This is a genomic window from Nonomuraea sp. NPDC050790 (assembly GCF_044456745.1).
GTDB lineage: Bacteria > Actinomycetota > Actinomycetes > Streptosporangiales > Streptosporangiaceae > Nonomuraea.
Window position 1 is genome coordinate 541,812 of sequence record NZ_JBITGF010000001.1, and the last position, 112,643, is coordinate 654,454.

At 71.4% G+C, this 112,643-nt stretch carries 99 protein-coding genes and 3 pseudogenes (2 of these 102 cut by a window edge); 53 read left to right on the forward strand and 49 right to left on the reverse strand.

The window, feature by feature from the left end:
* Positions 1-981 carry the 3' portion of a glycerol kinase GlpK gene (gene glpK, locus ACIBEJ_RS02605; RefSeq protein ID WP_397180812.1) on the forward strand. Its footprint begins 474 nt before the window's first position, so 981 of the gene's 1,455 nt are visible here — the last part of the coding sequence; its start codon lies beyond the left edge, outside the window; it ends in the stop codon at positions 979-981.
* On the forward strand, positions 978-2,504 hold the full coding sequence (locus tag ACIBEJ_RS02610; RefSeq protein ID WP_397180813.1) for an FAD-dependent oxidoreductase: 1,527 nt from the start codon (positions 978-980) through the stop codon (positions 2,502-2,504). The genes glpK and ACIBEJ_RS02610 overlap by 4 nt, the downstream gene beginning before the upstream one ends.
* Here the strand turns inward: ACIBEJ_RS02610 and ACIBEJ_RS02615 are convergent.
* Together ACIBEJ_RS02615 and ACIBEJ_RS02620 are read right to left on the reverse strand one after the other, a co-directional pair.
* Positions 2,484-4,610 carry a carbon starvation CstA family protein gene (locus tag ACIBEJ_RS02615; protein WP_397180814.1) on the reverse strand — a complete coding sequence of 709 codons (2,127 nt, stop codon included), beginning with the start codon at positions 4,608-4,610 and terminating at the stop codon, positions 2,484-2,486. The two genes, ACIBEJ_RS02610 and ACIBEJ_RS02615, sit on opposite strands and share 21 nt — an antisense overlap.
* Positions 4,607-4,906 (reverse strand): hypothetical protein, encoded by a 300-nt coding sequence (locus tag ACIBEJ_RS02620; RefSeq protein ID WP_397180815.1) that lies wholly within the window; start codon positions 4,904-4,906, stop codon positions 4,607-4,609. The genes ACIBEJ_RS02615 and ACIBEJ_RS02620 overlap by 4 nt, the downstream gene beginning before the upstream one ends.
* A 296-nt stretch (positions 4,907-5,202) precedes the next feature.
* Here ACIBEJ_RS02620 and ACIBEJ_RS02625 point away from each other — a divergent pair, with 296 nt between their 5' ends.
* Complete coding sequence (locus tag ACIBEJ_RS02625) at positions 5,203-5,862, forward strand: phosphotransferase (RefSeq protein WP_397180816.1); 660 nt, start codon at positions 5,203-5,205, stop codon at positions 5,860-5,862.
* Here the strand turns inward: ACIBEJ_RS02625 and ACIBEJ_RS02630 are convergent.
* Both ACIBEJ_RS02630 and ACIBEJ_RS02635 read right to left on the reverse strand, forming a co-directional pair.
* Positions 5,834-6,133, reverse strand: coding sequence for a hypothetical protein (locus ACIBEJ_RS02630; protein ID WP_397180817.1), 300 nt, complete (start codon positions 6,131-6,133; stop codon positions 5,834-5,836). The two genes, ACIBEJ_RS02625 and ACIBEJ_RS02630, sit on opposite strands and share 29 nt — an antisense overlap.
* 351 nt (positions 6,134-6,484) lie before the next feature.
* Positions 6,485-7,441 (reverse strand): LuxR C-terminal-related transcriptional regulator, encoded by a 957-nt coding sequence (locus ACIBEJ_RS02635; RefSeq protein WP_397180818.1) that lies wholly within the window; start codon positions 7,439-7,441, stop codon positions 6,485-6,487.
* A 635-nt stretch (positions 7,442-8,076) separates the two neighbouring features.
* Here ACIBEJ_RS02635 and ACIBEJ_RS02640 point away from each other — a divergent pair.
* From ACIBEJ_RS02640 to ACIBEJ_RS02650, 3 genes are all read left to right on the forward strand, one after another.
* Entirely contained in the window at positions 8,077-9,456 is a 1,380-nt protein-coding gene (locus tag ACIBEJ_RS02640) for a MarR family transcriptional regulator (protein ID WP_397180819.1), read from the forward strand.
* A 263-nt stretch (positions 9,457-9,719) separates the two neighbouring features.
* Positions 9,720-9,869 (forward strand): hypothetical protein, encoded by a 150-nt coding sequence (locus ACIBEJ_RS02645; protein WP_397180820.1) that lies wholly within the window; start codon positions 9,720-9,722, stop codon positions 9,867-9,869.
* A gap of 341 nt (positions 9,870-10,210) precedes the next feature.
* Positions 10,211-10,351 (forward strand): hypothetical protein, encoded by a 141-nt coding sequence (locus ACIBEJ_RS02650; RefSeq protein WP_397180821.1) that lies wholly within the window; start codon positions 10,211-10,213, stop codon positions 10,349-10,351.
* A 542-nt stretch (positions 10,352-10,893) separates the two neighbouring features.
* On the opposite strand, the gene ACIBEJ_RS02655 is transcribed toward ACIBEJ_RS02650, so the two are convergent.
* Positions 10,894-13,950, reverse strand: coding sequence for a type I polyketide synthase (locus ACIBEJ_RS02655; protein WP_397180822.1), 3,057 nt, complete (start codon positions 13,948-13,950; stop codon positions 10,894-10,896).
* 179 nt (positions 13,951-14,129) lie between these two features.
* Between ACIBEJ_RS02655 and ACIBEJ_RS02660 the strand changes: the two genes are divergently transcribed.
* Both ACIBEJ_RS02660 and ACIBEJ_RS02665 read left to right on the forward strand, forming a co-directional pair.
* The gene (locus ACIBEJ_RS02660; RefSeq protein ID WP_397180823.1) at positions 14,130-17,117 is read left to right on the forward strand and encodes an amino acid adenylation domain-containing protein; all 2,988 of its coding nucleotides are present in this window, start codon (positions 14,130-14,132) and stop codon (positions 17,115-17,117) included.
* Entirely contained in the window at positions 17,114-17,368 is a 255-nt protein-coding gene (locus ACIBEJ_RS02665) for a hypothetical protein (RefSeq protein WP_397180824.1), read from the forward strand. Before ACIBEJ_RS02660 ends, ACIBEJ_RS02665 begins: the two co-directional genes overlap by 4 nt.
* Here ACIBEJ_RS02665 and ACIBEJ_RS02670 read toward each other — a convergent pair.
* Entirely contained in the window at positions 17,353-18,564 is a 1,212-nt protein-coding gene (locus tag ACIBEJ_RS02670) for a helix-turn-helix domain-containing protein (protein ID WP_397180825.1), read from the reverse strand. The two genes, ACIBEJ_RS02665 and ACIBEJ_RS02670, sit on opposite strands and share 16 nt — an antisense overlap.
* Positions 18,565-18,749: 185 nt before the next feature.
* Here ACIBEJ_RS02670 and ACIBEJ_RS02675 point away from each other — a divergent pair, with 185 nt between their 5' ends.
* From ACIBEJ_RS02675 to ACIBEJ_RS02725, 11 genes are all read left to right on the forward strand, one after another.
* The gene (locus ACIBEJ_RS02675) at positions 18,750-19,028 is read left to right on the forward strand and encodes a hypothetical protein (RefSeq protein ID WP_397180826.1); all 279 of its coding nucleotides are present in this window, start codon (positions 18,750-18,752) and stop codon (positions 19,026-19,028) included.
* Complete coding sequence (locus ACIBEJ_RS02680) at positions 19,022-19,324, forward strand: HAD family hydrolase (RefSeq protein WP_397180828.1); 303 nt, start codon at positions 19,022-19,024, stop codon at positions 19,322-19,324. The genes ACIBEJ_RS02675 and ACIBEJ_RS02680 overlap by 7 nt, the downstream gene beginning before the upstream one ends.
* On the forward strand, positions 19,317-20,447 hold the full coding sequence (locus tag ACIBEJ_RS02685; RefSeq protein ID WP_397180829.1) for a hypothetical protein: 1,131 nt from the start codon (positions 19,317-19,319) through the stop codon (positions 20,445-20,447). The genes ACIBEJ_RS02680 and ACIBEJ_RS02685 overlap by 8 nt, the downstream gene beginning before the upstream one ends.
* Before the next feature lie 22 nt (positions 20,448-20,469).
* Positions 20,470-21,159 (forward strand): hypothetical protein, encoded by a 690-nt coding sequence (locus ACIBEJ_RS02690; RefSeq protein ID WP_397180830.1) that lies wholly within the window; start codon positions 20,470-20,472, stop codon positions 21,157-21,159.
* Between the two features lie 115 nt (positions 21,160-21,274).
* Positions 21,275-22,006 carry a thioesterase II family protein gene (locus ACIBEJ_RS02695; RefSeq protein ID WP_397180831.1) on the forward strand — a complete coding sequence of 244 codons (732 nt, stop codon included), beginning with the start codon at positions 21,275-21,277 and terminating at the stop codon, positions 22,004-22,006.
* Between the two features lie 11 nt (positions 22,007-22,017).
* A complete protein-coding gene (locus ACIBEJ_RS02700) occupies positions 22,018-22,992 on the forward strand; it encodes a methyltransferase (RefSeq protein WP_397180832.1) in 975 nt (324 codons plus the stop codon).
* Positions 22,993-23,038: 46 nt separating this feature from the next.
* A complete protein-coding gene (locus ACIBEJ_RS02705) occupies positions 23,039-24,283 on the forward strand; it encodes an MFS transporter (protein ID WP_397180833.1) in 1,245 nt (414 codons plus the stop codon).
* An 86-nt stretch (positions 24,284-24,369) separates the two neighbouring features.
* Positions 24,370-25,734 (forward strand): TrkH family potassium uptake protein, encoded by a 1,365-nt coding sequence (locus ACIBEJ_RS02710; protein WP_397180834.1) that lies wholly within the window; start codon positions 24,370-24,372, stop codon positions 25,732-25,734.
* Complete coding sequence (locus ACIBEJ_RS02715) at positions 25,727-26,389, forward strand: potassium channel family protein (protein ID WP_397180835.1); 663 nt, start codon at positions 25,727-25,729, stop codon at positions 26,387-26,389. The genes ACIBEJ_RS02710 and ACIBEJ_RS02715 overlap by 8 nt, the downstream gene beginning before the upstream one ends.
* 76 nt (positions 26,390-26,465) lie before the next feature.
* The gene (locus tag ACIBEJ_RS02720) at positions 26,466-38,936 is read left to right on the forward strand and encodes a hemopexin repeat-containing protein (RefSeq protein ID WP_397180836.1); all 12,471 of its coding nucleotides are present in this window, start codon (positions 26,466-26,468) and stop codon (positions 38,934-38,936) included.
* A gap of 10 nt (positions 38,937-38,946) precedes the next feature.
* Positions 38,947-39,954 (forward strand): T3SS effector HopA1 family protein, encoded by a 1,008-nt coding sequence (locus ACIBEJ_RS02725; protein WP_397180837.1) that lies wholly within the window; start codon positions 38,947-38,949, stop codon positions 39,952-39,954.
* Here the strand turns inward: ACIBEJ_RS02725 and ACIBEJ_RS02730 are convergent.
* From ACIBEJ_RS02730 to ACIBEJ_RS02745, 4 genes are read right to left on the reverse strand one after another with little or no spacing between them, the layout of a single operon-like run.
* On the reverse strand, positions 39,951-40,376 hold the full coding sequence (locus ACIBEJ_RS02730; RefSeq protein ID WP_397180838.1) for a hypothetical protein: 426 nt from the start codon (positions 40,374-40,376) through the stop codon (positions 39,951-39,953). The two genes, ACIBEJ_RS02725 and ACIBEJ_RS02730, sit on opposite strands and share 4 nt — an antisense overlap.
* Before the next feature lie 5 nt (positions 40,377-40,381).
* Entirely contained in the window at positions 40,382-40,879 is a 498-nt protein-coding gene (locus ACIBEJ_RS02735) for a DUF6807 family protein (protein WP_397180839.1), read from the reverse strand.
* A gap of 29 nt (positions 40,880-40,908) precedes the next feature.
* Entirely contained in the window at positions 40,909-41,019 is a 111-nt protein-coding gene (locus tag ACIBEJ_RS02740) for a DUF6807 family protein (protein WP_397180840.1), read from the reverse strand.
* 24 nt (positions 41,020-41,043) lie between these two features.
* Complete coding sequence (locus ACIBEJ_RS02745; protein ID WP_397180841.1) at positions 41,044-42,441, reverse strand: dihydrolipoyl dehydrogenase family protein; 1,398 nt, start codon at positions 42,439-42,441, stop codon at positions 41,044-41,046.
* Positions 42,442-42,486: 45 nt separating this feature from the next.
* On the opposite strand from ACIBEJ_RS02745, the gene ACIBEJ_RS02750 reads away from it, so the two are divergent.
* Positions 42,487-43,650 (forward strand): methyltransferase, encoded by a 1,164-nt coding sequence (locus ACIBEJ_RS02750; RefSeq protein WP_397180842.1) that lies wholly within the window; start codon positions 42,487-42,489, stop codon positions 43,648-43,650.
* Here ACIBEJ_RS02750 and ACIBEJ_RS02755 read toward each other — a convergent pair.
* The 5 genes from ACIBEJ_RS02755 to ACIBEJ_RS02775 all read right to left on the reverse strand — a co-directional run bounded on the left by ACIBEJ_RS02755 (position 43,605) and on the right by ACIBEJ_RS02775 (position 50,377).
* A complete protein-coding gene (locus ACIBEJ_RS02755) occupies positions 43,605-43,943 on the reverse strand; it encodes a YciI family protein (RefSeq protein ID WP_397180843.1) in 339 nt (112 codons plus the stop codon). The genes ACIBEJ_RS02750 and ACIBEJ_RS02755 overlap by 46 nt on opposite strands.
* Complete coding sequence (locus ACIBEJ_RS02760) at positions 43,940-45,661, reverse strand: cation acetate symporter (RefSeq protein WP_397181988.1); 1,722 nt, start codon at positions 45,659-45,661, stop codon at positions 43,940-43,942. Before ACIBEJ_RS02760 ends, ACIBEJ_RS02755 begins: the two co-directional genes overlap by 4 nt.
* Positions 45,661-46,113, reverse strand: a complete 453-nt coding sequence (locus tag ACIBEJ_RS02765; protein WP_397180844.1) for a DUF485 domain-containing protein — start codon at positions 46,111-46,113, stop codon at positions 45,661-45,663. Before ACIBEJ_RS02765 ends, ACIBEJ_RS02760 begins: the two co-directional genes overlap by 1 nt.
* A gap of 604 nt (positions 46,114-46,717) precedes the next feature.
* A complete protein-coding gene (locus ACIBEJ_RS02770) occupies positions 46,718-48,985 on the reverse strand; it encodes a tetratricopeptide repeat protein (RefSeq protein ID WP_397180845.1) in 2,268 nt (755 codons plus the stop codon).
* A 264-nt stretch (positions 48,986-49,249) separates the two neighbouring features.
* The gene (locus ACIBEJ_RS02775) at positions 49,250-50,377 is read right to left on the reverse strand and encodes a lipase family protein (protein WP_397180846.1); all 1,128 of its coding nucleotides are present in this window, start codon (positions 50,375-50,377) and stop codon (positions 49,250-49,252) included.
* Positions 50,378-51,551: 1,174 nt separating this feature from the next.
* Here ACIBEJ_RS02775 and ACIBEJ_RS02780 point away from each other — a divergent pair.
* From ACIBEJ_RS02780 to ACIBEJ_RS02790, 3 genes are all read left to right on the forward strand, one after another.
* Complete coding sequence (locus ACIBEJ_RS02780; RefSeq protein WP_397180847.1) at positions 51,552-52,361, forward strand: hypothetical protein; 810 nt, start codon at positions 51,552-51,554, stop codon at positions 52,359-52,361.
* Between the two features lie 42 nt (positions 52,362-52,403).
* Positions 52,404-52,892, forward strand: a complete 489-nt coding sequence (locus ACIBEJ_RS02785; RefSeq protein WP_397180848.1) for a Tn3 family transposase — start codon at positions 52,404-52,406, stop codon at positions 52,890-52,892.
* An 80-nt stretch (positions 52,893-52,972) separates the two neighbouring features.
* Entirely contained in the window at positions 52,973-54,103 is a 1,131-nt protein-coding gene (locus tag ACIBEJ_RS02790; protein ID WP_397180849.1) for a serine hydrolase domain-containing protein, read from the forward strand.
* Between the two features lie 768 nt (positions 54,104-54,871).
* On the opposite strand, the gene ACIBEJ_RS02795 is transcribed toward ACIBEJ_RS02790, so the two are convergent.
* Positions 54,872-55,492: a TetR/AcrR family transcriptional regulator gene (locus tag ACIBEJ_RS02795; protein ID WP_397180850.1), complete on the reverse strand. Its 621-nt coding sequence runs from the start codon at positions 55,490-55,492 to the stop codon at positions 54,872-54,874.
* A gap of 102 nt (positions 55,493-55,594) precedes the next feature.
* On the opposite strand from ACIBEJ_RS02795, the gene ACIBEJ_RS02800 reads away from it, so the two are divergent.
* A complete protein-coding gene (locus ACIBEJ_RS02800) occupies positions 55,595-56,188 on the forward strand; it encodes an SDR family NAD(P)-dependent oxidoreductase (protein ID WP_397180851.1) in 594 nt (197 codons plus the stop codon).
* 97 nt (positions 56,189-56,285) lie between these two features.
* The gene (locus ACIBEJ_RS02805) at positions 56,286-57,179 is read left to right on the forward strand and encodes an SDR family NAD(P)-dependent oxidoreductase (RefSeq protein ID WP_397180852.1); all 894 of its coding nucleotides are present in this window, start codon (positions 56,286-56,288) and stop codon (positions 57,177-57,179) included.
* Positions 57,180-57,541: 362 nt separating this feature from the next.
* On the opposite strand, the gene ACIBEJ_RS02810 is transcribed toward ACIBEJ_RS02805, so the two are convergent.
* Positions 57,542-57,919 carry an STAS domain-containing protein gene (locus ACIBEJ_RS02810; protein ID WP_397180853.1) on the reverse strand — a complete coding sequence of 126 codons (378 nt, stop codon included), beginning with the start codon at positions 57,917-57,919 and terminating at the stop codon, positions 57,542-57,544.
* 230 nt (positions 57,920-58,149) lie between these two features.
* Here ACIBEJ_RS02810 and ACIBEJ_RS02815 point away from each other — a divergent pair, with 230 nt between their 5' ends.
* A complete protein-coding gene (locus tag ACIBEJ_RS02815; protein ID WP_397180854.1) occupies positions 58,150-58,473 on the forward strand; it encodes a helix-turn-helix transcriptional regulator in 324 nt (107 codons plus the stop codon).
* A 206-nt stretch (positions 58,474-58,679) separates the two neighbouring features.
* A pseudogene (locus ACIBEJ_RS02820) lies at positions 58,680-58,850 on the forward strand (DUF4158 domain-containing protein); the annotation flags it as partial.
* A gap of 59 nt (positions 58,851-58,909) precedes the next feature.
* Here ACIBEJ_RS02820 and ACIBEJ_RS02825 read toward each other — a convergent pair.
* Complete coding sequence (locus ACIBEJ_RS02825) at positions 58,910-59,581, reverse strand: helix-turn-helix transcriptional regulator (RefSeq protein ID WP_397180855.1); 672 nt, start codon at positions 59,579-59,581, stop codon at positions 58,910-58,912.
* Positions 59,582-59,601: 20 nt separating this feature from the next.
* Positions 59,602-59,868 (reverse strand): helix-turn-helix transcriptional regulator, encoded by a 267-nt coding sequence (locus ACIBEJ_RS02830; protein WP_397180856.1) that lies wholly within the window; start codon positions 59,866-59,868, stop codon positions 59,602-59,604.
* 101 nt (positions 59,869-59,969) lie between these two features.
* Here ACIBEJ_RS02830 and ACIBEJ_RS02835 point away from each other — a divergent pair, with 101 nt between their 5' ends.
* The 3 genes from ACIBEJ_RS02835 to ACIBEJ_RS02845 all read left to right on the forward strand — a co-directional run bounded on the left by ACIBEJ_RS02835 (position 59,970) and on the right by ACIBEJ_RS02845 (position 62,087).
* A complete protein-coding gene (locus ACIBEJ_RS02835; protein ID WP_397180857.1) occupies positions 59,970-61,088 on the forward strand; it encodes an FAD-binding oxidoreductase in 1,119 nt (372 codons plus the stop codon).
* Positions 61,064-61,321 (forward strand): BBE domain-containing protein, encoded by a 258-nt coding sequence (locus ACIBEJ_RS02840; protein ID WP_397180858.1) that lies wholly within the window; start codon positions 61,064-61,066, stop codon positions 61,319-61,321. The genes ACIBEJ_RS02835 and ACIBEJ_RS02840 overlap by 25 nt, the downstream gene beginning before the upstream one ends.
* A 106-nt stretch (positions 61,322-61,427) precedes the next feature.
* The gene (locus ACIBEJ_RS02845) at positions 61,428-62,087 is read left to right on the forward strand and encodes an NAD(P)-dependent oxidoreductase (protein WP_397180859.1); all 660 of its coding nucleotides are present in this window, start codon (positions 61,428-61,430) and stop codon (positions 62,085-62,087) included.
* Between the two features lie 294 nt (positions 62,088-62,381).
* Here ACIBEJ_RS02845 and ACIBEJ_RS02850 read toward each other — a convergent pair whose 3' ends face one another.
* Positions 62,382-62,660, reverse strand: a complete 279-nt coding sequence (locus ACIBEJ_RS02850; protein WP_397180860.1) for a hypothetical protein — start codon at positions 62,658-62,660, stop codon at positions 62,382-62,384.
* 348 nt (positions 62,661-63,008) lie between these two features.
* Positions 63,009-63,575, reverse strand: a complete 567-nt coding sequence (locus ACIBEJ_RS02855; protein ID WP_397182006.1) for a hypothetical protein — start codon at positions 63,573-63,575, stop codon at positions 63,009-63,011.
* Between ACIBEJ_RS02855 and ACIBEJ_RS02860 the strand changes: the two genes are divergently transcribed.
* The 3 genes and pseudogenes from ACIBEJ_RS02860 to ACIBEJ_RS02870 form a co-directional block, all read left to right on the forward strand.
* Positions 63,532-63,960, forward strand: a complete 429-nt coding sequence (locus ACIBEJ_RS02860) for an FAD-dependent monooxygenase (RefSeq protein WP_397180861.1) — start codon at positions 63,532-63,534, stop codon at positions 63,958-63,960. The two genes, ACIBEJ_RS02855 and ACIBEJ_RS02860, sit on opposite strands and share 44 nt — an antisense overlap.
* A 61-nt stretch (positions 63,961-64,021) precedes the next feature.
* Positions 64,022-64,207, forward strand: coding sequence for a hypothetical protein (locus tag ACIBEJ_RS02865; RefSeq protein ID WP_397180862.1), 186 nt, complete (start codon positions 64,022-64,024; stop codon positions 64,205-64,207).
* A gap of 17 nt (positions 64,208-64,224) precedes the next feature.
* A pseudogene (locus tag ACIBEJ_RS02870) lies at positions 64,225-64,383 on the forward strand (FAD-dependent monooxygenase); the annotation flags it as partial.
* A gap of 277 nt (positions 64,384-64,660) precedes the next feature.
* On the opposite strand, the gene ACIBEJ_RS02875 reads toward ACIBEJ_RS02870, so the two are convergent.
* The 3 genes from ACIBEJ_RS02875 to ACIBEJ_RS02885 all read right to left on the reverse strand — a co-directional run bounded on the left by ACIBEJ_RS02875 (position 64,661) and on the right by ACIBEJ_RS02885 (position 66,785).
* Positions 64,661-64,804 carry a hypothetical protein gene (locus ACIBEJ_RS02875; protein WP_397182007.1) on the reverse strand — a complete coding sequence of 48 codons (144 nt, stop codon included), beginning with the start codon at positions 64,802-64,804 and terminating at the stop codon, positions 64,661-64,663.
* A gap of 13 nt (positions 64,805-64,817) precedes the next feature.
* Complete coding sequence (locus tag ACIBEJ_RS02880; RefSeq protein WP_397180863.1) at positions 64,818-65,720, reverse strand: SMP-30/gluconolactonase/LRE family protein; 903 nt, start codon at positions 65,718-65,720, stop codon at positions 64,818-64,820.
* Positions 65,721-65,813: 93 nt separating this feature from the next.
* Positions 65,814-66,785, reverse strand: a complete 972-nt coding sequence (locus tag ACIBEJ_RS02885) for an SDR family NAD(P)-dependent oxidoreductase (protein WP_397180864.1) — start codon at positions 66,783-66,785, stop codon at positions 65,814-65,816.
* A 55-nt stretch (positions 66,786-66,840) separates the two neighbouring features.
* Here ACIBEJ_RS02885 and ACIBEJ_RS02890 point away from each other — a divergent pair, with 55 nt between their 5' ends.
* The 7 genes from ACIBEJ_RS02890 to ACIBEJ_RS02920 all read left to right on the forward strand — a co-directional run bounded on the left by ACIBEJ_RS02890 (position 66,841) and on the right by ACIBEJ_RS02920 (position 72,869).
* A complete protein-coding gene (locus ACIBEJ_RS02890) occupies positions 66,841-67,263 on the forward strand; it encodes a MerR family transcriptional regulator (protein WP_397180865.1) in 423 nt (140 codons plus the stop codon).
* A gap of 53 nt (positions 67,264-67,316) precedes the next feature.
* A complete protein-coding gene (locus ACIBEJ_RS02895; protein WP_397180866.1) occupies positions 67,317-67,484 on the forward strand; it encodes a hypothetical protein in 168 nt (55 codons plus the stop codon).
* Between the two features lie 272 nt (positions 67,485-67,756).
* Complete coding sequence (locus ACIBEJ_RS02900) at positions 67,757-68,731, forward strand: helix-turn-helix domain-containing protein (protein ID WP_397180867.1); 975 nt, start codon at positions 67,757-67,759, stop codon at positions 68,729-68,731.
* 423 nt (positions 68,732-69,154) lie between these two features.
* A complete protein-coding gene (locus tag ACIBEJ_RS02905) occupies positions 69,155-69,490 on the forward strand; it encodes a hypothetical protein (protein ID WP_397180868.1) in 336 nt (111 codons plus the stop codon).
* 672 nt (positions 69,491-70,162) lie between these two features.
* The gene (locus tag ACIBEJ_RS02910) at positions 70,163-71,101 is read left to right on the forward strand and encodes a TIGR03885 family FMN-dependent LLM class oxidoreductase (RefSeq protein ID WP_397180869.1); all 939 of its coding nucleotides are present in this window, start codon (positions 70,163-70,165) and stop codon (positions 71,099-71,101) included.
* Between the two features lie 195 nt (positions 71,102-71,296).
* Positions 71,297-71,425 (forward strand): hypothetical protein, encoded by a 129-nt coding sequence (locus ACIBEJ_RS02915; protein ID WP_397180870.1) that lies wholly within the window; start codon positions 71,297-71,299, stop codon positions 71,423-71,425.
* A gap of 583 nt (positions 71,426-72,008) precedes the next feature.
* On the forward strand, positions 72,009-72,869 hold the full coding sequence (locus tag ACIBEJ_RS02920) for an alpha/beta fold hydrolase (RefSeq protein ID WP_397180871.1): 861 nt from the start codon (positions 72,009-72,011) through the stop codon (positions 72,867-72,869).
* A 732-nt stretch (positions 72,870-73,601) separates the two neighbouring features.
* Here ACIBEJ_RS02920 and ACIBEJ_RS02925 read toward each other — a convergent pair.
* Complete coding sequence (locus ACIBEJ_RS02925; protein WP_397180872.1) at positions 73,602-74,207, reverse strand: dihydrofolate reductase family protein; 606 nt, start codon at positions 74,205-74,207, stop codon at positions 73,602-73,604.
* A 195-nt stretch (positions 74,208-74,402) separates the two neighbouring features.
* Here ACIBEJ_RS02925 and ACIBEJ_RS02930 point away from each other — a divergent pair, with 195 nt between their 5' ends.
* Positions 74,403-74,771, forward strand: a complete 369-nt coding sequence (locus ACIBEJ_RS02930) for a hypothetical protein (protein WP_397180873.1) — start codon at positions 74,403-74,405, stop codon at positions 74,769-74,771.
* A gap of 5 nt (positions 74,772-74,776) precedes the next feature.
* On the opposite strand, the pseudogene ACIBEJ_RS02935 reads toward ACIBEJ_RS02930, so the two are convergent.
* From ACIBEJ_RS02935 to ACIBEJ_RS02950, 4 genes and pseudogenes are all read right to left on the reverse strand, one after another.
* Positions 74,777-75,214 (reverse strand): annotated as a pseudogene (locus ACIBEJ_RS02935) (transposase); the annotation flags it as partial.
* A gap of 44 nt (positions 75,215-75,258) precedes the next feature.
* Positions 75,259-77,049, reverse strand: coding sequence for an ABC transporter permease (locus tag ACIBEJ_RS02940; protein ID WP_397180874.1), 1,791 nt, complete (start codon positions 77,047-77,049; stop codon positions 75,259-75,261).
* A 5-nt stretch (positions 77,050-77,054) separates the two neighbouring features.
* On the reverse strand, positions 77,055-77,795 hold the full coding sequence (locus ACIBEJ_RS02945) for an ABC transporter ATP-binding protein (RefSeq protein WP_397180875.1): 741 nt from the start codon (positions 77,793-77,795) through the stop codon (positions 77,055-77,057).
* Positions 77,792-78,331, reverse strand: coding sequence for a PadR family transcriptional regulator (locus ACIBEJ_RS02950; protein WP_397180876.1), 540 nt, complete (start codon positions 78,329-78,331; stop codon positions 77,792-77,794). The genes ACIBEJ_RS02945 and ACIBEJ_RS02950 overlap by 4 nt, the downstream gene beginning before the upstream one ends.
* Before the next feature lie 241 nt (positions 78,332-78,572).
* On the opposite strand from ACIBEJ_RS02950, the gene ACIBEJ_RS02955 reads away from it, so the two are divergent.
* Positions 78,573-79,034, forward strand: coding sequence for a GbsR/MarR family transcriptional regulator (locus ACIBEJ_RS02955; protein WP_397180877.1), 462 nt, complete (start codon positions 78,573-78,575; stop codon positions 79,032-79,034).
* 12 nt (positions 79,035-79,046) lie between these two features.
* Here the strand turns inward: ACIBEJ_RS02955 and ACIBEJ_RS02960 are convergent, their stop codons facing one another.
* Positions 79,047-79,913: an SAM-dependent methyltransferase gene (locus ACIBEJ_RS02960; RefSeq protein WP_397180878.1), complete on the reverse strand. Its 867-nt coding sequence runs from the start codon at positions 79,911-79,913 to the stop codon at positions 79,047-79,049.
* Positions 79,914-80,040: 127 nt separating this feature from the next.
* Positions 80,041-81,180 (reverse strand): FAD-dependent monooxygenase, encoded by a 1,140-nt coding sequence (locus tag ACIBEJ_RS02965; RefSeq protein WP_397180879.1) that lies wholly within the window; start codon positions 81,178-81,180, stop codon positions 80,041-80,043.
* 170 nt (positions 81,181-81,350) lie between these two features.
* Between ACIBEJ_RS02965 and ACIBEJ_RS02970 the strand changes: the two genes are divergently transcribed.
* Positions 81,351-81,809: a GbsR/MarR family transcriptional regulator gene (locus tag ACIBEJ_RS02970; RefSeq protein WP_397180880.1), complete on the forward strand. Its 459-nt coding sequence runs from the start codon at positions 81,351-81,353 to the stop codon at positions 81,807-81,809.
* A 75-nt stretch (positions 81,810-81,884) separates the two neighbouring features.
* Here the strand turns inward: ACIBEJ_RS02970 and ACIBEJ_RS02975 are convergent, their stop codons facing one another.
* From ACIBEJ_RS02975 to ACIBEJ_RS02990, 4 genes are all read right to left on the reverse strand, one after another.
* Positions 81,885-83,585 carry a ferritin-like domain-containing protein gene (locus ACIBEJ_RS02975; RefSeq protein WP_397180881.1) on the reverse strand — a complete coding sequence of 567 codons (1,701 nt, stop codon included), beginning with the start codon at positions 83,583-83,585 and terminating at the stop codon, positions 81,885-81,887.
* Positions 83,578-83,799, reverse strand: coding sequence for a hypothetical protein (locus tag ACIBEJ_RS02980; RefSeq protein ID WP_397180882.1), 222 nt, complete (start codon positions 83,797-83,799; stop codon positions 83,578-83,580). The genes ACIBEJ_RS02975 and ACIBEJ_RS02980 overlap by 8 nt, the downstream gene beginning before the upstream one ends.
* Entirely contained in the window at positions 83,796-84,554 is a 759-nt protein-coding gene (locus ACIBEJ_RS02985) for an SDR family oxidoreductase (protein WP_397180883.1), read from the reverse strand. Before ACIBEJ_RS02985 ends, ACIBEJ_RS02980 begins: the two co-directional genes overlap by 4 nt.
* Positions 84,555-84,652: 98 nt before the next feature.
* The gene (locus ACIBEJ_RS02990) at positions 84,653-86,383 is read right to left on the reverse strand and encodes an L-aspartate oxidase (RefSeq protein ID WP_397180884.1); all 1,731 of its coding nucleotides are present in this window, start codon (positions 86,381-86,383) and stop codon (positions 84,653-84,655) included.
* A gap of 131 nt (positions 86,384-86,514) precedes the next feature.
* On the opposite strand from ACIBEJ_RS02990, the gene ACIBEJ_RS02995 reads away from it, so the two are divergent.
* Positions 86,515-87,468 carry an RNA polymerase sigma-70 factor gene (locus ACIBEJ_RS02995; protein ID WP_397180885.1) on the forward strand — a complete coding sequence of 318 codons (954 nt, stop codon included), beginning with the start codon at positions 86,515-86,517 and terminating at the stop codon, positions 87,466-87,468.
* Here ACIBEJ_RS02995 and ACIBEJ_RS03000 read toward each other — a convergent pair.
* The gene (locus ACIBEJ_RS03000; protein WP_397180886.1) at positions 87,465-88,364 is read right to left on the reverse strand and encodes a LysR family transcriptional regulator; all 900 of its coding nucleotides are present in this window, start codon (positions 88,362-88,364) and stop codon (positions 87,465-87,467) included. The two genes, ACIBEJ_RS02995 and ACIBEJ_RS03000, sit on opposite strands and share 4 nt — an antisense overlap.
* 156 nt (positions 88,365-88,520) lie before the next feature.
* On the opposite strand from ACIBEJ_RS03000, the gene ACIBEJ_RS03005 reads away from it, so the two are divergent.
* Positions 88,521-89,177 carry a permease-like cell division protein FtsX gene (locus tag ACIBEJ_RS03005; RefSeq protein WP_397180887.1) on the forward strand — a complete coding sequence of 219 codons (657 nt, stop codon included), beginning with the start codon at positions 88,521-88,523 and terminating at the stop codon, positions 89,175-89,177.
* A gap of 33 nt (positions 89,178-89,210) precedes the next feature.
* Positions 89,211-90,020, forward strand: a complete 810-nt coding sequence (locus ACIBEJ_RS03010; RefSeq protein WP_397180888.1) for a sugar nucleotide-binding protein — start codon at positions 89,211-89,213, stop codon at positions 90,018-90,020.
* Positions 90,021-90,091: 71 nt separating this feature from the next.
* Here ACIBEJ_RS03010 and ACIBEJ_RS03015 read toward each other — a convergent pair whose 3' ends face one another.
* The 4 genes from ACIBEJ_RS03015 to ACIBEJ_RS03030 form a co-directional block, all read right to left on the reverse strand.
* Positions 90,092-90,634 (reverse strand): RNA 2'-phosphotransferase, encoded by a 543-nt coding sequence (locus ACIBEJ_RS03015; RefSeq protein WP_397180889.1) that lies wholly within the window; start codon positions 90,632-90,634, stop codon positions 90,092-90,094.
* A complete protein-coding gene (locus ACIBEJ_RS03020) occupies positions 90,634-91,449 on the reverse strand; it encodes a PIG-L family deacetylase (RefSeq protein WP_397180890.1) in 816 nt (271 codons plus the stop codon). Before ACIBEJ_RS03020 ends, ACIBEJ_RS03015 begins: the two co-directional genes overlap by 1 nt.
* 11 nt (positions 91,450-91,460) lie before the next feature.
* Complete coding sequence (locus tag ACIBEJ_RS03025) at positions 91,461-95,093, reverse strand: hypothetical protein (RefSeq protein WP_397181989.1); 3,633 nt, start codon at positions 95,091-95,093, stop codon at positions 91,461-91,463.
* Between the two features lie 489 nt (positions 95,094-95,582).
* Positions 95,583-96,698: an ROK family protein gene (locus tag ACIBEJ_RS03030; protein ID WP_397180891.1), complete on the reverse strand. Its 1,116-nt coding sequence runs from the start codon at positions 96,696-96,698 to the stop codon at positions 95,583-95,585.
* Positions 96,699-96,787: 89 nt separating this feature from the next.
* Between ACIBEJ_RS03030 and ACIBEJ_RS03035 the strand changes: the two genes are divergently transcribed.
* Genes ACIBEJ_RS03035 through ACIBEJ_RS03050 form a run of 4 tightly spaced genes read left to right on the forward strand, consistent with a single transcriptional unit; the run spans position 96,788 to position 101,055 of the window.
* Positions 96,788-98,044: an ABC transporter substrate-binding protein gene (locus ACIBEJ_RS03035; protein ID WP_397180892.1), complete on the forward strand. Its 1,257-nt coding sequence runs from the start codon at positions 96,788-96,790 to the stop codon at positions 98,042-98,044.
* Positions 98,041-98,877, forward strand: coding sequence for a carbohydrate ABC transporter permease (locus tag ACIBEJ_RS03040; RefSeq protein ID WP_397180893.1), 837 nt, complete (start codon positions 98,041-98,043; stop codon positions 98,875-98,877). Before ACIBEJ_RS03035 ends, ACIBEJ_RS03040 begins: the two co-directional genes overlap by 4 nt.
* On the forward strand, positions 98,867-99,700 hold the full coding sequence (locus ACIBEJ_RS03045; RefSeq protein WP_397180894.1) for a carbohydrate ABC transporter permease: 834 nt from the start codon (positions 98,867-98,869) through the stop codon (positions 99,698-99,700). Before ACIBEJ_RS03040 ends, ACIBEJ_RS03045 begins: the two co-directional genes overlap by 11 nt.
* An 11-nt stretch (positions 99,701-99,711) precedes the next feature.
* A complete protein-coding gene (locus ACIBEJ_RS03050) occupies positions 99,712-101,055 on the forward strand; it encodes an alpha-L-fucosidase (protein WP_397180895.1) in 1,344 nt (447 codons plus the stop codon).
* A 2-nt stretch (positions 101,056-101,057) separates the two neighbouring features.
* Here the strand turns inward: ACIBEJ_RS03050 and ACIBEJ_RS03055 are convergent, their stop codons facing one another.
* From ACIBEJ_RS03055 to ACIBEJ_RS03075, 5 genes are all read right to left on the reverse strand, one after another.
* Positions 101,058-102,446, reverse strand: coding sequence for a tetratricopeptide repeat protein (locus ACIBEJ_RS03055; RefSeq protein ID WP_397180896.1), 1,389 nt, complete (start codon positions 102,444-102,446; stop codon positions 101,058-101,060).
* 9 nt (positions 102,447-102,455) lie between these two features.
* Positions 102,456-103,637 (reverse strand): S8 family peptidase, encoded by a 1,182-nt coding sequence (locus ACIBEJ_RS03060; RefSeq protein WP_397180897.1) that lies wholly within the window; start codon positions 103,635-103,637, stop codon positions 102,456-102,458.
* 78 nt (positions 103,638-103,715) lie between these two features.
* Positions 103,716-104,783 carry a glycosyltransferase family A protein gene (locus ACIBEJ_RS03065; protein ID WP_397180898.1) on the reverse strand — a complete coding sequence of 356 codons (1,068 nt, stop codon included), beginning with the start codon at positions 104,781-104,783 and terminating at the stop codon, positions 103,716-103,718.
* A 27-nt stretch (positions 104,784-104,810) separates the two neighbouring features.
* Positions 104,811-106,499, reverse strand: coding sequence for a GNAT family N-acetyltransferase (locus ACIBEJ_RS03070; protein WP_397180899.1), 1,689 nt, complete (start codon positions 106,497-106,499; stop codon positions 104,811-104,813).
* Positions 106,496-107,569, reverse strand: a complete 1,074-nt coding sequence (locus ACIBEJ_RS03075; RefSeq protein ID WP_397180900.1) for a hypothetical protein — start codon at positions 107,567-107,569, stop codon at positions 106,496-106,498. Before ACIBEJ_RS03075 ends, ACIBEJ_RS03070 begins: the two co-directional genes overlap by 4 nt.
* Positions 107,570-107,915: 346 nt before the next feature.
* Here ACIBEJ_RS03075 and ACIBEJ_RS03080 point away from each other — a divergent pair, with 346 nt between their 5' ends.
* On the forward strand, positions 107,916-108,149 hold the full coding sequence (locus ACIBEJ_RS03080; protein WP_397180901.1) for a hypothetical protein: 234 nt from the start codon (positions 107,916-107,918) through the stop codon (positions 108,147-108,149).
* A gap of 45 nt (positions 108,150-108,194) precedes the next feature.
* On the opposite strand, the gene ACIBEJ_RS03085 is transcribed toward ACIBEJ_RS03080, so the two are convergent.
* The 3 genes from ACIBEJ_RS03085 to ACIBEJ_RS03095 are packed head-to-tail and all read right to left on the reverse strand — an operon-like array spanning position 108,195 to position 110,678.
* Positions 108,195-109,163 carry an LLM class flavin-dependent oxidoreductase gene (locus tag ACIBEJ_RS03085; RefSeq protein ID WP_397180902.1) on the reverse strand — a complete coding sequence of 323 codons (969 nt, stop codon included), beginning with the start codon at positions 109,161-109,163 and terminating at the stop codon, positions 108,195-108,197.
* A 37-nt stretch (positions 109,164-109,200) separates the two neighbouring features.
* The gene (locus ACIBEJ_RS03090; protein ID WP_397180903.1) at positions 109,201-110,193 is read right to left on the reverse strand and encodes a hypothetical protein; all 993 of its coding nucleotides are present in this window, start codon (positions 110,191-110,193) and stop codon (positions 109,201-109,203) included.
* Positions 110,190-110,678: a SigE family RNA polymerase sigma factor gene (locus ACIBEJ_RS03095; protein WP_397180904.1), complete on the reverse strand. Its 489-nt coding sequence runs from the start codon at positions 110,676-110,678 to the stop codon at positions 110,190-110,192. Before ACIBEJ_RS03095 ends, ACIBEJ_RS03090 begins: the two co-directional genes overlap by 4 nt.
* Before the next feature lie 84 nt (positions 110,679-110,762).
* Between ACIBEJ_RS03095 and ACIBEJ_RS03100 the strand changes: the two genes are divergently transcribed.
* Positions 110,763-111,260, forward strand: a complete 498-nt coding sequence (locus tag ACIBEJ_RS03100; protein WP_397180905.1) for an SAM-dependent methyltransferase — start codon at positions 110,763-110,765, stop codon at positions 111,258-111,260.
* Between the two features lie 71 nt (positions 111,261-111,331).
* On the opposite strand, the gene ACIBEJ_RS03105 is transcribed toward ACIBEJ_RS03100, so the two are convergent.
* Positions 111,332-112,285: an adenylate/guanylate cyclase domain-containing protein gene (locus ACIBEJ_RS03105; protein ID WP_397180906.1), complete on the reverse strand. Its 954-nt coding sequence runs from the start codon at positions 112,283-112,285 to the stop codon at positions 111,332-111,334.
* Between the two features lie 80 nt (positions 112,286-112,365).
* Here ACIBEJ_RS03105 and ACIBEJ_RS03110 point away from each other — a divergent pair, with 80 nt between their 5' ends.
* Positions 112,366-112,643, forward strand: the 5' portion of a protein-coding gene (locus ACIBEJ_RS03110; RefSeq protein WP_397180907.1) for an epoxide hydrolase family protein. 868 nt of this gene lie beyond the right edge of the window; 278 of the gene's 1,146 nt are visible here — the first part of the coding sequence; the start codon lies at positions 112,366-112,368; the stop codon falls past the right edge of the window.

Genomic DNA, 112,643 nt, shown 5'->3' on the forward strand with positions numbered 1-112,643 from the left:
AGCTGGCTCATCTGGAAGCTCACCGGCCGCCACGTCACCGACGTGACCAACGCCAGCCGTACGCTGATGATGAACATCCACACGCTGGCCTGGGACGACGAACTGCTCGCCGCGCTCGGCGTGCCGCGCGCGATCCTGCCCGAGATCCGCCCGTCCTCCGAGGTGTACGGGCACTTCCGCGGCATCCCGGTGGCCGCCGCGCTCGGCGACCAGCAGGCGGCCCTGTTCGGGCAGACCTGCTTCGAGCCCGGCGAGACCAAGTCCACCTACGGCTCAGGCAGCTTCCTGCTGATGAACACCGGCGACAAGCCCGTCGTCTCCCGGCACGGCCTGCTCACCACCGTCGGCTACCAACTCGGCGACGGCCCCGCCACCTACGCGCTCGAAGGCGCCATCGCCGTCACCGGCTCCCTCGTGCAGTGGCTGCGCGACAACCTCGGCCTGATCTCCAGCGCCGCCGAGATCGAGACCCTCGCCAAGACGGTCGACGACAACGGCGGCTGCTACTTCGTGCCCGCCTTCTCCGGCCTGTTCGCGCCCCACTGGCGCGGCGACGCCCGCGGGGTCATCGCCGGGCTGACGGCGTTCGTCAACAAGGGGCACCTGGCGCGGGCCGTACTGGAGGCCACGGCCTTCCAGACCCGCGAGGTCGTCGAGGCGATGAACGCCGACGCCGGGCTCGCGCTGGCGAGCCTGCGCGTGGACGGCGGCATGACCGCCGACAACCTGCTCATGCAGACGCTCGCCGACGTGCTGGACGTGCCGGTCATCAGGCCCGTGGTCGCCGAGACCACCGCGCTGGGCGCCGCGTACGCCGCGGGCCTGGCCACCGGGTACTGGGACGGCCTCGCCGGCCTGCGCGCCAACTGGCACAAGGCGGCCGAGTGGCGGCCGGCCATCGACCCCGGCAGGCGCGAGCGCGAGTACCGCGACTGGAACAAGGCCGTCGCCCGCACGCTCGACTGGGTGGAGAAGTCATGATGATCGTCACAGGAGCCGACCGCGGGCAGACGCGCGAGGAGCTGTCGAGGGCCGTGTTCGACCTGCTCGTCATCGGCGGCGGCATCCTCGGCACCTCGGTCGCCTGGATGGCCGCCCAGGCGGGGCTGCGCGTGGCCATGGTGGACGCGGGCGACTTCGCCGGCGCCACCTCCAGCGCCTCCTCCAAGCTGGTCCACGGCGGTCTGCGCTACCTGCAGACCGGCAACCTCAAGCTCGTCGCCGAGAACCACCGCGAGCGCCGTGCGCTGGCCGCCGACATCGCCCCGCACCTGGTCAAGCCGCTCGACTTCGTCGTACCCGTGTACAAGGGCGGGCCGCACGGAGCGGCCAAGCTGGGCGCGGGCGTGTTCCTGTACTCGGCGCTGTCGGCCTCGCTCGGCAGGATCGTCGGGCCGCGCCACGCCCAGGAGCTGGTGCCCGAGCTGCGCATGGACGGCCTGCGCGCGGCGGCCGTCTACGGCGACCACCAGATGAACGACAGCCGGGTCGCCGTCATGACCGTGCGCGCGGCGGTGGAGGCGGGCGCCGTGGTGCTCAACCACGCCGAGGTGGCCGGGCTGCGCTTCAGCCGCGGCAGCGTGTGCGGGGCCGACCTGCGCGACCGGCTGGACGGCACGGAGTTCGGCGTCCAGGCCCACCTGGTGCTCAACGCCACCGGCCCCTGGGTGGACGAACTGCGCCGCATGGAGGACGCCGCCGCCGAGCCGAGCATCCGGCTGTCGAAGGGCGCCCACGTGGTCATGCGCAGGCGCGAGCCGTGGAAGGCGGCGCTGACCACCCCGATCGACAAGTACCGCGTCTCCTTCGCCATCCCGTGGGAGGACCACCTGCTGCTCGGCACCACCGACGAGGAGTACACCGGCGACCCCGGCCAGGTACGCGCCACCGACGCCGACGTCGACCAGATCCTCGACGAGGCCGGCCACGCCGTCACCGGGCTGTCCAGGCAGGACATCACCTACACCTTCGCGGGCCTGCGCGTGCTGCCCGGCGGCCCCGGGCGGGTCACGGCGGCCAAGCGGGAGACCGTCCTGACCTACGGCAGGGGCGGCATGCTGTCGGTGGCGGGCGGCAAGTGGACGACCTACCGGCACATCGGCAGGCACGTGTTCGAGACCCTGTCCAAGGTGCTGGGCGGCGACCACGCCCAGGTGCTGCCGGCCGTACCGCTGCCGGGGATGGCGAGCCCGGACGCGGTCGCGATGCGGCTGTTCACCGACCGCGAGCCGGGCGCGCGGATGGACCCGCTGATCGCCCGCCACCTGGCCACCCACTACGGCTCGCTCGCCTTCGACCTGGCCAGGCTGATCCAGCGTGACCCGGGCCTCGGCGAGCGCATCCATCCGGACGGGCCCGACATCTGGGCGCAGGCGCTCTACGCCCGCGACCGGGAGTGGGCGGCGACCGTCGACGACGTCGTACGGCGCCGCACCACCCTGACGATCCGCGGCCTGGACACCCCCGAGGTCCGCGAGCGGGTCTCAGCCCTTCTCCGAAGCTGAGGCGGCCATCAGCTCCTTCTCCTCGCGGGTGGCGATCAGCCCGGCCGGTTCGACGAGCTTGGACTCCACGAACGGCTCCTCGGTGCTCGGCAGCGGCTCCGTCGCGCGGACGGCGCGCACCCAGACCCGGATCGCGTCCAGCAGCACGATGATGATGAGCACCGCGAACAGCGCCGCCAGGATGCCGTCGACGGTCGAGTTGACGACGATCTGCCGCATGGCCTCGGGCGTCTTGGCCGGCGCCAGGATCTGCCCCTGGTCGATGGCCGCCTGGAAGCGGTTGCGCTGGGCGAAGAAGCCGAGCCCCGGGTCGGCGGAGAACACCTTCTGGTAGCTGGCCGTCAGCGTCACCGCCACGTCCCAGGCCAGCGGCACACCGGTCACCCACGCCCATTTCAGCCGCCCGCTCTTGATGAGCAGCGTGGTGGCCACGGTCAGTGCCACCGCCGCGAGCAACTGGTTGGCGATGCCGAACAGCGGGAAGAGCTGGTTGATGCCGCCGAGCGGGTCGTTGACGCCCTGGTAGAGGAAGTAGCCCCACGCCGCCACGACCACCGCGCTGGTGCCGACGAGGCCGGGCCACCAGCTCACGCGGCCGATCGGCTTCCACACGTTGCCGAGCGTGTCCTGGAGCATGAAGCGCCCGACGCGGGTGCCGGCGTCGACGGTGGTGAGGATGAACAGCGCCTCGAACATGATCGCGAAGTGATACCAGAACGCCTGCAGCCCCGGCCCGCCGATGAAGTCGGAGAAGATCTGCGACAACCCGACCGCCAGCGTCGGCGCCCCGCCCGTGCGGGCGATAAGCGTCTCCTCCTGTACGGCCTGCGCCGCCGCCTGGAGCTGTTCCGGGGTGATGACGAAGCCCATGTTGGACACCGCCTCGGCGGCCGTCTGGACCGTGGCGCCGACCACCCCGGCGGGGGAGTTCATGGCGAAGTACAGCCCCGGGCTCAGGATGCAGGCGGCGGTGATGGCCATCACGGCGACGAACGACTCCATCAGCATGGAGCCGTAGCCGATCATCCGGACCTGGGTCTCCTTCTGGATCATCTTGGGCGTGGTGCCCGAGGAGATCAGGGAGTGGAAGCCGGACAGCGCCCCGCAGGCGATGATGATGAACACGAACGGGAACAGCGACCCGGCGAAGACCGGGCCCTTGCCGTTGAAGGCGAAGTCGGTGAACGCGGTCGTCTTCATCACCGGCATGGTGATCGCGACGCCGATCGCCAGCAGCACGATCGTGCCGATCTTCATGAACGTCGACAGGTAGTCGCGGGGCGCCAGCAGCATCCAGACGGGCAGCACGGCCGCGACGAAGCCGTAGGCGATCAGCCACAGCGACAGCGCCGACGGGCTGAGCGTGAACGTCGCCGCCCAGCTCGACTCCTGCACCCAGCCGCCGGCGACGATCGCCAGCACCAGCAGGCCGACGCCGATGACCGTTGTCTCGACGACCCGGCCCGGCCGCAGCTTGCGCAGGTAGAAGCCCATGAAGAAGGCGATCGGGATGGTCATCGCGATCGAGAACGTGCCCCACGGCGAGCGGGCCAGCGCGCCCACCACGACCAGCGCGAGCACCGCCAACAAGATGATCATGATGGCGAAGACCGCGATCAGCGCGGCGGCGCCGCCGATCGGGCCGATCTCCTCGCGGGCCATCTGGCCGAGGCTCTTGCCGTTGCGGCGCATGGAGAAGAACAGGATCACCATGTCCTGCACGGCGCCGGCGAAGATGACGCCCGCGATGATCCAGATCGTGCCGGGCAGGTAGCCCATCTGCGCGGCCAGCACCGGCCCGACCAGCGGCCCCGCCCCGGCGATCGCGGCGAAGTGGTGGCCGAACAGGATGCGCCGGTCGGTCGGGTGGAAGTCGATGCCGTTGTCGAGCCGCTCGGCCGGAGTGGCCCGCCGCGCGTCCGCACCGAGCACGCGGCGCAGGATGAAGCGGGCGTAGAAGCGGTAGGCGATGGCGTAGGAGCCCAGCGCCGCGGCCAGCAGCCAGATCGCGTTGACGTTCTCGCCCCGCGACAGGGCGAGCACGGCCCAGCCGGTGGCGCCGATGACGGCGACGGCTGTCCAGATGAGAATGGATCGCAGTTTCACCGGACGGTCCCTCCTAGGCAGGGGAGGTCGGTCGTGAAGCGCCGCCAGCGGCCCCACGTGCGGCAGTCGATCGTGACCGCCTGCCCGGCGAGGTGCATCCAGGCGACGGGTAGCGCGAAGGCGGGGTCGTCGCCGAGTTGACGCGCGCGGCGGGGCAGCTTGGCCCGGCGTACCGGCCGGACCGAGAACTCGCCGTCGTGCGCGCAGCACACGCCGATGCCATGCCAGTCGAAGAAGATCACCTCGTCCGGGCGCAGCGCGTCACGCGCCGCGGCGGTGAGTGTGATCGAGAACATCCCTCACTCCTGTTGCAGGATCGTTTTCGACGCTAGTCCCCCGTCACCCTCCCGTAAAGCACCGCCCGGATCTTGGCGCGGCGGACGCCGCAGGTCCGGCGCTTGGGCCTCGCCCGCGATCACCCGTGCGAACGCGCGCCGCGTCGCTCTTGTCGCGCGCGGTGACGGAACGGACAATCGTCTGGGTGTTCCTGAGGGGAGGTCTGTTGGAGGGCGGCAATGACGGTGGTGCTGTTCGTGTGGGGGGCACGGTGCGCAGGACGGTCAGGCGATGGACCCGGACGGTCCACGCGCTGTTGAGACATCTGGAAGGCAAGGGATTCGAGGGGGCGCCGCGCGTCCTGGGAATCGACTCCGAGGGCCGCGAGGTCCTCACGTATCTGGAAGGCGAGACGCTGGGCGTGCGCCGGGTCTGGCCCGAGTGGACGCGCACCGAGGACACGTTGCGCCAGGTCGCCTGGTGGCTGCGTGACTACCACGAGGCCGTCGCCGACTTCGTGCCGCCACCCGACGCCGAATGGCGTACGGGCGTGCGCTGGTCGCCCGGCATGATCATCGCGCACAACGACGCGAGCTCGTTCAACGCCGCCTGGTCGGCGGGGCGGCTGGTCGGGTTCTTCGACTGGGACTTCGCCGGCCCGTCCACCGTCCAGTCGGACCTGGCGTGGACGGCGCTGGGGTGGGTGCCGCTGCACGCCCGCCGCGTGGCCGCATCGGAGGGCTTCACCGACTTCGCCGCGCGCCCGCACCGGCTGCGGATGTTCCTGGAGTCGTACGGCTGGGCCGGGGAGGCAGGCCCGATCGTCGAGGAGATCCGCGCCAGGATGAGCGCGCGGGCCAGGGAGATCAGGCGCTTCGGCGTCGGCGGCGAGGCCCTGTACAAGCGGCTGCTCAGCCAGGGCGTCGCCGACGACATGGACCAGGCGGTCAGGGAGCTGGAGGAGCTGAGGTTGTGAGCCGCCACCAGGGCGCGGGCCCGCGGTCGTCGTAGCGGCCGCCGGTCGGTCCGTCGTCGGGCAGGGTGGCGAGCCTGACGACGGCGGCCGCTCCCTCCTCGATGGGGCGGTGGCCGCGGAAGGCGTTCATGTCGGTGTAGCCGGAGGGCGCGGAGTCGCGAAGTGGGCCGGCTCCGGGTCCCCGCCGGCTCATGCCGCCGGCCTGTGGGAGATCACCGCCGACGACGCCGCGGCCGTCATGCGCGCCGTCCACCGCATGGGCCGCCCGCATCAAGGACGTCTCCCCGCAGGGGTCCACCCCGGGCCTCCCGGCCGCCCTGCTCGTCCCTCCTCCTGGCCTGGAGGGCCCGTGTTGCCCGGCGTTGGTTGTGTGGGGTGTTCCCGGACCGGGTGGCCGGGTGTTTCCGGGCGTGGCGGAGGGACGCCGGGCGGCGGAGGTGAGGGTTGGCAAGGGTTGCCGGTGGGTGTGCGGCGGCTCGGGCGACGCGGCGGGCGCCGGGGTGGTCGCGGGCGAGGTTCCGGCAGGAGAGGGAGGAAATCCGCCGCCGACCCGGTGAGGCGAAGACCGGGAGAGCGGGGTTCCGGGTGGAGTGCGGATAGGGGCTGTGGCGGAGGGATGGGGTTAGGGGTCGGAGCGGAGGACGCCGCGTTCCGTGGCGCGGACGCCGGCCTGGAAGCGGCTACGGGCCCCCAGGAGTTGCATGAGCTCGGCCGTGATCCGGCGCGTGGTCCGGATCGACACGCCGAGGCGGCGGGCGATGGTCTCGTCGGTGTGGCCGTCGGCCAGCAGACGCAGCACGGCGAGCTGCTGCGCGGTCAGTTCTTCCCCTTGGCGGCGCGGCTGCCCGGCCCCGAGCTCGGCGGAGTTCTCCCACACCGACTCGAAGTGCTCGCACAGCGCGTTGACCACCCCCGTCCCCCTGATCAGGACGGCGCCCATGGTCTCCTCCTCGGGGTTGACCGGCACCAGCGCGGTCTCCCTGTCGTAGATGAGCAGTCGCTGGGAGAGCGCCCCGTACGTGCGCACCAGCGCGCCGGCTTCGGTCAGCCAGTGGGCGTACTCGAGGGTCAAGCTGTCGTTGTAGATGCTCTGCACGTAGATCGTCCGCATGAGGACGCCGCGGTCAAGGATGGCCTGATCGAGCGGGCGGCTGGCTTCCATCGCCTCCCTGGTCTGCGCGCCGCGGGGCGCGAAGGCCATCAGCTCGGTCCGGCAGGTGTTGGCGAGCTCTTCGATACGGGTGCGGATCTCGTCGAGGCCGGTCAAATGGTCAACCTCGGGGTGCTGTGCCGCACGCTGTCTCGAGTGCTGCTCGATGAGCTCCATCACCGCCCGCCGGTTGGCGGCCAGTTCTTGCTGGCGCTGGAGAAGCTCCTGCTCCTGGCGGGCCAGGAGAGTGGAGAACCCCACCGCGGGGGTCACCGCCAGCAGGGTTTCCGGATGTTCCCACGACGGGCGTACCAGAGATAACTCGGCGAGCTCGTCGAGGATGTGGCGAACCCTCCTCGGCGGCCAGCCGAGGAGGTTCGCCAGGTCGTTCACGCCGTACTGAGGGTTGTCCAGGATTGCGCTGTACAACGTAGCTGCGTCTGGGCCCAAACCTATGGACTCGAACACGCCGCCTCCCGAAGCTGCCAGACGGGCATCGTTGGACGTTGAGTCTCCCGTGGGGATTGTACTTTGGCAATCTTGACATGGCCCTTTCCTTTGGCCACTTTTTCTCAGTTTGACGAGCCCGGCTCGTGCTTTACCGCGGTGAGAAATACGCCGACCAGATAGGCGGGCCGCCGCGGGCTCCGTTTGCCCTGGTTGGCCGTTGATCCACGGCCCTCCGCGCGGGCCGCCCGCCGTACCCCGGCCGGCCGTCGCCGGGCCGCACGCGGGTCTCTACCCGCCCGTCCTCACACTCCGTGTCCACTCGGGTACGGCACGCGGGCCCGCCCCCGGGAGGGGTGGCAGCACCCTGCCACCGCAGCATGCTGACACGGCAGGATGCTGCCCCTCGAATATCGCCGCCATATACTTATGGAGATCGACTGGGGGAAAGTGCTGCGGTTTTAATCAGGGATTGATGAATAGTGTATATCGTCACAGCCCGATTGAGCGGGCGGTCACCTGGAACGAACGCAGAACGGATCGAACTCTCCCTGCGGAGCTTCGTCGGCCGCGCCAGCGGCCTGGAGCATTTCCACGTAAGAGTTGAGCCCGGCGGCATGAACGTGGTCTTTTTCCTCCTGCAGGCGACGCTTCAGGAAGCGGAGGCGAAGGCCGTCGAGATCTGCCAGCAGGCGCTCGATCGGGCCGGGCGCGGCGATTGGGTCATAACGCAGTGCATGGCCACGATCGTGGACCAGGCGGAGGACATCATCGTTTCCGGCTGGGCGGCCGCGGAGGTCCCGCAGTTCCCCGAAAAGGCGGCCGTCGAGCGTCCCTCGACCCGGGTGCGCGGCATCGGCCCCCGCATGATCGGCCAGATGAACGAACGCTACGTCCTCGACCTGATCCGCCATCTCGGCCGGGTCTCGCGGGCGGAGCTGGCCAGGGTGTCCGGGCTGTCGAAGCCGATGGTCTCCTCCGCGGTCATGAACCTGGAGAACAACGGCCTGGTCGAGCGCTACGGCAAGCAGGAGGGCGGGCCTGGACGGGCCGCCACCCTGTTCCGCGTGCGCAGCGAGGCCGGCTGGGTCATGGGCGTGGACGTCCGCGACGGCGTCGCGCAGTGGGCGGTCTCCCGGCTGGACGGCGACACCCGCGTCACCCGCGTCTCCGCCCTGCGCGGCGAGAGGGAGGCCGAGTGCTTCGAGGACCTCGTCCGCACCGTGGACCTGGTCTGCAAGCAGGCCGGCATCGGCCGCGAGGACCTCACCTGGGTGGTGGCGGGCTTCTCCGCGCCGCCGTGCGAGGTGGCGCCCAGCCCGCAGGGCACCAGTTGCCACGCCGCCGTGGACCGTGGGCTCAGCCGCCTGTTCGGGCCGAACTACCTGGCCAGGCGGGCGGTGGAGATGGAGATGCTCTACAAGTACCGCGTCAGCGACCGGCGTGAGGCCCGTGACATGGCCTACGTCTCGGTCGGGCGTTCCATCGAGATCGGCCTGATCACCGACGGCCGGCTCCAGGCGCCGCCGGTGCCCGTCTGCGTCCCCGAGGCGCTGACGCTCGCGGCGCGGATGTCGGGCGCCGCGGCGCCCCGGGTGTGTGAACGGCCGGCCGACGGCCCCGTCCAGACCGACCTGGAACGCCTCCTCACCACCCGTGGCCTGGACGAACTGTCGCTGGACGAGCTGGTCGACGGAGCCGAGCGGGGCAGCGAGGTCGCGCTGCGGATCGTGGCGGAGATGGCGGTGCTGACCGCCAGGCTCCTCGTCGCGGTCTCCGCGATCACGCGGCCCGAGCTGGTGGTGTTCATCGGCAGGCTGGCCGGTCTGCCGGGCTTCCCCGACCGGGTGAGCGCCGAGCTGGCCGCCATGGCCGCCTGGATGTCGCCTGTGATGGAGGTCGGCACGGGGCAGGGCGGGGCCGTCCTGGACGGATGCCTGGCCGAGGGCTTCGACCTCGCATGGAATTCCATACTCGACGACCTCGGTCGTGGATAGCGGTTTCCGAACCATGTTCGGTTAGCCGGGCGTCCGGCCGGTCAGGCCGGCGGGACGTTCCCGGGCCATTGGGCGCGCTTTCGCCTCGCGTTAAGTGCGCGTTCAATTGGTCCGGGATATTCGCATGCCCTCTTTTTAAACCCTTTGACACGGTCCTGCCATTGCAGGGTGCTGACACCGGAAAACCTCGATTTCGGTATTGCGGCGGTCAAGAATCGGAAGCGAAGCAAGGGCTTCAGGAAATACACGAAGGAGGAAGAACAATGATCAGCACGATGGCCAAGCGAATCGCCCTTCCGATCATCATCAGCGCCGCCGCTTTCTCCTCTGTCGCCGCCGTGTCCTCCGCCGCGTATGCCGACGCGCCCCCCAACACGACCACCTACGGTAAGGACACCAACGGCTGGGGCTGACCATTGTGAATCGCCGGCGGAAAGCCGTGACATTCACCAATAGGCCCGGGGCGGCGCGCGTCGCCGACCGGTTCCCGGGCCCGCGCGCCGGGGGCGCGATCAAACTGAACTCTTCCTGTGAAATTCGGGTGCTGTTGCCATTCGGGGGTTCCGATGGAAGGTCCGCACAAGCCTCGCTCCGCGACCGGGATCCGTGTCCAGGACCCCAGCGCCTTCCTCGCCGCCGCGGCAGGTAGCCGTACCCGGGAGCATCGCGTGTCCGCAGGGGATATTCAGGTATCGCGATGGCAACCGCCCTCACGGCGCTCCTCACAGGAGTCCTCGCCCGAGGGAGCAGGGACATGAAGACCAGGACCACCCAGGCCGACCCGCACGCCGACGCGTCGCGGGACCCGGGCCCCCCGAGGGTGCCCACCGCGCAACCCGACCTCTCCAGGGTCACCGCCACGCTGCCGGAAGGCGTGGAGATCGACTGGCCGTAGCCCAGCCCGGCCGTGTGCCTCTCCGGCCGGTTGCCGAACCTGGATCGCTCTCGCGGGCCGACGCCGCACGCCCGCGTCGACCCGCCCACGCGCTCGCGCAGGCAGGCCCGCGAAGCCATCCACCCAGCGCCCGCGCCGCCACCCCGGCCGCGCGGGCGCTCCCACGCCCAGCCCCTTCCCGGTCATACGCCCAGCCCCTTCCCGGTCATACGGCAAGGCCCTTCCAGTTCGTACGGGCAAGACCCTTCCAGTTCGTACGGCCAGGCCCTTCCGGGTGGTACGGCCAGGCCCTTCCAGATCGCAAGGCAAGGCCGCGGAACCTCCGCGAGCCCGAAGGAAGGTCGGCCGCATGGCAAGGATGGTGGCAACCCGCGTGGCAAGGGCTTGAGATCGCGCCGGTGTGGCAAGGGCTGGGGAGTTACGCGGCCCGCGATTCTGAACGACCTGCCGAGCCCCTGTGAACGGCAGGCGCGTGAACCCTGGCCAAGCACGAACACCGCGGCGCCTGGCCCACCCCGGGACCAGACGCCGCGGTTGTCACGTCATGAGCCCGCCGCCGCCACGGGTTCGGCCAGCAGGTCGAGGACGATGGTGGTCTGGCGGCCCAGCGTGCGGCCGGCCAGCATCGACCGGACCGGCACCCGGATCCCGAACTCCTGGTTGACCTTCCTGGCCAGGCTGGTGATGAGCAGCGAGTCGCCGCCGAGCTGGAAGAAGTCGGACTCGGCCGTCAGATCGGAGTGACCCAGCAGCTCCGTCCACAGCCCGGCCAGCACCGCCGGGGCGTTGGAGACCCGGTCCACCGAGCCGCCGTTCCAGGATGGGCTCTCCTCGACCGCCACTGGGATGTCCAGACCCGCGAGGTCCAGGCCGTAGGGGACCGATGTCGCGAGGGCCGGGGCTGGGACGGGCGGGGTCTTGGGGGCCAATTCCGGGGCCAGCCAGCGGGGTCCGGCGAACGGGTAGGTGGGCAGGTGGACGCGGTGCCCGGTCCGGCACAGGGCGCGTGGGTCGATGGGCTGGCCCAGGGTCCAGAGGCGGCCCAGGGCGTTCAGGACCTCGTCGGCCGGGCGGGAGGAGGCGTGGCCGGGGGACAGCGGGACCGTGGTGAGGTTCGCGGCCAGGGCGGACAGCGTGGTGCCCGGGCCGATCTCGACCGCCACCGCGCCGGGCAGGGCGAGCGCGGTCGAGGCCATGGCCTCGGCGTAGCGCACGGTGTGGCGGGCCTGTTCGATGAACGTCTCCGGGCTCACCACCACCCCCGCCGGGATCACCCTGCCGGTGCTGTTGGCCGCGTACGGGAGCACGGGGCGCCGCAGCCGGATGTCGGTGAGCTCCATCGCCAGCTCGGGTACGGCGGGCTGGACCAGACGGGTGTGGAAGGCGTGGCTAATACGCAGCCTGTGGTGGCGGACCTTCTCGCCCAGCGCCGCCTCGAAGCGTTCGACGGCGGCGACCGGACCGCCCAGCACGCAGGAGTCGGCCGAGTTGACGGCGGCCAGTTCCAGGTCCACGCCGGCCTCGGCGGCCAGCTTCATGGCCTGTGCCTCCGGGCAGGCCAGCGTGATCATGGCGCCGGTGGGGCAGCCCTGCATCGCGTTTCCCCGCACGGCGACGAACCTGGCCGCGTCGGGCAGCGTGAACACCCCCGCCAGGCAGGCGGCGGTGATCTCGCCCAGGCTGTGGCCGATCAGGGACGCCGGCCGTACCCCGAGGGCGATGAGGGCGGTGGCGGCGGCGTGCTCCAGCGCGAACAGCGACGGCTGCGCCAGCTCGGTCTCCCGCAGGTCGGCGGCGGGGAAGGCGGGGTCGAGCAGAGCCCGCTCCACGCGCTCGGCCAGTTCCGGCTGGAAGCACTCCAGGCAGGCGGCCAGCGCCGCGGGGAAGCCCGGCAGCGACCACGCGAACGGCACCGCCATGCCGGGGTACTGGCTGCCCTGGCCGGGGAACATGAAGACGACCGGGGCGGGGCCGTCGGCCGGACGGCGCCCCCGGGCCGTGCCGTCCGACGTCAGGGCGGCGGCCACCTCGGCGGCCGTGCGGCCGCAGACCGCCAGCCGTTCCTGCAGCTCGGCCCGTCCGGTGGCCAGGGTGAACGACACGTCGGCCAGATCGGGCCCATGGGCCGTGAGGTGCCCGGCCAACCGCCGCGCCGACCGCTCCAGCGCCTCCCGGTCCGCCGCCGACACCAGCACAAGCCGCCCGGGATCCCCACCCCCGAATCCGGCATCAGGGCCGAGGGAGTCCAGGGTGACGGCGGCAACCGAGCCGGGGGTAGGGGTGAACGCGGAGGTGGCAGACGAGGTGGGGGGTTGTTCGATGATGATGTGGGCGTTGGTGCCGCCGATGCCGAACGCGCTCACCCCCGCCCGCCGAGGCGCCGGCCCGTCCCACGCCCCGGCCTCCTCCGGCACCCGCAGTGGCGAGTCGCCCGTCTCCAGCAGCGGGTTGAGCCGGGTGAACCCGGCCACCGGCGGCACCACTCCCTCCCGCACCACCAGCAGCGCCTTGACCAGTGCCGCCAGCCCGGCGGCCGCGTCGAGGTGGCCGATGTTGGCCTTCAGCGCCCCCACCGCCACCTGCCCGGCCCCGGCACCCGTGCCCTTGAGCGCCGCCGAGGCGGCCGACCACTCGATGGGGTCGCCGACCCGGGTCCCGGTGGCGTGCGCCTCCAGGTAGCCGAGCGAGGCGGCACTGACGTCGGCGGTCCGCAGCGCGGACCTGATCACGGCCTCCTGCCCGGCCACCGAGGGCGCGTGGTAGCCGGCCTTGGCCGCGCCGTCGTTGTTGATCGCCGTCCCCAGGATGACCCCGTACGGCGAAGGCCCGTCCTCCAGGGCGTCGGCCAGCCGCCGCAGCACCACGCAGACCACCCCGGACCCCGCCACCACCCCGTCGGCCCGCGCGTCGAAGGGCCGGCAGGAACCGGCGGCCGACCGGATCCCGCCCGGCATGCACAGGTGCCCGGCCTGCGGGAACCCGATCCCCGCCGCCACCACCACGGCCTGGTCGCACTCGCCCGCCACCAGTGCCCGCACGGCCAGGTGGACGCCGACCAGCGAGGACGAGCAGGCGGTCTGCACGGCCATCGCGGGCCCGGTCAGCCCCAGCTTGTAGGCGATGCGGCCGGCCATGAAGTCGGGCTCGGTGCCGTGGATGACCTGGTCGAGCGTGGCCGGGTCGAGGGCGCCGCCGGTGACCAGGCCGCGCAGGTAGCCGCTGCCGCTGCTGGAGGCGTAGACGCCGGTGCGCGGGCCCTCGGCGGTCCGTCCCGCCCCGGCGTCCTCGAGCGCCGCCCACGCCGCCTCCAGCATGAGGCGGTGCTGCGGGTCCATGAGCTGCGCCTCGCGCGCGCTGACGCGAAAGAGCGTGTTGTCGAAGCGGTCGGCGTCGTCGAGGTGGCCGCGCACGGGCACGTAGTCGGGGTCGTCGGCCAGCGCGGCCGGCACCCCGGCGGCCAGCAGGGCGGCCCTGTCGTAGCGCGTGGTGAGCACCTGCCCCGACGTCAGCGCGGCCCACCAGGAGCCGAGGTCCTTCGAGCCGGGGAACCTGGCGGAGATTCCCGTCACGGCGATGTCGTGCGAGCGGTCGCGGGCCATGAGCACACCTCCGGGGAACTGTCGGCCAACAGCTTGCCGGATTTGCCAACCATATGGCAACCTTTTGACAAGAATGTTGGTAAGCGGTGGCAGGTGAGGGGAGTGGGAAAGCCGTGCAGCCAGATTCGAGCTGGACGACGGGGCGCCCTTGCGCCTCGCTCAGCGAAGGCCTGCACGAGGTGCTCGCGCGGACGGCACTGTCACGCCCGGACGCGCCCGCCCTGGTGTCGGGACACACCACCGTGACCTACGGCGAGCTCAACCGGACCGCCGACGCATGGGCGGCCCGGCTGGCCCAGGCCGGGGTGACCAAGGGCGCCCGCGTGCCCATCCTGCTGCCGAGAGGCGTCGATCTGGTGGTCGCGCTGCTGGCCGTACTGAAGACCGGGGCCGCCTACGCGCTGCTCGACCCCACGTGGCCGCGGCGCCGCCTGGTCGAGGTGATGGAGGACCTGGAAGCCGGGCTGGTGGTGTCCTGGACGGACGCCGGCTGCCCCGACCTCGGGCTGCCGGTGTGGTCGCCGCCGGACGGGCCGGTCACCGTGCCGGAGGGATACCGGCCCGCCGCCGTCAGCGGCGGCGACCCCGCGTGCGTCTTCTTCACCTCGGGCACCACCGGGCGGCCCAAAGGCGTGCTCACCCCGCACTGGGCCACGGCCAGGCTCTTCCAGCACGACGGGTTCGCCCGCTTCGGCGCCCATACCGTGATGCCGCTGGCCGCGCCGACCCCGTGGGACGCCTTCTCGCTGGAACTGTGGTCGGTGCTGCTCAACGGCGGCACCTCGCTGATCGTCGAGGAGCCCTACCTGTCGGCCGGCTGCCTGCGCGCGGCCGTCGAGACCCACGGCACGGACACGATCTGGCTCACCGGCAGCCTGTTCAACATGATCGTCGACGAGGACCTCGACGCCTTCCACGGCCTGCGCCAGGTCATGATCGGCGGCGAGCGGCTGTCGGCCGGGCACGTGGCCAGGTTCATCGCCAGGCACCCGGTGATCGTGCTGCTCAACGGCTACGGCCCGGTCGAGAGCACCGTCTTCGCCACCACCCATCGCGTCACCGCGGCCGACTGCGAGCGCCCCGGCGGCATCCCGCTCGGCCGCCCGGTCCCCGGCACGCAGGTCCACGTCCTGGACGGCACCCGCCCCTGCGCCGTGGGCGAGACCGGCGAGATCTGCATCGCCGGGGAGGGCCTGGCGCTCGGCTACCTGGGCGACGAGGAGCTGACCCGGGCCAGGTTCACGCACGTGCGGATCGGCGGCCGCCGTACCCGCGTCTACCGCACCGGCGACCTCGGCGTCTGGAGCCCGGACGGGCTGCTGCACTTCCGCGGGCGCGCCGACCGCCAGGTCAAGATCCGCGGCCACCGCATCGAACCCGCCGAGATCGAGCGCCAGATCGAGCGCCTCCTTCCCGCGGTACGGCACTGCCGCGTCCTTCCCCGCCCCGACGCCGGCGGCGCCGCCCGCGACCTGGTGGCGTTCTGCGTGCCGGAGACCAGGGGCGACCCGCTGGAGGCGGCGCTCGGCGCCCTGAACCTGCTCCTGGCCCCCTACCACCGCCCCGCCGCCGTGGTGAGCGTGCCCGCCTTCCCGGTGACCGAACGCGGCAAACTCGACGAGAACGCCCTGCTCTCGCTCGTCCCGGGCCGGTCCGGGCCACCCGAAGCGGACCCGACTCCCGCGGACCCCGTCGAGACGCTCGTCACCGACACCTTCCGCGAGGTCCTCGGCAGGCAGGACGTCCCCCGCGACGTCCCCCTGGTCGAGCTGGGCGGAGACTCGCTGGCCGCGGGCCGCGTCTGCGCCCGGCTGTCGGCCCGCCTGGAACGCCCCGTCCCCGTCTCGCGCCTCTACCGCCACCCCACCGCCGCCGGCCTGGCCGCCTGGCTGCGTTCCACCGAGGGACAGGACTGCCGGGACACCGCCCCGGCCTCCTGCGGCGTCATCCCCCTGACCCCGATGCAGGTCGTCTACCTGACCAGGCACCTGGTCGCGCCCGCCGACCGCAGCGCCCACTGCCTGCTCACCTGGATCGTCGAGGGCGAGCTGGACCGCGCCGCCCTGGAGGCCGCCGTGGCCGCCGTGCACCGCAGGCACGAGCCGCTGCGCGCGGTGTACCTGGCCGACCCCAGGCCCGCCGCCTGGACCTCGCCCGACATCCCGCCCCCGCCGCTGGAGGTGCTCCCGGCAAGGCCGGACGTCGAGGCCGCGATCCGCGAACTGCGTACCGCCCTGGCCGACCCGCTGGAGCTGACCGGCGGCGAGGTGTGGCGCACCGCGCTGGTCCCCGTGGCGCCGGACCTGACCGTCTTCGGCGCCGTCGTCCACCACGTCGCCTTCGACGGCTGGTCGGAGTCCGTGCTGGCCGCCGACCTGGCCGACGCCTACAACCACGGACGCTGCGCCCCCGCGCCCCGCCCCCGACGTCACCCCGTGGCCGCCGACCTCGCCGACCACCGCGACTACCTGCTCGAAGAGCTCACCGGAGTCCCCGACCTGTGCTGGCCCGCCGACGGGCTGGACCCGGCCGCGACCGGACCGCGCCACCTGGAGAGCCCGCTGGCCCCCGCCGTCGTGGCGGGGGTGGACGCGCTGGCCGCCCGGCTCGGCGTCACCCGCTTCGCCGCCCTGCTCGCGCTGTGCGCGAGCAGCCTGGCCGAGGTGACCGGCCAGCGCGACTTCGCCGTCGGCGTCCCCATGGCCCAGAGGTACGGCCCCGCCCTCGACAGAGCCGTCGGCTGCCACATCAACATGCTCTGCGTGCGCCTGCGCGACAGGGCGCTGGACGGCGGCCCGGCCGCGGTGAGGGAGACCGGGAAGCGTGTGGCCAGGGCGTTCGCCGCCCAGGACGTGCCCTTCCCCGAGGTGCTGCGGCTGGTCAACCCGCCGCGCACCGACCGGCCGCCGATCTTCCAGACGCTCTTCGCCCTGCAGGACAACGCCCCTGCCGAGCTCGCGCTGAGCGGGCTGCGGACCGCGTTCGTGCGGCAGCCGTACCTGGAACTGCCGCTTGAGCTGCACACGGAGCTGTGGCCGCGCGAGGACGGCGGCCTGCGGATGGTCGTGTCCTACCGGCCGAGGACCGTCGCGGAGAGCACGGCGGAGGAGTTCGCCAAGCGCTTCACCGACCGCCTCCACACCATCCCGTCCGGAGCCCGGCCATGACGGCACCCACGATCGAGCCCGCGGCGCTCACCGACCCGCCGCGGTTCGCCGAGGGCGACCCGCACGGGCCCTGGCGCTGGATGCGCGACCACACGCCCGCGCACCGGCACCCGCCGGGCGAGCAGGAGCCGATCATGCGCCCGCCGGCCGCCGCTGCTTCTTCCGCGCCGCCGGAGACCGGCTCCACGGCCTGGCCCGGGCGTCGGCCCGCTGCACCGGTGTCAACGGCCGGCGCTCACGCCTTGCTGTAGAGCGTGGTGGCCAGGATCTTCCAGATCTCGGCCGCCAGCTCGACGTTGAGGGCCTCCTGCGCCTGGGTGGCGAGGGTGCGCAGCGCGGTGTTGCCCTCCTCGACCTTGCCGTCGAGGATGAGCAACTGGCTGCGCAGCGCCTGGAACCTGATCCGGTCGCGGAACGACAGCAGCAACTCGCCCGCCTCCCCGATCCGCTCGACCAGGGCGCGGGCCTCCTCGATCCTGCCCTCCTCGAAGGCGAGGTGGGCGCGGAGCGTGAGCAACTGCTGCTGGTGCAGGTCGGTGCCGACCAGGTCGAGCACGGGACCGACCTCGTCGAGCCTGGCCGCGGCCCGGTCGGTCCGCGGCGGGGTGATCTGCAGGTAGAGCGAGGCTGCGGCCAGCCGCAGCCGCATCCAGAGCTGCAGGTCGCCGCGGCTGTCGAGACCCTGCAACGCGCGCTCCAGGGCCTCCTGGGCGCCGGAGTAGTCGCCCTGCCGCAGGCGGACGGTGGCCGAGGCCCACAGCGCCTTGATGAACAGCGTCCCCCCGGCCGCCTCCGTCACCTCGCACAGCTCGTCGGCGTGCGCCCTGGCCTCGGCCAGCCGTCCGGCCTCCGCCTCGGCCGAGACGAGCGCCTGCAGCGCGGCGGCCCGGTCGGCCACCGACAGGTCGGGGGAGAGCGCATAGGCCTCGTGCGCGTGGTCGCGGGCCCGCGTGCTGTCGCCGAGGGCCTGCACGCTGCGCGACAGCTCGACGCGCGAGCGGGCGCGCAGCTCGGGCGAGCCCAGGCTGTCGCTGAGCGCGACCAGCTCGTCCAGGAGCTCCAGCTCCTCGTCGTGGCGGCCCTGGCCGCCGCGGATGCGGGCGAGCAGCCACATCGCCTGCCAGGTCAGGGCCGGGTTGACCCGGTCGTCGGCGCGCAGGGCGTCGGCCAGGGCCTCGCCCGGGTCGCCGGTCTCCTCCGCTGAGGTAACCGAGGCCAGCACCTGGGCCAGCGACTGCGGTTCGTGCGCGGCGTCGAAGGCGGAGACCGGCACGCCGAGACGCTCGGCCAGGTGCTCGACGACGCGGGCGGTGGGCGGGCGGGCGCCGGACTCCAGCCGGGAGAGATAGCCGGTGGACAGACCACCGGCGGCGAGCGCGGCCTGGGACAGTCCGCGTTCGAGACGGAGCGCCCTGAGGCGGTGGCCGAAGGCCGGTTGAGCGAGCATTCCTTCTCTCAGCAGGCGTTATGAGGCGTGTGCATTGTGTCAGAAACTAATCACATTGTGCCAGAAATGGCAACGTGCTGTCGCCGTTGATGACGGGATGTGACCCTGGCAACACGCTGCAATGGGTACAAGCTGCCGCACACAGATGCTAGAGGGTTGGTGGTATGTCGGGAAATGTGTAAGTCATGACACTCACGGGGATAGCGGGGGCGTCGCTGATGATTGGCGGTCTTTCTGGAGTACGCGCGGTCGTCTTCGACTTTAACGGCACCATCGCCGGCGACGACGAACCGCAATATCGCGTCCACGCCGAAACCGCCGCCGCCGAGCCGGCCGTGACGCTCGACCGCCCTTTCTTCCAGGCCAGGGGCACGGTGTCGCCGGTCCGGCCTGAGACGGTCGTCCTGATCCGCAGCCGGCGCTCGTCGCCTGCGCGCCGCGCGCCGAGGCCGGGCCCGTGCTGACCCGCGCGGAATTCACACACCTGTTCGCCATCGTGCTGACACGCGAGGACGTCACGCACGGAAAACCACACCCTGAGGGATATATCACAGCGCCGGAGCGCCTCGCCGAAATAGTCCCGAGGTTAAGCCCCGAAGACATCGTTGTCTTCGAGGATTCGGCGGCTGGAATTTCGGCCGTCCGCGCCGCCGGAATGCGCACCGCGGCCGTTCACCCCGCCGCGGGAATGCCCGCCGACCTGATGTACGGCGCGCCGGCCGAAATGGAGTTGGCACGAGAGGGACGGACAATTGGCTGACCTGAAGCTGAGCGTCGCGGTCAGGTATCACCCGAGCAGGGAACCGGCCGCCAAGGCGCTCGCCGCCCAGTGCGCGGAGCTGTCGCCCCTGCTCGTCCCCGACCCCGACCCCGCCGGTCCGCCCAGCCCGCTGCGCGCCGCCGGGCGCGCCTGGGCCGCCTGCCCCGACGCGGCCACCCACCACCTGGTCCTGCAGGACGACGTGGTGCTCGCCAAGGACTTCGCCGCGCACCTGAAAGCGGCCGTACGGCAGCGCCCCGCCCACGGCCTCGCCCTCTACGTGGAGCGCGACAGCCCGCGCAACTCCTACCTCTTCCGCCGGGCCGCCGCGCTCGGGACGCCCTGGGCGGCGCTGTCGCGTTTCGAGCACACCCCGGCGCCCGGCTTCCTGCTGCCCGCCGCCGACGCCCGCGCGCTGGCCGCCCGCCTCGCCCGGGTGCCCGACGCGTTCCGCGACGACGAGGTGGTGACGGCCTTCTGCCGCGAGCGGGGCGTGCGGGTGGTCGCGCTCGTGCCCAGCCTCGTCGACCAAGGCGACCTGCCGGGTGTCGCGGGCGACGACGGGCACGGCGAACGGCACGCCGCCGCCTTCGCCGACCACGCCGGGATCGACCCGTCCTTCTGGGCCGCGGGGGCGGCGGAGGGGGTGTGGCCCGGCCTGCCGTACACGCTGGAGCTGCGGGACTCGCGGTGCCTGATCAGGTTCGCCACCGGTGAGCCCGTGGACAACCCGTTCGGCTGGTACTGGCACGACTGGTGCGACCTGCTCGGCGTCGACGCCGACGAGGTGGCCGAGGAGTGGGCGGCGTACATGGAGGAGACCTCGCTCTACGCGCCGGTCAGCGTGGCCGGGCTCGTCTTCCCCTACGCCGCGGCGCTGGAGGTGTGGGCCGCGGGCTACATCCTCGGCTTCGACGTCTCCTCCTCGCGGCCGGGCGGCGGCCCGCCGGGACCGGTCTCGCCGGTCCTCCGCGCCTGCGTGGCGTCCTGGCTGGACGGCGGGCTGAGCAGGCGGGACGAGGCGCGCCTCGACTTCTACGGCCGGGTGGAACTGGCCGACACGTGCGTGGCCGGGTTCCGCGCCGGATGCGCGGCGACGACCCTGGTCGCCACCCTGGAATGATCGTCAAAGGAGGTCAAGTGAGATGTATCCGACGCTGCCCTTCGACCTGCTGTCACGGATGGCCCGGCGGGAGGCCGGAGCCCTGACGCTGATCCCCGACCGGAGGGTGCGGACCGACCGGCCGGAGCCGGAGATCCTGTTCGCGTTCGTCCCGTGCCGGTGGTGCGCCGCCGCCGGCCCCGCCCTGCCGCCGCTGCGCGAGACGGCGGTCGTGGAGAGGCCGAGCCGGACCCGCGGTCTCACGATGCCGGTGCTCACGCTGCTGCGCTGCGAGGAGCTGACCGCACGCTCCCTGCTGCCGCTCAGCCTGATCAGGACCGCGCCCGGCGCGCCCCAGCCGCGCATCAGCACCCGGGCGGCCTACTGGAGCCGCCACGTCCCCGCCGACTGGGCCTCGCCCGAGGCCATGGACCTCGGGCTCGAACTGCTGGACGCCAGAGAGCGCTGGCTGGACGCCTTCCAGCCGGGCGCGGTGCCGTGGACCTGCGACGAGGAGGTGGTGCTGCCCGCCTCCGCCCGCGCCGCCGCGCGGCCCGGGGTGCGCGAACGGCCGACCGCCGAGGTGGCCGCCTCCCGCCGCAGCCTCCACTTCCTGACCCCGCACGCGGCCGGCGGTTACGCGGCCCGGCTCAACGACGCCTACCTGTTCGCCCGGATCACGGCGGTGCGGGCGGCGCTGAGCACCCGGGACCACGCCGCCTACGCCGTCTGAGCCAGTTGAGCCGGGTGGGGGCGGCCGGCCGTACTGTGTCATGCTTTTTCCAGGGGGTGACGCTCAGGGGGCATCCGCGCGGAGGGGGACAGAGCGCGGCCGCAGAGGAGATCGCATGAACCCTTTCCACTGCTACGAGGTCCGGCCCGGCGCCGCGCTGCGCGTCTTCTGCTTCCCGCACGCCGGAGGCAGCGCCGCCTTCTTCCGCTCCTGGCACCGCGCCGCGCCCGAGGCCGAAGTGCGCGCCGTGCAGTACCCGGGCCGGGCCGACCGGTACGGCGAGCCGTTCGCCGAGAGCGTCGCCCTGCTGGCCAAGCAGGTGGCCGAGGCGATGACGCCGCTGCTGGACCGGCCCGCGGTGCTCTTCGGGCACAGCCTGGGCGCGCTGATCGCCTACGAGAGCGCCCGCGAGCTGCGCGCCCGAGGCCAGGGCGTCGCCGCCCTCGTCGTGTCCGGGCGGCACGCCGCCCACGAACGGCAGGCCGTCACCGCCCACCTGGGCTCCGACGACGAGCTGGCCGAGGAACTGGGCAGGCTCGGCGGCTCCGACCCCGAGCTGCTGGAGGATCCGGCCATCAGGGAGCTGGTGCTGCCCGTCGTCCGCGGCGACTTCCGGCTGGAGGAGACCTATCGGCACCGCCACGACGCCCCGCTCGACTGCCCCGTCCTCGCCCTCCTCGGCGCCGACGACCCGGAGGTGAGCGCGGAGCAGGCCGCGCGCTGGGCCGAGCTGACCGGCGGCGAATGCACCGTGCGCACGCTGCCCGGCGACCACTTCTACCTGCAGGACCGGGCGGAGGACGTCATGCGGGCCGTGCTCGCCGCCGTGCCGCCGTCCACACCGTGAGGAGCAGGACCATGATCGAGAACGACCTCATGCGCATCCTCACCGGGGGGTGGGTGGCGCAGGCGACCAACGTCGCGGCCAGGATCGGGCTCCCCGACGCGCTGAGCGGCGGCCCGCGTACCGCCGCGGACCTGGCCGAGGCTCTGGAGGTCCATCCGGGCGCGCTGGCCAGGCTGATGCGCCTGCTGGCCGCCGCCGGGATCCTGGAGGAGCGCGGCACGCGGTTCGCGCTGACCGAGATGGGCGCCCTGCTGCGCGGTGACCGGCTCGGCCCGCTGGCCACCCTGTACGGCTCCGACCACTTCACCGCCTCCTGGGCCGCGCTGGAGCACACCGTCACCACCGGCGAGCAGGGCTTCCGCCACGTCTACGGCCTGCCCATCTTCGACTACCTGGCCGGCGAGCCGGACAAGGCGGCCGAGTTCAACGCCGGCATGGCGGCCGGCACCTACTACTTCCGCCGCGTGCCCTGCAAGCACGACTTCTCCGCCGCCCGCATGGTCGTGGACCTGGCGGGCGGCACCGGCGCCCTGCTGGCCGAGGTGCTGCGCGCCGCGCCGCGGGCCCGCGGGGTGCTGTTCGACGTGCCCGAGGTGATCGCCGAGGCGGGCCCGCACCTGGAGGGCCTGCTGGACCGCTGCGACCTGGTGGCGGGCGACCTGTTCGCCGCCGTGCCGGAGGGCGGCGACGTCTACATGCTCTCGCGCGTCCTGCACGACTGGGACGACGAGCAGTGCGCCGCCATCCTCGCCAACTGCGCCAAGGCCATGCCGCCCGGCGCCAGGCTGCTCGTCATCGAGCGCGTGGCCACCGCCGACGCCCTGCTGCCCGCCGCCTTCGACCTGCACATGATGGTCATGACCGACGGCCGCGAGCGCACCCTGCCGGAGTACCGCGCCCTGCTCGACCGGGCCGGGCTGAGCATCGAGTACGTCGCCGAACTGCCCCTGGGCCTGCGCCTGCTGAACGCCGTCCTGGAGACGTGAACCGGCCATCTATGCCGCAGGCGCCCCGCACCCCAGCATGGACGACATGACCGACATCAGGCTCGTCCAGCGGCGAACCCTCGTCGTCCTCCTCTTCTCCCAGGTCATCGGCACCGTCGTCATGGGCGTCCTCAGCCCCGTCCTGCCCCTGCTCGCCGAGGACATGACCGGCTCGCAGACCCTCGCGGGACTCTCCCAGGCGCTCATCACCTCGGGCGCGCTGGCGTTCACGATCGTGCTGGCCGCCCTCGCCGTACGGCACGGCCGCCGCGCCGGCATCGCCACCGGCTCCCTGCTGAGCGGAGTCGGCGTGCTGCTGATCGTGCCCGGCCAGCGGCTCGACTCCTTCGCGCTGGTCCTCCTCGGCTGCCTGCTGGCCGGAGGCGGCATCGCCGCCGGGCTGCAGGCCCGCTTCGCCGCCACCGACCTGGCCGAACGGCCCGGCCAGGCGCTCGGCCTGCTGCAGTGGGCCTCGCTGGCCGGGGGAGTGGCCGGCCCGCTGCTCATCCCGCTCGCCGACCGGATCATCCCCGGTCTGCCGCCGATGACCGGGATGTTCGTCGTCACCGCCGCGCTGCTGGCCCTCGGCGCGCTGATCGTGGCGCTGGGCCTGCGTCCCGACCCGCTGAGCCTGGTCGCCGCGCCCGAGCGCGTCCCGCTGCGCAGCGCGGTGCGCACGGTCCTTTCCATCCCCGCCGCCCGGCGCGGACTGGTGGCCATGGTCACCGTGCACGCCGTCATGATCGCGCTCATGAACATGGCCGGCATCCACCTGCACCACCACGGCGCCACCCTCCAGGTGATCGGCGTCGTCATCAGCTTCCACGTGGCCGCCATGTTCCTGCCGGGACCGCTGGTCGGGCTGCTGGCCGACCGGCTCGGGCCCGGACGGCTGCTGGTGGCGGGCCTGCTCCTGCAGGCGGCCGCGGCCGTGGTACTCCAGTCGGGCGACGGGCCCGTGGTCGTCGGGACCGGGCTCGTGCTGCTGGGCGCGGGCTGGTCGGCCGGGTTCCTCGCCGGGTCGATCGTGCTGACCACGGCCATCCCGGTGCCGCGCCGCCCGATGGCCCAGGGCGCCTCCGACTTCCTCATGCAGCTCACCGCCGCCGCCGGCGCACTGGCCGCGGGGACGGTCGTGTCGTGGATCGGGTACGCGGGCCTGGCCAGGGGAGCCGGGGTCGTCGTGCTGGCCGTGCTGGCCGGGCCGTACCTGACCAGGTTGCTGCGCCGCCGCGGCGGCAGGGGCGGCGACGGCGCGCGGCAGTCCGAGGACAGCCTCACCCAGAGGTAGGGCGCGGCGGCGGAGATGGCTAGGATCGGCGCCATGGTGGCGACGGGTGGCCTGGGACGCGCACGCGGGGAGCGCGGCCGGCCGTGATGGCGTTCAGCAGGCGTGCCCGCTGGACGGCCGCCATCCTCGCCCGCTTCCACCACCCGGCACAGGTCGTGGTCACCTCCTTCGGCCTGCTCGTGCTCGCCGGGACGTTCCTGCTCATGCAGCCGATCGCCACCGTCGGCCCCGACGCCGGCGTGGTCCAGGCGCTGTTCACCGCCACCTCCGCGGTCACCGTCACCGGCCTGGCCGTCGTGGACACCCGCACCCACTGGTCGGTCTTCGGCGAGATCGTCATCGCCGGGCTCGTCCAGGTGGGCGGCCTCGGCATCATGACGTTCGCGACCCTGTTCGCGGTGCTCGTCGGCCGCCGCGTCGGCCTGCGCTTCCGGCTGCTGGCCCAGGCCGAGACCAGCATGCTGAGCGTCGCCGACGTGCGCTCGATCGCGCGCCGCGTGGTCGTGTTCAGCCTGACCTGCGAGGCCGTCTTCGCCGCCGTCCTGGCCGGCCGCTGGATGATCGGGTACGGCGAGCCGCTCGGCCAGGCCACCTACTACGGCGTCTTCCACAGCATCATGGCCTTCAACCACGCCGGGTTCGCCCTGTGGCCCGACAGCCTCACCAGGTTCGTCACCGACCCGTGGATCAGCCTGACCGCCTCGGCCGCCGTCATCGTCGGCGGGCTCGGCTTCCCCGTGGTCTTCGAGCTCATGCGCACCTGGCGGCGGCCGGGATCGTGGTCCATCATGACCAGGCTGACCGTCTGGATCTCGATCGGCCTGCTGGCGGTCGGGACGTTGTTCCTGCTGGTGGCCGAGTGGGACAACCCGAAGACGTTCGGCCCGCTGGACGACGGCGGCAAGCTGCTGGCCGCCTTCTTCGCCTCCACCATGACCCGCTCGGCCGGGCTCAACACCGTCGACATCGGCCAGATGCACACCTCGAGCTGGCTGGTCACCGACGTGCTCATGTTCATCGGCGGAGCCAGCGCCAGCACCGCGGGCGGCATCAGGGTCACCACGTTCGGCGTGCTCGCGTTCGTCATCTGGGCCGAGCTGCGCGGCGAGCCCAGGGTCAACATCGGCCACCGCCGGGTGCCCGACTCCGTGCAGCGCCAGGCCATCGCCATCAGCCTGATCAGCGTCGCCGTCGTCGTGGTCGCCACGTACCTGCTGCTGGTGATCAGCCCGTTCGCGCTCGACCAGGTGCTGTTCGAGGTGATCTCCGCGTTCACCACGACGGGCCTGTCCACGGGCATCACCGCGCAGCTCCCGCCCGCCGGGCAGATCATCCTGACCCTGCTCATGTTCATGGGCAGAACGGGCACGCTCACCCTGGGGACCGCTCTGGCGATGAAAGAGCGCACCCGCCGCTACGAACTCCCGGAGGAGAGGGTCCTCGTTGGCTGAGAAGAACAGCGACCCGGTGGTGGTGATCGGCCTCGGCCGCTTCGGCACCGCGATCGCGCTGGAGCTGACCCGGCGCGGCACCGACGTGCTGGCCATCGACAACCGCGCCAAGAACGCGCAGTCGCTGGCCGGGCGGATCACGCACATCGCCACCGCCGACGCCACCGACATGGAGACGCTCAACCAGCTCGGCGTCCCCGACTTCTACCGGGCGGTCGTGGCCATCGGCGGCGACCTGGAGGCCAGCATCCTCACCACCTCGCTGCTGGCCGAGCTGGAGATCGACGACATCTGGGCCAAGGCCATCAGCCAGCAGCACGGCCAGATCCTGCGCCGCATCGGCGCCCACCACGTGGTCTTCCCCGAGCACGACATGGGCGAGCGCGTCGCCCACCTGGTCAGCGGCCGGATGCTCGACTACATGCAGGTCGACGAGAACTTCGCGCTCGTCAAGAGCCGGCCGCCCAAGGAGTACACCGGCATCCCGCTCGGCCGCTCCGGCCTGCGCAAGAAGTACGGCGTGACCATCGTCGCGGTCAAGAGCGAGAACGAGGAGTTCACCTACGCCACCGCCGACACCGAACTCGTCTACAGCGACGTGGTCCTGGTGTCGGGCAGGACCGAGGACGTCGAACGGTTCGCCGAACTACCGTAGCCGCCAGTATCGCTCCCCTCCGTCACGACGGAACATGAGTCGGCCGACTACCGGTCGTCATACGTAGGGGGATCGCGTGCGCGAAGACGGAACGCTGCCCAGCTATGCCCAGCTCTTCGGACAGCTCGACTTCAGGGAGGGGGAGGAGGCGCGGACCGTCTCCTCGCCCGCGGCCTACCTGGTCGAGCTCTTCCGGCTCATGGAGGGCGCGTTCGGCCGCGTGCCGGTCCTGGACCGGCGTCCGGACCTGGGGGAGATCCCGCTGGACGCGGCCAACACCTTCACCGCCGTCCCCTACCTCGACATCGTCAACCGGGTGCTGGAGCGCCTGGTCGAGGGCAAGCCGCCGGACGAGGAACTGCTGGAGCGGCGCCACCCGCTGGCGCTGCCGTTCTCGGCCGGGCACGAGCGGGTCAAGAACCACCTGCGCCACCTCGGGGTGGACCCGGTCGAGTTCGCGCGGCTGTTCACCGGCGCCGCCGGGCACGACCTGATCGCCCGGCTCCACCTCGGCCTGTCCGAGGAGGACATCGGCGTCATCACCACCCCGGTCACCGGCGCCAACGGCGTCAAGGCGCTGTACGGGCTGGGCAGCCGGGACCCGATCGCGAACCTGCAGGAGCCCGAGCGCTTCCGCCGGGCCCTCGGGCTCGGGAGCGCCGAACTCGGGGAGCTGCTGGGGCTGCCCGGAGTGCGGGCCTCGGTCGACGCCACCCGCACCAGGCTGCTCTGGGACGGGGCCGAGGCGGCCCTGCCGGTCGAGTGGCTGGATCTGGTCAACCGGTTCGTGCGGCTGGCCCGCCGTACCGGGTGGACGCTGACGGAGCTCTGCCTGGCGCTGCGGACCTGCAACGAGGCGCGGGTGGACGCGGCGGCGGTGCGCGTCGTCGCGGCGCTCGCCCATCTGCGCGCGGCCTCCGGGCTCGGCGTCGGGGACCTGTGCGTGCTGGTGTCGCCCGCCGCGCTGCGCACCGGAGCGGGGGAGGAGCACGCGGCGCTGGCCGGGCTCGGGCCCTGGACCGGGGATCTGCTGGGCGCGCACAACAAGCGCTACCGGCACGACCTGGCGCACGCGGCCGGCCTGGATGAGAGCGAGATCGCCGAGGTCGTCGCCCGCTACCGCGCCAGGTACGGCGAGGCCGCCCGCAGCCCGGCCGCTCCCAGTTCGACCGTCCCCAGCCCGGCCGCCCTCAGCCCGTTCGACCGGCCGGAGGACACCTGGCCGGCGCGGGCGCTGCTGCTGCGGGGCGGGCGGCTGGCCGGGACGCTGGGCGTCTCGGTGAGCGAGCTGTTCGACCTGCTGGACGCCCTCGACAGCGACCCCGCCCTCCACCGGCAGGCCGCCTTCCCCGTGCTGAGCGGCCCGGCGCCGGACGCCCAGGACTGCCACCGAATCCTGGAGGGCGCGGACCCGGGCGGCGCGCTCTGGCTGGTCGAGACGCTCCACGCGCTGGCGGCCTGGACGCGCGAGACCGGGTTCGGCGGCGGCGAGCTGAAGGCCGTGCTCGACGGCCCGCCGGAGGAGGCGGCCGAGCGGGAGGCGCTGCTCGGCACGATCGCCGAGCGCTTCGGACGGGTCGCGCTGGAGCCCAGGGTCTTCGCGGGAGAGCGCTTCGGCCCGCGGGCCGCGCAGGTCGTGCACGACGTGCTGGCCGCCTACGACGACGGCGTGGTCTCCCGCCACGACTCCCGCCTGCTCAAGCTCGACCCGGCCACGGTGCGCGTCGCCGCCTACGACGCCGTCCACGACCTCGCGGTGATCACCAAGGAGGACTTCACCGGGCTCGGCCTGGGCGAGCGGCAGGCCGGGAAGATCTTCACGAACCTCGTCCTGATCGGCCACCTGGCCGAGGGCGGCCTGCTCGCCGAGCCCGTCGAGGACCGGCCCGTGGCCCGCGACTTCACCGCCCACGCCGAGGCCGTCGCCGCACTGGCCGAGGCGGGCGAGGGACGGCTGTACCCGTCGGACCTGGCGGCCCTGACCGGGCTGTCGGAGGCCGAGCGCGCCGAGTTCTACGACAACCTGCTCTACAACGGCGTCGTCGACGACGAGGGCACGGTGCTGGGGCCGGTCGAGGTCAACGTCGACCTCGGCGACGTGGCGGCCGCCGTGCTCGGCGTCCTGCGCGAGCGGGCCGCGCGGTTCGCCGGCGAGCCCCTCGTGGCCGAACTCGGCCTGTACGGCGGGCAGGACCCGATCCCGAGCCTGCGCTTCAACGGCTACCTGGACGCGGACGGCGCCTACGTGGACAAGGCGGCGCTGGCCCGGCTGCGGCCCGCGGACTTCACGCTGGCGCTGGAGTTCTATCCGCACCGGCGGGCCATCCTCGACGCCGCGCAGGGGCAGATCGCGGCCTTCAAGGCGGACCTGCTCACCTTCACCGCCGACGACTTCGGTCCCGTCGCCGACGAGGCCGCCGCCCAGCGCGTCCTCGACGCCCTGGCCGCGACCCTGGACGAGCCACCGGAGCCCGGCGACGGCCTGCCCCTGTGGGCGCTGGACGCCGCGGGCACGGCCCCGGCGGACGGGCTACCGGGGTTCACGGCGGCCGAGGCGGCCACGGCGGCGACCCGGCTGGAGGAGATCAGGGCCGGGCAGCGGCCGTACCGGCTGGACGCCGAGGCGCTGGCGGAGCTGGGGTTCGACGAGGACGAGCGCGACGGGCTGATCGGGCTGCTCGTCGAGCGGGGTGACCTGGACGACGGGCTGGCCGTACCGCTGGAGCGGCTGGACTTCTTCCGCAATGTGGCGGGGGCGCTCGACTTCCGGCTCGACGGGCTGGAGGACTACGCCAAGGACGTGTTCTTCCTGCTGCACACGGCGGCGACCGAGACGAGCGCGGCGATGGCCGAGATCGGCGTGGCGCTCGCCCGGCAGGCGGGCCGGCAGCGGGCGGCGCTGGGGGACGTGCTCCAGGACGCCCTCGGGGTCTCGGCCGCCACCGCGGAGGCCATCTGCGCGGCCGTCGCGGGCGGCATGGACGAGGCGCTCGCCGTCCTGGTGCCGCCCGCGCTGGACGGCGCGGCCGACACCCGCTTCCGGCTGACGCACCGGCGCGTCAGGCGCTTCGCGCTGCTGGCGGCCAAGCTCGGCCTGGACCCGGCCGAGGTGGCGGTGGCCTTCCACGACCAGGACCTGGTCGGCAAGTTCCCCGAGCCGCTGGTGCTGCCGCCGGGCACCGACCGCTTCGACGCGCTGCTGGAGAGCGCCGACGGCCACGTCTACGTCTTCGTCGGCGACCACTACCTGCTCTACTCCGCCGCCACCCTGGCCAGGGCGGACGAGCTGACGCACCCGCTGAGCGAGCTGTCGCCCCGTTTCGCCGGGCTGGAGGCGGTGGACGCCGCCTTCGCACTGCCCGGCGGCGAGGAGTGGATCGTCGGCCACGGCTCCGACGGCCTGGCCCGCTCCTTCACCCGCGCGCCCGGCGGCACCCGCTGGGCGCCGAGGGAGCAGCAGTGGGGGCGGGTCGCCAACGCCTTCGACGACCCGGCCAGGATCGACAGCGCGCACGTGGACGGCGCGGGCCGGATCCACCTGGTCGCGGGCGGCCAGCGGGTGCGCTACTCGGGCCGCGAGCACGCCTTCGCCGACGAGGGCTTCCCGCGCGCCGCCGCCCCCGGCATCGACGCCCAGTTCTACGGCGGCGACGGCCGCACGTACACCTTCACCGCGGACGCCTGGCAGGTGAGCACCGGCGAGGGGGAGGCGGTGGACGGCGGTCCGACGGCGCGCACGTGGGGGCGGGTGCGCAACGCCTTCGACGGCGCCACCGGCCTCGACGCCGCCTACGTCGACGGCGGCAAGGTCCACCTGTTCCGCGGCGACCAGGTCGTGCGCTACACCGACAGCATCGAGAACGACGGCGTCCACGTGGACGACGGCTACCCGCGCCGCGTGGAGGAGCGCTTCGACGCCGCCTTCGCCGACGCCTCCGGCACCCTGCACCGGTTCAAGGACGGCATGGCCGTCTCGGGCGGGCGCGAGCCCGTCGAGGCGGCGCGGGTGTGGGGCGTGCTGCCCGAGCCGCTGCCCCGCGGCATGGTCGACGCCGCCTTCGTCGGCCTGGACGGCAGGACCTACCTGTTCAGCGGCGAGCGCTACATCCGCTACTCCGGCGCCGACTACACCACGGCCGACCTCGGCTACCCCCGGCGCGTCGCGGGCGACTGGGGCGGCCTGGACCGGGTCGGCGCCGCATTCGTCCTGGACGGCAGGACCTACCTGTTCGGCGACGGCCGGTACGTGCGCTACTCCGGCCGCGACTACACCGTCCCCGACGAGGGCTTCCCGAAGCCGGTCTCCGACAACTGGTGGAACCTGCCCGAGCCGATGGAGGTGGACGCGGTCTTCACCGGCCGCGACAACCTCACCTACCTGTTCTCCGGCGAGTGGTTCGTGGTCCACGACAACAAGCGGCGCTGGTGGTCGGAGCCGCGCGTGCTGGGGCACCACTGGGACAGCCTGCCGTTCCGCCGCGTCCAGGCGGCCTTCGCCGGCATGGACGGCCGCACCTACGTCTTCGGCGACGACGGCCGGTACGTGCGCTACTCGGGCGCCGACTACACCAAGGCGGACGACGGCTACCCCGCGCAGGTCACCTCCTTCTGGGGCAACGTGGACTGCACCCTGGCCAGGACCGGGCGGGTGGACGCGACGCTGGTCACGCAGGCCGTCGAACAGGCCGGAGACGTGGAGATCCCGCGCCGCTACACCTACCTGTTCTCCGGCGGGCAGTACGTCCGCTACACCGACGACCGCTTCGACGTCGTGGACCACGGCTACCCGCGCGCCCTGTCGGCGCTGCCGGGCGAACCGCGCCTGGCGGGGCTGCGGGTGCCCCTCGACGGCCTGGACGCCGCCTTCGCCGACCGGCGCAACGTCTACCTCTTCCGCGGCGACCGCTGCCACGTCGTCTCCGACTCCCTCTACCGCCGCTACGACGGCGTCCCGGTCACCTGCGCCTTCCTGGAGGACGGCGCGATCATGGCCGAGCGGGACGGCGCGTGGCGCCACCTCCCGTCCGTCGAGGCCGACACCTCAGGCGGCGACCCGGCCCGCCCGAGAACGCTGCGCACGGTCCCCGACGCCTTCCGCGGCGGCCTGGACGCGGTGCTGACCGGCGCGGACGGCACCACGTACCTGTTCAAGGGCGCCGCGTGCCTGAACGCCAGGCTGGGCAAGGAGTACCCGCTGGCGGAGGAGTGGGGCCACCCCCATAACCGGATTTATCACGACAACACGGTCGATGCCGCCTTTGTCGGTAGGGATGGGAAGACGTACCTGTTCAGCGGCGACCAGTTCGTCTCCTACACCGGCGCCGCCACCGTCACCGACGCCGACCCCCAGCCCATCGCCGCCCACTGGGGCGGCCTGACCAGCGTCGCCCTCGCCTACGTCAGGAACGGCACCACCTACCTGTTCGAGAAGCCCGACCCCGGCGGCAAGACACGCTACGTGGCCTACTCCGGCGCCTCCTACGCCGAACCCGACCCCGGCCACCCCGTCACCGCCGACTCCGGCTTCTGGGACGTCCCCGCCCACTACCGCCCCGAGGGCCACCCGATCCCCACCGCCGTCCTGTCCCAGGGCCAGACCACGCTCCTGCTCTACGGCGAGCACTGCCTGCAGTACGACGAGCGGGCCGCCCACTGGTCCTACCCGCGCCCCGTCGAGCGCATCTGGCCCGGCTACGACCGCGACCTCGAACCCGGCGACGCCCTGCGCACCGCCTTCACCGCCGCCGACGGCGCCACCTACTTCTTCTTCCAACGGCACTACACCAGGTACGGCGAGCCCCCCGCCCCCATCCGCGAGCGGTGGGGCAGGTCCCGCAACCCGTTCGTGGCCGAGGGCGGCACCATCGACGCCGCCGCGGTGATCGGCCGCCACACCTACCTGTTCTCCGGCCCCCGCTACGTCCGCTACACCGGCCCCGAGTACCGCTACACCGACCCCGGCTATCCCAAGCAGATCGCCGGGAACCTGCGGGCCGAGGAGCCCTTCGCCGCCCTGCCCGAGGCGTTCGACGAGACCGAGCGCGTGGACGCGGTGCTGGCCAACCCGCGCAACGTCTACGTCTTCGCCGGCGGTTCCTGCCACGTGGCCTCCAGGACGGCGAGCGCCTCCGACAGCCTGGAGCAGCTCGGCCGGGTGCGCAACACGCTGGCCGCACGGGGCCGCGTCGACGCCGCGCTGGTCAGCGGCGGGCGCACGTACCTGTTCTCCGGCGACCAGTACGTCCGCTACACCGGCACCGCCTTCGACCACGTGGACGACGGCTACCCGCGCACGATCGCCGCCTGGCTGCCCCGCGACCTGCCCGCCACGCGCGGCCTGCCGCAGGAGTTCCAGGACGGGATCGACGCCGCCTTCGCCACCGCCGACGCCGTCCACCTGTTCAAGGGCGGGAACTGCTTCGACCACGGCCGGCTCCGCCCGATCGCCGGCACCTGGGGCCGGGTGCGCAACAACTTCACCGGCGCCCTCGACGCCGCCTTCGCCACCCCGGCGGGCGAGATCCACGCCTTCCGCGCCGGCCAGTACGTCCGCTACCGCCCGGGAGCGCTCGACCAGGTGGAAGAGGGCTACCCGCGCACGGTCCAGGACGACTGGGGCGACCTGCCCGGAACCTTCGAACGCGGCCCCGACGCCGCCTTCACCCTCCACGAGCGCACCTACCTGCTCAAGGACGACCTGTTCGTGCGCTACTCCGGTCCCGGCTTCGCCAGGATCGACCGCACCTTCCCCCAGCGGATACGCCACCGCTGGGCCGAGGCCGCCGACTACCGGCTGAGCGACCTGCGGACGATCGCCGCCTTCGCCAAGCTGTCGGCCGCGCGCCCCGGCCTGGCCGGCTTCCTGGACCAGGGCGAGGCCGACCCGTACACGTTCCTGTGCGGCCTGTTCGGCTGGGACCTCGACGAGGTGCGCTGGGCGCGGCGCAACACCGGGCTCCTGCACACGCCCACGGCCGAGGAGTCGCGCTTCGAGATCGAGTTCCTGCTGCGCCTGGACACGCTGTTCACCGTCGCCGGGCGCATGGGCACGGTCCCCTCGCGGCTGCACGCCGAGATCTGGGCGCCGCTGCGCGCGGGCCGCCCGGTCACGGCGGCCGGCGCCCTGGAACGGCTGCTGGCCGGGCGGCCCGACTGGGCCACGTTGTCGGGCACCGTGCGCGACGAGCTCAACGTGCTCAGGCGCGACGCGCTCCTGGCCTGCGTCGCGGCCGGCCGTACCCCGAAGGAGCTGTTCGAGCGGCTGCTCATCGACGTCGAGATGGGCGCGGCGGGACGCACCTCGCCCGTGCGCGAGGCGATCGCGGCCACCCAGCTCTTCTTGCACCGCTACCTGCTCGACCTGGAGCGCGTGAGCCTGCCTGAGGGGCGCGAGCCCGAGACCGTCAGGCGGCGGATCAGGACGTGGTGGGCCTGGATGCGCAACTACCGGCTCTGGGAGGCCAACCGCAAGGTCTTCCTGCACCCGGAGAACTACCTGCGGCCCGAGCTGCGCGGCGGCAAGACCCCCGCCTTCCGCGCGCTGGAGGACGAGCTGCTGCAGGGCGAGATCACCGAGGACGGGGTGCAGCACGCCTACAAGCGGTACCTGGACGAGTACACGGAGGTCTCGCGGCTGGCCATCGCCGGCGGCTACGTCTACACCGCCGACGACGCGCTGCCGGGCGAGCGGCGGCTGGTGCTGTTCGGCCGCACGAGGACCGCGCCGATGCGCTACTACTGCCGGGCCGCGGAGTTCAGGGACCGCGACAGGCTCTCGGCCACCTGGCAGCCCTGGCAGAAGGTCGGCGTGCAGATCGACGTCGAGAAGGTCTTCCCCGTGCACGCCTTCGGCCGGATCTTCGTCTTCTGGCCGGTCGTCGAGACCGTCTCCCCGCCGGTCACGGGGACGACCACCATCTCCGAGAAGCCCAAGGACGGCAAGCGGGAGGTGAGCGCGCCGCCGCCGACCTACCGGATCAGGATCCGCTACTCCTTCTCCAACCTCACCGAGGAGTGGGTCGCCGCGCAGGAGCTGCCGGTCGAGGAGCTGCAGGACCAGCCGATCAGCGCGGTGACCCTGTCCGTGCAGGCCTCGCGGACGGTGCCGGGGCAGGCGGTGGGCGAGCACGACACGATCGTGGTCACCTGCTCCTACCAGGTCGGCGGCGTGAGCGAGAGCTCCTCGTTCGTCCTCACGCCCGAGCTGTACGCCAGCCGCGCCGCCGTCGAGGTCGCCCAGCCCCCGCGGGCGGCCGAGCCGGCGAACATCTTCGACGAGACCGTCGCCGCCGAGGGCGTCGTGCCCTTCACCATGCCCGTCGGGTCCACGGACGGGCCGTGGATGAGCGTCGACCACAAGGGCGGCAGCTTCCTGTGCCGGCCCATCACCGCCGTGCCGGGCGACGAGCCGGAGCTGCGGCCGATCACCTCGGCCTCCGGCGAGCTGCCCCCCTGGAACCGGATCGACGCGGCCTTCGTGACCTCCTCCGGCGCGCGCTACTTCTTCGACAACGGCGCCAAGCGCTACACGGTCCTGTCGGCAGACGGCGAGCAGGGCGCGGAGGAGTCCACGGCCGGCCGGTGGGGCATCGTCGACACGAACCTGGTCAGGACCGGCGTCGTGGACGCGGTGCTGGTCCGCGGCGAGCAGGTCTACCTCTTCTCCGGCGACGAGTACTACCGCTACACCGGCCGGACGTTCGGCACCCTCGACCCCGACTACCCGCTGCCGCTGGCGGGCAACGCCGAGAACCTCCCGCAGTGGCGCAGGGTCGAGGCGGCCTTCCGCGGCCCCGGCGACGTCGAGCACTTCCTGTCGCAGGACGGCTACGCCCGCTCCGGCGCGCTCGACACGCTGCTCGCCGTGCCGGGACGCCGCTCGGAGTCGCCGGTGAAGCGCTTCCTGCGCGCGGTGGGCGGCCGCGAGGACGCCGACGACCGCGTCGCCTTCACCTTCGGCGGCCACGAGTACGTCTTCGACAACGCCGCCGGCACCTACACCGACGGCGAGCAGACCAGGCGGACCCGCGACCTCGGCCGCGTGGCCACCTCCATCGTCACCAGCGGCGCGGTCGAGTCCGCCCACGTCGAGGGCGACCACCTCTACCTCACCTCCCAGCTCCAGGTCGTCCGCTACACGCTTCCCGCGGGCGGCGGCGTGCCCGACTACATCGACGCCGGCTACCCCAAGCCGATCCCGTCGCGGGTCAACGCCGTCTTCCGCCGCTACGCCTTCTCCGGCGCGCTGTACGGCCGGCGCCGCCCCGGCCAGGACCTCGGCACGGTCCGGTTCACGCTGTCCGTCGCCGAGAACTGGCGCTCGCTGCCGGGCCCGATCTCCGGCGTGCTCGACGCCGAGAACCTGCTCTACGTCTTCACCGGCGAGAACTACGCCGCCTACCCCAAGGGCGTGCCGATCCCGCGCCCCTACGAGTGGGCGGCGCTGCCGCACGAGATCGTCCGGCTGACCTCCAGCACCGCCTACGAGCTCAACCGGCGGCTGCTGGTCGGCGGCGTCGCGGCGCTGCTCCACCCCGAGACGCAGGAGATCGACGAGCTGCCCGCCTTCAGCGCGGAGGCGGCCGACCCGTCCACCGCGATCATGATCAAGGTCAAGGGCGAGGTGTTCCCCTCCGGCGTGCCGGCCGGCACGCACCTGGACTTCCAGAGCGCCAACGGCCTGTACTACTGGGAGATCTTCTTCCACGCGCCGCTGCTCATCGCCCAGGCGCTCAACGGCGCCCAGCGCTTCGAGGAGGCCCGCCGCTGGTACGAGTACGTCTTCGACCCCACCGAGCCGGGCGGCCACTGGCGCTTCGTGCCGTTCCTGGCCGCCGACGTGCGCGCGCTCGTCGACGGCTGCCGCACCGACCTGCGCGAGCTCGGCGCCCCCACGCAGGCGGTGGCCGCCGAGCTGGAGGCGCACCTGGCCCGGCTGGAGCCGCTGCACGAGGCGTTCCTGCAGCACCGCGAGCTCGACGGCCGCGAGCTCGACTTCCTCGCCTCCCTGTCCACGGTACGGCCGGCCGTACCGGAGGGGACCACGCCGCGCACCCGTGAGGCGGCGCGGCGGCTGCGCGAGCGGATCGGCATGATGGCCCGCCTCGGCCGCCAGTACGCCCTCATGGGCGACCGGGGCGCGCTGATGAAGGCGTACATGGACGACCCGCGCGACCCGCACGCCATCGCCGAGCTGCGCCCGTCCGCCTACCGGCGCTGGGTGGTCATGGCCTACGTCGACAACCTGCTCGACTGGGGCGACCTGCTGTTCGCCCAGCACACGGCCGAGAGCATCGACGAGGCCAGGATGCTCTACGTCTTCGCCCACGACCTGCTCGGCGAGCGCGACCTCGGCTACGGTCCACGGCAGCCGTCGCCGGCGCTGCCGTACGCGCGGCTGCCGGTGGCGGGTGACGGCACGGCGCCGGCCGAGCTGACCGCGGGCGGCAGCCTGCTGGAGGCGGCGGGGGAGGTGCACGCGGGCGTGGCGGAGCCGTACTTCCACGTGCCGGGCAACGCCGAGTTCGGGGCGTACTGGTCGCGCGTGGAGGACCGGCTGCGCAAGATCAGGCAGTCGCTGAACATCCACGGGATCGCTCAGCCGGTGCCGCTGTTCGAGCCGCCCGCCGACGTCATGGCGCTGGTGCGCGGCACCGCGATGAACGGCGCCGCCGACGGGGCCGGCGCCGGCGCGCTCACCGTGCCCGTGCCGCACCACCGCTTCCCGGTGGTGTTCAGGAAGGCGCAGGAGCTGGCCGACAGGCTGCGCCAGTTCGGCGCGGAGCTGCTCGGCGCCTTCGAGCGGCGCGACGCGGAGGAGCTGGCGCTGCTGCAGAACCGGCAGCAGGGCACGATCCTCGACCTCACCCGCGCGATCAAGGAGGCGGAGGTCGGCATCGCGGCCGAGGGCCTGAACGAGCTGGAGGCGGCCAAGGCCGCGGCCAAGGATCGGGCCGCCCACTACGATCGGCTGCTCGCCACCGGGCTCACGGCCACCCAGCGGGCCCAGCTCGACTCCATGGCCGCGGCGGCGGCCATGCACTTCGTCGGCAGCGGGCTGAAGATCGCCTCGGCGCTGGCCTCGGGCACGCCGCAGGCGCTCATGGGCCCGTTCATCATGGGCGTGGAGTTCGGCGGCGACCAGCTCGGCGACGCCCTCGACCAGACCGCGGAGATCTCCACGACGACGGCCGAGGGGCTCAGCGTGGTCGGCGAACTGCTCGGGGTCCGCGCCGAGCACGAGAGCGCGAGCGAGGAATGGCGCCTGCAACTCGCCCTGGCCAGGAGCGACCTGACCCAGCTCGGGCACCAGATCGCCGCCGCCGAGCTCAGGCTCGGGACGGCCAGGCGGGAACTGGAGATCCTCGAGCACGACCTCGCCCACCAGCAGGCCGTGGCCGCGTTCCTCACCGGCAAGTTCGCCGGGGCGCAGCTCTACCAGTGGATGTCGGGGCAACTGGCCGGCATGTACTTCCAGTGCTACCACCTGGCCCACGAGCTGGCCCGTGCCGCCGAGCGCGCCTACGAGTACGAGACGGGCCGGGCGGGCGAGCCGTACATCGGGCCGGTCTACTGGGAGAGCAGGCGCGGCGGCCTGATGGCGGGCGAGCGCCTGGCCCTCGACCTGGACCGGCTCGGCAAGGCGCACCTGGAGGGCTCCGCGCGCGAGCTGGAGATCACCCGGCAGATCTCCCTGCTCGACCTCGACCCGCTCGCGCTGCTGACCCTGCGCGACACGGGCAGGTGCGAGTTCTCGCTCGGCGAGGCGATGTTCGACCGCGACTTCCCCGGCCACTACCGGCGGCGGGTGCGCACGATCGCGCTCGCCTTCGACGCCGCCCAGCCGGTCAACGCCGTCCTCACCCAGCTCTCCGGGCGCACGGTGCTGGAGCCCGACCCGAAGGCGGTCGCCTACCTGCTCGACCCCAAGGGCGCGCCGCCGGCCGCGCTGCGGGCGGACTGGCGGCCGGGCCAGCAGATCGCGCTGTCGCACGTGGAGCCGGGCATGGAGAACAACGGCCTGTTCGAGCTGCGCTACGACGACGACCGCTACCTGCCCTTCGAGGGGTGCGGCGCGGTGTCCACGTGGCGGCTGGAGCTGTCCGGACGGACTCCCGCCGACCTCGCCGACGTCGTCGTCACCCTGCGCTACACGGCGCGGACCGGCGGCGAGGTCTTCGCCAACGCGGTCAAGGGCATGCTGCGCCCGTATCCGGCCGCCCGGTTCTTCGACGTGGCCGCCGACTTCCCGGCCGAATGGGAGGACTTCCTGGCCGACGATGAGACGCGCGGGCTGACGCTGCCGCTGTCTCCCGAGATGTTCCCCGGCATGAGCGGACGCCAGATCACCGGCGTCTACGCCCGCTACGACCTCGACGGCGGCGCCGCCCGCTTCCTGGTGAACGGCGATCCGCGCTTCGCGCTGGAGCACGGCAAGCCGGCCCGCACCCCCGGCCTCGGCCTCGGCGCCCCGTGGGCGCTGGTGGTGGAGGGCGACAAGAACGCGCTCGCCGGCCTCGGCCTCGTCCTGACCTACCGGGCACTCTAGGAGGCACGCCATGCCCGCCCACACCACCAGAAACCGGCAGAACACCAACTCGCGCACCCGCCGCCGCAGCCTCGGGACGACGACCGGCGCCGACCTGCGCCGCCCGCGTGGCGGCGGCGTGACCAAGCCCAAGACCAAGCGCCTGACCTCGGTGCCCGCCTGGACCGACGCCGAGCGCCAGACGCTCAGCTCCGACGCCGACAAGCGGGCGCTGCGGGCCGTGTACAACCGCTTCTACCAGGGCCAGGACCGCAGGCTCTCCATGCAGGACGGCGTCACCATGACCAAGGTCTACAACTTCGTCGCGCAGGCCGACAACGGCTACCTGAACCGGAGCGTCGACAAGGCCGCGATGCGCAGGCTCAGAGCCGACGGCGGCCGGGTCTACAGCGTCGAGCCCCAGGGCGGCGGCGACTTCGAGGCCGAGCTCGACTCCACCGGCAACTACTTCCGCGTGGAGAACCGCAACGCCGCGCGCGACGACGCCAGCCTGGACGGCAAGGCGCGGCGCATCGTCGTCAACGTCAACAACCAGGACGCGGCGCTGCGCATCGCCCGCAACCTCACCCAGCTCTACACCGACCCCGCCGTCTCACGGTATTTCCGCCAGTTCAAGATGTACGCCGCCGGCCAGGACCAGCGGGGCGTCTCCACCAAGCACGATAAGGTCGTCATCTACTACGCCATGCGCGACAACAACTCGCCCACCGACCACGTCGGCGACCGCATCGTCGAGGTGCTGGAGAACTCCGTCGGCCCCGACGACCTCGACGACCGGCTCTCGCCGTTCTACCGCCGCCTCGCCCCGGGCATCGGCTGGTCCCACGAGCCCGCCCGCTACCTGAAGTCCCTCAAGAAGGACAACCCCAGCTTCACCGAGGCCCGCAGCGCCGTCATCGCCAACGCCATGCTCGCCAACCCGCAGGTCAAGACCGCGCAGGAGTTCTACGACCTGATCAACAACGCGCTGCGCGACGCCAAGGTCGACCCGGCCCGCCCCCACCGCCAGGGCAGCTAGTCGGGCGCCCAGTACTTCTCCAGGGCCTTCTCCAGGTCCCTGACCACCGGGGACCAGGTCTTGGTGAGGTGGTACTTGCTGACGCGGTGGCCGCGGTAGGTCAGCGTGTACTTCAGGAAGTCGGCCCCCTGCGGGCGGGCCTGCGACCTGCCCAGCTTCAGCCGCTTCAGGTGTGCCCTGAGCGTGCGCCACTCCGCCCTGGTCAGGCACTTGTCGACGGTCGGGCCGGTGCGGCGGCTGAGCCGTACGCAGGAGTTGGTGTAGACCCTCACGCGGTCGTCGAACCCCGCGAAGCCGCCCTCCCTGCGCAGCTCCACCAGCAGTTTCCGCTGCTGTACGGCTTCCGCCCGGGCGGGCAGGCCGAGCCCGGCGACCAGGCTCAGCAGCAGCGCGGGGAACAGGATGAGGCGCCAGATCTTCATACCCCTTAGACGCGTGGCGGCTCGGCTCGGCTCACGTGTTCCTCGATCCGTTCGCGATCCCAGGCGCCGTTGCCGACCACCAGGGCGTAGGCGAGGTCGAGGGTGTCGCCGGGCGGCAGCCGTACCTCCTCGTGGAAGGCGATCGAGGGGTTGACGGCGGGGAACCACGCGTTCCTGGCGAACCACATCTGGCCGGGACCGCTCAGGAACAGCAGCGTCGAGGCGCGGTCCACCTCGTCGTGCCGGCCCGTGTAGGCCAGCCAGGGGGCGTCCTGGCCCATCATGTCCTCGCCCGACCTGCCCTCGGAGGACAGGATCGTGCCGCCGGTGAGGTCGCGGGGGCCGCGCCAGAACAGGCCGCTGTATCCGGCCAGCGGGCGGCCGTGCGTCGTGGGGCTGCCGAACATCAGGTCCGCGCCGCGCACGTTGCGCAGGGTGGTCGCGAAGTCGAGCCGCCACCACGACCCCTCGACGGTGACGCGGAAGCGGCGGGTCTCCTCCACCCACCGCTCCCCGGCCCGCGTCCACCAGGTCAGCCGCTCGGTGCCGGGGGAGAGGCGGTCATCTGCAGGCCCTTGTGCCAGCGGTGGTCGTGGGGGCGGTAGCCCGTGACCACGTCGCCGTCCAGGGTGCGCGGTTTCAAGGCGGGCGGCGCGGATCCCTTCCCCTACAGCCCGTACTCCTCCAGCAGGCGCAGCCAGATCTCGCTGACCGCAGGGAAGGACGGGACCGCGTGCCACAACCTCTCCAGCGGCACCTCCGCCGTCACCGCGATCGTCGCCGCGTGCAGCAGCTCGCCCACGCCCGGGCCCACGAACGTCACGCCGACCGGCACCCGGCGCGACTCGTCCACCACCATCCTGGCCCGCCCGACATACCCGTCGCCGAGCAGGTACGCCCCCGACACCGAGGCCATGTCGTAGTCGACCACCCGCACGTCCATCCCCTGGCGCCGCGCCTCCCGCTCGGTCAGCCCCACCGAGGCGGCCTGCGGGTCGGTGAACACCACCTGCGGCGCCCCGCGCCCGTCCGCGCTGTCCCGCAGCGCCAGGCCGTCGTCCGGCTCGCCCGCCGCGCGCGCCGCGATCACGTCACCGCACACCCGCGCCTGGTACTTGCCCATGTGCGTGAGCAGGTTGCGCCCGTTGACGTCGCCGACCGCGTACAGCCAGTCGAAGCCCGGCACCCGCATGCTGTCGTCCACCTCGACCGGCCCCTCGGCCGCCAGGCCCACGCTCTCCAGCCCCACGTCGCCGACGGCCGCCCGCCGCCCGGTCGCCACCAGCAGTTCGTCGGCCTCCACCGACGAGCCGTCCGCCAGGTGGACGGTGACCGGCCCGTCCTCGGCCCGCTCCACCCGCTCCACCGAGACGCCGGTACGCACCTCGATGCCCGACTTCCGCAAGGAATCGGCCAGCAGCTCCCCGGCGAACGGCTCCATCTTGCCCAGCAGCCCGGAACCGCGCACCAGGAGGGTCGTCTCCCGCGCGCCCAGAGCGTGCAGGGCCTGCGCCATCTCGCACGCCACCACGCCGCCGCCCAGCACGGCCAGGCGCTCGGGCACCTGACGCACCGTGGTCGCCTCCCGGTTGGTCCACGGGCGCGCCTGCGCCAGGCCCGGGATATCCGGGATCACCGGCACGCTCCCGGTCGCCAGGACCACCGCGTGCCGGGCCCGCAGGCGGGTCACCGTACCGTCGGGCGCGGTGACCTCGACCTCGCGCGGGCCGGTCAGCCGCCCGCGGCCGCGCAGCAGCGTCGCGGGCAGCTTCTCCACCCACTCCACCTGGCCGCCGTCGTCCAGCCCTGAGATCGCCTCGTCGCGCCGCGCGAGCACCGCCGCGGCGTCCACCGGCGTCGTGCTCAGGCCCGGCATCCGCGACACCTCGGCGGCCAGCTCCATCGGGCGCAGCAGCGCCTTGCTCGGGATGCAGGCATAGTAGGAGCACTCGCCTCCGGCCAGGTGCTCCTCCACGACCGCGGCGCTCAGCCCGCCGCGCACCGCCCGACCGGCGACGTTCTCACCGGCCGGTCCGGCGCCGATCACCACCACGTCCACGTCCACACGCGTCTCCCCTCTGTCGGCCACCACGCTAGCCTGAAACGCACGATGAACCGTCTGACCACGTCACGCGGCGAGCTCGAGCTCACCCGCCACCCCGAGGACCCCCGCGACCCGCTGCGCGCGTGGGACGCCGCCGACGCCTACCTCCTGCGCCACCTCGGCGAACCGGCCGACCCCGGCCAGGTCGTGATCGCCCTCGACCGGTGGGGCGCGCTGGCGACCGCGCTGGCGCCCCACCGGCCGGTCCAGATCTCCGACTCCCACCTGGCCCAGGAGGCCACGCGCGCCAACCTCAAGCGCAACGGCGTCGACGCCGACGCGGTCCGGCTGCTGTCCACTCAGGACGAGCCGCCGCCGCGCGTCGACACGCTGCTCGTGCGGGTGCCCAAGAGCCTGGCCCTGCTGGAGGACCAGCTCCACCGGCTGGCGCCGTCCCTGCACCCCGGCACGGTCGTCGTGGGGGCCGGGATGGTCAAGGAGATCCACACCTCGACGCTGCGGCTGTTCGAGACCATCGTCGGGCCCACGCGGACGTCGCTGGCCGAGCAGAAGGCCCGGCTGATCTTCAGTACGCCGGCGTCACCGTCGCCCGGCGCGAACCCCTGGCCACTGGCCTACGACCTGCCGGACGGCGTCGGGCCCGCCTCCGGGCGTACCGTGGTCAACCACGCCGGGGTGTTCTGCGCCGACCGGCTCGACGTCGGCACCCGCTTCTTCCTGGCCCACCTGCCGCGTACGACGGGGGCGGTGACCATCGCCGACCTGGGCTGCGGCAACGGCGTCGTCGGCATGTCCGCGGCCCTCGGCAACCCCGAGGCCACGATCGTCTACGCCGACGAGTCGCACCAGGCCATCGCCTCCGCCCGGGTCAACGCCCCGCCGGGGGCCGCCCGCTTTCTGCTGGCCGACGGGCTGGCCGGGGTGGAGCCCGGCACCCTCGACCTCGTGCTCAACAACCCGCCCTTCCACCTCCACCAGGCCACCGGCGACACGACGGCCTGGCGCATGTTCACCGGCGCGCGGCGGGCGCTGCGGCCCGGGGGAGAGCTGTGGGTGATCGGCAACCGGCACCTCGGCTACCACGTCAAGCTGCGCCGGATCTTCGGCAACTGCGACGTGATGGCCGCCGACCCGAAGTTCGTGGTGCTGCGTGCCCGTAAGGGTCAGCCCTCCCACTCGACGAGCGGGCGCACGTCCACCGCGCCGTAGCGGGCCGTCGGGATTTTCCTGGCCCAGGTGAGGGCGGCCTCGACGTCGGGCACGTCCACCACGACGAACCCGGCCGCCACGTTGCCCGAGGTGGCGGCCACGCCGTCGGACAGGTTCTCCGCGCCGTCGCGCAGGCTCAACGTCCTGGCCGCGTCGACCGCGTGGAAACCGCAGTCGTAGACGAGCTCACCCGACTCGCGGAGCTGCTTGTCGAGCTCCATCCACTCCGGGATCTCGGCCTCGGTCGGGGAGGTCTGGGCGGGGTCGTACTGGTAGACCAGAGCGAACTTCATGGGGTCTCTCCCTGCGGTGTGTCGGTCTGTGTGCCTTCACCATGGCGCAGGCCCGTTACCGACTTCTTACCGCTTTCCTTCCGTCTGCGTCTGTTGCGGCGTGCCGGGGCCCGGTGGGAGCCGGTGCCGGTCAGCGAGCGCACGGACAGCTCCTGATAACGCTCCGGATCCACCTTCTCGTCGCTGAGCAGCGTCCCCAGCACCGCGCACAGGAACCCGAAGGGGATCGAGACCAGCCCCGGGTTCTCCAACGGGAACACGTGGAAGTCAACCCCGGCCGGCAGCAGCGACAGCGACCGCCCGGTCACCGGGTCCTGCTTGCCGGAGACCACCGGCGACAGCACGACCAGCAGCACCGACGCCCCGAGGCCGCCGTAGATCCCGGCCACCACGCCGCTGGAGTTGAACCGCCGCCAGAACAGCGACAGCACGATCGCCGGAAGGTTCGCCGAGGCGGCCATCGCGAACGCCAGCGCCACCAGGAACGCCACGTTCTGGTGGCGGGCGATCACCGCCAGCCCGATCGCCAGCAGCCCGATCACGCACGAGGAGAAGCGGGCCACCGCCACCTCCTGCGACTCCCTCGGCCGCCCGAACATCAGCACGTGCCCGAAGTAGTCGTGCGCCAGCGAGGTCGAGGAGGCCAGCACCAGCCCCGACACCACCGCCAAAATCGTCGCGAACGCCACCGCCCCGATGAACGCCAGCAGCACGTCACCGCCCAGCGCCCGCGCGAGCTGCAGCGCCGCGGCGTTGCCCGCCGGGTCCTGGGCGGCGATCGCGTCCTGCCCCACCAGCGCGGTCGCCCCGAACCCCAGCGCCAGCGTCATCAGATAGAAGACGCCGACCAGGCCGATCGCCCAGTTCACCGAGGTACGCGCCGCCCGCGCGTCCGGCACCGTGAAGAAGCGGCTGACGATGTGGGGGAGCCCGGCGGTGCCCAGCACCAGCGCCAGCGCCAGGCTGATGAAGTCGAGCTTGTTGACCAGCGTGCGCAGCGGGTCGCCCGCCACCTCCTTGCCGAACCGGCCGCCGGGCTGCAGGAACCCGTCGTGGCCGCTGTTGCGGGCGGCGGCGCCGAGCATGTCGCTGAGGTTGAATCCGAACCGGCTCAGCACCATCACCGTCAGCACCGTGGTGCCGCCCATGAGCAGCACCGCCTTGATGATCTGGACCCAGGTGGTGGCCTTCATGCCGCCGAACATGACGTAGACGATCATCATGGCGCCGACCGCGACGATCGTCACGATCTTCGCGGTGTCCGTGGAGACGCCGAGCAGCAGGGACACCAGCGCGCCCGCGCCGACCATCTGGGCCAGCAGGTAGAAGACCGACACCGTGACGGTCGAGGCCACGGCCGCCGTGCGCACGCGGGGCTGGCGCCGTACCCGGTAGGACAGGACGTCGGCCATGGTGAAGCGGCCCGCGTTGCGCATCAGCTCCACCAGCAGGAGCGTGAGCAGCCAGGCGACGAGGAAGCCGATCGAGTACAGGAAGCCGTCGTAGCCCGACAGCGCGATGATGCCCGCGATGCCGAGGAAGGAGGCGGCCGACATGTAGTCGCCCGCCAGCGCCAGGCCGTTCTGGGCGCCGGAGAAGGCGCGGCCTCCGGCGTAGTAGTCGTCGGTGCCGCGGGTGTTGGCCCTCGCCCAGAACGTGATGATCAACGTGATCGCGATGAACAGGATGAACAGTGTGAACGTCAGCGCCGGTCCCATCACGGGCGGCCTCCCCGGGTCCTGCGATGGGCCGCGGTACGGCGCGGCGGCGCCCAGCTCTCGATCCGGCGCCGCTCGGCGGCCAGTCGGTCGGCGTGCTCACGTTCCGCCTCCATGGCGGCGGCCTCTTCCCGGAGCTGCTCCGACAGGGGGTCGAGCATGCGGCGGGCGTAGCGGGAGTACCGCCAGGCCAGGGCGAACGTGGACACGAACTGCAGCACGCCCAGCAGCAGGGCCACGTTGATGTGGCCGACGACCGGGCGGGCCATGAACTCCCGCGCGAAGGCCGACAGCCAGATGTAGAGGAAGTACCAGCCCAGGAACGAGGCGACGATCCCGATGGCCAGCCGATAGAACCTCGTCCGTAGTAACCGGAACCTCCGGTCTTGCGCCAGGCCCGCGTACCACCCCCGCGGAGCCTGGGCGCCGCGATGCCGCGCCTCCCCCACCATCACTCCTACCTGGTTGTGACAATCTGTGGCGAGTTGACTCCACAGTGATACGAACGATAGGGGCCCCAGGCTGGTAATTCCGGCGATTGGCCAAAAGGGCAAGCTCTTCGCAGAGGGGTGCTCCGCGCAAAAGGCAAGGTCTTCACAAAAGGGGCGCTTCGCGCCTCAGGGCTCAGGCCGCGACCCCAAAGGCAAGGTCTTCGCGAGGGGCGCTTCGCGCCTGGGGCTCAGGCTGTGTTCCTTTGGGGCTCCGCCCCAAACCCCGATCAACCGCTGGCGCGCGGGGCACCGAAGCGATCACAGTCCACCGAGAGGTAGCCGGCATGTTGCGGTTGGATGAGATGGGCATGTTGAGTCACGGCCAAATAATCCCTGGACGGATCTCCGATGGGAGCGAGGTCACGGATTTCTTCGATGGTCGAGTCGGTGCTCGGGCAGTGCTCTTCGGCGCGCGGCTGGGCCGGCGGCGTGACGGATCATGGCCCCGAAGAGCGTGTTGGTCAAGCCGGACCCGCCCGAAGCCGGATTGGCATTGCGGAAGGGCGGTGGCGATACGTCGGAGGTGAATCCACACGGCTGAGCGGTTGAGCTGCGGTAGCGCCTATTAGCCTGCGTTGGGGCCGTCTCTGGAGTGCCCGGGTGAGGGGCTGGGCTGTTCGGCTTGCTGGAGGCGCTGGCGAAGGTCGAGAGCGTGGCGGAGGTGGATGCGTGCTGTCGCGTGGTCGCCATCGGTTTGGGCCAGCTGGGCGAGTTCGGTGTGTGCGTCGGCTTGTCCTTGGAAGTGACTGATCTGGCGGGCGAGGGAGAGGGCGGTAGTGGCGTGCTCGTGAGCGGCAGGCAGAGCGCCTAGCCCGCGGTAGACGACGGCCAGGTTGTGGTGGGTGTCGGCCTGGTTCATGAGGTCTCCCAGTTCCTGGAACAGGGAGAGGGCTTTGCCGAGGTGGGCTTGAGCGTCGTGGTATCGGCTCAGGTGCTCGTCCAGCATGCCGAGTTGCCGGTGACAGATACCGACGCCACGACGGTGCCCGGTTTGCTCGAACAGTTCTATTGACCGGGTGAGGTGTTCGCGTGCTGTGGTGTAGCTGCCTTCCAAGCGGTCAAGGATGCCGAGGCTGGAATGGGCGAATGCCCGTTCACTGAGGTCGTCTCCTGAGGAGGAGGCTTCGAAAAAGAAAGTGGCATGGGCCCGAGCCTGGGCGAAGTCACCGAGCCACTTGTAGACGTTGCAGAGCTCGTGATGGATCACCCTTTGGCCGGCTTGGTTGCCGGCTTGGGCGTACAACTCGAGCGAGATCCGAAAGCGTGCGAGCGCGGCGCGGTAGTTGCTTGTACGCATGTCGACCAGGCCGAGGTTCTGCTGCATGGCTGCCTGGCCGAGCAGGTCGTCGGCGTGCTGGGCCAGGGTCAGCGCCTGGCTGCTCAGTTCGATGATCTCGGTGTAGAAGCCGCGCATCCGCTGGTACGTCTCCAGGTTGTGGACCAGGCGCCACGCTTGCGGGGAACGTGTGGATAGACAGCGGCGGGTCACGGCGAGAAGATCTGCGTGATGCCGGTCGAGCCATCGCAGCGCGGCCACATCGGATTCGTGCCGGGGAGGTGGCACCGGGCAATCGTCTCCGTCGGTACTCATACAGATCACGGACGCGCTGGAATCGATCGGGAGAACCGCGGCGTCGATGGTGCCGTTCGTGTACCGGAAGAGTCGTTTGTCCGCGGCGGCTAGGTGCTTGGCGCTGTCGTGCTTGCCGGATTCGAGCAAAGCGGCCGCGCGGACAGCGTCGTGCATGCGGTAGCCGCCGTCGCCGGTGCGCTTGTCCGGGACGAGCAAGCCGCGCTGGTAGAGGGTGGCCAGCAGGGTGGCGGCCTCATCGATGTGCTGGTCGGCGAGGACGGCCGCGATGGGCGCCGTGATCAGCGAGCCGGGGTGGTGAGCAACGCGGCGGAGCACGAGGCGGGCCGGTTTGGCCAGTGCGGCAAGAGAACGGGCGAACGCGGCAGCGGTCTCATCGCTGATCGTCCCCGCCGGGCTGGTGGAGATCTCGTGGGCAGGATTCGCCGCTTTAAGATCGCTCATCTGACGGATCGCGAGCGGAAGCCGGAAGGCGGCGGCGATCGCGGCGATGGCCTGGGGGTCGTTCAGGCCGGCACGACGCAGGATCGCCCCGGCCAACTGGGCCGCCTGGTTGCGGGTGAACGGTTGCAAGGTGACGCTGCGGTCGGGATCGATGCCGATCAGTACGTGACGGGTGGTGATCAGGACCGCCGCCCCTTCACCTACGGGGAGCAGCGGGCGGATCTGTTCGGCGGTGTCGGCGTCGTCCAAAATGATCAGCATGTTCTTGCCTGTGGTCGCCGCCTTCCAGGTACGGCTGAGCGCGCTCACGCTGGTGGCGTTCGGGTCGGGCGGCACGTTGAGGGCGTTGAGCAGCGTGCGGAGCGCAGCGGTGCTGGTCAACCGGGACTCGGTCGCGGCGTAGGTGCGCAGGCCCAGCCAGAACACTCCATCGGGGTAGCGCCCTGCCAGGGCCCGGGCGGCACTGATGGCCAGTTCGGTCTTTCCGGTCCCAGGCATGCCGGTGATCATCAGGATGAGCGGCCCAGGCCGGTCTCCCTCCGGAACAGGGGTCGCCAAGCGACGCAGTTCTTTACCGCGGCCGGTGAAGACCCGAGTACCGGATGGGGGCTGCAGCACCGAACCGCGCAGCCGATCTTCCGCCGGAGACGTCGCCAGGTCCGGCGGGCTACCGCGCGGCAGGGCGATCAGTGCGCCGGCACTAGCCAGGCTGGATATCACGACCAGTCCGCCGAACAGCCACCAGTTCCAGGTTGCGGTGAGCAGATTCGTGAGTCCTCCGGCCGCCACGCCGGCCATCGGGCCCAACGCCACGATGACCAGGCGCCCTCGCTGCTGAACCCGTAATCCACCTGCCATCCGGATCCCTTTCCCGTCGGCGTAGGTCGTCAACCCGCACGCGACACAGGGACCACGGGCCGTCGTCCGGCAGGGCCGCGTCAACCCCGACGCCCAGCACCGCCCCCGTGCCTGCGGGCGGCGCGGTCTCTCCGCGCCGCCACCACCTCCCTGGCCGTTGCCATTTCTTCCGGTGCGCTGGCCGTCGCCCTCGGATGCCGGGGCCTACTTCGGCAGCAGGCCGGTCACGGCGGAGGCCGGTCCGCGGCCGGTCTTCGGCTTGCGGCCGGAGGCGGATGCCGCGTCCTGCTGGGCGGCGTCGAAGCGGGCCAGGTAGGCGTTGATGAAGTGGTCGCGGATGCCGTCGGTGCCGGGGGCCAGCGGGTCGGCGGTGGCCCCGCCGAGGCGGTCGAGCAGGCCCGCCACGGGTGGCATCTTCTCGTGCAGCCGGCCGTCGGCGTCGAAGTAGCGTTCCTCGTCCACGTGGCCGAACAGCGGGGCGGGCGGGAGCTGGGCGACGATGTCGTTGTTGTTGACGAAGCGGAAGGTACGCCCGGCGAACGCCTCGTCATAGGCGGCGGCGAGCTGAGGGCAGCAGGTGCGGGGCTGGCCGTAGGTGTAGACGCCGTCGGCCAGCAGTGTGGGGTCCTCGAAGTGGGTACGGGCGGCGGCGAGCATGGCCAGCGCCCCGCCGAGGCTATGCCCGGTGAACCACAGCGACTGGCCGGTATGCCAGTCCTCCAGCGTCTGCAGCAGGGTGGGCTGCACGACGTCCAGAGCGCGGTAGAAGCCGGCGTGGATGTTGCCGCCGGCGGCGGTGTACGGGGTGAGCAGCGCGTTGGCGTCCGAAAGCCAGTCGCGTAGTTCCTCGGGCTGGGTGCCGCGGAACGCCACGATGATCATCTGGTCGCCGGCGGCGACGTACGCCTGGGTGTCCTCCAGCGGGAACGGCGCGGCGTGCGGCACCCGGAAGTGCTTGACGCGGTCGAAGCCCCAACGGCCGGCGGTGGACTGGATCTCGTGCTCGTCCTTGTAGGCCAGAGCGGCGGCGTGGGCCAGGCAACGGGCCTGGGCCACGCTGTAGCCGGTGGCGGCGTGGTCGAAGGTGATCGTGGTCATGAGCGTCCCCCGGTGTGGTACTTCCCCAACTGTCATCACTCTCCGTACCCACAAGATTGGCTCGCCCTCCAGCAGGTCCTCGCGCACCTGGCGGATGACCAGCAGCGCGGCCAGGCCCTGCTCGACGTCGAGGCGGTCGTGGACCGGCAAGTAGGCGTCGACCAGCAGCCGGTTCAGCGTCTCGGCGACCTCGCCGAGCGGCCGGCCCAGGAAGCCCTCGCCGTACTCATCCAACGGCTCGGAAAGCTCGGTGCGCGGGTCAGCCAGCGCCCACCAATCGGCGCGGCGACGCTCGGCGCGGGCTTGCGAGCGGTGCGGGGACGGCCGCCTGATCCACCAGCGCGGTCAAACGCTCTGCTGGGGCCATCGCCCTCACCGGGAAGGGCGGCCAGTCCGACCTTCAGCCCGGGGCTCGGCCGGGGCCGCCGACGCACTGTCCGAGTCCGTCCGAGTCCGTCCGCAGCTCTGTTGGACACCTCTGCCGCACACCTTTGCTGGTGCTCGAAGTCGTGACACCGGATGCAGCAACCCCTGCACCACGAAGAAGGAGTCATCCATGAACATCCGCCAGCGGCTCGTCACCGCCGCCATCGCCGCCAGCATCTTGTCCTGCACAGCGGTGGCCGCACCCACCGCCCAAGCGTCCGCTTCCTATGCCCAGGTATCACCCGTCGAGTGCCAACTCCGGGGCTGGGAAACCGTCAGGTGGTCACGCTATCTGACGGGCTGGCTCTGCCTGCTCAAGCTGCCGGAGGGCTCAGACGTCTACTCGGGATGGGTGTTTGGAGTTCCCGTGGGCACCGAGGTACACCTCGAATGGCCTCACACCGGTGAGCGGGGACTACCCGCCTGGGTCGAGCCAGGAAGAACCGCCGCTCAAACCCTTTCCGCGACAAACAGGGGCAGGCGTATATGGGCGTGCGCCGAGACAAGGGAGCCCGTCGGCAGCCTCTGCACAGACTTGCTTTGAACCGGTCCTCGGAGAGTGGCGCAGTCGCACACCGTGACCTGTGGTGATGCTGCTCGTTTGGGCCGTGTGGCGCTGTCCTTTCCGGCGGACCGACCCGCGCGAAGTCCAGGGGGCACACGTACGGCTCGCGCCCGATCCGGTCGGTCTCCACCAGGCGGGCGGCGGCCAGGGCGCGCAGCCGGCCTCAACATCGAACCCGAGGACTTCCCGATCAGCTCCTACGGACTTGTGCTACCCGATGGAGCTGGTCCGGGCTGGACAGCCTCACGCACAAGACCGGGACAGCGTTCTCCAAGCCGGTCGACCCGCTCCTCGGCAAGGCCATCGAAGCCTGGCAAGCCATCCGCCCCGAGTAACCGAGGATGCTGGACCGCAAGACCGGCGAACGCGCCGGCTTCCTGTTCGCCTACCGAGCACGCCGGGTCGCCAACATCGCCGATGACGCTGTTCGAGCTGCAAGCCTGGTTGGGGCATCGGTCGCCGGACACTACTCAGCACTACGCCAAGATCACACCCGAGACCCTCGCCCAGGCCTGCGAGGACGCCGGCTACTTCGAACGCAACGTCCGCACCATCGAGGTCCTCATCGACCGGGACGCGGTCGAGAGCGGGGCTGCGGCCGCTGATGAGCCGTGGCAGTACTACGACCTGGGGCACGGGTTCTGCGACTACACCTTCTTCGAGCAGTGCCCGCACCGGATGGCCTGCGCCATGGACGTGATCGAGCTGCGGCAGAGCCCTGTGGCCAGGCAGCATAACGGTATGACGGATCTCCGGTGGGACGAGGTCAGGGAGTTCTTCGATCCCGACTTGATGGGCGCATTGCCGGACATCTTTGTCCCGGATGCCACCGTCGAGGACTGGCAGAGGGTCCTGGACCTTGTCAGGGCGCGTGGATGGCTGTGGGAGTACTCGCAAGGCGACACGGTGCTGCCGCTGCCCAATGCCGCCGAAGTGCTCGCGCGTCCACCCGAGGCTGAGATGGTTTCGCTGCGAGTCTGGCCGGCTCCGGGCGTGCTCGCGATCTTCCGGCTCATGTCGGAGACGGAGATCGACTTCGACGTCGACCTTCGTGAACTGCAAGGTCAAGCAGGGGTCGACACGCTCTGCGACTTCCTGCGGGCGATCGGGAGCGAACTCGGCAAGCCGGTGCTGATGACCCCGGAAGGTGAAAGCCAAGACTCGGTCCTCGGCTTCGACCCCGTTGTCAGCAAGGTAGTCCTGCTCGGAGATCCGGCACCCAACTGAGCGCGGTCGATCGACGCGGCTTGACAGAACAGATTCCACATAGTGCTGCAGTTCCTGCATGCCGGCGGCTACCGGCGCATGATCGGCGCCCAGCTGAACGTGCAGGAGGCCCGCCACCGGCCGGCCCGCAAGATCGCTTTCGGGAACCGCGGCCAGCTGCGCCAGCGCTACCGCGAGGGCATGGAGGACCAGCCCGGCGCGTTCGGGCTGGCGCTGAACGCGGTCATCTGGTGGAACACTGCGAGCAGCCGGTGCGAACCGCGCTGTAAGGCGGCCGCCACGGTGAAGTCCGCCTCCGCTGATCTCGCCGGCGAGCAGCAGCCTGTCCTGGCACCGTCGCATACCTGCGTGGCGGGCTTGTGCCGACCCGGATCTCGGACGGGATCCGGTGCTCGCCAGGATCAGGGCGTGCGCGGCCCCGGCGCCTGGGGCACCCGGCGCTGCCCGCCCTGGCACGCGGCGCATCCTGGTGGGGCAGGCCCCACCAGGGTGGACCCGTCCGCACCACCGAGCATCGGGCAGCTGGCGTGATCGCTCACTGTGATCGCCGCCCATAGCGTGATGACCAGCGCCGATACGGCGCTGCATCACCATTCGGGAGAAGTCACTTCATGCGCATCACGTCCAAGACCCTCGCCCTCGCTCTCGCCGCCGCCACCGCCGGCACAGTTCTTGCCACCGTCCCGGCGCACGCCGCCCAGGCCACGACGCCGAGCACAACCGCCTCGCTGCAGAAGGCGATGGACGTACTGGTGGATACCGGCAACGTGGCAGGAGTGCAGGCCAGGCTCACCGAGGCCGGCAGCCAGCGCGTGCTGCGCGCCGGGACCGCCCGGATCGGCGGCAGCCGCCCCGTCCCGGCTGACGGGCTGTTCCGCATGGGCAGCGCCACCAAGGTCTTCACCGCGGCGACCGTGCTGCACCTGGCCGGCGAGGGACGCATCAAGTTGGACGAGCCCATCGCCACATACCTGTCCGGGCTACTGCCACGCGAGAACGACATCACGGTGCGGATGATCCTGCAGCACACCGCCGGGATCCACAGCTACACCGACATGCCGGAGTTTCCCACCGCCGGCGAGCCGTACCTGAAGCTGCGTTTCACCCGGTTCACCGACGAGCAGCTGGTGGCGGCCGCGCTGGCCAAGCCGCTGAACTTCGAGCCCGGCACGCGCTTTTCCTACTCCAACACCGGCTATCTGGTGGCCGGGATGCTGATCAAGGCGGTGACCGGCAACAGCTGGCAGAGCGAGGTCACCAAGCGCATCATCAAGCCGCTGCGCCTGCGCGACACCTCCGCTCCCACCTACTCCACCTCCATCCCCGGGCCGCACGCCCACGGCTACATCAAGAAAAGCACCGGCCACTACGTCGACATCAGCCGGCTCAACCCGAGCATCGCCGGCGCCGGTGGCGCGATGATCACCACCACCAAGGACCTGACGACCTTCCTCCACAGCCTGGCCACCGGCAAGGTCCTCAAGCCCGCCCAACTCGCCGAGATGAAGAAGGGCCTGTTCGTCAACCCCCAGATCGGCGCGTACGGCCTGGGCCTGAGGGTGCAGTCCACCAGTTGCGGCAAGCAGATCATCGGCCACACCGGAGGCATCCCCGGCTACCTCACCGCCGCCTACACCACCCCCGACGGCCGCACCACGCTGGCCCTGTCGGTCAACGAGAAGCAGCCGCAAACCGACCAGGCTCCCTTCGAGAAGGCGATCGACGCCGCCTTCTGCGCCTGAGACCGGCCCTGCACGGAGGGTTCGACCTCTGGGCAGGGTGCGCATCTGACGGCATCCAGGGCGGAGGAGCCTGCGGGCAGCCGTCAGCACGAGGAGGAGAAGCACTGGGCCGCCCCGTCGGTACGACGCCGCGCTGGTGATCGCCGGCTGACAAGCCCGCTTCATTCGGCCGCCGATTCGTCCTCGTCCAGCTCGGAGGCGCGCGGCGGGCGCAGCGCTCCGGCGGCCGGGGTCGAGGCAGTGAAGCTCTAGCGGCCGAGCAGGTTCAGGTTAGGCCGGCGGCGAGCTCGTTCAAGTGCTCCTGGAGCTGCGCGTAGCGCGCTCGGAGCCAGTTTCATCGACGCGGTCGCTGGCGATGTCGGCGGCACGGCCCGCCCGCGAAGCGACACCCAGCGCCTACGCCACCGCGCCCGCCTGATCCTGGCCCGCTGGGGCAGGCGGGCGCAGCCCGGCCGGTCGCGCCGCCGGTGCCGCCCTCGCGCTGGCCGCCGGGATCGGTCTGGCCCTGCGAGCCCGGCGCTCAAGGCGGCGCGCAAGGGCACGCTGAGCGGAGCCGGTCCTATCGGCCGGTGAACGCGTCGATCAGCACATCGACGCCGCCGTCGCCCAACTCCAGGCCGAGGGCCACGAGATCCGGGACGAAGACATCGCCCGGCTCTCCCCGCTCGACGTGACCGGCATGGGATTCTCCGTTCCGGCAGGCAGGACCTCACCACCAGCCTGTCGCGCGTGCTGGATGCGGCCGTCTTGGACGGAGTGGGCGAGCCGTCACGACCTCGTCGGGGTCGAACTCCATGATGAGTGCGGGCCTTGCTGGTTCGGTCTGACCTGCAGGCCGTCGAGGATGAGTGCGAGGTAGCGCCGCCACGGTTGCACGGCGCCGGCGGTCGGCAGATCCATCACGGAGTCGATCATCGCAACGATGGGCGGGATGTCGTCCACGGTGACGTCCTCGCGGATCGTTCCCTGTTCCTGGGCGCGGGCGATGAGGTGGCCGCAGGACTCCACGATGCCTTCCCGGGTGCGCGCGATCTGCTTGCTCTCGCCCGCGCCCTGCCGTATCAGTTCGCGGAGCCCGCGGTCGGTCGCGGCTTGTTCCAAGGCATGTTCGAGGAAGGCCCGCAGGGATTCGCAGGCGTCCTGCCCTGTCAGCGCGGCCTGTGCCGTGGCGCGGATGTCGTCGAGCTTGCCGGCGTAGACGGCCTCGGCGAGGGCCTCTTTGTGGGGAAACCGTCGATAGACGGTGCCGACACCGAGTCCGGCGTGGTGGGCGATGTCGTTGAGCGTGGCTTGCAGCCCGCGCGTGGCGAACACCTCCCGTGCCGCCGCCAGTGTGCGCTGCCGGTTGTGCTCGGCGTCGCGGCGCAGCACCGGTGTCTCTTCGCTCATGGCATCCCCCCACTCCTCCGGCTAACCGGATACAGCATATCCGCTTCGTGCTAGGCTGCCCGACATAAGCGGATATGGCATATCCACTTAGGTGGGAGGAAAATGCAGACCGTCGTCATCACCGGAGGCGCCGACCGGATCGGCAAGGGGCCGGCGCTCCACTACCTCCAGCACGGCGCGCACGTCATCGCCATCGGCGGCACCGCCGGAAAGGGACAGGCTTTGCTCGCCGAGGCCAAGAACCTGCCGGCCAGGCGGGCCGGCTTCGTGTGCTCCGATCTCACCTCGGTGGCCGCCACCCAGGATCTCGTAAAACGCCTCACCAGGGGTCATCCGGTCGTAGACAAACTGATCCTCTGCGCCCGGCGATACCCTGCAGTCCATCCGGGCCAACGATCTCCTTGGCGTCGCCTTTGGCGCCCTGCATGCCGACAGCGGCGTCTCCTGCATCGGCTACAACCCACCGCCATGCCCGAGAGCCTGCCGCAACCGCTACGGGCCGCGACCAAGGCGTTCTTCACCCTGTTCGCCACATCGGTACCGAAGGCGATAGCACCCATGACCGCGCTCCCGAACGACCCGCCGACCCCCGCCCTTCACCGCCCACTGGCAACGGCGCCGACTGTCGCTGGAGCGCCGCGTATTCGACAGGGGCTACGCCTCCACGGCCTGACGCGAGAACTGATCGCGTACTGACGGCGGCGCCCGGGCTGGCCTTCGATGGGCCGGTCGACCTGCCCAGGCGGCCGTGCCCCCGACCACACCTGGAGAACTACAGATGTATTTGAGCGACATGACCAGCAAGACCGCCCTGATCACCGGCAGCACTGCGGGGATCGGCATGGAGACCGCACGCGGCCTGGCCGAACAGGGAGCCTCCGTCATCCTGGTAGGAGTCGACCACACCCGAGCGCAGCAAGCCGCACAGGACATCCGCACCAGCGCGGGACATGATCGGGTGAGCGCCTTCGCCGCCGACCTCACCAGCCTCCAGGGGCTGCTCCAGCTCGGATCCCGGATCGCCGAGCGCTACGAGACGCTGGACGTCCTGGTCAACAACGTCGGCATGAACCGGCCGCACCGCGAGTTGACCGCCGACGGTGTGGAGAAGATGTTCGCCGCACACGTTCTCACGCCGTTCACCCTCACTCACCTGCTCCTGCCACAGCTGAAGCGCGCCGGCCACGCACGAGTCGTCAACCTGACGGGCGGCATTCCCGGCGGCCCCATCGAGCACGACAACCTTCTGGGCGAACGCCGCTTCCTCGGATGGACCTTCAGCCACTACAACCACACGAAGACCATGACCATGGCGCTGACGGCCCGGCTCGCCCGGGAACTACGCGACACGGGCGTGACGGCCAATGTGGTCTACCCCGGGCACGGCTATACGCCGATGAACAAATCAACGCCGATCACCGCCTTCCCGAAGCTCTACCGGCCGATCGCACCCCTGGTCTTGAAGGTCGTCGCTCCGCTCTTCCTGTCGGATCTGACCCGATCGGCTCGCTCCAGCATCTATCTGGCCGCGAGCCCAGAGGTGAAGGGCCTCACCGGCGCCTACTTCGACGACAAGTGCCGCCGCAAGCCGCTGCCGGCCAGCGCTCTCGACGAACGCAACCAGCGCGCCGTATGGGATCTCTGCGTCCGACTGAGTGCCGACGCGCTCACAAGCACTCAAACTTGATCAAAGTCCTTGACCGTCACCACTGTCATTGGGCCCGTCCACTCCCGTTCGCCGCGGGGAAGGTCGTGCGGCCTGGCCTGTAGCCTCGTGCCCGGCGTCTCCACAAGCGGGCGCACCGTCGTCTTCGACGCCCAGATCGGGTCGAAAGCACGGAGGTGGCTCGTACCGTGCGCAGGGCAACCCGGCCTACTCCACCCGCTGCTGCGCCGCTTCCTCCACCGTGCGGGCGCAGAGAATCGCAGGTGAGGAGTCGCCTTGTCCCTCTCCGTTGCCGCGCGTCAGTGCAGCGGCTGGTTACTCGGGCGTCTACCTCGCCTGCGGGCAGCCGGTAGGCGCGAGACCGCGGCGGGGCGCGGTTCGGGTCAGCCTCGGGGGGATACCGCTTCAGGGTCGATCAGGTCGGCTGCTGTCACGGCCTGGCCGAGGGTGGCGTGGATGTGCAGCAGCCGGCTGACGTGGGTGATGTCCAGGACGCGGATGACGCGTTCGTGCGGCGCGGCCAGATGGAGGGCGGCGCCGTGGCCGGCTTGACGGTGGTGCAGGTCGATGAGCAGGTGCACGCCGGCGCTGTCCATGAAGGTCAGCTCGGCCAGGTTCAGCACCAGCGGCAGCTCGCTCTTCGGGTGCTCGTGCTCGATGTAGGTGCTCAGCTGGGCGGCGGTGGCGGCGTCCAGCTCGCCGGTCACCTCGATCAGCGTGCCACCGACCAAGTGCCTGCTGGTCAGGTGCAACAGTGTCACTTTTCGGCCTCGTCTCCGGCCAGGTCCTTCATCGGGGTGGCCGGCCACGCACGTCCATCAGCCATGATCGCGGCCCGCTCAGGTGGGTGGGTGCTGCGGGGTTTCCTGGCTATCTCGACCGTAACCCCAGAACAGGCTTACCTGAAAGGCGTTTCACGATAAACTTCGCGGTAATAATCCCGGCATCGCCCGTGAACATACGCCGTGAGGCGGCAAGGTGGGAGCACGCCATGCAGCTCGGTCGCCTGACTCCCCGCTGGACGTTCCTCACCCATCACGCCCGGGTGCTGCTGGAGATCGCCCGCAGTCCAGAGATCCGCCAGCGCGAAATCGCCGACGCCATCGGCATCACCGAACGCACCGTGCACGCGATCGTCGCCGACCTGCACGAGGCCGGCTACCTCACCAGCGAACGCGTCGGCCGCCGCAACCATTACAGCCTCAACACCGATCGGCAGTTCCGCTACCCCACCGAAGCCGGCCTGCCCGTGCGCCGCCTGATCGACACCTTCTCCGCACGCGACCTGCCCACCGGACCACCACACCAGTCCTGACCCACCGCCGTCCGCGAGCTGGCTACGCGAGCCGACCGCCTGGCCGGGCGGGAGGGGTTTTCACGCGACCCCCCACGCCTGCAGCCCCGCGCCTCCGGCCCGGCGAGTGGGTCAGGTTACCGCATGCGTAGCGGGTAGCAGACCGCAACGGGCGGCCGGTTCGCACAGGGTGGAGCGTCGTTGCACCAGGCACCCGCGCGGACCGGGTGCCGCAGGCACATAATCGCCTGGGCTACGCGCTCCAGCTCACGACCGTGCGGTACTTGGGCCGCTTCCTGGCCGGCCCGCTGGACGGGTGCCGGCCGAAGTCTGGACTGCTTGGCCGAGCAGCTGAAAATCTTGATGCGTCGTGCTCGAAGACCTACGCGCAGCGCGAGAGCACTCATCGCGGCCCGCGCGGCCGGCCGCCGCCAGGTGTGGAGCCAGATGATCGAGGTTACAGGCGCTGCGCGCGTTCTGCGTCGGTGTCGTACAGAGCGGAGATTTCGGTGGATGCGCGGTGCATCTCCGCGCGCGCCTCAGGGGGGCCGGTGACCTCTACGGCGGTGCCGAATTGAAGCAGGTGGCGGACGGCCTCGATGACGGGGTAGGAGACTTGCGCGTTCGTCCATTCCGGCTCGCCGTCCGCCGGTGTGGGTGGTCCGGTGAAGAAGGCGCCGGCGATCCGGGTCACCATGTCGAGCCGTTGGCGGCGTACGCGTAGATCGACCGTGATGCCGCCGCGGCGATCTTCCACCTGGCGGCGCAGTTCGTGCCAGACCTGGTCCAGTTCCACGCCTGGGCGGCGCCGTACCTCCGCGGCTGCCAGTGTGACGGCCGAGACGCGGTCGGCGCGGTACAGGCGTGGCTTGCCCCTGTGGTCGGCGACCAGATACCAGGTACCGGCTTTGGCCACCAGCCCGTAGGGGTCGACGGTGTAGGTGTGCGGTGCGGGCTGGTCGCTGTGCCGGTAGCGGATGCGCAGCCGCAGGTCGGTGAAGACCGCGGTGTGCAGGGCTGCCAGGTCGCTGTCCGGGCGCGGCGCCGCGAGCCAGCGGTCGGGGTCGACCAGGATGCGCCGGCTGGTCAGTTCCGCGGCCGGGCGGTGCGGGGCGGGCAGCGCGGCCATCACCTTGCGCAGCGCGGTGCTCAGAGCGTGGTCGAGACCCAGTGCCGAGTGCCGCTCTGGGAGGCCAGCACGAACAGCGCACGTGCTTCGTCGCTGGTCAGGCCGGTGACGTCGGTGCAAAACCCGGCTAGGAGCGCGATACCGCCGTGCTTGCCGCGCTCGGCGTACACCGGGACGCCCGCCGCGGACAGCGCCTCGACGTCGCGATAGATGGTGCGCTGCGAGACCTCCAGCCGGTCGGCCAGCTCTTTGGCGGGGACCAGGTCGCGGTGCTGAAGCAGAAGCACGATTGGGAGCAACCGGTCGAATTTCACCGATTCATAATATGACGGCAGATGTCAAGTTATGGCGGCAAGCTCATGGCGACCAACCGATGAAGGGAAATGTCATGAAGGGCTTGCACGTCAACGGACCGGTGCTGCTGCCCGGCCAGGACGGGTTCGACGAGGAGCGGACGGGCTTCAATCTGGCGGTACGGCACAGCCCGGATGTCATCGTGGGAGCCACTCGGGCCGAGGATGTGGCGGCGGCGGTGGAGTTCGCGAGGGGACGAGGGTGGCCGGTCGCGGTCCAGAGCACCGGGCACGGATTCTCGAGACCTCTCGACGGCGGGATGCTGATCTCCACCCGCCGCATGACGGGGGTGCGGGTGGATCCGCGGGCCGGAACCGCCTGGGTCGAGGCAGGGGTGCGATTCGAGCAGGTGATCGGGGAGGCGGCGCCGTACGGACTGGCCCCGCTGAGCGGGTCGGCGCCGCACGTCGGCGTCGTCTCCTACACCCTCGGCGGCGGCCTGCCGCTGCTGGGGCGCAGCCATGGCTGGGCGGCCGACCGGGTGCGGGCCATGGATGTGGTGACCGCGGACGGGCGCCTGCGTCACGTCACCCCGGACGGCGAGCCCGACCTGTATAGGGCGCTGCTCGGCGGACGTGACAACTTCGGCATCGTCGCCGGCATGGAGTTCGACCTGGTCCCGGTGAGCCGGCTGTATGGCGGCGGGTTGTTCTTCGACGCCGAGCAGGTCCCAGGACTGTTGGAGGCGTACGTGGAGTGGACGGCCGCCCTACCTGGGCAGATGAACAGCTCCGTGGCGCTGATCCCGTTCCCCGACGACCCATCGCTGCCCGAGCCGATGCGCGGCCGCCACGTCTATCACGTACGCATCGCCTTCACCGGATCGCTCGAGGAGGGCGAACGCCTCGTCCAGCCGCTGCGCCTGATCGGGCCGCGGCTGCTGGAGACGCCGGCGGACCTGCCGTACAGCCGGAGTTCCTCGATTCACGACGACCGCCCATCGCCATGCCGTGGGCCGCCGACAGCGCCATGCTCACCCACCTGGACGGCAAGGCGATCCACACCCTCCTCAGCCACGTCGGGCCGGACGCACCACTGCCCGCGATCATGGAACTGCGTCATCTGGGTGGCGCCCTGGCCGAACCGCCCGCCCACCTCAACGCGGTCGGACATCGAGACGCCGCGTACATGCTCGCGGTTCTCACCCCGCTGATCGGGACCGATGTCGCGCAGGCCCATCGCTTCCTCGACCTCCTGTTCCACGATCTTGAGCCTTGGGCCGCGGGCCGGTTCGTCAACATTATGGGTCACGGTGACAACGCCGATCACGCTCGGGTCCGCACTGCCTATGAGCCACACGATCATGAACGGCTGGCCGCGCTCAAGACCGTCTACGACCCGGCGAACGTTTTTCGCGCCAACTACAACATCCTGCCGGCCCGATGACCCACGTTCGGCTAGGTCAGCCCCCAATACGAAAGGAACGGCGTGGACCATCCTCCTGGCCACGTTCGCCTACCTGCAGGGCACCACGCACGCGAAGGAACCCCCGATGAAGCTCACCGTTTTCGGACCGACCGGCCGTATCGGGCAGCACGTCCTGGCCCAAGCCGCCGGTCATGACGTCACGGCGGTGGCGCGTAATCCAGCCAAACTCAGCCCCGGCGTCCGTGTCATCACCGCCGACATGAGCGCCCCCGACCCGGAGGTCCTGGAGTCGGCAGTCGGGGGCGCCGACGCGGTGCTGTCCTGCCTGGGGCCACGAAAGCGGGCCGAACACGGCATCGTGCCCGCGGCAACCCGGGCCATTGCCGCGGCCATGCAGGCCACCGGCACCCGGCGACTCGTCGTCGTGAGCGGCGTCGGCGTGTCCACTGTCCCCACCCCCAGCCGCCCGCACCCGCCCAAGCGCGAACCCGGCACCGGGCCTGTCATGCAATACCTGACCATTCCCCTGGTCAGGCGCATGCTCGGTCAGCATTTCGTCGACGTCGCGCTGATGGAGGACTTCCTGCGCAGTTGCGACCTGGACTGGACCGTCCTGCGCGTACCCAGAGTGGTCGATGCCCCTGCCACCGGGCGTTTCCGGACCGCCTGCGATCACCCACTGCGGGCCGCCCTGCGCATCGGCCGCGCCGATGCCGCACAGGTGCTTCTGCGACTGGCCGAACAGCCCGATACCGCCGGAAAGGTCGTCACGGCCGCCTACTGACTGGTGTCGATCGACTGGCAAGCGGATGCCACGAGCGTTTGACCTCGATGAAGCCGTCGGTGGGAGCGCCGAACCCGGTCCGTCCGATCCACGCCGCGCAGCGACCCCACTCTGTGAGCTGGCAGCCCCCTACGACACGTGGGGAAGCGTGTGACAGCAGCAGACACCACATGACGCAGGCGGGCTACCTCACGTTCGACTGCGAGTGGGATACGGCTGGTGGTTCTACTACATCTGACCGAGCTTGGTGCGACGGTGGCCGGTGAACCCCGCCACGTGGCCGCGGGCACCCTTTCAGCAGCCGAAGCCGGCGACATTCGTACCGTTCACGACCGTGTTGTAGCAGTAGTACGAGCCAGCGTCGGGACCGGACAGCAGCGTGATGACGGCGTCACCGGACCCCTGCCCGGTGCATCCCTGACCGCCGACGATGGAGTAGGTGTCTGAGATGACGGTTCGCGAGCCGGTGGCGCACAGCCAGGTGTCGGAGGACGCGTTCGCGGCTGGGACGGTCGCCGCGACGGTGACGGTGGCCAGCGCAGCGGCGGCGAAGGTTCTAACGGCAGTGATCACGTGAAGCCCCTTCCCTCAGTCGTGGTCCTGCGCCGGACGGTAGACCGCGGCGGGAGTCCCGCCCAGAGGCGTCCATCACCTGCACCCGTGTGTTCCTCATACGACAGCGCGGCCAAAGATCTCCACCCGCGCCACCGTCCGACCCAAGCTCGATAAGGCCATCACCCTCGCGTGCGAGCTACGCGCCACTGGGGTCACGGTCACCCTCGTGGTGCACCAGCACAACCGCCTCGGCCGCGGTCTGGAGCCCACGGTGCTGGCCGTACAGCTCAAGGCGGCCGACATCGGCATGCAGTTCCTCACCGTCCGTCGGACTCCAGGGCAGTTACGACCCCTCCGGAGTGGTGTTCACCGTAAGAAGCGCGGGCGTAGCCGACCGGCATCGATGACCTTGCCCATCGTGTCCGAGCCGGGGGGCGTGACGGCGCGGGCGTGGGGGAGCAGCCGGGCGTAGCGGGGCCAGTTCGCGCGAGCGCGGGGGTCAACGGGCAGTGCCCAGTCCAGGAGTTCGGCGGCGCGGGCGCGGGTCTGTTCGCGCTGCCTGGCGGAGAGCTGGTGCCAGATGACCACTTGGGTGAGTCGGTGAATGCTCACGCTCTCCCGGCCATCGGGGACCTGCCCTGCGCCGGTGATGGCCGGGCCGGCGGTGGGGGTGGTCAGGGTGATGAGGCTGTAGGAGGCCAGCAGAGCCAGGGCCTCGTTGACCGCCAGCTCATCATCACCGGCACCGGCCAGGACGTCGACGGGCAAATGGTCGGGGGCGTAGCAGGACAGCAGCCGCAGCAGCACCTCGGCCCGCGGGTTCAGCTCGGCGACGCGGGCGCGGCTGACCTGCCACGTCGGGGGCGGTCTCGTCGGCCTGGCCACGTCGATGTTCCTGTCCCAGCACGGCGTACGCCATCTGCTCGTCGACAAGCACCCCGAGGTCACGTTGCAGGGCCGAGCGGGGGGCATCAACCCACGCACGATGGAGATCTACCGCGCCTCCGAAGTCGCCGACGCCGTGAACGAGGCGGGCACGCCGTTCGCAAACCATGCCGGCGGCGTGCGCTGTGAGACCCTGGCCGGTGAGTGGCACTGGCTGTTCCCGCCGGAGCTGCCGCGCGCATGGCCCGAGCACACGACCGGAACATTCAACCTGGCCGACCAGAACGCCGTCGAGCAGCGCTTCGAGACCGAGCTGACCGCCTTCGAGCAGGACGACGACGGCGTCACCGCCACGATCCGGGACCGGAAGGGCGGCGGAGCCCGATCCGGGAACAGCTCGACATCGCCAAGCCTCTCCAAGGGCAGACGCTGAACTTCGTCAGCGTCATCTTCAAGGCCGACCTCGACCAGATCATCGAGCGGCGCGCGATCCTGTGGCTCATCGTGAACGAGAAGATCGGCGTCACCTTCTCGCCACGACCGCCGAGCACGGCCGCTGGGGGCTCGGCATCGGCTACAACCCGGCCACGCAGCCGCCTGACGACTTCACCGCGGAGCTCTGCGCCGAGATCGTCCACGGTGCCCTCGGCCGCGATGACATCCCCGTCGTCGTGGAGTGACCCCGTGGACGCAGGAAGTGTCGGTCGCCGAGGCGTTCCGGCAGGGGCGTGTCTTCCTCGCCGGCGATGCCGCGCACACCTGGTCGCCTGTCGGCGGCATCGGCGCCAACACCGGCGTCCAGGCTGGCCGCAACCTCGCCTGGAAGCTCGCCGCGGTGCTGAACGGCTCGGCCGCGCCCGCCCTGCTGGACAGCTACGAGCCCGAACGCCGGCCGATCGCCCAGACCCTTGCCGAACTCACCGAACTGCGGCACGCCAGACGCTCCGGCCACAACCCGGAGCAGGACGAGTTCGACGACCTCCACTGGGCGCTCGGCCAGCGCTACACCTCGCCGGCGGTGCTCGGCAGCGCGGCTACGAAGGAGTTATGTCGTAGTGGACGTCGTCAGGGAGCCTCGGGGTCGGCCAGCGTTTCGAGGATGAGTTCGCACCACACGACGGCTGCGTTGACTGCTAGATGGGCGTGCCGTACTTGGTCGCCGTGGCGTGAGTGGCCGCCCAGCCCACGATCACCGCCCCGATCACCGGCGCCCGCACCAGGAGCAGCTCAAGCCGCTGATGGCCGGAGCGCGCCTGGCGCTGGGAACTGCTCGCCACGCCGGCCGGGGCCTCAGCCGCCTGAGCCTGGACGCCGGGCGCCGGCGACCGTCAGGCGGATGGAGTACAGGTCGCCGGCCGAGTTGGTGACGAACAGGTTGTTGCGCTTGGGGCCGCCGAAGACGAGGTTCGAGGCGGACTCGGGCAACAGCAGCTTGCCGATCAGCGTGCCGTCGGTGGCGTAGCAGCGTACGCCGTCGAGGGCGGCGGCCCACACCCGGTCGTGGCAGTCCACGCGGATGCCGTCGAACCAGCTCTCCGCGAACACCTTCCCACCCGACAGGACGCCGTCCCCGGCCACGTCGAAGACACGGAGGTGGCGCTCGCGGGTGTCCACGACGTACAGGAGAGACTCGTCGGCCGAGAAGGCCAGCCCGTTGGGCCGGACGAAGTCGGCGGCGGCGATCCGCAGCTCGCCCGTCGCCGGGTCGAGGCGGTAGACGTGGTCGCCGCCGATCTCGCTCTCGGCGGGACTGCCCTCGTAGTAGCCGGTGATGCCGTAGCGCGGGTCGGTGAACCAGATCGTCCCGTCCGAGCGCACCACCACGTCGTTCGGACTGTTCAGGCGTTTGCCCTCGAAGCTGTCGGCGAGCACGGTGATCGTCCCGTCATGCTCGGTCCTGGTCACCCGGCGGGCGCCCTGCTCGCAGGTGACCAGCCTGCCTTCGAGATCGACCGTGTTGCCGTTGGCGTTGCCCGAGCCGTGCCGGAAGACGCCGACGGCGCCGGTCGTCTCGTCCCAGCGCAGCAGCCGGTCGTTGGGGATGTCGCTCCACACCAGGTAGCGGCCGGCGGCGAAGTAGGCGGGCCCTTCGGTCTTGCGGCTGCCCCGGTGCAGCACCTCGACGTACTCGTCGCCGCCGTCGAAGGCGAACCGTTCGTCGAGTACCTCGAAAACCGCCTTGAATCTGTCCATTGTCACAACTCCCCCTTCTACCATCGAGCCCGTTTAGCGACTCCTGCGGGGCAACGCCCCCTTCCGATGAGGCTGGCCGAGTACCGCCGTGGGTCACCGAGCGATCGGGGCAGCGCCGGTCACCGCGACGGACGACCCCCAAAGCCGGGCAGCCGAATCTGGGTCGATGGCGTATTCGCGGACGCCCCCGTCATCCATGGACTCGCCCGGGGCAGAGACACGCGCGATGTCGCAGTCTTCGAGGTAGAGCCCGCCGCGGCCGTCGAGGAGTGGAGAGGTGGCAGCCCACAGAGCGGTGGCGGCGCCTTGCGAGGCTGTCTTGAAGCCGGGGTCGATCACGTCGCCGTCCTCGTTCACCCATCCGCGCTCGATCTGCTCCTGGAGGCTCATCTCGCGCTGGAGGCCAGTGATGATCTTGCCCGGGTGCAGGGCGAACGCTCGGACGCCATCGCGGCGCCCGAGGACGTCGAGCTGGACTGCGAACAGGACGTTTGCGGTCTTGGCCTGGCCATAGGCCAGCCACTTGTCGTAGCCGGTGCGGAAATGAGGATCGTGCCAGCGGACGTCGGTCAGGGCGTGCCCGGCGGAGCTGTTGACGATGACGCGCGCACCGCCGGCGGCGGCCAGCAGCGGATACAGCTCGCAGGCGAGGGTGAAGTGCCCGAGGTGGTTGATGGCGAGCTGGCTTTCCCAGCCGGGGCCGACGCGTCGCTCGGGTGTGGCCATGACACCGGCGACGGCCATGAGGAGATCGAGCCTGTTGACGGTGTCGCGGATGTGCGAGGCGGTGGCGCGCACGCTGGCGAGGTCTGCCAGGTCCATGGGGATCACCTCGCAGCTGTCCATGCCGTCCAGAGCGGCGCGCGCCACCTCGGGCCGACGCGCCGGGACGATGACATGAGCCCCGGCCGCCATCAGGCCCCGGGTGGTTTCCAGGCCGAGGCCGGAGTAGCCGCCGGTCACGATGGCGGTCTTGCCGGAAAGGTCGTGACCGGCTAGGACGTCCTCGACGGTGCTGGCGGTGGAAAAAGGTGAGTGGAGCGACTGCTGATCGGTAGTGGTCATACCGGCGACGCTAGAAGTTAGAGCAAGGTCTAAGTCAAATCGTATGCTGATGGACATGGTGACCCTCGAGACGCGTGAGAAACCACTGAGCATCGGCGAGGTGGCCCAGCGGACCGGACTCAGCACACACGCCTTGCGCTTCTACGAGCGCGAGGGGCTGCTGGTCGGGCCGATCCAGCGCACCGCCAGCGGCCGGCGTCGATATGCCGCGGCCGACGTCGACTGGCTGCTGATCTGCGTCAAGCTCCGTGAGTCCGGTATGCCGCTCACCGACCTCAAGAGATTCGCCGAGCTGGTACGGCTCGGCCCAGGCAACGAGTCCGAACGCCTGCAACTCCTCGATACCCACCAGCAACGTGTCGAGGCACAGATCGAGGCGCTGCAGGAGTGCGGCTCCATCATCGCCTGGAAGGTCGGCGTCTACGCCGAGCACCTCGCCCGCGGCGAGACCGATGGACTATGGGACCCGACGGCCTGAGAGAGGGCTTCAGGCCGTCGGCCCAGGCGGTCAGCTGCCTGCGTACGAGGTCTTTGGTCGCGTTCTCGTCGCTGGTCGTCATGGGCACGACCTTGCCGGGCGGCGCTCTCAGATCGCTCTGGTACGGCTTGCGCCCGCGCCTGCCGTACCTGGTCGGTGATACCGAGGTCGTCGGCTACGGCGAGGGCGGAGTCGGCTCGGTGGTGGGCAGAGCTTCGTGAATCGCCGCGAGTTCGCGCCCGGCATCCGGCGCCGAGTTCGTCGGCCCGCCGTACCCGGAAGCGCTCGAAAGCGGCCAGCGTCCCGCTGGGCCGCAGGTCCGCCCACATCAGCAGCCCGGCCTCAAGCCGATCCTCCAGCGCCGTCAACCGGCTCTCATGCAGCCGCCGGGCCGCAGCAGCGGCGAACGGTGCGTGCGGCAAGCGGATGGTAACGACACAGAGCCGATTGCCCAGGATAAGGTCGTGGCGGCTGTCAACACCGGGGAGGTGTTGTGGAGACGGTCAGTACGGCTGAGCTTCCGGCGAAGGAACGGTTCGCCGTCTGGCGTGAGGTGAGCGCAACACGGTGGCTGCCGGTCGCGGCCGGCTGTGACCCGCATCTTGAGAACACGTTCCAGGTTCGGGCCGACTTTAGCGAGCTCGGCCCCGTGCAGGTGGTCGTGATGACCACGACGCCGCAGTGGATTCACCGCACGCCCAAGCTGATCCGCCGATCCGATCCCGAGACGTTCCTGGTGACCTGTAGCGTGCATGGCCGCGTATGGACCGAGCAGGACGATCGGCATGCCGAGCTCCACGTCGGTGACCTGTCCCTGCGTGACAGCTCACAGCCCTGCCTGACCCGGCTCACGCCCAGCCGGCGGGCGGCGCAGATGGTGTGCCTGCAGTTTCCTCGCTCGTTCCTGCCCTTTCCCCAGCGAGCCTTGCGGGATCTGATCGGCCTGCGTATCCCGGGCGATCGGGGCGTGGGCGCGCTGTCCTCACAGTTCCTGCTGCGCCTGGTACGGCACCTGCACACGTTCAGCCCGGCCGACACGGCCCGGTTATCGGTCTTGACGCTGGACATGCTGACCACGGCGCTGGCCAGCGAGTTGGATGCCCACAGCATGGTGCCGCCGCACACTCGGCAGAGCGCTCTGCTGACCGAAATCCGCGCCTTCATCCTGGCCAACCTCGGAGATACGCGCCTGAGCCCGGACACGATCGCCGCCGCGCATCACATCTCGCGGCGCTATCTGCACAAGCTGTTCCACGCAGAAGGGCACACCGTCGCCGCCTGGATCCGTGAGCGCCGCCTGCAGCGGTGCCGGCGTGATCTAGCCGACCCCAGGCTGGCCGCCCACCCGATCGGCGCCATCGCCGCCCGCTGGGGGTTCACCAGTCCGGCGCATTTCAGCCAGGCCTTCCGCAGCGCCTACGGACTCTCCCCACGCCAGTTCCGGCAGCAATACCCCGGAGCGCACTGACACCGGCTTTTCTTTTCTCTCCAGCCCGCCGCTACCCGGCGGGCTGAGCCCTCGGGCTATCCCCGCGCCTGTGCCATCGGGCGCGCTGACTAAAGAGGTGTGCGCTCTCACGGAAGACGCGAATCGGACCGGACTTGCATCCTCTAAGTGAGAGACGGAGGCCACGGCCCTGGTGGTTGCGAGGCCCCCGTTTACTCACCGGCGCGAGCCGCGATTACGGCCTAAGCCGAAGGCCATCATCTCAACTCTCGAAAAGCGCAACCCTGTTCCGCGTCCGGGGGAGACGAAAAGTGGAGAGGAGCAGCACAGCAACCCCCAAGGGACGACACAGCCTGCATTTAGGCGAGCGCGGAGAGCGCCGGCCCATCGAAATTCACGATCTGAGCGCTGAGTGCCCGCGCTCATCGACAAGGAGGCAGCACCATGTCCAAGCGCACCGCCATCATTCTCGCGATCGGAACCCTGGCCGCGTCATTCGCCGCCACGGCGGCGGAGGCCTCGCCCTCCCAGGTCCGCTCCGTGCCGGGCGCACCGCAGGCGACCTGCAACTACATGGTGTGGGTGGCAGGAGGGGTCAACGTCCACGCCGATATGGACAGACGATCAAGAATTCTCCGGCATTTCCACCAGTACGACAGGCTCAACGGCTTGCCCTGCGGAAATCAGGAGGGGGGCGCCTACGCCAGCTGCAACTCGGGAACGCTTTGGAAGTCCTACGCCCTCGGCTGGATCCCGACGAAATGCCTTACCCGCATCTGATCTTTCCCTGAAGCCCGGGACCGGGAGGCTGTCGGCCCCGCCCCGGTGGGATGTAGCACTCACGGTGGAGCCGGCCCGCCTGGGCATCGGTGTGGCCGGCTTCGAAGAAGGGCTCGCTTGAGCAGCTGACCGGTCGCCGGACGCACGACCTTCCTCGCGGGTGGACGGCCTCACCGAGCTACGCCGATGTCCGGGGGAGAGGTGTTCCAGGGGGCGACGAAGCGGCTCGACGGTGAGGTGTTCGGCGGCGGGCAGCGGCTGGCGGGGATGCCGAGCATCTGTCTTTTCAGGGATGAGTCTCGTCTGGCTTCTTGAATGCTTCCCAATGTGCGCGGCGACAGGTCTGCGCTTTGCGTGGTTTACATCGCTCTGGAAAATGCGGCTGACATCCGGGAAGAAGCATGCTCCGCCGGCTCCAGCGCTGACCTTTCCGAGGTGGTACCAGCCCAGGCGGATCCGGTGGGTGACGTACGGACGCACACCGGATAATCCGTTGCGGCGGCGCGATAATCCGTCACGAACCCTGGGCCGGATCCCCGCAATCACCTGGCTGTTCGTACCTTCCTGGCCCCGGAGACGACACTCATCTGCCTGTACACGACACAGTCGTACAGGGGAAGGGCATGCGCCGTATCGAGTTCGGGGCCGGGAAGACGGGGTAGCGGCGATGCCATGCCTATGTTCGGATTCCACGCGTCCCACGAGCAGGTGCCACCCGCGACGCTTCTGGACGCGGTCGCGGCCGCGGAGGAGGCCGGTTTCGGCGCGGCCATGTCGTCGGACCACTTCTCGCCATGGAGCGAGCGTCAGGGTGAGTCCGGGTTCGCCTGGTCCTGGCTCGGCGCCGCGATGGAGCGTACGTCGCTGCCGTTCGGCATCGTCAACGCGCCGGGGCAGCGCTACCACCCGGCCATCATCGCCCAGGCCGTCGCCACGTTGGCCGCCATGTATCCCGGCAGGTTCTGGGCCGCGCTCGGCAGCGGAGAGGCGTCCAACGAGCACATCACCGGCGACCGGTGGCCACGCAAGCAGGTGCGCAACGCGCGGCTGCGCGAATGCGTGGACGTGATCAGGGCCCTGCTGGCAGGAGAGGAGGTGACCCACGACGGCCTCGTCACCGTGGATCGGGCCAGGCTGTGGACGCGCCCGGCCGAACCGCCGCCGCTCATCGGCGCGGCGGTGAGTGAGCGGACCGCACGCTGGTGCGCCGAGTGGGCCGATGGCCTCATCACCGTCGGCGGGCCGAACGCGGCGAACGTGGCGCGCGCCTACCGAGAGGCGGGCGGGCATGGCCCGCTGCGGGTACAGGTTCACCTGAGCTGGGCGCCGACCGAGGAGGAGGCGCTGCGGCTGGCCCACGACCAGTGGCGTTCCAACGTGTTCGAGCCGCCGGTGTGCTGGGACCTCGACAGTGTGGAGCTGTTCGACGTCGTCTCCAAGGACGTGCCGCCCGAGAAGGTCGCCGAGGTCGTGCACGTCTCCGCCGACCTGGGCCGTCACGCCGACGTGCTCCACGCGTACGGCGAGCAGGGGTTCGACGAGGTCTACCTGCATCACGTCGGCCAGGAACAGCGCCCGTTCATCGAGGCTTTCGCCGAGATCGTCAAGTAACGCGGGCGATGCCCAACACTCACGCGCGAGCGCATCGCTGAAGGATGATCGGCGGCCGGGTGGGCCGCGCATCGTCTACCGCCTGTTGTTTCGCGCCCGATCCGGGCTTCTGTGCGATGGTCTGCCTTGTTTTAGTTCTGTATGACGTCGCCTTGACGACCCTGCCGCGAAGACCTCGGCGGGAGGAGGGAAGCCATGGACATCTTGTTCATCATCACGATGATCGTCATTGGTGCGGTCGTCGCGACCGGCATGTCGATCATGCTGGTGGCCATCGTCCGCAGGCAGCTCAGGGAGACGCCGGAACGCTGGCTTCAGCGCTGATCACAAGGTGACGGGCAGGCCTCGTTGAGACCATCGAGGCGGCGAAGGCACGTGGCCGTGACGGGGGTGCCCGCTGCCGCCGGCGCTGGATGTCTTGGGTAGCGCAGCTCAAAGCGTCGAGTAAGTCGTCGAGGGAGCTGACGGGTTCCGGGAAGATGTCGTTGCCGGCCCTCACGGCGATGGTCATCGCTCGATGATCGGCGCTGGAGTGTTTCGTTCCCACGCAACTTCGCCCAGGTAAACCGGCGCTCTCGTCGCCTGGACAATCGCTGGGCTTGGCATGCTCCTGCCGGCCTTCGTCGTTCAACGGCTCGCCTTATGGAAGCCCGTTCGCGACGCGGGTGTCTACGCCTAGGCAAAGACGGCTTCGGCGAGCTTCCCGGCTTTCTCTCCGCGTTCGGCTTCCGGGCCAGCGCCTGCGTCGGAAACGTCTCGGGATCCTGCAAGCCGTCGTCGGATCGTGGAGAGCCATCCTCATCGGCGTTGGGTTGATGGTTGCGGTGCTCGGCGCCTACCTGGCCTCTCACGGCGGATCCCAGTGACACCGGCGTTGATCGACGCCGGGGCCGGGTAGGAGCGGCAGATGTTCGACGACTTCGCAACCGCCGTGATCGACGTGGGCGAAACGGAGCTGTTCGTCCGGCACGGCGGCTCCGGCAGCCCGCTCCTGCTCCTGCACGGTCATCCCCGTACGCACGCGACCTGGCACCGCCTCGTCCCGCATCTCGCCCCGCACCACACGGTGGTCTGCCCCGACCTGCGTGGCTACGGCCGCTCCGGCAAGCCGCCCACCACCCCGGATCACGCGCCCTACTCCAAACGTGCCATGGCCGGCGACATGGTCACCCTCATGCGCACACTGGGCCACGACCAGTTCGCCGTGGCGGGTCACGACCGCGGCGCGTACGTCGCCCACCGCCTTGCCGCCGACCATCCCGACGCCGTGACCCGTCTGATCGTGATGGACGGCATCCCCATCGGAGAAGCGCTGGCTCGCGCTGATGCGAAGTTCGCCGCGGCCTGGTGGCACTGGTTTTTCCTCGGCCAGAGCGCCAAACCCGCCGAGCGGATCATCAACGCCGACCCCGACGCCTGGTACACGGCGACCGCCGAGCAAATGGGCCAGGAAGCTTACGAGGACTACCGCCGGGCCATCCACGACCCGAAAACCGTCCACGCCATGTGCGAGGACTACCGCGCCGGTCTGACCGTGGACCGCGCGGCAGACGACGCCGACCGCGACGCAGGCCGTCGCATCACCAGCCCGACCCTGTTCCTGTGGTCGTCCAAGGACGACATGGAGGACCTGTATGGCGATCCGCTGGCGATCTGGCGCACGTGGGCCGACGACGTCACCGGACACGCGATCAGCAGCGGCCACCACATGGCCGAGGAAGCCCCGGACGAACTGGCGCAGTCGCTGCTGGCGTTCCTCCGCCCATGAGCCCGGCTTGCCAAGCCCTCCACCCGGGTCCGTGCCAATCGCTGCGGCGTTGTTGATCAGCGGCACCATCCGCTCGTACAGCACGGACCCGCGGGCGCTCCACCCATGGCGGACACGCAGTGCTCTGAAGCGGCCCAGGTCCCACTTGATGCCAGCCAAGTCCAGATTGCACGCCTTGGACACGCGCAATCCGACCTCGCACATCAGGCGACAGGCAATGTAGGCGCAGGCGGTCGGGGCGAACGTCAGGAAGTTCGCCAGTTCCTGCCGCCATTCGGCGAACACCCCCCTCTCACCGTCTCCGCCCGGGACATCGCTCGCCGAGCACCCGCTGGCGCTGCACCCGGCGCTTTTACGGCCTCGCCGTCGCGGTCGGCAGCGTGATTGCGATCGCCCGGCGTCCCCGGGCTGGTTGCGTAAGATCGCCGGCCTCGCAAGGGGCCTGTGGCAACCCCCGCGAGGTGAGAAAGGGGGCCGGATGTGCTTGACAGCGGCATCGTCTGTCGTGCCCGGTGTACGAGTGCCGCGGCGGCCGAGGGAACTGCTGCTCGGCCGCTACGACCACGCCGGGCGGTTGCGCGTGGTGGGCATGCCGCCGGATGCAGATGACCGCAGCAGGAAGGGAACGGCCAGACAAACGTGAGAATCGGACATAGTGGCCCGAATCGGCTTCTTGCTCTGCGCCCGTCGGCGCCGGTCTGGCGTCCGCCCAGACCGGCCGGCGGGGCGGCTTCACGCAGGGGCGCCGAGCGGCGGGTGCTCGAGCACGCGGGGCTTGTACTCGACCAGTTGGATGCGGCCGTCGAAGGTGCGGTGCTCGGTCATCTCGAGGGCGACGTCCGGATAGCCGTCGTAGATGCGTTCTTCGCCCGTGGCTCCGGTGATCACCGGGAACATCACGACCCGGAAGCGGTCGACGAGTCCGGCTCGCAGCAGGGACCGGGACAGGCTGAGGCTGCCGATCGTGCTGAGGAGCCCCGAGCCACTCGCTTTCATGGCGCGGACCGCCTCGACGGCGTCGTCGCGGACGAGCGTGGAGTTGGCCCACGTCAGCGGCTCTTCGAGTGAGGAGGAGAACACCACCTTGGACGCTTGCGTGAGCTCGTCGACGGACGCCTCTTCTTCGGGCCTGAACTCGTCTTGGCCACTCGGGACCTCGCCTGCGGCGAAGCCCGACATCTGGCGGTAGGTGTTCGCCCCCATCAGGTAGGTGGCCTCGGGCTGCTCGCCGAGCCATGCGAGGTACTCAGGGCCCTCCAAGCCCCAGAACCCGGGCCACCCCTGTCCCGATGCGTGGCCGTCGAGGGAGGTGATGAAGTCGACGAGAAGCTCCGACATGGCGGTGTCCTTTCTTAGTGCGTCACGAGCTTGGACCTGCCGGGAGCCACAAACTCATCGGCCGCAGTGCGGAAGCAGCGAGAAGACAGCACCGGGCGGCTGCGCGTGACGCGCCGTACCAGCCACCTCACCGCGTAGGCCACGGCCGAGCTCGCTCCCTTGCCGGCTCCCGCTCGCGGGAAGCACCCGTGGCCGGTGACGCTGCCGCCCGGCTGGGCGGGCAGCCCCTACGGCGGGCTGACCCCGGACACCGCCGGCGCGCTGGGCGGCAAGATCACGGGACTCTACCTGTACGAACCGCCGTTCATCGTCGACGGCTCCAAGCCCCCGGCGCCCGCCGGCTACGTCCAGCACCAGAGCGCCCTGGTCGCCGCGGGCAGGCGCAGCGAAGCCGTCGGGTACTTCATGACCGAGGTGATCGGCATCCCGGCCGAGTCGGAGTGGTCGCGCTGGGTCGACGCCGCCAAGCCCGCGGCCTTCCGCACCGCGGGCGGGGGCGACCACCTCCCCGCGCTTTACCGCGACCTGGAGTGTGCCGCAATCCTGTCGAACCTCGCGACTTAGAGGTCCTAACGCCATGAGGCCAAACGTCGCCAGCGGATGAGTGCGCAGGCGAGCTTGAGGAAGGCTTCGTGGACGTCGGCGCGGATCTCCCAGCGGATGCGGAGTCGGCGGAAGGCGTGCAGGAGGGCGAAGGTCTGTTCGACGACCTAGCGGTGTTTGCCCAGGCTGGAGCCGTGTTCGGTGCCACGGCGGGCGATCAGTGGCCGGATCTGCAGGTCGCGCACCAGGCGGCGGTACTTGTCGCGGTCGGCGAGGATGACTACCGGCCGCCGGCGGGGGCGTCCACGCCTGCCCCGCGCCTTCGGGACGGCCTGCAGAAGCGGGATGAGCTGGGTGACGTCGTTGTGGTTGGCGCCGGTCACGATGACAGCGAGCGGGATGCCGGTGGCCTCGGTGATCAGGTGGTGCTTGCTGCCGGCCCGTCCCCGGTCGCCCGGGACGGGCCGGTCTGCGGCCCTCCTTGTTGCCGGCCGTACCTGCCAGTTGATCATGCTGTGTCGGCCCTGAGGACCGGTACCACGGGGCGGCGGGCGGCCACGTGGGCGGGCAGGGCGGTGAGTGCGACCGTCACCAGGAGGGTCGCGAGCGCGGCGAGGAGCATCCAGGAGCCCGGCGCGAGGTTCGCGTTCCGGGGGCTGAAGGCGGAGAATACGGCACTGCCCAGGGGTACGCCGATGAGGGCGCCGGGCAGGCTGGGCAGGAGCTGGGCGATGGACAAGCCTGCGGAGACCTGGCCGGGGGTGGCGCCGAGCGCTCGGGCGACGGCCAGGCTCGGCCGTGCTTCCATCGCCGTGGTCCAGGTGAACGCGAGGATGTTGACCACGGCCAGCGCGATCAGCAGGGCGGAGACCACGATCAGCAGATGGCCGGAGTTCTCGGCCCGCAGGTTCGGCAGGGCGGTGGAACCGTTCAGGCCGTAGCCCCTGGACGACTGGACGGACAGGGACAGCAGGCCGGTGAGCGCGATCAGCGTGGTGGCGGTCGAGCACGCCTGCAGCACCATCCGGCCCGGGCGGCGGGCGGTCAACCGCACCCCGAGCAGGAACGCCGTGGGCAACAGCGCGGACAGCGCGGTCAGCCGGGGACGGTGGCGGGGCCGGTGAGCGGTCTCGGCCAGAGCGGCGACGGTCGCGGTGCGCAGGGCCCGCAGTGTGGGACGCAGCGCCGACAGGACCGCCACCGCGACGGCCAGGACCGTCGTCGTGGCGATGACGGGGCCGCTCGGCCCGCCGACGTCGCCGATCCTGCTGGCGGTGGGGCTGGCGATGACGGGCACCGTCAGCCGCGCGATCACCAGCCCCAACACGTCGGCCAGCAGCGCCACGGCCAGGTACTCCGTGAGCAGGACGGCGGCGATCAGGCCGGGGGTGGCGCCGACGGCCTTGAGAAGCCCCGCCCGCCGGGTCTGCTGGACGGCACGGCCCGCGGCCAGCGCCGCGACCCCGGTGACGGCCAGGAAGCTGAGCAGCCAGCTTCCGAGCACGAGGATGGGCTGGGCGCCCCTGAGAATGACGGCGTCCTGCTCGGCCTTGAACTGCCAGGAGTGGAAGTTGATCCTGGTGGCGGGGTCGCGGTGGGCCTTCCGGAACGCCTCGGTCGCGGCGGGGTCGCGCAGCTTGAGGTCCAGGGCCATGGTCACCGGGAGATCGTGGGACGACGCCAGGGTCCGGGCATCGGACCGGGTCATCCAGGCCAGGCCGGTGTAGTCGCTGGCGCCGCCGTACGGGCCGATCTGCGCCGCCCACGGGTAGATGGAGGTGGCCGCGGTCACGGCGATCCCGACGACGGGGTACGGCCGGCCGGCGATGGTGACGTGGTCGCCGACGGCGACACCCAGTGCGGTGGCGAAGCCGCGCTCGAGGACCGTGCCGCCGGGACGCACCCACTTGCCGGAGGTCACCAGTGGCCGGTTGAGCGCGCCGGGCTTCTCGGCGAAGCCGTGCACCACCACCGGGGACGCCGTGGCGTCGCGCGTGGTGAGGTCGGCGTAGACGATGCGATAGGGGCCGTGGTGGCCGGTCACGCCGGGTGCGTCCGCCAGCCCGGCCAGGGCCGAGGTCGCGGCGCGGCCTGTTTCGCCGGCGAGCGCAACCACATCCGGCCCGGCGGTGGCTGCGCGGGTCTGCTCGTACAGCCTCTGGCTGGTCCCGCTCAGGGACAGGCCAAGAGCCAGGGTGGCGGTCGCGGCGGTCACCGCGAACACGAGCATCGCGACCTGGGACGGGTGCCTGCGCACGTCGGCGAGCGCCAGGCGCACGACGAGCACGATGGAGCCCATGCCGTTCAGCCCTCCAGCCCGATCAGGCCGCCGAGCCCGCGCGGGTGGGAGCCGGCCATGCTGGTGTCGTCGACGAACATTCCGTCGCGCATCGAGATCAGCCGGTCCGCGCCGGCGGCGACGCGCTCGTCATGCGTGACGATCAGCAGTGTCTGTCCCGCCGAACGCAGTTCCGCGAAGATCCGCAGTACGTCGAGGGTGGCCGCGCTGTCGAGGTTGCCGGTCGGCTCGTCGGCCATGACGACGAGAGGCTGGTTGGCCAGTGCGCGGGCGATGGCGACCCGCTGACGCTGCCCGCCCGACAGCTCGGAAGGCAGGTGCCGGGCGCGCGCCGTGAGCCCGACCCGTTCGAGCAGGGCGCTCGCGCGCCGCCTGGCCTGGCGCGGCGAGTGCCCGGCCAGCAGCGCGGGCAGTTCCACGTTCTCCGTCGCCGACAACTCCTCCACCAGGTGGAAGGCCTGGAAGATGAACCCCACCGACCGGCGCCGCATACGCGCCAGAGCCCTCTCGCTCAAGGTGTCGATGCGCTGCCCGGCCAGCCACACCTCCCCGCGGGACGGTCGTTCCAGGCCGCCGAGCAGGTGCAGCAGAGTTGACTTCCCGCAGCCGCTCGGCCCCATCACCGCCAGCGTCTGCCCCTCGGGCACCTGCAGGCCGACCTCGTCGACCGCCCGTACCCGGCTGTCCCCTTGACCGTGTTCCTTCACCAGGTCATGGACCTGGACCACGGCACCCGACTTGTTCACGCACCATCCTCGACTCTGTCATCGGCCCTGGACCAGGCCCGTTCGCAGGCGTCCAGCCACCGCAGGTCCGCCTGCAGCCGCAGCGCGACCCCCTCCAGCAGCAGCACGGCCTTCGAACCCGCCGGCTCGGCCAAGATCGCCTGTTGCGCCTCGCGCAGGCGGCGCAGCAGCTCACGGCGCTGCGCCGCCACCAGTTCGATCGGGTCGGCGAGCCGGGACGCGGCCGCCGCGGCGAGCTTGAGATGAAACTCCGCCTGGTCCGGCTTGGGCCAGCCCACCTCGGCCAGCCATGCCGCCACCCGTCGCTGCCCGGCCGGTGTCAGCGCGTAGACCTTGCGATCGGGCCGCTCGGGCAGGCCGTCCTCCCGCTCGCAGACGACGAGCCCGGCCTTCTCCAGCCGGGACAGGGTTACGTAGATCTGACCGGGGTTCATCGACTCGCCCAGCGGGCCCAGGCTCTGGCGCAGTTGGGCGCGCAGGCCGTACCCGTGCGACGGCTCTTTGGCGAGCATCGCCAGCACTGCGTCCTGCACCATGTCCCCCTAACGGTTAGCTAATAGATAGCCGTTAGCTGTAGGGCGCGTCAAACGCCGCATGCGGGGAGACCTACGTTCCTGGGTCGGCGCGCCTGGCGCGTCCTGCGGCCCGGCCTGCCCGACGCCGCCGAGATGCTCCGCTTCCTCAAGACCGTGTAGCGGCCGATTTGGCAGCCCGGCCTGCCCAGCGCATGAATGATGATATTTAGCTTATGCTGAAACAACTGCAAGGGGAGGGCCGATGACCGACCAGGCGATGATGGAATGGGTCGAGCGGGTCGCCATGTACCTGGCGCGCGACGGGGTGCCGCCCATCGCCGGCCGGGTGCTGGGCTGGCTGATGGTGTGTGATCCCCCGGAGCAGTCCGCCGGGCAGATCAGCGCGGCCATCGGAGCCAGCCGCGCCTCGCTGACGTCCAACCTGCGGCTGCTGACCGGCATGGGCTTCCTGCGGTGGCGTACCCGGCCGGGCGAGCGGACCATCTTCTACCGGATGGCCGAGGACGCCTGGGCCGTGGTGGTCCGCAAGCAGATCGCCGGCATCACGTCCTTCCTGGACATCACCCGCGAAGGCCTGGACCTGGTCGGATCGGATGACGAGCGGGCCGCGCGCATCCGCCAGGCGCACATGACGTTCGAGTGGATGGCCAAGGTGTTCGACCAGGCGCCACCTCCGCGCGCCTCCGACGGGCGGGCGCCGTAGCGCGCCGGTGCCTCACGGCTTGGCGGCGTAGACGAACCGCTCGATCTGCGACACCGGCAGGTCACGCCCGGCTGGCACGAGATAGCGGGCGCGATACTCCTCAGGCCCGACCTGCTCGCGCTCGGCCCACCCGTACTCCGCCAGCAGATCCCGCACCGCGCCGGGCGCCAAGCCGAAGTGCCAGACCCGGCGCCTGGTGACGAACTGCCGGTGCGCGCCTTTCGCGCCGTAGAAGTCGGTACCGTCGAGGAAGTCCTGCCGGACGAAGGTGAAGATCAGACGGCTGCCGGGAGCCGCCCTGCCCAGGAACGCGAGCGTCGCCCGGACGGCGTCCTGACTCAGATACTGTGTCACCGCCTCCCACACGAACATCGCCGGCTCGTCGAGGCGGAATCCCGCCGCCGCCAGCGACGCGCCCAGATCATCACGCTGGAAGTCGACCGCGATCAGGGCGACCCCGTCGGGGACGGAACCGAGCCGCGCCCGCTTGTCCTCGATGTTCTCCGGCAGATCCACCTCGAACGCGCGTGCGCCGGCGGGCACCACCAGCCGGTAGGCCCGGGTGTCCAGCCCCGCGCCGAGGATCACCACCTGCTCGATCCCGTCGCCGAGAGCCTCGGCGACCTTGTCGTCGGCATACCGTTTACGGCACAGCATGCTCGCCCACAGACCGTGGGCCTGCTTGTCCGTGGCGCCGATCACGAGGTCGCGGATGACGCGCCACTTGCAGGCTCGTACGACGAGCCGCGTGCCGGGCGGCAGGAAGCCTTGGGCGAGGTCGTCGTCGATCACCCGCCGCTCGGCGGGCAGCAACTGCTCGACGGCCGCGATGACCATGGGGCCGAGCGCCGTCTGCGCGGCCGGTCGCCGCTTCGTCATGGCGATCTCCTCCGGAGTTCGGGCCGGCGGTGATGCGCTCGCGACCGTCAGCCTGGAATGTGCCAGCTATTTCATTATGTACTAAAATAGCTATCGCATGACGGCATGTTGGCGCGGCGCGCGAGCCTCAGCCCTTGATGAAGCGGCGGAGCAGATAGCGGCGTACCGGTGGGAGGGCGGTCAGCCGCAGCGGGAGCTGGGTCAGCCACAGCAGCAGGGGACTGGTGGGGGCGTAGACGCCTTTGACGCGGCGGCCGAGCCGCTGTTTGCGTTCGGCTTCTGGGCGGATGGCGGCTTCCCACGCGGTGAGCGCGGCGGGGATGTCGCCGGGATGGGCGGCCAGCTCGGTGCCGAGCCGGTCGGCGCCGCCGACGGCCAGGGCGGAGCCGTACCCGGCGAACAGGGTGACGCACCAGGCGGCGTCGCCCAGCAGCACGACGCGGCCGCTGCTCCAGGACGGGGCGATGACCTGGCTGATGGTGTCGAAGTAGACCGAATCGGCCCGGGTGAGTCCGGCGAGGGCTTCGGGGATGATCCAGCCGAGATCGCCGTAGACGCGTTCCAGCTGGGTGGCGGCGTCTTCGCCGGGGCGGGCGTGGTCGGCGCGGTAGCCGAAGAAGGCGACGTTGCGGCCGTCGCCGACGCTGATGATCGCCGCGGTACGGCCGCGCGAGGACAGGGTGCCGGTCGCGCCGGGGGCGATGGATTCCGGGCGCTGGTCGAGCATGAAGACGGCGACCTTGTGCTCCAGGTCGAGCAGGAAGTCCTCTTCCGGGCCGAACAGCAGGGCGCGGGTGGCCGAGTGCAGGCCGTCGGCGCCGACGAGCAGGTCGGCCTCCTCGGTGCTGCCGTCGCTCAGTGTGACGCGGACGGCGTGCTCGTCCTGGTCGACGGCGGTCAGGGTGGTGCCGAAGCGGATCTCGGCGTCGGCCTTCTCGTGCAGGACGGCTTCGAGGTCGCCGCGCAGGATGGTGATCGAGCGGGGGCCGGTGGTGGCGGCGATGGTGGCGCGGTCTAGGGAGAAGCGGCGTTGGCCGTTGGGTTTGTGGTAGACGAGTTCGGTGGTGTCGAAGCCCTTTTTGAGCAGGTCTTGCAGGATGCCCATGCGTTCGGCGGCGTCGTAGCCGATGCCGCCGAAGGTGAGGGCGTAGCCGCCGTCGCGGCGGGCGGGGGCGCGTTCGAGGGTGAGGGTGTCCCAGCCGATCTGGTGCAGGCGTAGGGCGGTGGCCAGGCCGGCGATGCCGGCTCCGATGATGATGGCGCGCATGGCTTCCTCAGCGGGAGATTGGGACAAGCAGGACGAGCAATGTCACATCGCCGACCAGGCTTCCCGGCACACCATCGGACCTCGTGGAAGGCCGATGCCAGGACTATACCGATATTTCAGAAATTTCTGAAGGGTCGGTAGTCTGGTTGCCCATCGAAGGAGGCGTACGCGTGAACGACCGGCACGAGCAGTGGCAGGCCGCCGAACGGCTGGCCCTGACGTTGACAGAGGGCGGGCTGCAGCGCATGGCCGCGCGCACCCTGGCCGTCTTCCTGTTCACCGACCAGGACAGCGTCACCGCCGGCGAGATCGCCGGACGGCTGGAGGCCGGCGCGGGATCGGTCTCCGGCGCGATCAAATCCCTGGCGACGGTCGGCCTGATCGAGCGTGTGCCCTCGCCTGGCAGCCGCCGCGAGCACTACCGGCTCCGCGACGACGCCTGGGCCACCCTGTTCACCGGCCAGAACACCGTCATCCAGGCCATGCTCCAGGCCGCGGCCACCGGGATCGCCGCCACCGAGGAAGGCGGCCCCGCCCGCAGGCGGCTGGACCGCATGCACGCCTTCTACACCTTCCTGCTCGCCGAACTCCCCGCCCTGCTGGACCGCTGGCATCGGCAGAACGGCTGACCTCAGCCTCTGGCGAGGACGTGGCGATGGTCCCGCTGGGTGTGCGGGACCGGCTGCCCCTCAGGCCCCGGGGTTTCAGGTCTCCTCGCGGAAGCCGATCGCCCGATGCGTGCCGTCGCACAGCGGCTTGCTGGCCGAGTGGCCGCAACGGCACAGCGTCATCCGGTTGCGCGTCTCCAGGGGCAGCCCGTCCGATCGGACGACCGGGATCCCGCCGGTCACCCACAGCGCGCTGGCCTGGTCGTGCTCCTCCTCCAGGACCGAGATCGCCACAGGGAGATCGACTTCGATCGTGGTCCCGCCGCGTTCCAGGGCATAGCTGTAGGAACCGGAAGGGCAGTGATCGATGCGCCCCATGATGTTGGAACGCACGTCGCTGTCCTCGGTGTCGTCGAGCATCTTGGCGATCGGCCTGGTGTGTCCGATGCAGAAGGCGGCGTGGATGCACAGTTCGCCGACCCGCTGGGCGGAGATGCCGACGCCGTCGTGGACGTGCTGCATCTCGCGGTAGAGGCGCGTGCCCGCGGTCTCCTTCCCGTCGAAGCCGATCAGGGCGTGCGTACCATCGCAGAACGGTTTGGAACGCGACCGGCCGCAGCGGCACAGGGCGTAGGTGTCCTCGGTCTCCAGGGGTTCGCCGGTCTGCCAGGTCAGCGCGTCGTAGTCGGCGGAGACGACCTTGCGCTTGCGGCGGAGCGGGATGCCGCCGTACACGACGTACGGGCCGTCGCGCAGGACGACGATCCGCCGGCGGTCGCCGGTGATCCAGTGGCGTCGGGCGGGCGGCACGTACTCGAAGGTCGGGCCGCCGCCGTCGGGGGTGCGCATGAGGGCCAGGGCCTGCTCCTTCAGCGCGTACATGGTGCCGGTGGCGACCGCGAGGAGCCGGGGGTTGCCGTTGAACGCTTGTTCGAGCAGGTGCAGGATGGCGCAGTAGGTGTTGTTGAACTCCTCCTGCGCGGTACGCAGCGCGCTGCCCGGTTCGGCGGGCTGCGGGTTGGGGCGCATCGGGTGGACGCCGGCGGGATCCAGGGTGATCGGCTCGCCGGTGGGGCCCGACTCGGGGGTGTCGCCGCGCTGGTAGCGGCGGCCGTGTTTGAGCTCCAGGAAACGGTAGTAGTGCGCCACCTCGTCACGTTCCGGGTGGAACATGTCGGGGTCGCCGTCCCAGACCTCGCCCCGGGCGGTGCCCTCGCCCTGCTCGACGATCTCCTCCAGCGCGGCCAGCGCGGAGTCCAATCCCTCGACGGCGATCAGCCGGCCCGCGGTGTGCCGGAAGTGGGCGTCGGTGAGCTGGCGGGCGGGGTCGCCGGTGAAGACCGCCGGCTCGCCCAGCTCCTCGCACAGGTAGCGCAGGCCCTGCTCGACGGCGTCGTAGAACTGGCCGATCGTCTCGTAGGCGTCGCCTTCCGGCGGCGCCCCGGGTGCGGCCGGCCGTTCCAGGCGCAGGAACATCTCCAGCGCCTCCCGACCGAACGGGAGCAGGTCCAGACGCAGGTCGCTGTGCGGCAGCGGCCGAGGGTGCGGCGGCAGCATCTCCGGGGTGTCCAGGCGAGGGCTGCCGCCGACCGCGTTGAGGAGGTTGGCCACGAGGGCCAGGTGGAGCATCTCCTCGGTGAAGACCCCGGCCACCACCTGGGCGGCCTCGGGGTTGCGCTCCGGGTCGAGCGAGTACAGCGCGCACAGGTACGGCGGCAGCGTCGCGTGCTCCAGCTCGATGGCCCATTGCAGGTGCTCGCGCAGGCTGTCGAGTGTGCCGATCCGGGAATCAGGCAATGTCGCCTCCCGGACGTTCCCCGTGTTCCAGCACCTCGATCGCGTCGAGCACGCCGCGCAGGCCGACCTGCTCGCGCTCGGCGTCCATCGGGTCGAACAGCCACTCGGTGACCGGCAGTTCGAGCGCCTCCTCGGGGTGGCTGGCCACGGACGCGTTCAGCTCGACCTCGACCTCGGCCTCGAGCGCGCGCAGGAACGCCTCGTTGTCCTTCACTTCTTCTCCTGGCCCTGGGCCGCGAGCCAGTCGCGGTAGTGGATCTGTCCGAGGGTGGCGCCGTCGCCGGGTACGAGTGTGCGCTCACCGGGAACGCTGCCGAAGTACTGCGCCTGCGGGTCGGTGACCACCTCGCGCGGGTCGCCCCAGGCGGCGAGGGCGGCGCGGAAGAAGTCGTCCATCTGCGACTGGTCCGGCCCGGCCACCTCGGTCCGCCCGTTCAGCGGCGTCCCGACCGCGGCCCTGCCCACCGCCTGGGCGACCTCCTCGCCCGCCATCGGCTGGAACCGCACCGGCGCGATCCGCACCGTGCCGTCCTGGGTGGCGGCGTCGGCGATGCTCTTCACGAACTCGAAGAACTGGGTCGCGTGGACCAGCGAGAACGGAATGCCGGACTTCTCGATGAGCTGCTCCTGGGCGATCTTCGCCGCGAAGTAGCCGTTGTCCGCCATCTTCTCGGTGCCGACCACCGACAGCGCGACGTGGTGGCCGACGCCCGCCTCCGCCTCCGCGGCGAGCAGGTTGCCGGTGGAGGTCTGGAAGAACTTCATCACCGCCTCCCGCTCGAACGACGGCGAGTTCGAGACGTCGACCACCACCTGCGCACCGGCCAGCGCCTCGGCCAGCCCTTCCCCGGTGAGCGTGTTGACCCCGGTGTTCGGCGCCGCCGCCACCGCCTCGTGGCCGTGCTCCGTCAGCTTCGTCACGACCTTGGACCCGATCAGCCCGGTCCCGCCGATCACCACGATCTTCATGGCTCGCCTCCTGTACGCCGGCGGCACCCGTTGCCCCGGCGTCAGCTAAGACCGGGCAGCCGCGGGCATTGTGACAGCGGCCCTCGAAGAATCTTGTTCTACTCCACGAGCTTCCCCTCGCTGGAGACGTCACGCATGAGCGCCGCGATTTCCGCCGGGATCGGGGGGATGGACTCCTTCTCCACCGATCCGGGCCCGGACCACACGAAGTTGACCTGGAGCGCCGGGTCGAGGTCGGGGTAGTCGGAGCGGTTGTGGCAGCCGCGGGTCTCGCGGCGTTCCACGGCGGTCTCGATGGTCGCGCGGGCGGCGAGCGCGGCCGACTTCAGGTCGAAGGCGTGGGCCAGGTCCTGGAAGCCCGCGATGTCCGGGTGCACGCCGACCTCGCCGATGCGCGCGTCCAGCGCGGTGAGCTCGTCCAGGCCCTTCTTCAGGCCGCTCTCGTCGCGTACCACGCCGGCGTGCTCGGTCATGATGTTGCGCAGGGTGCGCTGCAGGGCCCGCACGTTCTCCGGTCCGTCGGCGGCCAGCAGCCCGTCCACCTCCGCCCGCGCCTCGTCGAGCGCCTCGGCGGAACGGCGCTGCGCCTCCAGTCCGGCGGAGTAGTCCGCGGCCTCCTGGCCCACGATGCGGCCGAACACGAGCAGCTCGATGAGCGAGTTGCCGCCCAGCCGGTTGGCGCCGTGCAGGCCGCTGGCCGCCTCGCCGATCGCGTACAGGCCGTCGACGCCGGTGCCGTGGTCCTCGGGCCGCACCCAGACGCCGCCCATCGAGTAGTGCGCGGTCGGCGCGATCTCGATCGGGTCCTTGGTGATGTCGAGCATCTGCAGCTCCATGAGCGTCTGGTAGACGCGTGGCAGCTTCTCCATGATCGTCTGCCGGGGGAGGTGCGACACGTCGAGCCACACCCCGCCGTCCGGGGTGCCGCGCCCTTCCTTGATCTCGGTGTACGCGGCCAGAGCCACCCGGTCACGCGTGGACAGCTCCATGCGCTCCGGGTCGTACCGGGACATGAAGCGTTCACCGAGGTTGTTGCGCAGGATGCCGCCCTCGCCGCGGGCCGCCTCCGAGACGAGGGTGCCGGCCGCGTTCTCGGGGGAGATGAGGCCGGACGGGTGGAACTGCACCAGTTCGGGGTCGCGGATCCGGCAGCCCGCGAGGCTGGCCAGGCGGAAGGAGTCGCCGGTGTTCTCGTCGCGGCGCGAGGAGGTGCGCCGCCAGATGCGGGTGTGGCCGCCGGCCGCCAGGATGACCGCGTCGGCGTGGATCACGTAGCGGCGGCCGTCGGTCAGGTCGAAGCCGTAGGCGCCGAAGACCGCGTTGTCCTTGACCAGGATGCGGGTGATGTAGGCGGTGTCGAGGATCGGCACGTCCAGCTCCTGCGCCCGGTTGATCAGGGTGCGCTGGATCTCCAGTCCGGTGTAGTCGCCGGCGTAGGCGGTGCGCCGGTAGGTGTGGGCGCCGAAGAAACGCTGCGAGATGCGCCCGTCCTGTTCCTGGGCGAACGGCATGCCGTACCGCTGAAGATCTTCGATGCCGCGCGCCGCGCCTTCAGTAACGATCTGCACGGTTTTGGGGTTGGCGAGAAGATAGCTTTCCTTGAGGGTGTCCGCGGCGTGTTGCTGCCAGGTGTCCTCCGGGTCCATCGTGGCCAGCGCCGCGTTGATGCCACCGGCGGCGAGCGCGGTGTGCGCGTCCGCCTTGGGCCGTTTGCCCACCGCCAGGACGCTGACACCCCGCTCGGCGAGTTCGATGGCGGCCCGCAGCCCGGCACCTCCCGTGCCGATCACCAGGACTGACGTGGCGATCCGGTTCTCTGGCGAGTACATGGCGCTCCTTTAACCGCATCCGCGAAAAACAGTTCCTAATGTAAGAAGGACCCGGCAGCCGGGCGGTTTGTGACATTGGTCCAGGTGAGAACGGTCACATTCGGCCGATCGCGCCAAGGAGGGGGCACAACGTGGTGCTGCACACCGACTCGGACGAACTGGAGGATCTGGACGAGGCGGCGGCGGTGTTCGACCGGCTGCGCTCGCGCCTGTTCGGAATCGCCTACCGGATGCTGGCCAGCGTCACCGAGGCCGAGGACCTGGTCCAGGACGTATGGCTGCGCTGGCAGACCTACGACCGCGCCAGGGTGGAGCACCCCGCGGGGTTCCTGGCGACGATCACCACCCGTCTGGCGCTCAATGCCGCCACCTCGGCCCGCGCCCGCCGCGAGACCTACCTCGGGCCCTGGCTGCCGGAGCCCGTCGACACCACCGCCGACCCCTACCTGGGCGCCGAGCGCGGCGAGGCCATGGAGTTCGCGGTCCTCATGCTTCTGGAACGGCTCTCGCCGCCGGAGCGCGCCGCCTACGTGCTGCGCGAGGCGTTCGACTACCCCTACCGGGAGATCGCCGAGATCGTCGAGGTCAGCGAGCCCGCCGCGCGCCAGCTCGTCAGCCGGGCCCGCAAACACCTGCGCGCCGGGCGGCGGGCCACGGTCACCGACGACGAGCGGCGCAGGCTGCTGACGGCCTTCATGGCCGCCGCCCGCTCCGGCGACCTGGAGGCGCTGGAGAAGCTGCTGGCCGCCGACGTGATCAGCTACGCCGACGGGGGCGGGGCCGTGCGGGCGGCCCGGTTTCCGGTGGAGGGTGCTGTGCGGGTGGCGAAGTACGTCAAGGCGTTCTCGGGGCACTTCTGGGTGGGGCTGGAGGTGGTATGGGCGCAGACGAACGGTCAGACCTCGGCCGTGCTGATGCGCGACGGCCAGGTGTACACGGTGCTGACGGTCGACGCCGCGCCCGACGGCATCGACCGGATCCTGTGGATCATGAACCCGGCCAAGTTCGGCGGGGTCACCACGGGCTCCGAGGAGGGTGGGTCCGCCACGGGCTTCGCGGACGGCGGGGCCGCCACCGGCGCCTAGGCGGGTGCCGGGGCCAGTCCGGCCGCTACCTCGGCCGCGATCTCGATGGCCCGCAGCGCCAGCGGCGAGTGGCTGCGCCCGGCCCGCCAGTGCAGGTAGATCTCTCTTGGCGGCGGGGACGGCAGCAGTTCGTGGACGCGCAGCCGTTCGTCGGACTGGACTCCGGCGCCGTGGACGGCCAGCCACGGCAGCACCGCCGAGCCCAGGTCGGCCCGCACCATCGACAGCAGCGTGTCGTTGACCGCGGTGCGGAACACGACCTGCGGCCGGGCGCCGCTACGCGCGAGGGCCTGCTCCATCGAGGGCTGGTCGCAGGTCAGCGGCCAGGCCACCATCGGGGCGCCGTCCAGCCGTTCCAGGGGGACCGGGCCGTCGGGGAACGTTCCGGCGGCGGCCACCAGCAGGTAGGGGTCGTCGAGCAGCTTGAGGTGCTCCAGGTCGCCGTCGATGCGGCCGTCGTAGAAGAGCAGGTCGAGGTCGCCGATGCGTGGCTGGTCCGGCTCCGCCTCCGACAGCCGGATGTCGCAGCCGGGGTGCTCGGCACGCAGCCGCCGTACGACGGAGGGCAGGATCACGCTCGACACGCTCTGGAAGGTGCCGATGTCGATCCGGCCGTCACCCGCCTGGAACCGCTCCACGGCCTCGGTCAGCGCCCGCGCCCTGGCCAGCAGCGCGCGGCCGTGGTCGAGGACGACGGACCCGAGCGGGGTGAGACGCACCGGCTTGGGACCGCCGGGACGGTCGAACACCAGGCCGCCGACCGCCTTCTCCAGGGCGGCGATCTGCTGGCTGACCGTGGACTGGGTGTAGCCGAGCCGCGTGGCCGCCCGGCCGAACGTACCCTCCTCGGCGACGGCGGCCATCGCCGCCAGATGCCGCAACTCAACCTCGGACATGCCACCTACCATAGCCCCAGGCGATTGATCTCGGGATAAATCATCGCTCTTCACGATTGAACACGAAAAATCGCGTTTGACCGGGATTGTGCGGGATCGGGATCATGTGCGGCGCCTTTGCCTCCGCCCAAGGCCGAGTGGCCGAGGTCCGGGACCATGATGGTGTTCCTGTGCATGGACGACGATGCCCATGAGAGATGCCGTGGCAGGGCGGTGACCGCGGAGCAGAAGCGGACGATCGCGGCGGCCCTCAAGCGGCTGCCCGAAGCTTCCATGGTGCGGTTCGTGGACCAGGACGAAGCGCTGCGCCAGTTTCGCGAGGACTACCGCCACAACGAAGCGCTGAGGTCGGCCGCCAGGAGGGCCGACATGCCGGAATCCTTCGAGGTCGAGATCCGGGTCCTGAAGCAGGAGTACGCCGCCCGCGTGGAGAAGCTGCCCGGGGTCTCCATGGTCGCCATGCTGAGGACCGGCTTCTGGCCCGGCAAAGCTCACGCGCGCGTCCGGCTCTGCCCCCCGCGGAACGACGTGGGCGGCTGCGAAGGGCGCGGGCAGGCGACCGACCGTGAGCGCGACGCCGTCTTCGAGGCATTCCGCACCCTCCAGAGCGTGCGGAGGATCTACCTCGAGCCGCGGGAGCACGCGATCAGGGACTGGGGGAATGCCTACACCAGCACCACGGTCGAGCAGAAGATCGTCACGCCCGCCATCGGGGAGAGCTTCCACCTCGTGCTGGCCGATCCGGTGGACCTCGCCCCGGTCGTCTCGGCGCTCAAGGGCCTTCCCGGCGTGGACGAGGTCGTGCGGCACTGATCCGTCCGCGCCCGGCGGCTACGGTGGCCAACCATGAAAATCATCGTGGTCGGCGGCAGCGGCTTTCTCGGCAGGGAGGTGGCCCGCCAGGCCGTGGCGGGCGGCCACCAGGTGGCCGCCACCTGTATGACCCGGCCGGGACAGGTGCCGGGGGTCGAGTGGCTGGAGCTTGACGTGCGCGACCCGGACGCCGTGGCCCGGCGGATCGGCGGGTACGGCCCCGACGTGGTGGTCAACGCCGCCTACCGTCCGGCCGACTGGAAGGTGACGGCGGTGGGCGCCGCGCACGTGGCCACCGCGGTGGCCGCCTCCGGGGGACTGCTGGTCCACGTGTCCAGCGACGCCGTCTTCTCCGGCGAGGCGGCCGGCTACGCCGAGGACGCCGTTCCCGATCCGATCAGCCCGTACGGCGCGGCGAAGGCGGCGGCCGAGGTGGCGGTGCGCGCGATCGTCCCGGCGGCGGCCATCGTGCGCACCTCCCTGATCGTCGGGGACGGTGACTCCTCACACGAGGCGTTCGTCCACACCCTGGCCGAGGGCGGGAAGGGCGTCCTGTTCACCGACGACGTGCGCTGCCCCGTGCACGTCGCCGACCTCGCCGCCGCCCTCCTGGAGCTGTACGACCAGGCCGGGATCCACCACGCCGCCGGTGCGGACGCGGTCAGCCGCCACGAGCTGGGACGGCTGGTGGCCCGCCGCGACGGGCTCGACCCCGCGTGCCTGCCGTCCGGCCGCCGCACCGACACGAACCTGCGCGGACCGCTGGAGGTGCGCCTGGACTGCCACCGCACCCAGGCCCGCCTGCGCACCAGACTGCGCGGCGCACACGAGTTCCTCCGCTGACACCGAACCGATCCCCAGAACCGACACAGCGCAAAATCAGGAGGGGTTTTGGTGCTGCGAACCGTCCCGGTTCAGGCGGGGAAGCTGATGTACGCCGGAGGCACCGCCGTCGCCAGCCAGACGCCGTTGGCGGTCAGGTGGAAGGCGTGGCCGCCGGCGTGCATGGTGGCCGCGTCCACGACCAGGATGACCGGGCGGCCGCGGCGCGCGCCCACGCGCCGGGCGGTCTCGCGGTCGGGGGACAGGTGCACGTGGTGGCGGTTCATCGGGCGCAGGCCCTCGGCCCTGATGGCCGGCAGCACCCGGGACACCGTCCCGTGGAAGAGCACGTCCGGCGGCGTCGCGACCGGCAGGTCCAGGTCGACGGGGACCGAATGGCCCTGGTTGGCGCGGATGCGGCCGTCCTCGACGGTGAAGCGGCGCTTGTCGTTCTTCGCCACGGCCTCGTCGAGCTCCTGCCGGGTGATGGAGAAGCCGTGGGCCGCGGCGGCGGCCAGCAACGCCTCGACGTCCGTCCAGCCATTGGCGTCGAGCTCCAGGCCGATCCGGCCGGGGTCGTGACGCAGGTGCCTGGACAGGTACTTCGAGACGCGCACCAGCCGCCGCTCGTCCATCAGCGCAGCCCCGCGAACAGGTCGTCCTCGTGCTCGGGGGCCTCGACCGTGGAGCTGACCCGGATGAACGCCTCGTGCGAGAACGCCATGCGCTGCGCCTCCTCGGGCATCTGCAGGACGAAGATGCTGTCGCCCTGGCTGGCGTGCGCGCGCAGCGCCTTCAGCTTGCGCTCGATCCCCTGGGAGACGTCCACGACGGTGGTGATCAGCTCGTCGGGGGTGCCGAAGTCGGCGTCGAAGTCGAAGTCGTCGCCGAAGTCGACGCCCGCCGCCTTCATGTGCTCGAACATCTCGCGCATGCGCGCCCGGGGGATGGCGGTGTAGTAGAACTTCGCCGGGATGCCGGTGCTCTCCGCCGCGGCGACGGCGACGCGGTGGGCCTGGATGTGGTCGGGGTGGCCGTAGCCGCCGTTCTCGTCGTAGGTGACGACGACCTGCGGCCGGTACTTCTCGATCAGGGCGCTCAGCTTCGCGGCGGCCTCCGCGACCGGCACGTTGGCGAAGGCCGAGGTGTCGTGGTTGGCGTCCCAGCCGTCCATGCCGGAGTCCTGGTAGCCGAGCAGCTCGACGTGGGTGATGCCCAGGTGCCCGGCCGACTCGCGCAGCTCGTCGAGCCGCTGCCTGGCCACGGCGGCGGCGTCGTGGCCGTCCTGGCCCGGTTTCACCCCGCCGGGACCGTCGCCCTGCTCCCCGTTGGTACAGGTCACGAGGATGGTGCGGATGCCCTCGTCGGCACAGCGGGCGAGGACGCCGCCGGTGCTCAGGACCTCGTCGTCGGGGTGGGCGTGCACGGCCATCAGCGTCAGTTGGTCCATGGGGGTGGAGCCTACTCGGCGGGGGTGACAGAACAGGGCGGCCGGTACGGCAGGCCGGGGAAGTGCGTCGCCCACTGGGCCGCGGTGATCCGGGGGAAGGCGGCCTCGCACAGGCGGGCGGCCAGCCGTACCGTGCTGGTCTCCCAGAGCAGCGCCGTGCGGTCGTGACTGCCGGTCGCCAGGGTGTGACCGTCGGGACTGAACGCGACGGAGGAGACCCCGTCGGCGTGCGCGCCGAGCGCGGCCATCTCCACGGGGCGGCGCCGGTCGGTGAGGTCCCACAGGCGCAGCGAGCGGTCGTTGCCCGCGGTGGCCAGGCGGCGGCCGTCGGGGCTGAAGGCGACCATGGACACGCTGCCGGTGTGCCCGGCGAGCGTGGCCAGCGCGCGGGCGTGGGCGGGGTCGGAGACGTCCCACAGGCGCGCGGTGCGGTCGAAGCTCGCGGTGGCCAGCGTGCGGCCGTCGGGGCTGTAGGCCAGGGCGTTGATGCCGTCGGCGTGGCCGGTCAGCGTGGACAGGGGGACGGGGCGGCTCAGGTCGGCGACGTTCCACAGCCGGGCGTCGTGGTCCCAGCCCGCGGTGGCCAGGGTACGGCCGTCGGGGCTGAAGGCGAGCGTGTTGACGCCTTCCGCGTCGGCCGTGAACCCTCCGGCGGGGCGGGGGTCGCGCGGGTCGCGTACGTCGGTGAAGCGCACGGTGGTGTCGAGGCTCGCGCTGGCCAGGATCGCGCCGTCGGCGGTGAAGGCGACGGCGTTGACGTTGGCGGTGTGGCCGGTCAGCGTCGCCAGCGCGTACGGGCGGGCGGCGGCGACGTCCCAGAGCCGGACCGTGCGGTCGTAGGCGGCGGTGGCCGCGACGGCGCCGTCCGGGCTGAAGGCCACGCCCCACACGGCCGCCTCGTGGCCGGTCAGGACGGCGCGCTGCCGGGCTCGGCCGGGCTCGGCCACGTCCCACAGGCGCAGCGCGCGGTCCTCGCCGACGGTCGCGAGCGTGCGGCCGTCGGGGCTGAAGGCCAGCCAGTAGACGCCGCCGTCGGTGTGGCCGGTCAGCGCGGGATAGGGCAGGTCCCAGAGGCGCACGGTGTAGTCGTCGCTGGCCGAGGCCAGCATCCGCCCGCCGGGCGCGAACACGGCCGAGACCGCGTTGCCGGTGTGCCCGCCGAGCGTGGTCAGCGCCCTCGGCCGCCGCGGGTCGGCGACGTCGGTCAGGCGGACGTTGTCGTCGTGCCCGGCGCTGGCGAGCGTGCGGCCGTCGGCGCTGAAGGCGACCGCGCGCACGATGTCCTCGTGGTCGCCGACGCGCGAGAGCCCGCGCGGCGCGCGGGTCCCGTCCACCTGCCAGAGCCGGACGTCGCCGTCGTTGCCCGCCGTGGCGAGCAGTCGCCCGTCCGGCCGGTAGGCGACCCAGGCCACGGGCCCGGCGTGCCCGCGCAGCGCGACCTGTCCGGCCTGGCCGCGCGATGCCGCGACGGGCCGGCCGGGGCCGGACAGGTCCCACAGCCGGGCGGTGTGGTCGAAGCTGCCGCTGGCCAGCGTGCGGCCGTCCGGGCTGAAGGCCACCGACACCACGGCGGCGCCGTGGCCGCGCAGGCCCGCCGCGAGGCGCCGCTCCGCGACGTCCCACACCCGCACCACGCGGTCGTCGCTCGCCGTGGCCAGGAACCGGCCGTCGGGGCTGAAGGCGAGCGCGTTCACGTTGGCGTCGTGCGGCAGTACGGCCGGCGCCGCCCGCCCGGGATCGGCCACGTTCCACAGCCGGACCGTGTGGTCCCAGCTCGCCGTGGCCGCCAGCCTGCCGTCGGGGCTGAAGGCGGCGGCGTTGACGTTGCCGCGGTGACCGGCCAGCACGGCGGTGCGGCGCGGCCGGTGCGGCAGGGTGACGTCCCAGAGCTGCGCGGTCCGGTCGCGGCTCGCGCTGATCAGCGTGCGGCCGTCCCGGCTCACCGCCACCGCGTTGACCCGGTCGGTATGCCCGGTGATGCGGACGGCGTAGGGGGTGGCGAAGACGCGCAGCAGGCTGTTGCGCGCGTCCTCGGTGGGCGACAGGCGGTAGGCGGCCAGGCTGAGCTGCGCCGACAGGGCGGGATCGGTCTGGCGGAGCCGGTCGGCCCCGGCGGCGACCTTCTGCGACAGGGCGAGGTCGCGCTGGCGGGTGGCGGCCTGCTCGGAGCGGACGGCGTAGATCGTGGTGGCGGTGGTCAGCAACACCAGGACGGCCAGCAGCGCCGTGAGCCGCCGCAGCCGTCTGGCGCGGTGGCGGGCCGCGGCCTGGTCCTCGGCCGCCGCGGCGGCGCTGGCCGCGAGGAAGTCGCGCTCGCGCGGTGACAGCAGCGTGCGGTGCGCGGCGGCCCATTCCAGGGCCAGGGCCAGGCGGGTGCCGCGGTGCAGGGCGGCGTGGTCCCTGGACTCCTCCTCCCACGCTTCGGCGGCCTCGGTGATCTGGCGGTGCACGCGCAGCCCCTCGCGGTCCTCGGCCAGCCAGCCGCGCAGCCGGGGCCAGGACCTGATCAGCGCCTCGTGCGCGATCTCCACGGCGTCGCCGTGCAGGGTGATGAGCCGGGCGCGGGCCAGCGCCTCGAGCACCTCGGCGGCCTGCGGGTGGTCGAGCTCGTCGCGGGAGATGCGGCGCTTGGTGTCCTCGGTGCCCTCGCCGAGCGCGGTCAGCCGCAGGAAGATCTGCCGGACCAGCGCCCGCCCGGTGGGGCCGAGCGCGGCGTAGACGGCCTCGGAGGTCTGCGCGACGGCCCGCTCGATCCCGCCGGTGGCCTCGTATCCGGCCAGGCTGACGGTGTTGCCGCGGCGCCGCCGCCAGGTCTCCAGCAGCGTGTGGGACAGCAGCGGCAGCACGCCGGCCTGCCCGGTGGCGTCGGCGACCAGCCGGGAGACCAGCGCGGTCTCGACGCGGTAGCCGAGGTCGACGGCGGGCTGGGTGATCGCCTGGTGGAGTTCCTCGGCCGTCATCGGGCCGACCAGGACCTGCGCGTCCTGGAGGACCTCGGCCAGCGCCGGGTGCTGGGCGCAGTGGTGGTAGAAGTCGGTGCGCACCCCGATGACCACGCGGGTGCGGTTGCCGGGATCGTCCGCCGCGGTGACCAGCGCGGCGATGGCCGCGGCCCGCTCGGCGGGGTCCTGGCAGAGCGTGAAGACCTCCTCGAACTGGTCGGCGACCAGCACGAAGTCGTCCTCGGAACCTTCCTTGGCCACGATCTGCCCGGTCAGCATGCCGAGCGCGGCCGGCCGTGCGGTCAGGTCCCCGAGCAGGCCGCCGGGCGCGACGCCGAGCATCGCGCCCAGCCCGGTCGCGTACTCGCGCAGCGGATGGGCGCCGGGCGTCAGCACCAGCGAGGGCCGCCCGGCGAGGGCGGGCAGCAGCCCCGCGCGCAGCAACGACGACTTGCCGGAGCCCGAGGCTCCCAGCACCGCGACGAACCTGCGCTGCGCCACCATCGTGCGCACCCGCTCCACCAGCCGCTCGCGGCCGTGGAAGCGCGCGGCGTCCCGCCGCCCGAAGGTGGCCAGCCCCAGGTACGGCGCCGCCACCTCCTCGGCCGGCTCCGGCGGCGCCAGTTCGTCGGCCAGGGCGTGCCATCGGGCCTCCCATTCCCGGAGGTCCCCGCCGCACGCGGCGACATAAGCCAGCGCCACCGACAAACTCGGAAGTTTACGGCCGCCGGCCGCCTCAGAAAGGGTGCTGGCCGAGTAATGAGCGCGTTTGGCGAGTTCCCGGTACGACGGCGTCCCGGCCTTTTCCCTGAGTTTCCTCAGTTCGGCCGCGAACCGCGATAACCCGTCGTCAGCCGGATCGAGCGGGCGTTCCTGGCGAGGTATCGTCGCCCTCCTTGTCGGTTGGCCGCGGGGTTCATTGTTCAGCGCTTGATGTTCGGTGTCCAGGGCGTGGGAGCGAACAATGCCTTTACTCCCATACAGAGCGGTCCACGCAGAAAGGAGGCGTTCGCGAAAAGCGGATTGAGACCGGCCGGAACACCGAACGGAAACGAGCAGACATGACCATGAAGAGACCTCGCGGTGGCCCTCGTCGCCTTCGCCGCACTCCTGGGACTCGCCGGCCCGGCGCAGGCGGCCCCCGTGGCCCCGGCGCAGGTCTCGGCCGACGGGGCCCCGCCCTTGCCCAGGTCAGCGGGCGGCGACGGTGGCCGCCAGCACCAGGCTGGCCGCGCCCCTGGCGTGGGCGCTGTCGTCCCACGGCCGCACCGAGATCTCCAGGCCCGACAGGACTCCGCCCTCCACCGCGGGGCGGAATCCCGGCTCCAGGTAGGGCCACAGCACGTGGCTCTCACCGATGACCGTGAGGGCCCGCACCGCGAGCACGTTGACGATCCCGGCCGCCGCCCGGCCCAGCGTGGCGCCGGCCTCGGCCATCAGGTCGCGGATCCCCGGCCGGTCGGCCAGCGCGAGCGCGTGCAGCTCGTCCACGGCCACCGCCCGCGAGGTCAGCCCGCGCTCCAGCGCCCGCGCGGCCAGCGCGTAGTCCGCGGCGTAGGTCTCCACGCAGCCACGCCGCCCGCACACGCACGGCGGCCCGTGCGGATCGACGGGCACGTGCCCGAACTCGCCGGCCACGCCGTCCGGCCCCCGGTGCACCCGCCGCCCGAGCACGATGCCCATGCCGACGCCGCCGCCGACGGCCAGCACGAGGAAGTCGTCGTGGTCGCGCCCGGTGCCGAACAGCAGCTCCGCCGTGGTGCTGGCCCGCGTGTCGTTGTCGATGAGCACCGGCACCGGCAGCAGTTCGGCCAGGCGGGGGCGCAGCGCCAGGTCCGACCAGCCGAGGTGCGGCGAGAGCCGTACCACTCCCTTGGCGGGGTCGATCACGCCCGGCACGGCGAGCCCGACGCCGCGCACCCGCTCGCCCGTGCCCGGCTCGCCGAGCACCTCCAGGCAGGTCTTGGCGAGCTGCTCGACGGGCTCGTGGCGGGGGTCGAACGGCAGGGTGAAACGGCGCACCTCGCTGCCGTTGAGCCGCATGAGCACGCCCACCACGTGGGTGTGGTGCACGCGCAGGCCGAGCGTGTAGGCGGCGTCGGGCAGCACCTCCAGCGGCACCCTCGGCCGGCCGCGCCCGCTCACCTGGGGTGCGAGTTCCCGCAGGTAGCCTAGGTCGATGAGCCTCCGCGTGTGCTCGGTGACGGTGGCCGCGCCGAGCCCCAGCCGGGCCGCGATCTCCGAGCGGTTGAGCGGCTCCCGCCCGAGCATGGCCAGGATCTCCGCCCTGACCAGATCTTCGCGCAATGTTCCTCCTGCCCCTTGACGTCCTCGGCCGACCAAGCCTAGGGTCCCGGACCATAATAATTTCGTCGCCGAAATTAAGGAAACCGCACATGAAGGGCTTTCTTGCAGCGGGGCTCGCGCTCGTCCTCGGGGCCACCGCCTGTGGCGGTGGCGGCGCATCCGGTACGGCGGGCGGCGCCAAGCAGGACGACGGCACGGTCACCCTCGACTGGGAGATGTGGGCGGGCAGCGAGGACGAGAAGGCCCAGCTCGACCACCTCGCCCAGCTCGTCACCCAGCAGAACCCCAAGATCAGGATCGCGCTGCGCACCGCGCCGTTCAACGACTACTTCACCAAGCTGCAGACCGAGTTCGCCGCGGGCAAGCAGGCGTGCATCGTCTCCATGCAGAGCCTGCGCCTGGGCGCCTACGCCGACCTCATGGAGCCGCTGACCGCCCCTCAGGGCTTCGAGCCCGCCTCCCTGCAGGCGCTGTCGGTGGACGGCAAGCAGCTCGCCCTGCCGTACGACCTGGCCTCGATGCTCGTCTACTACAACAAGGACGCCTTCGCGAAGGCCGGGCTGCCCGAGCCGAAGGCGGGCTGGACCGTCGCCGACTTCGAGAAAGCCGTCAAGACGCTCGCGACCGGCGGCAAGGCCGGGTTCGGCATGTCCTTCTCCGACCTGCACACGCTGTCGCTGCTGCTGTCCTACAACGGCGCCGCGCCGGTCACCGAGGACGTCAAGCTGCAGATAGACGGCCAGCCGATGACCGACGCGCTCACCTGGTACGCGGGCCTGGCCAAGGACAAGGCGGCCAGCGTGCCCGCCTCCTCCGCCGAGGGCGGCTGGGGCGAGACGCAGTTCGTCAACGGCAACGCCATGATGGCCGTGGACGGCTCCTGGAACCTCGGCTCCCACATCAAGGACGCCAAGTTCAAGGTCGGCCTCGCGCCGCTGCCCGCCGGCTCCGGCGGCTCCAAGACCTATGTCGCGGGCTCCGGCTTCGGCGTGGCCAAGAGCTGCCCGTACAAGGCCGAGGCGATCAAGGCGGTCGAGACGCTGACCGGCAAGGAGGCCCAGGCGTACCTGGCGGGCGTCGGACGGGGCTTCCCCGCCCGCACCGAGCAGCAGGCCGGCTACGAGGACTTCCTCGTCAAGCAGAACACCGGCAAGGCCGAGGACGTCAAGGCCGGCATGGCGGCGGTCAGGGACGGGCTGGAGGGCGGCATCCCGCTGTTCACCACGAAGAACTGGGACAACGTCAACAAGCTCATGGCCCAGTACTTCCTGCAGGTCTACACCGGGGCCCAGGCGCCCAAGGACGCCCTGGCCACGATCCAGCAGCAGGGAGCACGCGGCCAGTGAGGACTCGCGAGACGTGGAGCGCGCTCGGGTTCGCCACCCCGAGCGTGCTCGGCCTCGGGCTGTTCACGCTGTTCCCCGTCGGCATGGCCGTGGTCATGAGCTTCTTCGACTGGCCGATGCTGGGCGGCAGCGAGTTCATCGGGCTCGACAACTTCCGCTACCTGTTCGGCGAGGACCCCGACTTCCTGGCCGCGCTGCGCAACACGTTCGTCTTCACCGGCCTGTACGTGCCGCTGAACATCCTGCTCGCGCTCGGCCTGGCCTTCTGGATCAGCAACTCGCGCTGGCAGAACCTGTGGCGGGTGTTGTTCTTCATCCCGGCGATCACCCCGATGGTGGCCAACGCGGTCATCTGGAAGCTGCTGTTCCAGCTCGTCGGCACCGAGCCGAACCTGCTCGCCGACGGCCGCACGGCGCTGCTGTCGGTGGTGGCGATGAGTGTGTGGCAGGGCTTCGGCTACAACATGATCGTGTTCTCCGCGGCGATCAACGAGATGCCCAAGCCGGTGCTGGAGGCGGCCGCCCTCGACGGCGCCACCGGCCTGCGCCGCCTGGTCAGCGTGCAACTGCCGCTGATCTCGCCCGCGCTGTTCTTCGCCGCCACGATGACGGTGATCACCGCGCTGCAGGTCTTCACGCAGCCGTACATCCTGACGGCCGGCGGCCCCGGCAACGCCACCGAGACCCTCGTCATGAACGTCTACCAGGCCGGCTTCCAGTCCCGCGACCTGGGCCTGGCCGCCGCGGCGGCGTGGGTGCTGTTCGCGATCATCCTGGCCGTCACGTTCGTGCAGTTCCTCGGGCAGAAGCGGTGGGTGCACTATGAAAGCTAGGAGCCCGCTGAAGAGCACCGTCTCGCACGTCCTGCTGGCCGCGGTCACGCTGGCCTTCCTCTACCCGCTGATCTTCGCGGTGGCCACCGCGCTGAAGCCGGCCGGGGAGACCTTCTCCGACCCCGGCGCGCTCGTGGGCTCCTCGATCCGCTGGCAGAACTTCGCCGACGTCTTCACCTACGTGCCCTTCCAGCGCTACATCCTCAACGGCGTGCTGGTCGCCGGCGTCGGCACGCTCGTCGTGCTGACCGCCTCGGCGCTGTCGGCCTACGCCTTCGCCGCGCTGCGCTGGCGCGGGCGCGACGGCGTCTTCCTGATCTTCCTGGCCACGCTGATGGTGCCGCAGGAAGTGCTGGTCGTGCCCATGTTCATCCTCATGCAGTCGCTCGGCTGGGTGGACACCTACCAGGCGCTGATCTTCCCGTGGGCCTTCACCGCGTTCGGCACGTTCCTGCTGCGCCAGTTCTTCCGCTCGGTGCCGCGCGAGATGCAGGAGGCCGCCCGCATCGACAGCGCCGGCGAGCTGCGCATCTTCGGCCAGATCATGCTGCCGCTGGCCAGGCCCGCGCTCGGCGTGCTGGCCGTCTTCACCTTCATCAACTACTGGAACAGCTTCCTGTGGCCGCTCATCATGATCAACGACGTGAGCGCGCGGGGCACCGTCCCGCTCGGCCTGCAACTGTTCTTCGGCCAGAACGGCAACCAGTGGCACCTGGTCATGGCCGCCTCCATCGTCTCCATCCTGCCGACCCTGCTGCTGCTCATCGCCCTGCAGAAGCACCTGGTCAAGGGCATCGCCACCGCCGGCCTGGCCGGCCGCTGAAAGGATCGGTCTTGCTGCAGTTCGACCGCCGCGTCGGGCCCGACCTGGGCGTCACCTACCCGTCGCGGGAGGTTCCCGCGTGGTACAGGGACGCCAAGTTCGGCGTGTTCGTCCACTGGGGCCTGTACTCGGTGCCCGGCTGGGCCAGCCCCCGGCTGCCGGGCCAGAACGTGCCCGCGGAGCTCGAATACAGCCACCACCAGTACGCCGAGTGGTACGCCAACACCGTCCGCGTCCCCGGCTCGCCCGCGCAGGAGTTCCACGAGCGCAGGTACGGCGTGGGCGTCTCCTACGAGGACCTGGCCGACGTCTGGACCACCGAGGCGTTCGACCCGGCCGGATGGATGCGCCTGTTCGCCGACTGCGGCGCCCGCTACGTCGTGCCCACGGCCAAGCACCACGACGGCTTCTGCCTCTGGGACACCGCCACGACCCCGTTCAACAGCGCCCGCCGCGGCCCCCGCCGCGACCTCATGGGCGCCATGGCCGAGCAGGCGCGCGCGGCCGGGCTGCGGCTGGGCTTCTACTTCTCCGGCGCGCTCGACTGGCACGTGTCGAACTTCCCGCCCATCCGCTCGCTCACCGACCTGTTCACGCTGCGGCGCAACGACGAGGCGTTCTCCCGCTACTCCTTCGAGCAGGTGGCCGAGCTGGTCGAGCGGCACGCCCCCGACCTGCTGTGGAACGACATCGACTGGCCCGACTCGGCCAAGGCGGGCGGGCCGTACGGGCTGAGCGAGCTGTTCGCGCGCTACTACGCGCGCGTGCCCGACGGCGTGGTCAACGACCGGTGGGGGGTGGCGCACCTCGGCTACCGCACCCGCGAGTACCAGTCGGAGTCGCGCACCTCGCCGTGGGTGTGGGAGGCCACGCGCGGGCTCGGGCAGTCGTTCGGCTACAACCGGGCCGAGGACGAGCGGCACCTGCTGGGGCGGCAGGAGGTGGTGCACCTGCTGGTGGACACCGTCGCCAAGAACGGCAACCTGCTGCTCAACATCGGCCCGCACGCCGACGGGTCGCTGCCGGCCGAGCAGGTGGAGCGGCTGCGGTTCCTGGGGGAGTGGCTGCGGGTCTTCGGGGCCGCCGTCTACGGCACCCGCCCCTGGGTACGGCACGCCGAACCGGCCGGCCCGCCGGTGCGCTACACGGTACGGCCCGACGGCACGCTCAACGTCATCGCGCTGGACCCGGGCGCCGGGGCGCTGACGCTGGCCGGGGACCTGGTCGAGGCGGCGCGGGCGACGGGCTCGTGGGAGCAGGGGGAGGCGGCCCTGGTCGACGCCTCGGGCAACGTCGAGATTCCCGAGGGACTGCGCGGGCTGCCGGCCGCCGTCCTCGCCCTGCGGGCGCCCTGACCTCACGCCTGCCGTACCAGCTCGCCGGCCTTGAGGCGGGCGGCGGCAGCGGCGGCCCGCTCGCCGAGCTGGTCGGCCAGCGCGCCCTGCTTGAGCCAGTTGAACGGGCTGCACGGGCGCACCCCGATGCGCTCGCTCAGCAGCACCCTGGCCACGTCTCCACGGCCGCCGCGCAGCGCCGCCTCCAGCAGCGTCTTCTGCACGGCGTCGCGCTGGGCGTGGCTGCCGCCGAACTCGTTGATCCGGTGCCGGATCGGATACAGCAGGTCCACCACCGTGTCGTACGCGCCGCGGCCGAAGGCGGCGATCGCCCGGCAGACCGGCAGGCCCACCCGGGCGGTCATCTCCTGGTTGGTGACGCCCGGGCACGGCCCGGCCAGGTAACGCTCCCGGTCGGCGATCAGCCGGTCCGCCTCCGCGAGGCGGCCCGAGCCGGTGTAGGCCATGACGGCGTGCATGTCGTTGAACGCGTAGAACGCCTCGCCCGTCTTGGGCGCCCAGGCGTCGGCCAGGGCCCGCCAGCGCTCGTGGCGTACGTCGCCTTCGAGGTAGAGCCGCCACAGCAGCGCCGCGGCGTCGAGCAGCTCCATCACGCCCTGGCCGCCGGCCAGCACGGCGTCGTAGATCTCCAGCGCCCGCCCGGTGTCTCCGGCTTCGAGCGCGTACAGGGAGTAGTGCCACCAGTTGTGCACGTTGAAGAACGTGCCGGTGGACCAGTCGTCCAGCCGGGCGTCCAGGTAGCGCACGCCCTGGCCGAAGCGGCCCTGCATCTCGTAGGTGTGCACGACCGCGTGGATGCCCCAGACGTCGCGGGCGTTGAGCTCGACCGCGCGCAGGCCCACCTCCTCCGAGCGGTCGTAGTGGCCGGCCTCCTCCAGCCCGAAGGCGTACATGCCCAGCACGTGGCCGTAGTGCGGGTCGTCGGCCGTCCAGGCGGTCAGCGCGCCGCCGATCCTGTCGCGCAGCGAGCGGGCGTCGCCGGTGAAGAAGTCGACCTGATGGCCGGTGGCCAGGGCGAGCGCGTCGCGCGGGTGCTCCTCGGTGATCGCCTGCAGCCGCCTGCCGCAGGTGCGGAAGTCGCCGTCCAGCAAGGACTGCACCGCCGCCACGTGGGCCCGTTCCCTGGGCAGCAGGAGGCTCTCGTCGGCGCCGGCGCGGAAGCGGGCGAAGCGCTCGCGGGCCGCCCTGGCGTCGTCGGGCTCGGTGGTGAGCAGCCCGAGGTAGGCCGAGAGCACCTGGCCCATCGCGAACCCGGGCCGCTCCGCCACGGCGTCCGCCGCGTGCGCGTCCACCTCGACGCGGAAGTGCAGCAGCGCGTCGACGGCCCGGTCGTAGTGCCGTACGGCGGCGGCGGAGCCGGTGGTCGCGAGTCCGTGCTGGTCGGTGGTCATGACTCCAAACTACGGCGGGCAGAGCGCCAGGCCCGCGCCGACGTCGGCCAGGTCGGACTCCGGCACGAAACCGGCGAGGGTGGCCGCGGCCAGCAGCCGGTTGGTGACCATCGACGCGCGCGTCACGGAGGTGGCGGGCAGCGTCTCGCGCAACGCCTGCCACCACAGCGCCGCCACCCCCGCCACGTGCGGCGCCGCCATGCTCGTCCCGTTCTTGGCGGCCAGCCCGCCGCCCAGCCTGGCCGAGAACACGTCCTTGCCCGGCGCGCACACGTCCGCGAACGTGTTGGAGAACAGCGTCACGTCCAGTAGCCCCTCCACCTGCCGCAGCGCGCCCACGGCCAGCACCCCGTCGGCCGCCGCGGGCAGCTCGGCGCCCACCTCGAACGCCGGGTTCACCTCCCGCATGCTGGAGTTGCCCGTGGCCGCCACGACGACCGTGCCCTTGTCCACCGCGGAACGCTCGGCGAGCATCCGCATCAGCGAGTCGAACAGCCGCAGGTTGGCGCGGTAGCCCTCCAGCGCCCGCGCCGTGGCCAGGAAGACCGGCACCCCCTCGGCGACGTCCTCCTCGACGGCCTTGGTGAACGCGAACGACACCGACATCGTGATCACGTCCGCGCCCTCCTGCGCCGCCCACAGGATGGCCTGGAGCAGCGCGTCGGTGGTGCCGCCCCCGGCGTCCCTGATGACCTTGCCGATGAGCGCCCGGCCGATCCCCGGGGCCACGCCGATCCTGATGCCCTCCACCGGCCGTCCGAACACGGTGCCCGCGACGTGCGTGCCGTGGCCGCGCTTGTCGCCGTTGCCGTCGCCGGTGAAGTCCTTCTGCACGAACTCCATCCCGGCGAACGCCGCGTGCTCGGCGTCGATGCCGGAGTCCAGCACCGCGACCAGCGACCCCTCGCCGGTCCTGGTGGATCCCGGCGCCCCCACCGCCGCGACACCCCACGTCACGTCGGTCGGCGCCGCGGGCGCCGCGCCGTCCACGTCGACCGGCAGCGCCGTCGGCATCGACCTGGCCACGGCCGCCACGTCCGGCTCCGCGGCCAGCGCGCGGGCCTCCCCCTTGGTCAGGTCGAGCGTCTCCAGATGCGGCTCACCCGGCCCGCCGGCCTCGCGCCGCGCCTCCAGCGGGCCCGCGGTGAACGTCCTGGCCAGGTCCCGCAGCACGACGTATCTGTCGCCCATCACTTCCGCCTTTCCGAAGGTATGGGCCAAGCGTGGGCGAGGACGGCGGGCACCGCATGAGTAGGCCCTACTCAGCGCTCAGCGCGTGACCAGGTCCGTCACGCCCAGGGCGCCGAGCGCCTCCTCCACGGAACCGGCCGGGCGCAGCTCCCGCAGATGCTCGCGCCAGACCAGCAGGTCCTCGCGCCACGCGTCCAGGTAGCGCACGCACAGCTCCGGCGTGATGCGCGTCAGCCGTCCCAGCGCCGCGCGCAGCGACTCCTCCATCGCCGCCCGCCTACCCGGGTCCGCCTGGCCGAGGCGCGCGTGGATGTGCTCGATGAAGCTGCGGCGCCGGCGCAGGAACGTCCGCCAGTGCGCCAGATCCGCCTCGCTCACCGGCCGCCGGTCGTCCAGGAGCCAGAAGATGCCCTCCGCCAGCACGTCGCCGAACTCCTCGTCGCGGGCGCGCTCCGGGCTCTCGTAGGGGTCGTACGGCGCCTGCCACATCTGGCCCGTCACCGCCAGCCGGGGCACCTCGAGGACGAAGAACCAGTCCTCGTTGTAGACGTCGGGGAAGAACGAGCGCGCCTGCTCCGTGTCGACGACCAGCGCGCCGCTGCCCACGAAGGTGTCCTGGTCGCCGCCCACGTCCCGGTAGGCGTGGCAGACCACCGAGTTGTCCGGGTATCCGGAGACCGCCAGGGCCACCGCGCCGTGCTCCTCCAGCAGGGCGGCGGCCGAGCGCAGGTCGCCGGGGGAGGAGACCACGATGTCGTCGTCCAGGAAGGCCAGGTTGCGCCAGCCCATCATCCTGGCCAGCAGCAGCCCGGCGTTCCGCTTGGCCGCCAGGTCGCCGGGTCGCTGGAAGGAGTGGGGCAGCACGCGCGAGGTGGCGAAGCCGGGTAACCGGAGCTGCCCCGGCCCGGGGAAGTCGGCGGCGATCACCCAGGGCAGGCGCCGCCGTACCTGGGCCGCGGCGGTGCGGGAACCGCTGCACAGGGCGACCACGGGACAGCCGAGCTGCCTGGCCAGGTCGGCGGCGTGGTCGAGGAAGGCGGGCGGGCGCGCCGTCGGGATGACGATGGCGTCGATCCGCCCCGTACGCGCGGGAGCGGTTCGGGAGGAGAGCAGCTTGCGATGTGAGCCGTGATGGTCAGGTGACAAAGAAGCCTCTTTCCCACGAAGCTCCCATCATCGCAATGATGACGGGAACGGAGAAAGAGTCTTGTAAAGAATGTGACATCTGTCTGGTTTGCGCTCGCTTGTCCCGTCCTCGTGGAGGATCTCCTCCGTCGTCGGCAGCGGCGAGTGCTTCCACTTGCGGTAACCCAGGCGCAGATACAGCCGGTACGCCTGCGTGTTGTCCGGATCGACGCCCAGCGCCACCGTCGAGTGGCCGCGTTCGATGAGCTTCTGCTCGGCCACGTAGACCAGCATCGTGCCGAACCCGGTGTCGCGGTACTCGGGCAGCAGGTCGAGGTGCATGAGCAGGGGAGTGCCGGGCAGCCGGCGGCGCAGCCGCTTCTCCTCCGCCTTCTCCAGCCAGATGTAGACGGTGCCCACGGCCCGCTCGCGGTCCCAGGCGATCATCAGGATGCCGTGGCCGCTGTCCTGCCTGGCAAGCGCCCGCACGAAGTAGGGCCGCTGCCCGAAGGACTCCACCAGCGCGGGGATGTCCGCCTCGGTGAGCCGCTCGAACCTGACCAGCCCGCCCTCGGGACGGGGGATGCGCACCGCGTACGGCGCCGCCGTACCGGGCGGGTCGCCGAGCGTGAAGCGGGCAGGACGCCGCTCGTGGTGGTGCACGGCCAGCTCCGGATGCCGCTCCCGCAGCTCGGCGCAGGCCCGCGCGGTCGTCAGCCCGGTCGGCAGCGCGTCGAGGCCGGCCTGCCAGGTCTTCCTGGCCACGGCCCACTCCTCCACGAAGCGGTGGCAGGCGCGGGCCTTGATCAGCTTGAGCTGCTCGCGGGCGGCCAGCAGCGCGGCCCGCGCCGCCGCCCTGCGCTCCCTGAGCAGCAGGTCCTCCACGAACCTGCGCCGCCGGCGCAGCACCTCGCGCCAGTGGTCGAGGTCCGCGGCCTGCCAGGACACGCCCGAGTCGAGCAGCCACATCAGGCCCTCGCCGAGCACGTCGCCGAACTCCTCGCGCCTGGCCCGCTCGGGCGTGCCGTAGGGGTCGTACTCCCGCTGCAGGGCCGCGCCGGTGCTGGCCGTCGGCCGCAGCCCGCCGTCGTCGCCGAGCAGGTCGAACCAGTCCTCGTTGTAGACGGCCGGGTAGTAGGCGGGAGCCCTGGCCGCCGCCACCGCCATCGCGCCCGCCCCGGCGAAGGAGGTCTGGCCGGCGCCGCCGTTGTCGCGGTGGGCGTGGCAGAGCACCGAGTTGTCGGGGAAGCCGCCGAGCGTGAGCGCCACCCGGTCGTAGGAGCCCAGCAGCGCCGCCGCCCTGGACAGGTCGGCCGGGTCGGGCACCACGACGTCGTCGTCGAGGAAGACGACGTTCTCCCAGCCGGCCATGGTGGCCAGCAGCATGCCGACGTTGCGCTTGGCCGCGGTGTCGGCACGGCCGTCGAGCGGGGTGGAGCGCAGGATCTCCGGGCCGTGGACGGGCGAGGGCAGCGGCTTGTGCCGCGACAGGTCCACGGCGACCAGCTCCACGCCCAGCTCGCCCAGCCCGCGCGCGATCCGTGCCGCCGAGGTGTAGCGCCCGCTCGACAACGTGACCAGCGGGCAGTCCAGCCGCTCCGCCACCGCCGCCGCGTCCCGCAGGTACGCCGGCGGCCGCACCGTGGGCACGATGATCGCGTCGACCCGCGCGGTCCCGGCGGGCCGGGGGTCGGTCGCCAGGAGGTGCCGGTGGCAAGCGTGGTGGTGACGGGTCACCCCGCCGCCTCCGGCCACTCGTGGAGCACGTTGCGGGCCAGCCGCCAGTCGGGCGTGAGCACGGCGCCGCCCATGACGAGGACCCGGGTGATCAGGCTGAAGCTCTCCTCGCCCGCGAAGCGGGTGTTGAGGTACTCGCTGTTGGCGTCGGCCAGCGCCGGGTCGGTCAGCGCGCGCACGGCGCCGAGCGTACCGCGCCCGAACATCCCGTTGCACATGGTCAGCGTGCCGCTCTGGTAGAGCGGGTTGGGCCCTCGGTAGAAGTGGGCCACGTCCTCGACCAGGATCTCCCGCCCGTCGGCCCCGGTCTCCAGCGTCGGCGGGTAGTGCTCGTCGCCGACCTCGAAGTAGACCCGGCCCGCCCGCCACTCGGCCACCTGCTTGACCGGCATCTCGGGGTCGGCCAGCACGTCGGCGGTGCGCGGGTTGAAGTCGACCCCGCCCAGCAGCACGACGTGGCCGGCGAAGTCCTCGGTCGGCGAGACCGTGTCGACCCGGCGGGCGCGGACCGTGCTCGCCGGGTTGAGCGCGCGCAGGTGGCCGTGGAGCTCGAAGAGGGCGTCGATGTCGGCGTAGGTGTAGAGCTCCATGTAGTCGGGGTCGTCGGGGTCGACGTACTTCTTGAGGCTCTCGGTGAGGTCGGCGGGCAGGCTGCCGCAGATGATGGTGATCGGCCGGTCGTCGCGGAAGTCCCACGGGTTGGCCGTGGGGCTGGCCGGCTCGTGCAGCGTGTCGTTGCGCAGGCTGACCAGGTCGGCTCGGATGCGCCCGCGCTCGGCGAGCTCCTCGCCGGTCAGCTCGGAGACCGGCAGCAGGCGCAGCTCGCCGTCCTGGATCGAGCGCTGAGTGCAGAACAGGGTGGCGTAGTCGTCGAGGCGCGCCAGCGGCGGCGCCTTCGGCGTCGTGGCCGACTCCCAGGAGCTGATCAGGCCGGAGCTGAGCGGGCGGCCACCTCGGGCCAGGGCCTCGCCCAGCATCGGCTGCGTGATCTTCACCCCCGGCCAGCGCCGGGTGCGGAGCGACTTCAGCCGTTGCGCCAGGACCCGGACGGCGTCGTCCTTCGGCTCCATCAGCAAACACCCTTCATCTGAACTTCAGTCTCCAAGTAAACATCTACTGGCGTCCAGATGCGAGTAGTTCGTTTGGCCAGTTCACTGGCATGCGCGTCATCGTAGGACCAGGAGCCCCGCAGGCGCAGGTTTTTCGCGCGGTCAGCGTGGGAATTCTCTCTTCAGGAGAAGAAGTGAAGATTAGGTAAAGGTTAACCATGAAGCAGACACGCGCACCGCCCGCCCGGCCAGACGCGGGCGCAGCACCCCCTGCGAACACGCAGGCACTCCCGGGTCGCGGCAGACGATCGCCAGGAGTGCCCGCACTCGTAAGGTCCCATCGGCGCCTCGAACACCGGGGAACTCCATGACAACCGTAATCCTCCTCACCACCGCCAGCCCAGAAGGAGTGGCAGCGGCCCGCGGTCTGCTCTCGCTCCTCGCCGTAGCGTCCGTCTGGGCGATGCTCTTCGCCGTCCGCCAGGTGGCGAAGGCCGTCTCCCTCCTCCTGCGCATCGTTCTCGTCCTGATCGCCGCCGTCGCGCTGAGCGCGCTGGCCGTGGCGCTCCTCGCGCAGGTGGCCCTGGCCCTCGGGCCGTGACCGCGCAGATGGGCGCAACCCCGCAGCGCCCATCTCGGGTGGCGGCTACAGCCGCGCCAGCCGCGTATAGGAGTCCAGACGCTCGTCCAGGTCGTAGGTGTTCATCGTGACCAGCACCTCATCGGCCCCCGACCGCTCCACCAGGTCCTCCAGGGCCAGTGCCACCTCTCCCGCGGTGCCGTGGATCTGCCCGGCCCGCGCCTCCTCCAGGTAGCCCCGCTCACGCTCGCTCATCTGCGCGGCGAGGATCTCCGCCGCGGGCGACAGGGGCGGGAACGCGCCACGCGTCCGTGACACCGCCGTCGCCCAGGCCTCCGGCACCTGCAGGTACGCCGCCGCGGCCGCCGTCTCGCCGACCGCCACGTTCGCCGCCACCATCACGTACGGCCGCGCCGCCCACTCACCTGGCCGGAACCCGGCCCGGTAGCGCGCGACCGCCTCCGCCATCCGGGCGCCGTTCCCGATCACCATCGGCAGCCCGTGCGCGGCGGCGATGTCCGCCCCGGCCCCCATCGCCAGCACGAACACCTCCGGCCGCAGCCCCTCCGCCGGAATCGCGTGGACGCCCGGGTAGGTCTGCTGCTTGCCGGTGAAGAAGCCGAGCAGTTCCTCCAGCCGCTCGCCGAAGTCGTCGGCGTCGGCCAGCCCGTGCCCGAGCGCCCTGCGGATGCCGCCGGTGAACCCCACCGAGCGGCCGAGTCCCATGTCGACGCGCCCCGGGTACAGCGACTCCAGCACGCCGAACTGCTCGGCCACCACGAGCGCGCGGTGGTTGGGCAGCATGACGCCGCCGGTGCCGACCCTGATGCGCGAGGTCGCCGCCGACACGGCGGCGGCCAGCACGGTCGGCGCGGATCCGGCCACGCCGGGCACGCTGTGGTGCTCGGAGACCCAGAAGCGGTGGTAGCCCAGCTCCTCGGCCTGCTGGGCGAAGCTAACGGTGTCCCGCAGCGCCCGCGCCGGATCCTGTCCGGCGCGGACGAGCGAGCGGTCGAGGATCGAGTAACGAGTCACCCTTGGTGCAACACCTGACCGCGGGAAAGATTTCCGCCTACCGGTACAGCCCCGCCGACCAGCGCACCGGCCGGTCATGGTGGGCGCCCTTCATGCGCAGCTTGAGCGTGACGGTCGAGGTTCTGCCCTTCGGCAGCGTGTGCAGCGCCATCCCCCACGGGAAGGGGTCCCGCTTCCAGACCGCGCAGGTGCCGCCGGTGCCGGTGTCCTCGCCGTTGACGGCCACCGTGAACGTGAGCCGCCCGGCCAGGTCGCCGGTGCAGATCTTCTCGATGCCGATCTTGCCGCCGTTCGTACGGAAGGTGACGGTGTCCTGCTCCGGCCAGGTCCCCGACTCGGTCCTGCTGAGCTTCATCGTGCCCAGCGCCTTCGGCAGGGGGCGCGGCGCCGCGGGCGACACCGGCTGCGCGGGCGGGATCCACTCGTAGAAGGCCAGCGACCAGACGGCCCGCTCGGGCTTCCGCTCCACGCACCGCCCGCCCGGCTTGTCCTGCCAGCAGGCCGAACCGGGCCGCACGATGTCGATGACGACCTCGGCCTTGCCCGCGCCCTTCGGGACCTCCAGGCCGAGGAGTTGCGTCTCCTTGGTGCAGCCTCCCAGGTCGCCCTGCCTCATCAGGCCGCCCACCGCCACGGTGGGTGTGACGATGTTCCGGGTGGGACCCTCGCACGTGGCGGCCAGGTCCACGGGGTTGCCGGTCAGCGGGAGGGTCAGGGTGATGTTCGTCCTGCCCGGCGTGACCACGGTCGTGGCGGCCAGCCTGCGGTACTGGGTGCCGTCCGGTGAGGTGAAGGTCTCCGGCAGCGGCGCCGGCTTGACGGCCACCGGTGGGGCGGGCCGCTCCGCCGTACCGGGGATGAGGGCCGCGGCGAGCGCGACGGCTGCCGCGATCGCGCCGCCCGCCACCGCGGTCCTGCGCAGCCGCCTGCGGCGGATGCGGGCCTCGATCTGGGTACGGCGGGCCGGGTTGGGCGGCGGCGCGGCCGAACCGTGCTCGCGGAGCACCTCCCGCAGGTCCTGCACGGTCATCGCTGCAACTCCTTCACGATCGATTCGTCCACCCGCAACTTGGCCAGGGCCTTGGCCGTCTGGCTCTTCACCGTGCCCGCCTCGCAGCCGAGCGCCTGCGCCGTCTCGGCGACCGACAGGTCCTCGTAGAAGCGCAGCACGATCACCGCCCGCTGCCTGGCGGGCAGCCGGCCGATCGCCCGCCACAGCGAGTCGTGCTCGTCGACGCCGCCGGTGGCGTCGGGGTGCCCGGTCTCGGGCAGGTCGTGGCTCGGCAGCTCACGCCTCCAGCGCCGCCGCCACCAGGAGGTGTACGTGGTGACGATGACGCGGCGCACGTACGGTTCCGGCTCCTCCACCCTCGGCCAGGCGAACCACGCCTTGGCCAGCGCTTCCTGCAGCAGGTCCTCGGCCAGGGCCCAGTCACTCGTCAGCAGGTAGGCGGTGCGGAGGAGGTGGTCCGAGCGCGCGTTCACGAACTCAGGGAAAATCGATCTGTCTGCCACCAGGTGGGCCTCTCGGTTGTCGCCAGTCGACCGTACTGACGCATCGAAGGACGGGCCCGGTTGCCCTGGGGCAGGATGTCAGCCATGGCGATTCCGGCACGGCTGGCATGGGCGGTGGACGTCCTGGGCGTGCGCCCGGGTGAGCGCTTCCTCGAGATCGGGTGCGGGCGCGGCGTGGCCGCCGAGCTGGTCTGCGACCGGGGCGGGCGGCTGACCGGGCTCGACCGCTCCGAGAGCGCGATCAAGGCGGCCCGGGTGCGCAACCGGCGCCACCTCGACGCGGGGCTCGCCGACTTCCGCCTCGGGGCGCTGGAGGACGGCATCGGCGACGGCGGGTACGACAAGGTGTTCGCCGTGAACGTCAACCTCTTCTGGACCCGGTCTCCCGCCGCGGAGCTCGGCCTCATCCGCGCCGCCCTCACCGGGTCCGGCGCGCTCCACGTCTTCTACGAGCCGCCGGGGCGCGCGGACGAGCTGGCGGCGAAGGTGGGCGGCGCGCTCGCCGAAGGCGGCTTCCACGTCACGACGCTGCGCGAGGGCAACCTGCTGTGCGTCAAGGGCGAGGTCACGGCACCCGCCTGACCTCTCACGGTCACGGCGTCCGCTCGGCCTCTCGCGGTTGAACGCCCGTCTGTGCTCTCGCTCGTGGGCGGTCAGAGGGCTCGTTTGACCGTGAACGGCACCAGTTCGCCGAGCCCGCGGACCGTGAGCCGGTCGACCGGGACCAGGCGGAACGCGCGGTCGCCGGTCAGTTCCTCGGCCATGTCCGGGTCGACCAGGATCGTCCCGGGGTGCGCCAGGGCGGTCAGCCTGCTGGCGAGGTTGACCGTGGTGCCGAACACGTCGCCCATGCGGCCGATCACCGGCCCCACCGCCAGGCCCACGCGCAGCTCCGGCATGCCGCGCACCTTGGCGTGCGTGGTCAGCAGCCGCAGCGCGATCTCCGTCGCGTCGTGCGCCTTGCCCGAGACGAACAGCACCGAGTCGCCCAGCGTCTTGATCACCCGGCCGCCGGTCGAGGTGACCACGTCGGCCGACCTGCCCTCGAACTCGTCCACCAGCGCGGCCAGCTCGATCTCGGAGATCTGCCTGCTCAGCCTGGTGAACCCGACCAGGTCGGCGAAGCCGACGGCCAGCCGTACCGCGGTCTTCTCCTGCTCGGCCATCCGGCCGGCCGCGGCGGCGAGCTGCCGCCGCCACGCGTAGACCAGCAGCTTCTCCAGATCGGGCACCACCCGCCTGGCCCGGCGCGTCCACGCCCGCGGCCGGTCGGCGAGCGGCACGCCCGCCTGGTCGAGCGCCTCGGCGCCCAGCTCGGCCTGCGACTCGGCCAGCCGCGCGGTCGCCCGGCCCAGCGAACGGGCCATGAGCAGCACGTGGCCCTCGTCGTACAGGCCCCTGCTCACCATGCCGAGCAGCGTGCGCAGGGCCTCGACGTCGGAGTCGGTGAACTCCACCGCGTCGTCGGCGACGTTGGCGAAGCCGAGCGCGCGCCAGAACCTGCGCGCGCGGTAGACCGGCACCCCGGCCATCTCGGCGACCTGGTGGCTGGTGTACCGACGGTGCTCGCGGAGGAACGCCTCCGTCAGCCCGTCCTCGCTCGTCACGGCTGCAACCTAACACCCGCCCCAGACCTCCCGTCGATTGAGGAACGAACCTTTCCGTAATAGCTCGTAACGTGGCTCGCATGGAAACGAACATCCGCCCGTTCCGCATCGACGTCCCGCAGTCCGACCTGGACGATCTGCGCTCCCGCCTGACGAACACCCGGTGGCCAGCCCGGCTGCCCGGGGCCGAGTGGAGCAGGGGTGTGCCGGTGGCCTACCTCAGGGATTTGGTGGCGTACTGGACGGACGGCTACGACTGGCGGGCCCACGAGGCGAGGCTGAACAGCTTCCCGCAGTACACCACCGAGATCGACGGGCAGACGGTGCACTTCTTCCACGTGCGCTCGTCCGCTCCGGA

Excerpts from the sequence above, each read along its gene's own strand:
- ACIBEJ_RS02765 (WP_397180844.1), bottom strand. The coding sequence starts at position 46,113 with ATGGTGGGGGAGGCGCGGCATCGCGGCGCCCAGGCTCCGCGGGGGTGG.
- ACIBEJ_RS02950 (WP_397180876.1), bottom strand. The coding sequence starts at position 78,331 with ATGGTGCAGGACGCAGTGCTGGCGATGCTCGCCAAAGAGCCGTCGCAC.
- ACIBEJ_RS02955 (WP_397180877.1), top strand. The coding sequence starts at position 78,573 with ATGACCGACCAGGCGATGATGGAATGGGTCGAGCGGGTCGCCATGTAC.
- ACIBEJ_RS02620 (WP_397180815.1), bottom strand. The coding sequence starts at position 4,906 with ATGTTCTCGATCACACTCACCGCCGCGGCGCGTGACGCGCTGCGCCCG.
- ACIBEJ_RS03080 (WP_397180901.1), top strand. The coding sequence starts at position 107,916 with ATGACAACCGTAATCCTCCTCACCACCGCCAGCCCAGAAGGAGTGGCA.
- ACIBEJ_RS02790 (WP_397180849.1), top strand. The coding sequence starts at position 52,973 with ATGCGCATCACGTCCAAGACCCTCGCCCTCGCTCTCGCCGCCGCCACC.
- ACIBEJ_RS02910 (WP_397180869.1), top strand. The coding sequence starts at position 70,163 with ATGCCTATGTTCGGATTCCACGCGTCCCACGAGCAGGTGCCACCCGCG.
- ACIBEJ_RS03000 (WP_397180886.1), bottom strand. The coding sequence starts at position 88,364 with ATGTCCGAGGTTGAGTTGCGGCATCTGGCGGCGATGGCCGCCGTCGCC.
- ACIBEJ_RS02705 (WP_397180833.1), top strand. The coding sequence starts at position 23,039 with ATGACCGACATCAGGCTCGTCCAGCGGCGAACCCTCGTCGTCCTCCTC.
- ACIBEJ_RS02630 (WP_397180817.1), bottom strand. The coding sequence starts at position 6,133 with ATGCGGGCGGCCCATGCGGTGGACGGCGCGCATGACGGCCGCGGCGTC.
- ACIBEJ_RS02915 (WP_397180870.1), top strand. The coding sequence starts at position 71,297 with ATGGACATCTTGTTCATCATCACGATGATCGTCATTGGTGCGGTCGTC.
- ACIBEJ_RS02730 (WP_397180838.1), bottom strand. The coding sequence starts at position 40,376 with ATGAAGATCTGGCGCCTCATCCTGTTCCCCGCGCTGCTGCTGAGCCTG.
- ACIBEJ_RS03100 (WP_397180905.1), top strand. The coding sequence starts at position 110,763 with ATGGCGATTCCGGCACGGCTGGCATGGGCGGTGGACGTCCTGGGCGTG.
- ACIBEJ_RS02650 (WP_397180821.1), top strand. The coding sequence starts at position 10,211 with ATGAAGACCAGGACCACCCAGGCCGACCCGCACGCCGACGCGTCGCGG.
- ACIBEJ_RS02655 (WP_397180822.1), bottom strand. The coding sequence starts at position 13,950 with ATGGCCCGCGACCGCTCGCACGACATCGCCGTGACGGGAATCTCCGCC.
- ACIBEJ_RS02885 (WP_397180864.1), bottom strand. The coding sequence starts at position 66,785 with ATGACCACTACCGATCAGCAGTCGCTCCACTCACCTTTTTCCACCGCC.
- ACIBEJ_RS02665 (WP_397180824.1), top strand. The coding sequence starts at position 17,114 with ATGACGGCACCCACGATCGAGCCCGCGGCGCTCACCGACCCGCCGCGG.
- ACIBEJ_RS02645 (WP_397180820.1), top strand. The coding sequence starts at position 9,720 with ATGATCAGCACGATGGCCAAGCGAATCGCCCTTCCGATCATCATCAGC.
- ACIBEJ_RS02725 (WP_397180837.1), top strand. The coding sequence starts at position 38,947 with ATGCCCGCCCACACCACCAGAAACCGGCAGAACACCAACTCGCGCACC.
- ACIBEJ_RS02920 (WP_397180871.1), top strand. The coding sequence starts at position 72,009 with ATGTTCGACGACTTCGCAACCGCCGTGATCGACGTGGGCGAAACGGAG.
- ACIBEJ_RS02795 (WP_397180850.1), bottom strand. The coding sequence starts at position 55,492 with ATGAGCGAAGAGACACCGGTGCTGCGCCGCGACGCCGAGCACAACCGG.
- ACIBEJ_RS02940 (WP_397180874.1), bottom strand. The coding sequence starts at position 77,049 with ATGGGCTCCATCGTGCTCGTCGTGCGCCTGGCGCTCGCCGACGTGCGC.
- ACIBEJ_RS02805 (WP_397180852.1), top strand. The coding sequence starts at position 56,286 with ATGACCAGCAAGACCGCCCTGATCACCGGCAGCACTGCGGGGATCGGC.
- ACIBEJ_RS03045 (WP_397180894.1), top strand. The coding sequence starts at position 98,867 with ATGAAAGCTAGGAGCCCGCTGAAGAGCACCGTCTCGCACGTCCTGCTG.
- ACIBEJ_RS02905 (WP_397180868.1), top strand. The coding sequence starts at position 69,155 with ATGTCCAAGCGCACCGCCATCATTCTCGCGATCGGAACCCTGGCCGCG.
- ACIBEJ_RS02675 (WP_397180826.1), top strand. The coding sequence starts at position 18,750 with ATGACACTCACGGGGATAGCGGGGGCGTCGCTGATGATTGGCGGTCTT.
- ACIBEJ_RS02990 (WP_397180884.1), bottom strand. The coding sequence starts at position 86,383 with ATGTACTCGCCAGAGAACCGGATCGCCACGTCAGTCCTGGTGATCGGC.
- ACIBEJ_RS02695 (WP_397180831.1), top strand. The coding sequence starts at position 21,275 with ATGAACCCTTTCCACTGCTACGAGGTCCGGCCCGGCGCCGCGCTGCGC.
- ACIBEJ_RS02860 (WP_397180861.1), top strand. The coding sequence starts at position 63,532 with ATGTTCCTGTCCCAGCACGGCGTACGCCATCTGCTCGTCGACAAGCAC.
- ACIBEJ_RS02760 (WP_397181988.1), bottom strand. The coding sequence starts at position 45,661 with ATGGGACCGGCGCTGACGTTCACACTGTTCATCCTGTTCATCGCGATC.
- ACIBEJ_RS02780 (WP_397180847.1), top strand. The coding sequence starts at position 51,552 with ATGACGCTGTTCGAGCTGCAAGCCTGGTTGGGGCATCGGTCGCCGGAC.
- ACIBEJ_RS03055 (WP_397180896.1), bottom strand. The coding sequence starts at position 102,446 with ATGACCACCGACCAGCACGGACTCGCGACCACCGGCTCCGCCGCCGCC.
- ACIBEJ_RS02965 (WP_397180879.1), bottom strand. The coding sequence starts at position 81,180 with ATGCGCGCCATCATCATCGGAGCCGGCATCGCCGGCCTGGCCACCGCC.
- ACIBEJ_RS02845 (WP_397180859.1), top strand. The coding sequence starts at position 61,428 with ATGAAGCTCACCGTTTTCGGACCGACCGGCCGTATCGGGCAGCACGTC.
- ACIBEJ_RS03075 (WP_397180900.1), bottom strand. The coding sequence starts at position 107,569 with ATGGAGCCGAAGGACGACGCCGTCCGGGTCCTGGCGCAACGGCTGAAG.
- ACIBEJ_RS02880 (WP_397180863.1), bottom strand. The coding sequence starts at position 65,720 with ATGGACAGATTCAAGGCGGTTTTCGAGGTACTCGACGAACGGTTCGCC.
- ACIBEJ_RS03015 (WP_397180889.1), bottom strand. The coding sequence starts at position 90,634 with ATGGACGAGCGGCGGCTGGTGCGCGTCTCGAAGTACCTGTCCAGGCAC.
- ACIBEJ_RS03020 (WP_397180890.1), bottom strand. The coding sequence starts at position 91,449 with ATGGACCAACTGACGCTGATGGCCGTGCACGCCCACCCCGACGACGAG.
- ACIBEJ_RS03010 (WP_397180888.1), top strand. The coding sequence starts at position 89,211 with ATGAAAATCATCGTGGTCGGCGGCAGCGGCTTTCTCGGCAGGGAGGTG.
- ACIBEJ_RS02755 (WP_397180843.1), bottom strand. The coding sequence starts at position 43,943 with ATGAAGTTCGCTCTGGTCTACCAGTACGACCCCGCCCAGACCTCCCCG.
- ACIBEJ_RS02800 (WP_397180851.1), top strand. The coding sequence starts at position 55,595 with ATGCAGACCGTCGTCATCACCGGAGGCGCCGACCGGATCGGCAAGGGG.
- ACIBEJ_RS02925 (WP_397180872.1), bottom strand. The coding sequence starts at position 74,207 with ATGTCGGAGCTTCTCGTCGACTTCATCACCTCCCTCGACGGCCACGCA.
- ACIBEJ_RS02815 (WP_397180854.1), top strand. The coding sequence starts at position 58,150 with ATGCAGCTCGGTCGCCTGACTCCCCGCTGGACGTTCCTCACCCATCAC.
- ACIBEJ_RS03090 (WP_397180903.1), bottom strand. The coding sequence starts at position 110,193 with ATGACCGTGCAGGACCTGCGGGAGGTGCTCCGCGAGCACGGTTCGGCC.
- ACIBEJ_RS02825 (WP_397180855.1), bottom strand. The coding sequence starts at position 59,581 with ATGGCCGCGCTGCCCGCCCCGCACCGCCCGGCCGCGGAACTGACCAGC.
- ACIBEJ_RS02710 (WP_397180834.1), top strand. The coding sequence starts at position 24,370 with ATGGCGTTCAGCAGGCGTGCCCGCTGGACGGCCGCCATCCTCGCCCGC.
- ACIBEJ_RS02840 (WP_397180858.1), top strand. The coding sequence starts at position 61,064 with ATGCTCGCGGTTCTCACCCCGCTGATCGGGACCGATGTCGCGCAGGCC.
- ACIBEJ_RS02960 (WP_397180878.1), bottom strand. The coding sequence starts at position 79,913 with ATGACGAAGCGGCGACCGGCCGCGCAGACGGCGCTCGGCCCCATGGTC.
- ACIBEJ_RS02835 (WP_397180857.1), top strand. The coding sequence starts at position 59,970 with ATGAAGGGCTTGCACGTCAACGGACCGGTGCTGCTGCCCGGCCAGGAC.
- ACIBEJ_RS02670 (WP_397180825.1), bottom strand. The coding sequence starts at position 18,564 with ATGCTCGCTCAACCGGCCTTCGGCCACCGCCTCAGGGCGCTCCGTCTC.
- ACIBEJ_RS02770 (WP_397180845.1), bottom strand. The coding sequence starts at position 48,985 with ATGGCCGGCGTGGCGGCCGGAGGACTCACGAATCTGCTCACCGCAACC.
- ACIBEJ_RS02985 (WP_397180883.1), bottom strand. The coding sequence starts at position 84,554 with ATGAAGATCGTGGTGATCGGCGGGACCGGGCTGATCGGGTCCAAGGTC.
- ACIBEJ_RS02750 (WP_397180842.1), top strand. The coding sequence starts at position 42,487 with ATGAACCGTCTGACCACGTCACGCGGCGAGCTCGAGCTCACCCGCCAC.
- ACIBEJ_RS03060 (WP_397180897.1), bottom strand. The coding sequence starts at position 103,637 with ATGGGCGACAGATACGTCGTGCTGCGGGACCTGGCCAGGACGTTCACC.
- ACIBEJ_RS02640 (WP_397180819.1), top strand. The coding sequence starts at position 8,077 with ATGAACGTGGTCTTTTTCCTCCTGCAGGCGACGCTTCAGGAAGCGGAG.
- ACIBEJ_RS03005 (WP_397180887.1), top strand. The coding sequence starts at position 88,521 with ATGATGGTGTTCCTGTGCATGGACGACGATGCCCATGAGAGATGCCGT.
- ACIBEJ_RS02890 (WP_397180865.1), top strand. The coding sequence starts at position 66,841 with ATGGTGACCCTCGAGACGCGTGAGAAACCACTGAGCATCGGCGAGGTG.
- ACIBEJ_RS02690 (WP_397180830.1), top strand. The coding sequence starts at position 20,470 with ATGTATCCGACGCTGCCCTTCGACCTGCTGTCACGGATGGCCCGGCGG.
- ACIBEJ_RS02700 (WP_397180832.1), top strand. The coding sequence starts at position 22,018 with ATGATCGAGAACGACCTCATGCGCATCCTCACCGGGGGGTGGGTGGCG.
- ACIBEJ_RS02610 (WP_397180813.1), top strand. The coding sequence starts at position 978 with ATGATGATCGTCACAGGAGCCGACCGCGGGCAGACGCGCGAGGAGCTG.
- ACIBEJ_RS03035 (WP_397180892.1), top strand. The coding sequence starts at position 96,788 with ATGAAGGGCTTTCTTGCAGCGGGGCTCGCGCTCGTCCTCGGGGCCACC.